This is a genomic window from Collimonas sp. OK607, from assembly GCF_900111995.1.
In the GTDB taxonomy this organism is placed as follows: Bacteria; Pseudomonadota; Gammaproteobacteria; order Burkholderiales; family Burkholderiaceae_D; genus Collimonas.
The window spans coordinates 57,672-155,510 of sequence record NZ_FOKF01000008.1 but is presented as its reverse complement, the minus strand read 5'-3'; the positions used below and the strand labels follow the sequence as shown (position 1 = coordinate 155,510).

89 protein-coding genes, 2 tRNA genes and 1 pseudogene (1 of these 92 cut by a window edge) are annotated in these 97,839 nt (G+C 55.6%); 47 read left to right on the top strand and 45 right to left on the bottom strand.

Features of this window, described 5'->3' with window-relative positions; translation table 11 throughout:
- Window positions 1-36: 36 nt before the first annotated feature.
- Window positions 37-219 carry a hypothetical protein gene (locus BM029_RS25575; protein WP_139217209.1) on the bottom strand — a complete coding sequence of 61 codons (183 nt, stop codon included), beginning with the start codon at window positions 217-219 and terminating at the stop codon, window positions 37-39.
- Window positions 220-343: 124 nt separating this feature from the next.
- Window positions 344-1,087: pseudogene (locus tag BM029_RS08300) on the bottom strand (reverse transcriptase N-terminal domain-containing protein); the annotation flags it as partial.
- Window positions 1,088-2,279: 1,192 nt separating this feature from the next.
- On the opposite strand from BM029_RS08300, the gene BM029_RS08290 reads away from it, so the two are divergent.
- The 17 genes from BM029_RS08290 (at window position 2,280) to bfr (ending at window position 18,036) form a co-directional block, all read left to right on the top strand.
- Entirely contained in the window at window positions 2,280-2,864 is a 585-nt protein-coding gene (locus tag BM029_RS08290; RefSeq protein WP_092434604.1) for an outer membrane protein assembly factor BamE, read from the top strand.
- A gap of 49 nt (window positions 2,865-2,913) precedes the next feature.
- On the top strand, window positions 2,914-3,720 hold the full coding sequence (gene dapB / locus BM029_RS08285) for a 4-hydroxy-tetrahydrodipicolinate reductase (RefSeq protein ID WP_092434602.1): 807 nt from the start codon (window positions 2,914-2,916) through the stop codon (window positions 3,718-3,720).
- Between the two features lie 377 nt (window positions 3,721-4,097).
- Entirely contained in the window at window positions 4,098-5,633 is a 1,536-nt protein-coding gene (locus BM029_RS08280) for a DUF535 family protein (RefSeq protein ID WP_092434599.1), read from the top strand.
- 263 nt (window positions 5,634-5,896) lie between these two features.
- A complete protein-coding gene (gene leuS / locus BM029_RS08275) occupies window positions 5,897-8,542 on the top strand; it encodes a leucine--tRNA ligase (RefSeq protein WP_092434596.1) in 2,646 nt (881 codons plus the stop codon).
- 102 nt (window positions 8,543-8,644) lie between these two features.
- Window positions 8,645-9,217 carry an LPS-assembly lipoprotein LptE gene (gene lptE / locus BM029_RS08270; protein WP_244544960.1) on the top strand — a complete coding sequence of 191 codons (573 nt, stop codon included), beginning with the start codon at window positions 8,645-8,647 and terminating at the stop codon, window positions 9,215-9,217.
- An 18-nt stretch (window positions 9,218-9,235) separates the two neighbouring features.
- Window positions 9,236-10,252, top strand: a complete 1,017-nt coding sequence (gene holA, locus BM029_RS08265) for a DNA polymerase III subunit delta (RefSeq protein ID WP_092434590.1) — start codon at window positions 9,236-9,238, stop codon at window positions 10,250-10,252.
- A gap of 15 nt (window positions 10,253-10,267) precedes the next feature.
- The gene (locus BM029_RS08260) at window positions 10,268-11,533 is read left to right on the top strand and encodes a glutamate-5-semialdehyde dehydrogenase (protein ID WP_092434587.1); all 1,266 of its coding nucleotides are present in this window, start codon (window positions 10,268-10,270) and stop codon (window positions 11,531-11,533) included.
- A gap of 233 nt (window positions 11,534-11,766) precedes the next feature.
- Window positions 11,767-12,189, top strand: a complete 423-nt coding sequence (locus tag BM029_RS08255; protein WP_092434584.1) for a CopD family protein — start codon at window positions 11,767-11,769, stop codon at window positions 12,187-12,189.
- Between the two features lie 19 nt (window positions 12,190-12,208).
- Entirely contained in the window at window positions 12,209-12,811 is a 603-nt protein-coding gene (locus BM029_RS08250; protein ID WP_092434581.1) for a 2-hydroxychromene-2-carboxylate isomerase, read from the top strand.
- An 84-nt stretch (window positions 12,812-12,895) separates the two neighbouring features.
- Window positions 12,896-14,131 carry a THUMP domain-containing class I SAM-dependent RNA methyltransferase gene (locus BM029_RS08245; protein ID WP_092434578.1) on the top strand — a complete coding sequence of 412 codons (1,236 nt, stop codon included), beginning with the start codon at window positions 12,896-12,898 and terminating at the stop codon, window positions 14,129-14,131.
- A gap of 309 nt (window positions 14,132-14,440) precedes the next feature.
- Window positions 14,441-14,638, top strand: a complete 198-nt coding sequence (gene hemP / locus BM029_RS08240; RefSeq protein WP_092415282.1) for a hemin uptake protein HemP — start codon at window positions 14,441-14,443, stop codon at window positions 14,636-14,638.
- A 90-nt stretch (window positions 14,639-14,728) separates the two neighbouring features.
- The gene (locus BM029_RS08235; protein ID WP_092434575.1) at window positions 14,729-15,049 is read left to right on the top strand and encodes a hypothetical protein; all 321 of its coding nucleotides are present in this window, start codon (window positions 14,729-14,731) and stop codon (window positions 15,047-15,049) included.
- Between the two features lie 120 nt (window positions 15,050-15,169).
- On the top strand, window positions 15,170-15,400 hold the full coding sequence (locus tag BM029_RS08230; RefSeq protein WP_092415278.1) for a (2Fe-2S)-binding protein: 231 nt from the start codon (window positions 15,170-15,172) through the stop codon (window positions 15,398-15,400).
- A gap of 21 nt (window positions 15,401-15,421) precedes the next feature.
- Window positions 15,422-16,120, top strand: coding sequence for an energy transducer TonB (locus BM029_RS08225; RefSeq protein WP_092434573.1), 699 nt, complete (start codon window positions 15,422-15,424; stop codon window positions 16,118-16,120).
- Between the two features lie 82 nt (window positions 16,121-16,202).
- Complete coding sequence (locus BM029_RS08220; RefSeq protein WP_092434570.1) at window positions 16,203-16,943, top strand: MotA/TolQ/ExbB proton channel family protein; 741 nt, start codon at window positions 16,203-16,205, stop codon at window positions 16,941-16,943.
- The gene (locus tag BM029_RS08215; protein WP_092415464.1) at window positions 16,943-17,359 is read left to right on the top strand and encodes an ExbD/TolR family protein; all 417 of its coding nucleotides are present in this window, start codon (window positions 16,943-16,945) and stop codon (window positions 17,357-17,359) included. The genes BM029_RS08220 and BM029_RS08215 overlap by 1 nt, the downstream gene beginning before the upstream one ends.
- 206 nt (window positions 17,360-17,565) lie before the next feature.
- The gene (gene bfr / locus BM029_RS08210; RefSeq protein ID WP_092415272.1) at window positions 17,566-18,036 is read left to right on the top strand and encodes a bacterioferritin; all 471 of its coding nucleotides are present in this window, start codon (window positions 17,566-17,568) and stop codon (window positions 18,034-18,036) included.
- Window positions 18,037-18,108: 72 nt separating this feature from the next.
- On the opposite strand, the gene BM029_RS08205 is transcribed toward bfr, so the two are convergent.
- The 10 genes from BM029_RS08205 to BM029_RS08160 form a co-directional block, all read right to left on the bottom strand.
- A complete protein-coding gene (locus BM029_RS08205; RefSeq protein WP_244544959.1) occupies window positions 18,109-18,429 on the bottom strand; it encodes a DUF167 domain-containing protein in 321 nt (106 codons plus the stop codon).
- A gap of 46 nt (window positions 18,430-18,475) precedes the next feature.
- Entirely contained in the window at window positions 18,476-19,018 is a 543-nt protein-coding gene (locus BM029_RS08200) for a YggT family protein (RefSeq protein ID WP_092415462.1), read from the bottom strand.
- Between the two features lie 332 nt (window positions 19,019-19,350).
- On the bottom strand, window positions 19,351-20,133 hold the full coding sequence (locus BM029_RS08195; RefSeq protein WP_092434565.1) for a histone H1-like repetitive region-containing protein: 783 nt from the start codon (window positions 20,131-20,133) through the stop codon (window positions 19,351-19,353).
- A gap of 515 nt (window positions 20,134-20,648) precedes the next feature.
- Window positions 20,649-21,806 carry a ribonucleotide-diphosphate reductase subunit beta gene (locus tag BM029_RS08190; RefSeq protein WP_092415266.1) on the bottom strand — a complete coding sequence of 386 codons (1,158 nt, stop codon included), beginning with the start codon at window positions 21,804-21,806 and terminating at the stop codon, window positions 20,649-20,651.
- A 191-nt stretch (window positions 21,807-21,997) separates the two neighbouring features.
- The gene (locus BM029_RS08185; RefSeq protein WP_092434562.1) at window positions 21,998-24,922 is read right to left on the bottom strand and encodes a ribonucleoside-diphosphate reductase subunit alpha; all 2,925 of its coding nucleotides are present in this window, start codon (window positions 24,920-24,922) and stop codon (window positions 21,998-22,000) included.
- 449 nt (window positions 24,923-25,371) lie between these two features.
- Window positions 25,372-26,010 (bottom strand): 1,6-anhydro-N-acetylmuramyl-L-alanine amidase AmpD, encoded by a 639-nt coding sequence (ampD, locus tag BM029_RS08180; RefSeq protein ID WP_092434560.1) that lies wholly within the window; start codon window positions 26,008-26,010, stop codon window positions 25,372-25,374.
- 43 nt (window positions 26,011-26,053) lie between these two features.
- Entirely contained in the window at window positions 26,054-27,553 is a 1,500-nt protein-coding gene (locus BM029_RS08175) for a sigma-54-dependent transcriptional regulator (RefSeq protein WP_092434557.1), read from the bottom strand.
- A gap of 24 nt (window positions 27,554-27,577) precedes the next feature.
- Window positions 27,578-29,332 carry a sensor histidine kinase gene (locus BM029_RS08170; RefSeq protein ID WP_092434554.1) on the bottom strand — a complete coding sequence of 585 codons (1,755 nt, stop codon included), beginning with the start codon at window positions 29,330-29,332 and terminating at the stop codon, window positions 27,578-27,580.
- Window positions 29,333-29,443: 111 nt separating this feature from the next.
- Window positions 29,444-29,719: a PP0621 family protein gene (locus BM029_RS08165; RefSeq protein ID WP_092434551.1), complete on the bottom strand. Its 276-nt coding sequence runs from the start codon at window positions 29,717-29,719 to the stop codon at window positions 29,444-29,446.
- Entirely contained in the window at window positions 29,716-30,525 is an 810-nt protein-coding gene (locus BM029_RS08160) for a cytochrome C assembly family protein (protein WP_092434548.1), read from the bottom strand. Before BM029_RS08160 ends, BM029_RS08165 begins: the two co-directional genes overlap by 4 nt.
- 338 nt (window positions 30,526-30,863) lie before the next feature.
- On the opposite strand from BM029_RS08160, the gene ffh reads away from it, so the two are divergent.
- Together ffh and BM029_RS08150 are read left to right on the top strand one after the other, a co-directional pair.
- Entirely contained in the window at window positions 30,864-32,231 is a 1,368-nt protein-coding gene (ffh, locus tag BM029_RS08155) for a signal recognition particle protein (RefSeq protein WP_092434545.1), read from the top strand.
- A 358-nt stretch (window positions 32,232-32,589) separates the two neighbouring features.
- The gene (locus BM029_RS08150; RefSeq protein ID WP_092415250.1) at window positions 32,590-32,958 is read left to right on the top strand and encodes an SWIB/MDM2 domain-containing protein; all 369 of its coding nucleotides are present in this window, start codon (window positions 32,590-32,592) and stop codon (window positions 32,956-32,958) included.
- A gap of 237 nt (window positions 32,959-33,195) precedes the next feature.
- Here the strand turns inward: BM029_RS08150 and BM029_RS08145 are convergent, their stop codons facing one another.
- The 5 genes from BM029_RS08145 to BM029_RS08125 form a co-directional block, all read right to left on the bottom strand.
- Entirely contained in the window at window positions 33,196-33,879 is a 684-nt protein-coding gene (locus BM029_RS08145) for a hypothetical protein (RefSeq protein WP_139217208.1), read from the bottom strand.
- A gap of 94 nt (window positions 33,880-33,973) precedes the next feature.
- The gene (locus tag BM029_RS08140) at window positions 33,974-35,410 is read right to left on the bottom strand and encodes an alkaline phosphatase (RefSeq protein WP_371329100.1); all 1,437 of its coding nucleotides are present in this window, start codon (window positions 35,408-35,410) and stop codon (window positions 33,974-33,976) included.
- A 50-nt stretch (window positions 35,411-35,460) separates the two neighbouring features.
- Window positions 35,461-36,909, bottom strand: coding sequence for an alkaline phosphatase (locus BM029_RS08135; RefSeq protein ID WP_092434539.1), 1,449 nt, complete (start codon window positions 36,907-36,909; stop codon window positions 35,461-35,463).
- Window positions 36,910-37,149: 240 nt separating this feature from the next.
- Entirely contained in the window at window positions 37,150-37,734 is a 585-nt protein-coding gene (locus BM029_RS08130; RefSeq protein ID WP_244544964.1) for a lytic transglycosylase domain-containing protein, read from the bottom strand.
- A 180-nt stretch (window positions 37,735-37,914) separates the two neighbouring features.
- Entirely contained in the window at window positions 37,915-39,654 is a 1,740-nt protein-coding gene (locus tag BM029_RS08125) for a proline--tRNA ligase (RefSeq protein ID WP_092434533.1), read from the bottom strand.
- Between the two features lie 273 nt (window positions 39,655-39,927).
- Here BM029_RS08125 and BM029_RS08120 point away from each other — a divergent pair, with 273 nt between their 5' ends.
- Together BM029_RS08120 and BM029_RS08115 are read left to right on the top strand one after the other, a co-directional pair.
- Window positions 39,928-40,509, top strand: a complete 582-nt coding sequence (locus BM029_RS08120; protein ID WP_092434530.1) for an RNA pyrophosphohydrolase — start codon at window positions 39,928-39,930, stop codon at window positions 40,507-40,509.
- Window positions 40,506-41,126, top strand: a complete 621-nt coding sequence (locus tag BM029_RS08115; protein WP_244544958.1) for a CNP1-like family protein — start codon at window positions 40,506-40,508, stop codon at window positions 41,124-41,126. The genes BM029_RS08120 and BM029_RS08115 overlap by 4 nt, the downstream gene beginning before the upstream one ends.
- A 109-nt stretch (window positions 41,127-41,235) precedes the next feature.
- On the opposite strand, the gene proB is transcribed toward BM029_RS08115, so the two are convergent.
- From proB to rplU, 4 genes are all read right to left on the bottom strand, one after another.
- Window positions 41,236-42,354: a glutamate 5-kinase gene (gene proB, locus BM029_RS08110; protein ID WP_092434525.1), complete on the bottom strand. Its 1,119-nt coding sequence runs from the start codon at window positions 42,352-42,354 to the stop codon at window positions 41,236-41,238.
- Between the two features lie 303 nt (window positions 42,355-42,657).
- Entirely contained in the window at window positions 42,658-43,767 is a 1,110-nt protein-coding gene (gene obgE, locus BM029_RS08105) for a GTPase ObgE (RefSeq protein WP_092355437.1), read from the bottom strand.
- A 305-nt stretch (window positions 43,768-44,072) separates the two neighbouring features.
- Window positions 44,073-44,330: a 50S ribosomal protein L27 gene (rpmA, locus tag BM029_RS08100; protein WP_092415232.1), complete on the bottom strand. Its 258-nt coding sequence runs from the start codon at window positions 44,328-44,330 to the stop codon at window positions 44,073-44,075.
- Between the two features lie 38 nt (window positions 44,331-44,368).
- On the bottom strand, window positions 44,369-44,680 hold the full coding sequence (rplU, locus tag BM029_RS08095) for a 50S ribosomal protein L21 (protein WP_038493216.1): 312 nt from the start codon (window positions 44,678-44,680) through the stop codon (window positions 44,369-44,371).
- A 310-nt stretch (window positions 44,681-44,990) separates the two neighbouring features.
- On the opposite strand from rplU, the gene grxD reads away from it, so the two are divergent.
- Complete coding sequence (gene grxD, locus BM029_RS08090; RefSeq protein WP_061944363.1) at window positions 44,991-45,302, top strand: Grx4 family monothiol glutaredoxin; 312 nt, start codon at window positions 44,991-44,993, stop codon at window positions 45,300-45,302.
- An 8-nt stretch (window positions 45,303-45,310) separates the two neighbouring features.
- Entirely contained in the window at window positions 45,311-45,925 is a 615-nt protein-coding gene (locus BM029_RS08085; RefSeq protein WP_092434522.1) for a UbiX family flavin prenyltransferase, read from the top strand.
- A 54-nt stretch (window positions 45,926-45,979) separates the two neighbouring features.
- On the opposite strand, the gene BM029_RS08080 is transcribed toward BM029_RS08085, so the two are convergent.
- The 5 genes from BM029_RS08080 to BM029_RS08060 form a co-directional block, all read right to left on the bottom strand.
- Window positions 45,980-47,839 carry a M61 family metallopeptidase gene (locus BM029_RS08080; RefSeq protein ID WP_092434519.1) on the bottom strand — a complete coding sequence of 620 codons (1,860 nt, stop codon included), beginning with the start codon at window positions 47,837-47,839 and terminating at the stop codon, window positions 45,980-45,982.
- A gap of 3 nt (window positions 47,840-47,842) precedes the next feature.
- A complete protein-coding gene (locus tag BM029_RS08075) occupies window positions 47,843-48,301 on the bottom strand; it encodes a DUF3429 domain-containing protein (protein WP_092415226.1) in 459 nt (152 codons plus the stop codon).
- Window positions 48,302-48,407: 106 nt separating this feature from the next.
- Entirely contained in the window at window positions 48,408-48,998 is a 591-nt protein-coding gene (locus BM029_RS08070; RefSeq protein ID WP_092434517.1) for a nucleotidyltransferase family protein, read from the bottom strand.
- Window positions 48,999-49,022: 24 nt separating this feature from the next.
- Window positions 49,023-49,754 (bottom strand): DsbC family protein, encoded by a 732-nt coding sequence (locus BM029_RS08065; RefSeq protein ID WP_092434631.1) that lies wholly within the window; start codon window positions 49,752-49,754, stop codon window positions 49,023-49,025.
- A 29-nt stretch (window positions 49,755-49,783) separates the two neighbouring features.
- Window positions 49,784-51,034, bottom strand: a complete 1,251-nt coding sequence (locus BM029_RS08060) for an FAD-dependent monooxygenase (RefSeq protein ID WP_092434514.1) — start codon at window positions 51,032-51,034, stop codon at window positions 49,784-49,786.
- A 184-nt stretch (window positions 51,035-51,218) separates the two neighbouring features.
- On the opposite strand from BM029_RS08060, the gene BM029_RS08055 reads away from it, so the two are divergent.
- The 11 genes from BM029_RS08055 to prmC all read left to right on the top strand — a co-directional run bounded on the left by BM029_RS08055 (window position 51,219) and on the right by prmC (window position 63,083).
- Window positions 51,219-51,294 (top strand) — tRNA-Phe (locus BM029_RS08055).
- Between the two features lie 370 nt (window positions 51,295-51,664).
- Window positions 51,665-52,405, top strand: a complete 741-nt coding sequence (minC, locus tag BM029_RS08050; RefSeq protein WP_092434511.1) for a septum site-determining protein MinC — start codon at window positions 51,665-51,667, stop codon at window positions 52,403-52,405.
- Window positions 52,406-52,524: 119 nt separating this feature from the next.
- Entirely contained in the window at window positions 52,525-53,340 is an 816-nt protein-coding gene (minD, locus tag BM029_RS08045; RefSeq protein ID WP_092355455.1) for a septum site-determining protein MinD, read from the top strand.
- A gap of 1 nt (window position 53,341) precedes the next feature.
- Window positions 53,342-53,593 (top strand): cell division topological specificity factor MinE, encoded by a 252-nt coding sequence (gene minE, locus BM029_RS08040; protein WP_092415214.1) that lies wholly within the window; start codon window positions 53,342-53,344, stop codon window positions 53,591-53,593.
- 466 nt (window positions 53,594-54,059) lie between these two features.
- The gene (locus BM029_RS08030; protein ID WP_092355461.1) at window positions 54,060-54,749 is read left to right on the top strand and encodes a response regulator transcription factor; all 690 of its coding nucleotides are present in this window, start codon (window positions 54,060-54,062) and stop codon (window positions 54,747-54,749) included.
- 40 nt (window positions 54,750-54,789) lie between these two features.
- Window positions 54,790-56,496, top strand: a complete 1,707-nt coding sequence (locus BM029_RS08025) for a FecR domain-containing protein (protein ID WP_092434505.1) — start codon at window positions 54,790-54,792, stop codon at window positions 56,494-56,496.
- Window positions 56,497-56,552: 56 nt separating this feature from the next.
- Entirely contained in the window at window positions 56,553-58,955 is a 2,403-nt protein-coding gene (locus BM029_RS08020; protein WP_092434501.1) for a CHASE2 domain-containing protein, read from the top strand.
- A gap of 151 nt (window positions 58,956-59,106) precedes the next feature.
- Window positions 59,107-60,408, top strand: coding sequence for a glutamyl-tRNA reductase (hemA, locus tag BM029_RS08015; RefSeq protein ID WP_092434498.1), 1,302 nt, complete (start codon window positions 59,107-59,109; stop codon window positions 60,406-60,408).
- A gap of 104 nt (window positions 60,409-60,512) precedes the next feature.
- Entirely contained in the window at window positions 60,513-61,595 is a 1,083-nt protein-coding gene (gene prfA / locus BM029_RS08010; protein ID WP_092434495.1) for a peptide chain release factor 1, read from the top strand.
- 81 nt (window positions 61,596-61,676) lie between these two features.
- Entirely contained in the window at window positions 61,677-62,177 is a 501-nt protein-coding gene (locus BM029_RS08005) for a disulfide bond formation protein B (RefSeq protein ID WP_092434492.1), read from the top strand.
- Window positions 62,178-62,198: 21 nt separating this feature from the next.
- Window positions 62,199-63,083 carry a peptide chain release factor N(5)-glutamine methyltransferase gene (gene prmC, locus BM029_RS08000; RefSeq protein ID WP_092434490.1) on the top strand — a complete coding sequence of 295 codons (885 nt, stop codon included), beginning with the start codon at window positions 62,199-62,201 and terminating at the stop codon, window positions 63,081-63,083.
- Between the two features lie 98 nt (window positions 63,084-63,181).
- Here the strand turns inward: prmC and aqpZ are convergent, their stop codons facing one another.
- Window positions 63,182-63,880: an aquaporin Z gene (aqpZ, locus tag BM029_RS07995; RefSeq protein ID WP_092434487.1), complete on the bottom strand. Its 699-nt coding sequence runs from the start codon at window positions 63,878-63,880 to the stop codon at window positions 63,182-63,184.
- A 371-nt stretch (window positions 63,881-64,251) separates the two neighbouring features.
- Between aqpZ and BM029_RS07990 the strand changes: the two genes are divergently transcribed.
- From BM029_RS07990 to BM029_RS25870, 4 genes are all read left to right on the top strand, one after another.
- Window positions 64,252-66,594: a Tex family protein gene (locus BM029_RS07990; RefSeq protein WP_092434484.1), complete on the top strand. Its 2,343-nt coding sequence runs from the start codon at window positions 64,252-64,254 to the stop codon at window positions 66,592-66,594.
- Between the two features lie 203 nt (window positions 66,595-66,797).
- Complete coding sequence (gene ispB / locus BM029_RS07985; protein ID WP_092434629.1) at window positions 66,798-67,748, top strand: octaprenyl diphosphate synthase; 951 nt, start codon at window positions 66,798-66,800, stop codon at window positions 67,746-67,748.
- Window positions 67,749-67,813: 65 nt separating this feature from the next.
- Window positions 67,814-67,890, top strand: a tRNA-Pro gene (locus tag BM029_RS07980).
- Window positions 67,891-67,989: 99 nt separating this feature from the next.
- The gene (locus tag BM029_RS25870) at window positions 67,990-68,769 is read left to right on the top strand and encodes a DUF6538 domain-containing protein (protein ID WP_092434482.1); all 780 of its coding nucleotides are present in this window, start codon (window positions 67,990-67,992) and stop codon (window positions 68,767-68,769) included.
- A 44-nt stretch (window positions 68,770-68,813) separates the two neighbouring features.
- On the opposite strand, the gene BM029_RS07970 is transcribed toward BM029_RS25870, so the two are convergent.
- Window positions 68,814-69,077 carry a MobA/MobL family protein gene (locus tag BM029_RS07970; protein WP_092434479.1) on the bottom strand — a complete coding sequence of 88 codons (264 nt, stop codon included), beginning with the start codon at window positions 69,075-69,077 and terminating at the stop codon, window positions 68,814-68,816.
- Window positions 69,078-69,147: 70 nt separating this feature from the next.
- On the opposite strand from BM029_RS07970, the gene BM029_RS07965 reads away from it, so the two are divergent.
- The 8 genes from BM029_RS07965 (at window position 69,148) to BM029_RS07930 (ending at window position 77,013) form a co-directional block, all read left to right on the top strand.
- Window positions 69,148-69,660 (top strand): MobA/MobL family protein, encoded by a 513-nt coding sequence (locus BM029_RS07965; RefSeq protein ID WP_092434476.1) that lies wholly within the window; start codon window positions 69,148-69,150, stop codon window positions 69,658-69,660.
- Window positions 69,661-69,949: 289 nt separating this feature from the next.
- On the top strand, window positions 69,950-71,239 hold the full coding sequence (locus tag BM029_RS07960; RefSeq protein WP_092434473.1) for an HlyC/CorC family transporter: 1,290 nt from the start codon (window positions 69,950-69,952) through the stop codon (window positions 71,237-71,239).
- A gap of 123 nt (window positions 71,240-71,362) precedes the next feature.
- A complete protein-coding gene (pilB, locus tag BM029_RS07955) occupies window positions 71,363-73,087 on the top strand; it encodes a type IV-A pilus assembly ATPase PilB (protein ID WP_092434469.1) in 1,725 nt (574 codons plus the stop codon).
- A gap of 15 nt (window positions 73,088-73,102) precedes the next feature.
- Entirely contained in the window at window positions 73,103-74,335 is a 1,233-nt protein-coding gene (locus BM029_RS07950) for a type II secretion system F family protein (RefSeq protein ID WP_092434466.1), read from the top strand.
- Complete coding sequence (locus BM029_RS07945; RefSeq protein WP_092434463.1) at window positions 74,335-75,201, top strand: prepilin peptidase; 867 nt, start codon at window positions 74,335-74,337, stop codon at window positions 75,199-75,201. Before BM029_RS07950 ends, BM029_RS07945 begins: the two co-directional genes overlap by 1 nt.
- A gap of 6 nt (window positions 75,202-75,207) precedes the next feature.
- Window positions 75,208-75,858 (top strand): dephospho-CoA kinase, encoded by a 651-nt coding sequence (coaE, locus tag BM029_RS07940; protein WP_092434461.1) that lies wholly within the window; start codon window positions 75,208-75,210, stop codon window positions 75,856-75,858.
- Between the two features lie 169 nt (window positions 75,859-76,027).
- Entirely contained in the window at window positions 76,028-76,783 is a 756-nt protein-coding gene (gene zapD, locus BM029_RS07935) for a cell division protein ZapD (RefSeq protein WP_092434458.1), read from the top strand.
- 41 nt (window positions 76,784-76,824) lie between these two features.
- A complete protein-coding gene (locus BM029_RS07930) occupies window positions 76,825-77,013 on the top strand; it encodes a DNA gyrase inhibitor YacG (RefSeq protein WP_092415183.1) in 189 nt (62 codons plus the stop codon).
- 19 nt (window positions 77,014-77,032) lie between these two features.
- Here BM029_RS07930 and mutT read toward each other — a convergent pair whose 3' ends face one another.
- The 5 genes from mutT to BM029_RS07905 all read right to left on the bottom strand — a co-directional run bounded on the left by mutT (window position 77,033) and on the right by BM029_RS07905 (window position 83,890).
- A complete protein-coding gene (mutT, locus tag BM029_RS07925) occupies window positions 77,033-77,461 on the bottom strand; it encodes an 8-oxo-dGTP diphosphatase MutT (RefSeq protein WP_256381602.1) in 429 nt (142 codons plus the stop codon).
- Entirely contained in the window at window positions 77,458-78,333 is an 876-nt protein-coding gene (locus BM029_RS07920; RefSeq protein WP_092434455.1) for an ATP-binding protein, read from the bottom strand. The genes mutT and BM029_RS07920 overlap by 4 nt, the downstream gene beginning before the upstream one ends.
- 192 nt (window positions 78,334-78,525) lie before the next feature.
- Window positions 78,526-79,764: a bifunctional glutamate N-acetyltransferase/amino-acid acetyltransferase ArgJ gene (gene argJ / locus BM029_RS07915; protein ID WP_092434452.1), complete on the bottom strand. Its 1,239-nt coding sequence runs from the start codon at window positions 79,762-79,764 to the stop codon at window positions 78,526-78,528.
- Between the two features lie 178 nt (window positions 79,765-79,942).
- Window positions 79,943-82,702, bottom strand: a complete 2,760-nt coding sequence (gene secA, locus BM029_RS07910) for a preprotein translocase subunit SecA (RefSeq protein ID WP_092434450.1) — start codon at window positions 82,700-82,702, stop codon at window positions 79,943-79,945.
- A 234-nt stretch (window positions 82,703-82,936) separates the two neighbouring features.
- Entirely contained in the window at window positions 82,937-83,890 is a 954-nt protein-coding gene (locus BM029_RS07905; protein WP_092434447.1) for a M23 family metallopeptidase, read from the bottom strand.
- Between the two features lie 432 nt (window positions 83,891-84,322).
- Here BM029_RS07905 and BM029_RS07900 point away from each other — a divergent pair, with 432 nt between their 5' ends.
- Window positions 84,323-84,724 (top strand): hypothetical protein, encoded by a 402-nt coding sequence (locus tag BM029_RS07900; protein WP_371329099.1) that lies wholly within the window; start codon window positions 84,323-84,325, stop codon window positions 84,722-84,724.
- Between the two features lie 75 nt (window positions 84,725-84,799).
- Here BM029_RS07900 and lpxC read toward each other — a convergent pair whose 3' ends face one another.
- The 12 genes from lpxC to murF form a co-directional block, all read right to left on the bottom strand.
- Entirely contained in the window at window positions 84,800-85,735 is a 936-nt protein-coding gene (lpxC, locus tag BM029_RS07895) for a UDP-3-O-acyl-N-acetylglucosamine deacetylase (RefSeq protein ID WP_092434442.1), read from the bottom strand.
- A gap of 160 nt (window positions 85,736-85,895) precedes the next feature.
- Window positions 85,896-86,402, bottom strand: a complete 507-nt coding sequence (locus BM029_RS07890; RefSeq protein WP_092434623.1) for a peroxiredoxin — start codon at window positions 86,400-86,402, stop codon at window positions 85,896-85,898.
- Between the two features lie 241 nt (window positions 86,403-86,643).
- Window positions 86,644-87,819, bottom strand: coding sequence for a cell division protein FtsZ (ftsZ, locus tag BM029_RS07885; RefSeq protein WP_092355524.1), 1,176 nt, complete (start codon window positions 87,817-87,819; stop codon window positions 86,644-86,646).
- Between the two features lie 157 nt (window positions 87,820-87,976).
- A complete protein-coding gene (gene ftsA, locus BM029_RS07880) occupies window positions 87,977-89,209 on the bottom strand; it encodes a cell division protein FtsA (RefSeq protein WP_092415167.1) in 1,233 nt (410 codons plus the stop codon).
- A 10-nt stretch (window positions 89,210-89,219) separates the two neighbouring features.
- Window positions 89,220-89,987 carry a cell division protein FtsQ/DivIB gene (locus BM029_RS07875; RefSeq protein ID WP_092434438.1) on the bottom strand — a complete coding sequence of 256 codons (768 nt, stop codon included), beginning with the start codon at window positions 89,985-89,987 and terminating at the stop codon, window positions 89,220-89,222.
- Window positions 89,988-90,062: 75 nt separating this feature from the next.
- On the bottom strand, window positions 90,063-91,049 hold the full coding sequence (locus BM029_RS07870; protein ID WP_092434435.1) for a D-alanine--D-alanine ligase: 987 nt from the start codon (window positions 91,047-91,049) through the stop codon (window positions 90,063-90,065).
- Between the two features lie 14 nt (window positions 91,050-91,063).
- Complete coding sequence (gene murC, locus BM029_RS07865; RefSeq protein ID WP_092434430.1) at window positions 91,064-92,470, bottom strand: UDP-N-acetylmuramate--L-alanine ligase; 1,407 nt, start codon at window positions 92,468-92,470, stop codon at window positions 91,064-91,066.
- A complete protein-coding gene (murG, locus tag BM029_RS07860) occupies window positions 92,467-93,564 on the bottom strand; it encodes an undecaprenyldiphospho-muramoylpentapeptide beta-N-acetylglucosaminyltransferase (protein ID WP_092434425.1) in 1,098 nt (365 codons plus the stop codon). Before murG ends, murC begins: the two co-directional genes overlap by 4 nt.
- Window positions 93,561-94,796 carry a putative lipid II flippase FtsW gene (gene ftsW, locus BM029_RS07855; protein ID WP_092434422.1) on the bottom strand — a complete coding sequence of 412 codons (1,236 nt, stop codon included), beginning with the start codon at window positions 94,794-94,796 and terminating at the stop codon, window positions 93,561-93,563. The genes murG and ftsW overlap by 4 nt, the downstream gene beginning before the upstream one ends.
- Window positions 94,793-96,319 (bottom strand): UDP-N-acetylmuramoyl-L-alanine--D-glutamate ligase, encoded by a 1,527-nt coding sequence (gene murD / locus BM029_RS07850; protein WP_092434419.1) that lies wholly within the window; start codon window positions 96,317-96,319, stop codon window positions 94,793-94,795. The genes ftsW and murD overlap by 4 nt, the downstream gene beginning before the upstream one ends.
- A 35-nt stretch (window positions 96,320-96,354) precedes the next feature.
- Entirely contained in the window at window positions 96,355-97,524 is a 1,170-nt protein-coding gene (mraY, locus tag BM029_RS07845; protein WP_092434416.1) for a phospho-N-acetylmuramoyl-pentapeptide-transferase, read from the bottom strand.
- 1 nt (window position 97,525) lies between these two features.
- Window positions 97,526-97,839, bottom strand: partial view of a UDP-N-acetylmuramoyl-tripeptide--D-alanyl-D-alanine ligase gene (gene murF / locus BM029_RS07840; protein ID WP_092434414.1) — the final stretch only. Its footprint extends 1,090 nt past the window's final position; only the last 314 of its 1,404 coding nucleotides appear in the window; the start codon falls outside the window, past its right edge — the gene reads right to left on this strand; the stop codon is at window positions 97,526-97,528.

Here is a 97,839-nt window from a genome sequence, read left to right as displayed (position 1 = left end):
ATACCCGCGCATAGAGCGCAATCATTGCAACTTTGCTCATCGCGCACCTCGCTTGAGGGTCGCTTGCTTGGCCGCAGCAGGCCGCGTATCGGACGGCTGCGCCGTTGCGCGTGCTTCGATCGGACTGATCTGCTCGTACGTTTTTTGCAACTGCTCTTGGGCATAGCGGTTCGGTTCGAAAGCCAAACGTACACGCCAATTTTTACGTCTTCGGGTCATCTCTGCACCTCCCTGTCAGCGGGAGTGACCATCTCAAGAACGAGATCCACATCAACGTCAGAACAGCTTCTGGACCACGGCGCCAGGCACTCCCTTGAAATGCGCAGCCCCAATTTTATACGGCAGTTTGCTCTGTTGTTGGTGGCGTTATGATGCCGCCCTGCGGCGTACCTGCTGTAGTGGCGAGCAACTGCTTCCGGTCAACCACCCCGGATTTCAACCACTTCCGAAGGATCGATTTGTCCATACCAATATTGTCGAGCATCCAGTCATGATTGATGTTGTCGAAGAAGCCCTCGATGTCTGCATCTAGTACCCATCGGGCCGAACCCTTCCGGCTTGTCAGGATAAATATTTGAGACATCGCGTCGGCCGTTGAACGATTTTTCCGGAACCCATACGAGTTCGGATCGCTCAACGTTTCCAAAACCGGATCCAGTGCAAGCAAATGCAGGGCTTGCATGGCCCGATCCTTCATGGTGGGGATGCCCAAAGGCCGCATCTTCCCATTCGGTTTTGGAATATAAACCCTCCGAAGTGGCAGGGGCTTATACCGTTGCTTTTTCAACGTAGCAATTGCATCGTATTTCTGCTGTGGAGAGTTCCACAATTTGCGATCTACACCGGCGGTGTTTTTGCCTTGATTCTCAGTCACCCGTTTCACTGCCAATGCTCTAGCCGAGAACGAGTGGGTCAGCCCTCTTTGTAGAGCTTTCACCCTACGCCAATCGCCGACCTGCGTTGCCTTCATTAAGCGAATCTGCATGACTCTCACGTTCTTCTGAACTCGCTTCCAGTCAATGGAAGTCCATTCGTTAGGAACATGTGAGGACGCAGAATTCACTCTCTTGCCGTGAATTATTTTCATGCTGTACCTCGGAATGGTGTTGCCCGCCGAGGACGCAACTTCTCCCCGAAGGGATAAACTGCATCCCTTCGGGGCGTTGAAAAATTACACGCTATTGAATCATTTCAAATTGCTTCATGACTGTTACCACCATGCGGAAGTCTGCACCTTTTCAGGTCAAGACAAATTTTGAATCTCTATCCAATCCATTACAGATTGGCGTTCGCTTTTTCCGCAATCCCATACCTCCTCCGCCATGGGCATCCCTTGCGGTTTGCTTGCCTTCGATGACCTGAAGACGGCGAGTGAGGCTTACCACGTTCTCTAAGATACCGTGCGCGACAGAAACATCGCGACTCGCTGTTTAGGACCTGTCTATCCCCCTGTGATTACATGACGACGTACTCCCACAGACCAAGGGAGTAACCAATCACACACCTTTTGGTTAAGGCCAACAGCAGGTTGGGCCTTTCGATAATTGAGAGGGTTCAAACGACAGTTCACATTACGTTGTCCATGCAGCAATAACCTAGCCCCTTAACCACCTTCCTGCTGGTAGTATCCATCGACTCACTCGCATGAATTCGATGCTGAAAACGTCTCAAGGGTACATTGTCATCAAGGCTTCACACCCCACCGTTGCCAGTGACGCATGCTTGATTAGGTTACGAATGGTCGTACATCCGGTCGTAGCATCTTCCATTTCAATTTCAAAATGGATGAGTACGACAAGGTATCTCAGAGCTTTGCGCTCTTTGTATTCATTGCTGATTTCCGCTTGTTTTAGACCCACGAACGGGTTGCCTTGACGTCTTCCGGTAAGAGGACGCCTGCCTACAAAATATTTATTTAATAGAGGAAAATTTTGTTGTGGCGAGACAACGCTTTGCCAGCTTTTTGAGCAAAATAACCCGTGAGGAACGTGTGAAGACGGTAATCAAACCCGTTTCACATGATCAAGGACCGGTCTTTTTTGGCATTGCGCCTGGTAATTAAACGTCTTTTCGTTAGACGAAAAGATATAGCCCTTGATAACCTAAGTTAGAGAGCCTACGATAATAGTCTTTAAAATCAAGACTTTATCGCACGTTTTGCGGAGAGGTACAGCTTCTAATACTTGCCGTGAACTTCCGGCGTTAAGCGACACACGTGTCGCACGATCTGCTTTATCATATAGCGTTTTAGCACTGTTGCTCAATCAATTGAGATCCTTATGCGCATGTTGCTCTCCCCAGTACGTACCTCCACTTTGACCGCTGCAGTTGTCTTCATGGCCGCTTTGGCCGGTTGCGCATCGAAGAATCCGCTGATTGACCAGCCCGCTGCTACTGTGCCCACCGGTACCGCCGCAGACACTGCAGCCGCTGCCGCTGCTGACACCAGCGGGGTTCAAACCGTAAAGCATCGCCGCTTCCTGGGCATTTTTTCGCCCTATCGGATAGATATCCAGCAAGGAAACTTTGTCTCGAAAGAAATGTTGGCACAAGTTAAAGAAGGCATGACGCGTGAACAAGTGCGTTTTGCACTCGGTACGCCGTTGGTGACCGATCTGTTCCATGAAGATCGCTGGGATTACGTGTTTCGCCTGCAAAAGGGTAATGGCGAAGTCACCACCAGCCGCGTCAGCGTTTTCTTCAACGGCAACCTGCTGGCACGCGTCGATGGCGGTAACCTGCCTACCGAAAACGACTATCTGGATAGAATTTCAGGCGGCGCCGCAGAAGCCAAGAAGAGCCTGAAGAACCTGGAAATGGCGCCAACCGCGCCTGCCGCACCGGTGCCAGGCAAAACCAATTAAGTAATTAAGTCATCAAAATTAACCAACTGTTCAGATCGTCGAATTAACAATGACTCAGATGAAAATAGCCGTTGCAGGTGCATCGGGGCGCATGGGGCGCATGCTGGTTGAAGCAATTCAGAACGCCGACGATGCGCAGCTGGGCGGTGCGCTGGGCATGCCGGATGCACCGGAATTAGGAACTGACGCCGCCGCATTCCTGGGCAAGCCGGCCAATGTCCTGATTGAAGCCGATCTGGCCAAGGGCTTGGCGCAGGCAGCTTATCTGATCGATTTCACGCGTCCCGAGGGCACGCTGAAGCATCTCGACTATTGCGCCGCCCATGGCATCAAGATGATTATCGGCACCACCGGCTTCGATGAAGCCGGCAAGGCGGCGATCGCGGCAGCGGCAAAAAAGACTGCCATCGTGTTCGCGTCCAATATGAGCGTCGGCGTCAATGTCACGCTGAAATTGCTGGAAATGGCAGCCAAGAGCTTTTCCCACGGCTACGACATCGAAATCATCGAAGCCCATCATCGTCATAAGGTCGATGCACCATCCGGTACCGCGCTGATGATGGGGGAAGTCGTGGCCGATGCACTCGGGCGCAAGCTGGACGACGTTGCGGTCTATGCCCGCGAAGGCATCACCGGGGAACGCGATCCATCCTCTATCGGTTTTGCCGCCATCCGCGGCGGCGATATTGTCGGCGACCATACCGTGCTGTTTGCCGGTATCGGCGAACGCGTAGAGATCACGCACAAATCCTCTAGCCGCGTTACTTACGCACAGGGCGCCTTACGCGCCGCACGTTTCTTGCGCGACAAGAGTAGCGGCCTGTACGACATGCAGGACGTGCTGGGCCTGCGCTGAATCTCTGAATATCCGCGACCACCGACAAACTGTTTGTGGCATTCTGAAGCTGGCCTTCAACAAACCACTCTCTCCAAAGTAATTCTCCGCACCCGGTGGCCACCTGGCCTTACCGGGTTCGTCCCTGCCCGCATCACATCTACCTCTCCACAATCTCCCTCCGCTAGTCCCGCATTTCGCGTCTGCATCATTAATTTCTTCTTGGCAATTTAATAATTTCATCAAACGATGCTCCTCCGCAGATTTGCATGTAACATCCTATTTTTATTTGTATCTTTATGTGTCACAAAAGTCACGAAGCGAACACCGCTCTATCCGATCGCATTTTGATCATGTTTTTTGCACCATTCCACACCCCCTTTTAATCGCCCAGGCACATGACTCTGTCCTCGTACAATCACCTGTTGTGGTCGACATTCAATGCTCCTGCCGGATACATCGGCATTCCGTTCATGCTGGCGCTGGCAATCGCTGAATGGGGGGTATATCTGGTGCCGACCAGCCTGGTCGCCTTATGGATTAGCGGCAGTCGGACTACCCGCCGCCTTTCTCTCAAAGCGATCGTCACGACAGCTGCCGCGGTATTGGCCAGCAAAGTCATTGCGCTACTCTGGAGCGCCCTGGTGCCAGACGCGTGGAACAATTACCTGTACCAGGCCAAAAGCGCGCATTGTGTTTCGCCTAACGTCACGATTGCCGTCATCCTCGCCACCGGATTGACGCTGTGGACGGCAAAAGCCATCAAGATCAAATGGGTCGGTGTATTGCTGGTGATACTGTCGCTTGCCGTCAGCTGGGCCAAGATCTTTCTTGGATTGCACTATCCGCTGGATATTTTTGGCGCCGGTCTGGTCTCCCTGGCGATAATGCTGGCCATGAACAGCAGGTACGGCAAGCTGGTCAGCCATGAGACCATCAGATTTCTCAACGGCCGCCTGCAAAACCTGACATTGCTGTCGGAAATATCCCATCTTTTGTATTTGCGGCCGCCCTTTCCGAGAATCGGCAACAGCGGGCCGCGCATTACGCTATACACTTGCCTGACGCACTCGCCGCGCGGCCTGTCCTACTTCGCCAAACTACTCAAACTGAGCGTCCGCACTGTGCTGCATTATCAACAAACGCAACGCTGGCTGGCCTATTGGAATACAACGCCGATGCATGCCAGGCTGGCGCAAGCTACGCCCAGGCTGTTGCAAAAAATCTACCGTCCCTACCAGTCGTTGCGCCTGCGCAGCCAGGACCGGTTGAATATTCTGGTGAGCCACTATGACTTCATTTTCCGGCAAGGTCTCGGCCCGCTGATCCTGCACGCAACCCAGGCACCGCTGTTGCTAGGCAGCTTCAGCGGCAAATCCGGGACTACCTATGAACTGCGGCTGTCGGCGATTGAAAGACTGGACCGCGAAGGCGAACTGACACTTGACCTGTGCAACGATCAAAAACTCTTGTTCTCGGTCGCCTTCACTTTCTATGGCAGTGAACTGGTCCCATGCGTCGGTATAGGTTGCCTGCAAGGTCCGCGCGGCAGCGATTCCCAGGAACGAGTGCGCAGCGCCACCCGCGACATGTTCGGGCTGCGGCCAAAGAGCCTGATGCTGCGCCTGGTGCGAGAAATCGGCCGTGTCTACGGCTGCAAGAAGCTGATCCTGGTGGGAAATCAGAATCGGGTCATGTTCCATCAAATCCGCACAGGCAAGGTACTCGCTGATTATGATGATTTTTGGCAAGAAATAGGGGCTATCCGCCGCCCGGACGGTGAATATCAGCTTGCGTGCGACGCCATTGCTGCTCCCGACCTGCAAGAAATTCCCTCACATAAGCGCTCGGAAGCGCGTAAACGCATCGAACTGACAGAACGCGCAATCCAGGCCGCCCTGACAGGCTTTTCGAGCACATTCAACGCTGCCTGAACCGGCTCGGTTTTCCAGCCAACCATCAAGTATCACGTGACTCCACGTGTACCGTACGCTAAAGCGGCATCCGAACCAGTATAATCACCGGTTCGGATGCCAAGAATATTGGCTCAGCAAGTTCCCATTCCGATTCGCAACGACCAAAGCTATCAGATTCGTCCCGGCTGCCGTACGATTTACTACGGTGACCTTTACTGCAGACGACCTGGCGCCTTGTTCTCTTTGCAACGCGGAATAACATTCACCTTTTAGCTCCCGTCATGCAAGAAAAATACAGCCCAACCGACGTCGAAAAATCAGCGCAAGACTATTGGCAATCCATAGACGCCTACAAGGCCGTCGAATATGCCAAGGACAAGAACGGCCAGGACAAAAAGAAGTTCTACGCCTGCTCGATGCTGCCCTACCCTTCCGGCAAGCTGCACATGGGTCATGTGCGTAACTACACCATCAATGACGTGATGTACCGCTACCTGCGGATGAATGGCTACAACGTCTTGATGCCGATGGGCTGGGATGCGTTCGGCATGCCGGCGGAAAACGCTGCCATGGCCAATGGCGTACCACCAGCGCAATGGACCTATGCCAACATCGCCCACATGAAGACACAGTTGCAGGCGATGGGACTGGCGATCGACTGGTCGCGTGAAATGACCGCCTGCACGCCGGAATACTATAAGTGGAACCAGTGGATGTTCCTGAAGATGCTGGAACAAGGGATCATTTACAAAAAGACCGGTACCGTGAACTGGGATCCGGTCGACCAGACCGTGCTGGCCAACGAACAAGTAGTCGACGGCCGCGGCTGGCGCTCCGGCGCGCTGATCGAAAAGCGTGAAATCCCGATGTACTACGCCAAGATCACCGATTACGCCGAAGAGTTGCTGGAACACGTAGAAACCAAATTGCCGGGCTGGCCTGAACGCGTACGCCTGATGCAGGCCAACTGGATCGGTAAATCGACCGGTGTGCGTTTCGCCTTCCCGCACAAGATCGAAGAAAACGGCCAGCTGATCCAGGATGGCAAACTGTGGGTCTTCACCACCCGCGCCGACACCATCAAAGGTGTGACTTTCTGCGCCGTGGCGCCGGAACACGCCCTGGCTACTTTTGCCGCCAAGAGCAATCGGGAACTGGCTGAATTCATCGCCGAATGCAAAAAGGGCAGCGTCATCGAAGCCGACATGGCAACGATGGAAAAGAAAGGCATGCCGACCGGCTTGTACGTCTCGCATCCGCTGACCGGCCAGCAAATCGAAGTATGGGTTGGCAATTACGTCTTGATTACCTACGGCGACGGCGCCGTCATGGGTGTACCGGCGCACGACGAGCGCGACTTCGCGTTCGCCCAGAAATACGTGCTGCCGATTCGCCCGGTCATCGCGGTACCAGGTAAAACCTACTCCGACGAAAGCTGGCATGAGTGGTATGGCGACAAGGAAAACGGCGTCTGCATCGATTCTGGCAAATATGATGGCCTCAACTACCAGCAAGCAGTCGATGCGGTTGCTGCCGACCTGGCAGCGCACGGTCTCGGCGAAAAGAAGATCACCTATCGCCTGCGCGACTGGGGCATCTCACGCCAGCGTTATTGGGGCACCCCGATCCCGATCATCCACTGCGGCGAGTGCGGCGATGTGCCGGTGCCTGAAAAAGATCTGCCGGTGATCCTGCCGGAAGACTGCGTGCCGGATGGCAGTGGTAATCCGCTCAACAAAAACGAAAAATTCCTGCATGTCGATTGCCCCAAATGCGGCAAGCCGGCGCGGCGCGAAACCGACACGATGGATACGTTCGTCGACTCGTCCTGGTATTACATGCGCTATTGCTCGCCGAAGAGCAACGACGCCATGGTCGATTCCCGCAACGATTACTGGATGCCGATGGACCAGTACATCGGCGGCATCGAACACGCCGTGCTGCATTTGCTGTACGCCCGTTTCTGGACCAAGGTCATGCGCGACTTCGGCCTGGTCAAGTTCGACGAGCCGTTCACCAACCTGCTGACGCAAGGCATGGTACTCAACGAAACCTATTTCCGCGAAGATGCCAGCGGCAAGAAGATCTGGCATAACCCGGAAGATGTCGAACTGACATTTGACGATAAGGGCCGGCCGTTGACGGCCATCCTGAAAACGGACGGCGCGCCAGTTGAAATCGGCGGTACCGAAAAGATGTCAAAGTCGAAAAACAACGGTATCGACCCGCAAGCCCAGATCGACCAGTACGGCGCCGACACGGCGCGCCTGTTCACCATGTTCGCCTCGCCACCTGAGCAAACCCTGGAGTGGTCGGGTACCGGCGTGGAAGGTGCGAATCGTTTCCTGCGACGGGTCTGGGCATTCAGCTTCGCCCGTGCCAGTGGCATTGCGCCAGGCGTCGCTACGGATTTTTCCGGATTGAGCGATGTCCAGAAAACCCTGCGCCGTGAAGTGCACAAGATTTTGCAGCAAGCCGACCATGACTTGAAGCGGATCCAGTACAACACGGTGGTCTCGGCCTGCATGAAAATGCTGAACACCCTGGAAGCTGCCAAACTCGATCAGTCGCCGGCCAGCAACGCGGTATTGACGGAAGGCTTGTCGATATTCCTGCGCGTACTCAATCCGGTGGCGCCGCACATCACCCACACGCTGTGGCAGGAACTCGGCTTTGCCGCGGCACATGGCGACATCCTTGACGCCAGCTGGCCGCAGGTGGACGACAAAGCGCTGGAACAGAGCGAAATTGAAATGATGATCCAGGTGAACGGCAAGCTGCGCGGCAGCATCACCGTTGCCAAGGATGCCGACAAGGCCAGCATCGAGGCTGCAGCGCTGGCAAACGAAAATGTTCAGAAATATCTCGAAGGGCCGCCGAAGAAAGTCATCGTGGTGCCTGGGAAGCTGATCAATATCGTTGCGTAATGTACTGGTTCGCAAGTACTTCCAAAGCAGGCCGGATGCATGCGTCCGGCCTTCAATCTTGAAACAAGGAATGTCCGAATGTTGAATAGAATGCCTCTCAGAATGCCTGCAGATTCCGGCACATGGCTGCGCTGGCCATTGATACTGATCATGACGGCGATGCTGTGCGCCTGCGGCTTTCATCTACGCAGTTCGGCTAACTTGCCATTCAAGTCTCTGTACATGACGTTTGGCGCCAACTCGCCCCTGGGAATCGAGTTGAAACGCAATATCCTGGCCAGCGGCAATACACAAGTGCTGCCGACTGCGACAGGTGCCGAAGTGATACTGGAGGTACTTGGCGAAACCCAAGAGAAAATCATCCTGACCACCAACAGTTCCGGCCGCGCGAGCGAATATATGCTGTATTACAGACTGACTTTCCGTGTGACTGACGCGGAAAAAAAGGAATTGCTGCCGGCGACTCTGATTACATTGAAGCGCGACATCAGCTATAACTCGTCGCAAGAATTGTCCAAGGCTGCGGAAGAGGTATTGCTATACCGCGACATGCGAAGCGACATGGTGCAACAGGTTCTGCGCCGCCTGGCAGTGCTCAAGACAGCGCAGCCAACCCAGCCAGATCAGCCAGCAGCCGCTCCGGATACCGCGCCGGCTACCGTTCCTGTCAAATAACCAGCTAAAGGTCAGTTAATGCAATTGCGGTTCGACGCGCTCGACGGTCATCTGGCGAAAACCCTGGCGCCCTTGTACGTGATCACCAGCGACGAGCATCTGCTGGCGCTGGAGGCATCCGACAAGATACGCAAAAGCGCGCGCAGTAACGGTTGCAGCGAGCGCGATGTGCTGGTGGTCGACCGTAGCTTCAAATGGGGAGAGCTGCTGGCTGCCAATCAGTCGCAATCGCTGTTCGGCGATAAAAAGCTGATCGAGTTGCGCATCCCGACCGGCAAACCGGGCAAGGATGGCGGCCAGGCTTTGCAAAACTATACCGCGACGCTCAATCCCGACAACGTCACCATTATCAGCTTGCCCAAGCTGGACTGGGCGACGCAAAAGGCGGCCTGGGTGGCCACGCTGCAGCAAAGCGCTGTGTATATCGATATTCCGCTGGTGGAGCGGGCCCATTTACCTAACTGGATCGGTGTCCGGTTGGCAGCCCAGCAACAAAGCGCAGACCGGCAATCGCTGGATTTCATTGCCGATCGGGTCGAAGGCAATCTGCTGGCGGCGCATCAGGAAATCCAGAAACTGGCTTTGTTGCATCCACCCGGCAAACTAAGTTTCGAGCAGTGCCACGATGCAGTCCTCAACGTCGCGCGTTATGATGTCTTCAAGCTCAATGAGGCGATGCTGGTCGGCGATACGGCGCGCCTGGTGCGCATGATGGACGGCTTGAAAGGTGAAGGCGAAGCGCTGCCACTGGTGCTATGGGCGGTCTCCGAAGAAATCCGCACCTTGTTGAAATTAAAATCGGCAGCCAGCCAGGGACGCCCGATATCCGCGTTGTTGAAGGAATATCGCATCTGGGGGCCGCGCGAAAAACTGATGGAGCCGGCGCTGCGACGCCTGAGCCTGGCGACGCTGGAAGCGGCATTGAAAGACGCGGCGCAAATCGACAAGATGGTTAAAGGTTTGCGTGCCAAAGCGTTTTCCGGCGATGCCTGGGATGCTTTATTGCAGTTAGGTTTAAAAGTCGCACATATTTGATAGTTGATAGAACATATGAACATCCAACACTACATGACCGAAGTCGGACAACGTGCACGCGCTGCATCGCGCGCCATGGCGCGTGCCGACAGCGCCGTCAAGAACCGCGCACTGAGCCTGATTGCCGCCGCCATCCGGCGCGATGCCGACCTGCTGCGCGCAGCTAACCAGATCGATCTGGAAACGGCACGCGCCAACGGCCTGGCGCCGGCGATGCTGGACCGCCTGACACTCTCGGAGCAAGCCATCGCCACCATGATCGCGGGGCTTGAGCAAATTGTCGCCCTGCCCGATCCGATCGGCGAAATCTCGAACATGAAATACCGTCCCACCGGCATCCAGGTAGGTCAGATGCGGGTACCGCTGGGTGTGATCGGCATCATTTATGAAGCACGGCCCAACGTTACCGTGGATGCCGCCGGCCTGTGCATCAAGAGCGGTAATGCCACCATTTTGCGCGGCGGCTCCGAAGCCCACCATTGCAACCAGGCATTGGCCAAGCTGGTACAAGAAGGCCTGGCCGGCGCCGGCCTTCCGCAAGATGCGGTGCAAGTGGTCGACACCACCGACCGTGCTGCCGTTGGCGCCCTGATCACGATGCCGCAATACGTCGACGTCATTGTGCCGCGCGGCGGCAAGGGCCTGATCGAACGCCTGATCAAGGAAGCCACGGTGCCGATGATCAAGCATCTCGATGGCATCTGCCACGTCTATATAGACGATCAGGCCGATCTCGACAAAGCCCTGAAGATCGCCTTCAATGCCAAATGCCATCGTTACGGCACTTGCAACACAATGGAAACCTTGTTGGTGGCGCGTGCAATTGCGCCGCAGGTATTGCCGCAGCTGGCCAAGCTGTACCAGTCTAAAGAAGTCGAACTGCGCGCCGACGATGAAGCGCGCGCCATCCTGGCTGGCTATCCTCACCTGGCCGCCGCTACCGAAGAAGACTGGAGTACCGAGTATCTGGCGGCGATCCTGTCCGTCAAGATCGTGGCCGATGTGGATGAGGCAATCGCCCATATCAACACCTACTCCTCACAGCATACGGACAGCATCGTCACCGAAAATCATTCGCGGGCGATGCGTTTCTTGCGCGAAGTCGATTCTGCCTCGGTGATGATCAATGCCTCGACTCGTTTTGCGGATGGTTTCGAATTCGGCCTGGGCGCTGAAATCGGCATCTCCAACGACAAATTGCATGCGCGCGGACCAGTCGGCCTGGAAGGCTTGACTTCGCTAAAATATGTGGTGTTCGGGCACGGCGAAGTACGCGAGTAACAAGTATGCCCAACGCGCAACGCGCGCCAGGTAGCTTGAAGTACTTGCCGCTACCGCGGTTACGGCCCTGAATCATTCTTTGCGTCAGGGCCAGGGGGCATTCCGCAATGTCACAGCGGAAAACCCTGGCGGATTACGCTATTGCCCAATATCTGTAGAACCGATTCGCCAGTATTCTTGTCTTATATACAATCGAATTCACCCTTCCCGTAATAATCAAAAAAGGAATCTCCATGCTTTGGATCAAGTCGCTGCATATTGTCTTCATCGCCTCATGGTTCGCCGGCCTGTTTTATCTGCCAAGAATCCTGGTCAACCTGGCGCAAGAAACAGATACCGCGGCAACCCAAAGATTGTTGCTAATGGCGCGCAAACTGTATCGCTTCATGTCGATCCTGTCGTTGCCGGCGATTGTGTTCGGCGCCTGGCTGTGGCTGGGTTACGGCATCGGCAAAGGTCCTGGCAATGGCTGGATGCATGCTAAATTATTCCTGGTGATTCTCGTGATCGGCTATCACCATGCCTGCGGCAGCTTGCTGAAGAAATTTGAAACCGGTGTGAATACCCGCAGCCACACCTGGTTCCGCTGGTTCAATGAAGTACCGGTCCTGTTGCTGCTGGCCATCGTTATCCTGGTAGTTGTCAAACCGTTCTAATACCGTCCGAGGATTAGCCATGAGCAAGCTCTGTGAATATTATTTTGCGCCGCACTCGCCGTTCGCCTACCTGGGGCATGCCCGCCTGCAGGCTTTGTCGAAGCAGTACGACGTAAAAATCGCAATAAAACCCTGCGACTTGTCCAAGGTCTTCAACACCTCGGGCGGCTTGCCTTTGGCCAAACGTGCGCCTCAGCGCCAGGCCTACCGGCTGGAAGAACTGCGGCGCTGGAGCGAATACCTGCAAGTACCTCTGAACCTGCAACCGACTTTCTTCCCGGTACAGAGCGACGACGCCGCAAAACTGATCATTGCAACCCAACTGGCGCACGGCACGGAAGCCGCCATGATATTGACCGGCGCTATAATGCGTGCAGTCTGGGCCGAACAGCGCAATATCGCCGATGACACCACCTTGATCGCGATTGCCTCGGAGCTTGGCCATGACGGCAAGACCTTGCTGAAATCGGCCGAAACCGCCAGCGTCCAGAGCGAATTCGATCGTTTCACCGAGGATGCGATTTCCGCCAATATCTTTGGCTCACCTTGGTACGTAGTCGACGGCGAGCCGTTCTGGGGCCAGGACCGGCTGGATTTTGTAGAACGCGCGTTCGCCAGGTAGTTATTTTGTAAGGTGGGCGCCTGGTGCCCACCTTACGCAAATTTGTAGTATCGCAAATGCAGTACAACGGATAAAAGGTCTCCCATGTCACATAAATCTACTGATAAACACTCCTATTTTTGCCCTTGCCCACGCGGGCTGGAAGGGGCATTAGCCGAAGAGCTGAATGAAATAGCACAGTTCGGTGCGCCCGCCGTTACCCTCAAGGTCCACACCCAGGTGCCCGGCGGCGTCCATTGCTCCGGCTTGCTGAGCGATGCCTGGCGCATCAACCTGCACTCGCGTATTGCCAGCCGGGTGTTGCTGCGCCTGACGCATGGCGCCTATAAGAATGAAAACGATATTTACGACATGACGCTGGAGCAGGAGTGGGAGAGCTGGTTCCCGGTCAGCCACACGATCCGGGTTGACGTCACCGCCGTGAAATCGCCTTTACGCAGCCTGCAATTCACCACGCTCAAGATCAAGGATGGCATCTGCGACCGTTTCCGCGACCTGTGCAATGAACGGCCTTCCGTCGACACCGGCACGCCGGACATGCGTATCGTCGGCTTTCTCGATGCCCATAACTTCACGCTGTACCTCGATACCTCCGGCGAAGCCTTGTTCAAGCGCGGCTGGCGCGCCGAAACCGGCGATGCACCGTTGCGCGAAAATCTCGCCGCCGGCCTGTTGCGTACCTCCGGCTGGAAACCAGGCACGGTCTTGTTCGACCCCATGTGTGGCTCAGGCACGATTTTGATCGAAGCGGCCCAAATCCTGGCCGGTATTCCGGCCGGTGCGCGCCGTCACTTCGCGTTTGAGAAATTCAACGAATTCGAAAGTGAAAAATGGCTGGCGATCAAAGGCAGCTTCAAGCCGCATCCGCTGCCGACCACGCCGACCATCTTCGGCAGCGACATCTCGGGCGATATGGTGCACATTGCGGCGAACAATCTGCGCAACGCCGGCATCCTGTTTGAAGTGCCGATCAAGCAGATCGAAGCACAGGAAGTCAAACCGCCAAGCGATGCCGAGCACGGTATCATGCTGACCAATCCTCCGTACGGAGAACGGATCGGCGTGCGTGGCGACAGTACCTTGACCAGCGATGACTTGTTGACTGCCTTCTTCAGCGCATTCGGCACCACGCTGAAACAGCGCTTTGCCGGCTGGAGCGTATTTCTGTTTTCTGCCGACCTGAGCTTGCCGAAGTTATTACGCCTGAAAGAAGCGCGCAAAACGCCTTTCTTCAATGGCGCACTGGAATGCCGCCTGTTCCGCTTTGATATGGTGGCGGGCTTTAACCGCCGTGAAGCGGCCAAGCCAAAGACCGAATAATAGCCAAAGAACAACGAACGAATAACATAGTCTCACTCAGCAATCCACAATAAAACCAGCGCATTCCTTGCGCTGGTTTTGCATCAGTCAGTTTGGCCGGACGCCCTGTCCCTCTTCCTCGGGAAGCCAAACCTGACATCCCCTACAAGCAATATTTCTTTTGTGCATCGCACTATGCGTAACGCCAGGCATTGCCTATTCGGCATCACCTCACAATTACTCAACGCTGCCACCAAAAGCGCTTGCATTCCCCGTCTAGCTGGCTAATAATACAAATACGAATTGTTCGCATTTACAGAAAGGACTATAATGAGCCAGACGATACGACGCGAAGCGCAAGTTGAAAAAACACCTGTGTCCAGCATCACGAAGTCAGTTGCATCAGCAGTCACGCGAATCAAGAGCCAGGATCTGTTCAAGCAAATGCGTGAGCTGGAAATCGATCACGGCGGCCGGATTTATAAGCTGCGGCTGACGCAGTTGAACAAATTGATCCTGACCGCTTAAGCACTGTAGTTTTTATTTGGCCGTATTTAGTTAACCGTAGCCCGCCCGCCGTAGCCGCCAGCCAGCAAGATACTGATATAGGAGTGCTTGATGGTCTCGGAAAAAATCAACCAGGCTCTGGTGGAGCCGAACGGCGCACCGGCACAGCCAGAGCTGCTGGTTTCGGCAGTGTTGCACCTGATGTCGCATTACACCGCGCATAGCCAGGAAACCAGCGGTTGCGTCAAGCTGGCCTCGGTGATTGAGCGCCACTTGAAGGCGCTGGCAGATTTACCGAGCCTGGCGCCGGTATTACGCGCAACCTGCCTGCAGTTGTCGGAGCAGTGGGGAACAGTAGTAGAGAACACCATGCCGCAGCCGGAAAAATACAATCTGTTCAGCAGATTCGTGGCAGCAAACAGGGTGTGCTGAAGCAGTATCGAGCAGTACCGCGCAATACCGGATAAGTGTTAATAACCGCCGCAAGAACATCTTTGTCGGCCGATTTCTATCTTTTTAATCTGCCTTTTAACTATGGCAGTAAGGTGCAAAATGATTGTTTGTGTCTGCAATAACGTATCGGATCGAAAAATTCGACAGGCTGTCGATGAGGGCATGTCTTCCATGTCTGAATTGCGCGAAAACCTGGGTATCGGCACCTGCTGCGGGAAGTGCCGTTCCTGCGCAAAAAGCGTATTGCGCGAATGCCTCGGCAACCAGGCGCCCGCTGCCCTGCGACATGTTCAAGCCATGGTGTTTCAACAAAACATACAGGCCGCGTAATCTCGCCGGGTAAGCTTAACTATGTCGTCAGCAGCAATCAGATATCCTGCGCTTGCATGGAAACAAGTCAGACGTATCGGGCCATTGGGAGCCATCCTCCTGCTGCATGTGGCTTTTTTCTGGGCCTTGAAAAGCGGTCTGATCCATCAGGCCGCACAAGCCATGCCGAAGGAAATCTTCGCCAGCTTCATCACGCCGGAAAGGGCGCCAGAGCCAACACAGCCAAAACCACAGCCGGCCGCACCTACGCCGGTTGCACCAAAGACCGTCGCTGTCGTAAAGAAGAACATCACCCCGCCGCGCCCTACGCCGGTCATCAATAACACACCGTCGGAAGCCGCCATTTCAGTGCCGACGCCGGCTCCGCAACCGCCGCAGCGCGAAGAGCCGGTTGCGGCCGCAGCGCCGGCCGCACCTGCTGCAGCTGCGCCCCAGCCACGCACCATCACGTCCGGAGTCGAATATATCCAACCGCCCGATGTGAAATATCCCGCCGTCTCCAAGCGCATGGGCGAAGAAGGCAAGTCGATCATCCGCGTTCTGATCAACGAAAAGGGCCGCGCCGAACGCGCCGAGGTGCAAAAGTCTTCTGGCTCAAGCCGTCTGGATGACGCTGCCAGACAGGCGGTAATGCGGGCTTTGTTCAAGCCCTACATGGAAGACGGCAAGCCGATGCCGGTATTTGCCATCGTCCCTATCAATTTCCAGTTATCCAATTAGTCAATGGCGCATCTGGCGTTTCGCCAGAGCGACCGCAGTCCATCTACACGCAGTCCATCTACAGTTTACAAGGGGAATCATCATGGAAGTAAGTCCATACGGATTGGAAGCGCTCTGGGGCCAGGGTGATTTCGTCATTAAAAGCGTTGCAGTGCTGCTGGTGGCGATGTCGATCGCATCCTGGTATGTGATCCTGACCAAGGCGCTGCAAATCCTGCGCTTCCAACGTGCCGCGCATGCCGCAGGCCATCAGTTCTGGGATACCACCAGCTTGCCGGAAGGCATTGCCACGCTGGGCACAGAAAACCCGTTTGCCGAAGTGGCTCAGGCCGGTGTCTCCTCGATGCGCCATCACGCCGCCCACAAAGGACATTTGCACGACCAGCTGTCGGTCAGCGACTGGGTCACATTGTCATTGCGCCAGGCGATTGACGAAGTCTCAGGCAAATTGCAGGCCGGCATGGCGGTACTGGCGTCGGTTGGCTCGACCGCGCCGTTTGTCGGCTTGTTTGGCACGGTCTGGGGCATTTATCATGCGCTGGTATCGATCGGCACCTCCGGCCAGGCCAGTATCGACAAGGTCGCCGGACCGGTCGGTGAGGCGCTGATCATGACTGCGCTCGGCCTGGCCGTGGCGATCCCGGCTACCTTCGGCTATAACGCGCTGGTGCGCGGCAATAAAACCATCATCGCCAAGCTGAATAAATTCGGCTTCGACCTGCATGCGCTGTTTGTTACCGGTTCCCGCTCAAGCAATACCGAATCCGACAATCCGAACGGTTCGAACAATGGCGCCAGACTGGTCGCTGTGAAAGGTGCATGATGGGCATGGGTTCCCTGTCCGATTCGGACGACGATTTCAATCCGGAGATCAACACCACGCCGCTGGTCGACGTCATGCTAGTGCTGTTGATTATTTTCATCATGACCATTCCGGTGATGAATCACGCGGTAAAAATTGATTTACCGCGTGCCACCAACCAGCCGGATCAGACCAAGCCGGAAAACATCAATCTGTCTATCGATGCCGACGGCAAACTGTTCTGGAATGAAGAAGCAATCGATCGTAACGAGCTGAATTCGCGGATTGCCGTTGCGGCCCAAAAACAGCCGCAGCCTGAGCTGCATTTGCGCGCAGCGCGTACCGTGCAATATGAAAAAGTGGCCCAGGTCATGGCAGCGGCCCAATCCGGAGGACTTGGAAAAATCGGCTTTGTTACCGATCCAGACGCCAAGTAGGCATGTACAAATCACAATGAAAATGATTCGCGCTATCTGATGATGAAAATGCCCGTGGCATGCGCTATCATGGCTGCGATTTCGGTGATTGCCGGTTAGTTTTGTCAGTTGAGCGGCATACCGATCACGTGAGAAGCCAGCATAAAGTCCAGAAATCCCAGATTTTATCGCTGCGCACTCCGCATCCCTAACATAGCGAGGTTCCCATGCAAGGCGAAAAACAAATCATCACGCTGCTCAATGCGCAGTTGACCAATGAACTGACTGCAATTAATCAGTATTTCCTGCATGCCCGCATGTACAAGCACTGGGGCCTGGAAAAGCTCGGCAAGAAGGAATACGAAGAATCGATCGGCGAAATGAAGCACGCCGACAAACTGATCGACCGCATCCTGATGCTGAATGGCCTGCCGAACCTGCAGGCATTGCACAAGCTGATGATCGGTGAATCGACGCCGGAGATGCTGCAGTGCGACCTGAAGCTGGAGCAAGGCGCGCAAAAGACTGTCAAGGAAGGCATCGCCGCTTGCGAAAAAGCCGGTGATTACGTATCGCGCGAACTCTTCGTGGAAATCCTCGAAGATACGGAAGAACATATCGACTGGCTGGAAACCCAGCTCGACCTGATCGATAAAGTCGGGCTGCAGAACTATCTGCAAAGCCAGATGGACGCTTAACTGGCGTCGACACCAGACTCAGACTCGCGGCTTCCGACTTATCCTCGGAAGCCGTTTTTCTTTGCGCCCCGCCTATGCGACCAAAGCCAGCAAGCTGCGAATGACGGCATCTGCTGTCAATGACGCATCTTGCACCTCGACGATTTTCCGCTTATTGGTATGGCCGTGGGTGATCACAATCCTGCTGCGCGGCACATCCAGCAGCTCTGCCAGATAGCGAATCAACGCTTCGTTTGCCTTACCCTCAATGGGTTGCGCCTGCAAGCGCACTTTGAGTACGTCTTCCTGGGGGCCTATGACCTGGCTTTTCCTGGCATTGGGCGTTACCTGCAGCGCCAGCCTGACGCCGCCGGTAATATCGGAGCACCATGCATGCAGTCTTTGGCCCTGCACGGACGCTACAGCTGTACCTGCCCCCGCCTTGTGGCCCATGTATGACTTACGTCAGCGACATGATCAGATAGATCACCAGCTGGTGCACTACCCTCAGCAGTATCAGCGCTGCCAGCGGCGACAGATCGATATTGCCGATCAGCGGGATAATCCTGCGCAAAGGCCGCAGCAACGGCTCATTCAGCGCACGTACGAAGGGCGCCAGCGGTGCGTTCGGATTCACCCAGCTGAAGATCGCTTCAATAATCAATAACGCGATCAGTCCATAAAATACCCATTGGAAAAACAGCAGCGCCGACAGGCTGAAAATCAACGTGGCATTCAATGCCGACCTGACGCCCAGCTCCAGCAAGATGCAGATGACGGCCACCAGGACCGCGCCGATCAGGCTGGCCCAGTCGTAGCCGCCAACCCCGGGCAACAAGCGCCGCATTGGACGCACAGCCCAGTCAGACAGGGTAAAGATGAACTGCGCCAACTGTTGCGGCGGCCGCACCCGCACCGCCTGGATCCAGAATCGCAGTAACAAGACTCCGCCCAGGACGCTGGCGATAGTTTCGATAATCAAGGTGAAAATATTCTGCAACACGACGTGTTTCCCTTTCCAGATGAAGCAATGATTCAGGCTTGCGAACCTCGACACGTGACGGTCCAGCGCGCCAATATACTGATAACTTACCCGAATTCGGGCGCAAGATGTAATTCGGAGATTCGGAGACGTAGGCGAATGCTAGGGCGTGCTGACATATGATTCAAGAAAAGTACGAGTGTACCAGCTGGCTGTCGCAGCCATTATTTCGACTTGGCTGCGCTAGCTGACGATCCTGCCCACGCGTACCCGCAAATAAAAACCCGCTGGACAGCACCAGGCTGTACAGCGGGTGATACCTGAACTTAATCAGGTAAGCCGACAAACGCTAATTACGGGCGTGTGCCAGTTGGGAACGGCCAGGCTGCTGCCGGGTTGAGCACTGTCTTTACTGCTGGCTCAGCTGCAGGTTTTGCCACTGGCTTCTTGGCTGCAGGTTTCGCTGCGGCCTTTTTAACAGCTGGCTTAGCTGCTGCAGGTTTGGCGGCAGGTTTAGCTGCTGCCTTAGCTACCGGCTTTTTTGCTGCTGGCTTAGCCGCGACTTTCTTAACTGCCGGCTTTTTTGCCGCTGGTTTAGCTGCTGCTTTGGCTACCGGCTTTTTCGCTGCAGGTTTAGCTGCTGCTTTAGCTACCGGCTTTTTCGCTGCTGGCTTAGCTGCAGGTTTAGCTGCTGCTTTCTTAGCTGCTGGCTTTTTGGCCGCGACAGCTTTCTTAGCAACTGGCTTCTTTGCTGCTGGCTTAGCTGCAGGTTTAGCTGCTGCTTTCTTAGCTACCGGCTTTTTAGCTGCTACAGCTTTCTTAGCAACTGGCTTCTTAGCTACTGGCTTTTTGGCCGCGACAGCTTTCTTGGCAACTGGCTTCTTGGCCGCTGCTGGTTTTGCTGCTGCTTTCTTAGCTACTGGCTTTTTAGCCGCGACAGCTTTCTTGGCAACTGGTTTCTTAGCTGCTGGTTTTGCTGCTGCTTTAGCTACTGGCTTTTTAGCCGCGACAGCTTTCTTGGCAGCTGGTTTCTTAGCTGCTGGTTTTGCTGCTGCTTTAGCTACTGGCTTCTTGGCCGGTGCTGCTTTCTTCACAGCGGGTTTCTTCGCTGCGGGTTTCTTTGCTGCTGTTGCCATTTTGTTTCTCCTTCACGTGATGGAAAAAATCAAGCTCCAAGTTGGAAACCCGACGAACCCATCGCGATGGGAACGGCGGATTATTCATCGGCGCAATCAACTCTGCTTGCGCTAATGAATTCGGCACCAGCTGAACTGCTCCATCCCCTCATTGATGCAGCACTTCAGCCATAATCGGCTAAGGTCTTTTCCCGGTTTCCAGGACCGGGGAAGAGTCTCGAATTTCGAGTTTCGCGCCACCTGTAGGCTGCGAACCTTGGCCAAAAAACGCCAGCGGCTAGGCCGGCGTCGGAATTCTGTTACAAAAACGTTTAGTTTTTTCCAAAGAAAACGCCGCCAAACCCGATTGAATCGGGGTAAGCGGCGACAACAGATAAGTACGCTTCTGTCTTTGGCTGTTCATTAAGTTTGGAAATCACCTTTCAGTTTGCAGACTTTTTTATAGTACTAAGCGCTGCAGGTCTCCAGCAACCTCTTCCATCCACCTCGTTATTCTTGTCCGAGATCTGAAGCCTTTATTCCCAGTTCAGTGCACCGCCGGTTTGATATTCGATTACACGAGTCTCAAAAAAGTTGCGTTCTTTTTTCAGATCGATCATCTCGCTCATCCAGGGGAAGGGATTTTCTTCCTGAGGGAACATTGGGTCCAGTCCGATTTGCTGCGCGCGGCGATTTGCGATGAACCGCAAATAACCTTTGAACATTGGCGCATTCAAACCGAGCACTCCACGCGGCATTGTATCCTCTGCGTAGCGATATTCCAACTCTACTGCGCTTAAAAACAACGCTTTAATCTCATCGCGGAATTCCGGCGTCCACAAATGCGGATTTTCCATCTTGATTGTGTTGATCAAATCGATGCCGAAGTTACAGTGCATCGACTCATCGCGCAGGATGTATTGGTACTGTTCCGCCGCACCCATCATCTTGTTTTGACGGCCCAGCGCAAGGATCTGCGTGAAGCCGACGTAGAAGAAAAGGCCTTCCATGATGCAGGCAAACACGATCAGCGAGCGCAACAATTTCTGATCGTTTTCCGTAGTGCCGGTCTTGAATTCAGGATCGGTCAGCGTATTGATGAAGGGGATCAGGAACTCGTCTTTATCGCGGATCGATTTGACTTCGTGATAGGCGTTGAAGATTTCCGCCTCGTCCAGACCGAGCGATTCCACGATGTATTGATAGGCGTGGGTGTGGATAGCTTCTTCAAAAGCCTGGCGCAGCAAATACTGGCGACATTCCGGCGCAGTGATATGGCGATACGTGCCAAGCACGATATTGTTGGCGGCGAGCGAGTCGGCGGTAACGAAAAACCCCAGGTTGCGCTTGACCAGGCGGCGTTCATCGTCAGTCAGGCCGTTCGGATTCTTCCACAGCTCGATGTCGCGCTGCATGTTGATTTCCTGCGGCATCCAGTGGTTGGCGCAGCCGGCCAGGTACTTGTCCCAGGCCCATTTGTACTTGAATGGGACCAGTTGATTGACGTCGGTATGGCCGTTGATGATGCGCTTGTCGGCGGCATTGACGCGGTGCGTCACGTCGACTGCCGGTGCTGCTTGGAATGCGCTATCGGACATTTGCGGAAGTGCTGAAGGTGCAAATGCCGCTTGCGCCGGCATAGGCGGGGTACGAGGAGCGGGGGCCGAACTTTTTTCTTCATCCCAGGAGAGCATGCTTTATTCCTTTATCTTTCGTCTGGTTGGGCTGGATAATTTGCCGTGTTGCTCTGGCTGCTCAACCTGCCCCACTATTTATCTTTGCAATTTAACCGTTTTACCTAGTCAGTTGAGGACAGAGTAATTCGCCACGCTGCGGTGGCTCTTAAACTCTGTCCCCAAAGAGCTATATGAACTGTTTTACTGGCTTACTGGCAGGCTTCGCACTCTTCGAAACCAGGGTCGCCAGGACGCATGGTGCATGCCGGTCCATCCAGTTCTTGTGGCGCAGCCGCAACAGGCGCAGTGCCGTAAGTCGCTGCCGCACCGCCGCTGGCGCCGCCATCTACCGAAACCGCATTCAGCGCGCCGGTTTTAGATGTCGACTTTTCAGTATGCGTTGCGCCAATGGTACGCAGGTAGTAAGTGGTCTTGAGACCGCGCAACCATGCCAGCTTGTAAGTTTCGTCGAGCTTTTTACCCGATGCACCTGCCATATAGATATTCAGCGATTGCGCCTGATCGATCCATTTCTGACGACGCGACGCCGCTTCCACCAACCAGGATGGCTCAACCTCAAATGCTGTGGCGTAAATCTCGCGCAGATCTTGCGGAATGCGATCGATCTTGGCCAGGCTGCCGTCGAAATACTTGAGGTCGGAGATCATCACTTCATCCCACAAACCACGTGCTTTCAAATCGCGCACCAGGTATTCATTGATTTCGGTGAACTCGCCGGACAGGTTCGATTTCACATACAGGTTCTGGTAAGTCGGTTCGATACAAGCCGATACGCCAATGATGTTAGAGATGGTGGCGGTCGGTGCAATCGCTACGCAATTCGAGTTGCGCATGCCGAATTCCTTGATGCGGGCACGCAACTCGGTCCAGTCCAGTGCTTCCGACATGTCGACTTCGAGGTAGCCGCCACGCTCTTCAGCCAGCAGTTTCACGGAATCTTGCGGCAGGATGCCACGATCCCACAGGGAACCGCGATAGCTGCTGTAACGGCCACGCTCTTCCGCCAGTTCAGTCGATGCCCAATAAGCGTGGTAGCAAACCGCTTCCATCGAATTATCGGCAAATTCAACCGCTGCTTTCGAGGCATAAGGTACGCGCATCATGTGCAGGCAATCCTGGAAACCCATGATACCGAGACCAACCGGGCGATGCCGCAGATTGGAATCACGCGCCTTCTTCACTGCATAATAGTTAATATCGATCACATTATCCAGCATGCGCATTGCAGTATTGATAGTTTTCTGCAATTTGGCGTGATCCAGCTTGCCGTCTTTCATGTGCGCCGGCAGGTTGACCGAACCCAGGTTACATACGGCGATCTCGGATTCGTTGGTGTTCAGCGTGATCTCGGTGCACAGGTTCGAGCTGTGGACCATGCCAACGTGCTGCTGCGGCGAACGGATGTTGCATGGATCCTTGAAGGTAATCCATGGATGGCCGGTTTCGAACAGCATCGACAGCATCTTGCGCCACAAGTCGAGTGCCTGGATCTTCTTGAACAAGCGCAGTTCGCCGCGGGCAGCCTTGGCTTCATAGCCGGTATAAGCTTCCTCGAAGGCCTTGCCGACCTTGTCATGCAGGTCCGGCGCATCGCTTGGCGAGAACAGGGTCCACTCGCCCTTTTCCATGACGCGCTTCATGAACAGGTCTGGAATCCAGTTGGCGGTGTTCATGTCATGGGTACGGCGGCGATCGTCGCCGGTGTTCTTGCGCAGGTCGAGGAATTCCTCGATATCCATGTGCCAGGTTTCCAGGTAGGCGCATACCGCGCCCTTGCGTTTGCCGCCCTGGTTCACTGCCACAGCAGTGTCGTTGACTACTTTCAGGAACGGCACCACGCCTTGCGACTTGCCGTTGGTGCCCTTGATATGGGCGCCCAGCGAACGTACCGGTGTCCAGTCGTTACCCAGGCCGCCGGCATATTTGGCCAGCAAGGCGTTTTCCTTGATGGCTTCGTAGATGCCGTCGAGATCGTCGGCAACCGTGGTCAGATAGCAAGACGACAGTTGCGAGCGCAGTGTGCCCGAATTGAACAGGGTCGGTGTCGAGCTCATGAAATCGAAGCTGGACAACAGGTTGTAAAACTCGATCGCGCGTGCTTCGCGGTTGACTTCATTCAGCGCCAGGCCCATCGCTACCCGCATGTAAAACGCTTGCGGCATTTCGATGCGGATATCGCGGATATGCAGGAAATAACGGTCATACAAAGTTTGCAGGCCGAGGTAACCGAATTGCAGGTCGCGCTCTGGCTTCAATGCTTCGCCCAGTGCTTTCAGGTCGAACTGTGCCAGCTTGCTATCCAGCAGGTCGGATTCGATACCCTTTTTAATGAATTTCGGGAAATATTCGAGATATTCGGCGGGTGCATCAGCTTGCGCCACTTCTTTGCCGAATACTTCCTTACGGATTGTGTGCATCAGCAGACGCGCAGTAACCGTGCTGTAGGCAGGGTCTTTTTCCATCAGCGCGCGGGCTGCCAGAATCGCCGATTTGTGCAGTTCTTCAACCGGTACGCCGTCGTACAGGTTCTTGACGGTTTCGGCCAGGATGGCTTCCGCGTCAACGTGCTTTTCCAGACCGATACAGGCAGCGGTAATCAGGTCGCGCACCTGGTCCATGTCCAACACGCGGCGCTGGCCGTCTTCGGTCACAAACAACTCAGTGCCGGCTACGGTTGCCGTGGCGCCGGTTTGCTGTTGCGAACGCTCTTCCATGCGCTTGGCGCGATACAGCACGTAGGCACGCGCCACGTCATGCTCGCCGGAGCGCATCAGGGACAGTTCAACCTGGTCCTGGATGTCTTCAATATGGAACGTGCCGCCATTCGGCTGCCGGCGCACCAATGCGGCGACGACGTTGGAAGTCAATTGCTCGACCAGTTCGCGCACCCGTGCCGATGCAGCACCCTGGCCGCCATTGACTGCGAGGAATGCCTTGGTGACAGCGATCGAGATCTTCGACGGTTCAAAGCCGACCACGGCGCCGTTGCGGCGGATGATGCGGTAGTCGCCGAAACTGCTGGAAACCTTGACGGGAGAGCCGCTACCGGTTGATGGCGGAACACCAGCGACTTCGGCTGATGATTTAACGGAAATTTCTTGAGTAGATTGCACTGAGCCTCCCGAGACTGTGAAAACAGGCGAAACAATTACGCCTGCTGTTATTAATTAGAACCTTGGAACCGTTGATGGTTCAGATACTGCTATTGCTGCATCAGTCATTACTGCACCGACTACCTGTCGGCGGGCGTTCATGACAGATGCCCGAATTCAGATAAAAAGAAAAAACTGCATTGCTAAATAAAGGAACTGCGAATAGAACTGCTTAGACCTGCAACAAACCCAGAGGCCGCTTAGCAGCCTGTCCGACACCTGCATTTATACTGATATGAGTACAAAAACAAAACACCACACGGTGGACAGACCATGCAAAACAAGCCACGGACGAGATACGAAAAACACTACATATAGGTTTCTGGATTTGATTTTTACTAATTGTAGTACCTAGGGCGCGCCGATGCAATCCAAAAGTAGGATCTTTTTTATATGCGAAAAGAGACTATTCAATTGACTTTTTTGTCTATGGCAGGAAAGCGCAAAGGCAGTTTGCCGGAGGTCTGCTGCATATGCCCGGCTAAGGCTTGCTGGTATTGGAGCCAGTCAAAAAACGGACCTGGATCGGTCTTTCTCCCGGGCGCGATATGTTCATGCCCGGTCACCGCGGCGAGAGGGTAACGCAACTGCAAGGCATGGGTCAATGAAGCCAGCGCTCGATATTGCAATACTGGAAACTGTTCGAAATCGGTCCCCTCCAGCTCGATCCCGATTGAAAAATCGTTGCAGCGCTCGCGGCCTTCGAAACACGACACACCCGCATGCCAGGCGCGATCATTGGCAGAGACGAACTGGACCACTCCGCCGTCGCGCAGTATCAGGAAATGAGATGAAACCCTGAGCGGGCGCAACTGTTCGAAATAAGGATGGGCGTCATAATCCAGGCGATTGCCGAACAGGTCGGCAATATAGTGGCCGCCAAACTGGCCCGGCGGCAGGCTGATGTTATGAATCACCAGCAAATCCGCCACGCAACCATCTGGCCGCGTATCGCAGTTGGGCGACGACTGGCGCACCACTTCCTCGGGACGGCACCAGCCGTCTGCACCGATTGAAAAACTTGGGGGAAGCGATGTCTGCTCCGTCATTGTTAGCTGGTCCTGGTCTTGAATTGAATCTTAATCCTGCTCATTAATCCTGCTCATGGATCGACAAACGTTGCATCCGGTAGCGCAACTGGCGAAAACTGATGCCCAGCAAATCGGCTGCCTTGGTGCGATTGAAATGCGTACGCGTCAGTGCTTGCCGAATCACGTCGCGTTCGATGTCGTCAAGATAATCCGGCAGCGATGGCGGCAGTTCGGCGCCGTTGAATTGCGTTGCAATGGCTGCCACGCTAGCCGCGCCAGTCACAAGCGGCTCCAGACTCGTCGCCATGGCGGTACCAGCCATCCCGGTTTCGTAGTAATGATCGCCAGGTTCCAGTACCTCTGCTACTTCTGCGAACCGCCCTTGGCTGCCGGGCTTCAAACCCAGATCCGCCACCTCGATCACGCCGTCGTTGGCAAACGCCAACGCGCGCTCCAGGATATTTTCCAGCTCGCGCACATTTCCCGGAAACGCATAAGCACGCAGCGCCGACAAAGCCGCCGGCGCCAGCGTCACCTGCTCCGCCTGCGGGGTAAACGTCGACAAGCGTCCTAAGATCGCCGCGACCAGCAGGCCGATGTCATCCAGCCGCTCTCGTAACGGTGGCAGTTTTAATTCAATGACATTCAAACGATAGTACAAATCCTGGCGAAATCTACCTGATTCGACACACTCGCCCAAATTCTGATGCGTAGCGCTGACTAGGCGGACGTCCACCGCCTCTTCCACCGTGGCGCCAACCTTGCGCACCCGGCGTTCCTGGATCGCCCGCAACAGCTTGACTTGCATCGCCAACGGCAAGTCGGCGACCTCATCCAATAGCAAGGTACCGCCATTCGCGGCTTGAAAAAATCCGTCGCGGTCGTCGGCAGCGCCGGTAAAGGCGCCTTTACGGTAGCCGAAGAACTCGGCTTCCATCAAAGCTTCCGGGATTGCGCCGCAATTGACGGCGACAAAGGGTTTGTCGGCGCGCGGACTGAGTGCATGGATATCCCGTGCCGCCAGTTCCTTGCCGCTGCCGGATTCGCCGGTAATCGCCACCGGCGCCATGCTGCGCGCCAGACGCACGATCTGCGTACGCAACTCTTGCATGGCGGCAGATTGGCCGATCAGGCGTAACGCAGCGCCTGGGCGGAGTTTGGCATCCGCTGCCGGGCGCTGGTTTTCGACCGGTTTACCGACACGCAATGCCGATTGCACCATCAAGCGCAACTGATCGAGCGCCACCGGTTTCGACAAATAATCGAAAGCGCCTGCCTTCAACGCCATGACGGCATTGTCGGCACTGCCATAGGCGGTAATCACGGCAATCGGTATGACCTTTTCGCCAGTGGTGACTTCGCGCACCAATTCGATCCCCAGTCCGTCCGGCAGACGCATATCGGTCAAGATCAAGGCATAGTCGTTTTGCGCCAAATGACTGCGCGCCGCAGACAAGCTTTCAGCACTATCAACATCCAGCCCCATTTTTACCAATGCTATTTCCAGCAGTTCGCGCAGGTGCGCTTCGTCATCAACAACCAGAATACGGGGTGAAGTCATGGCATTCGTCTTTTTCAGTCAAATCTAATCGGCAAGAGACACCGGGTCATGGGCAGCAAACGCAATAACAAAACGACCACTCACGTGGCTGGAATTCTGTCCTTGAACATCATGCCGGTATTCATAATCGAGCAGTGCGCCGTTATTCAAACACAACTCGCGCGCTAAAAACAAGCCTAATCCGGTGCCTTTGCTGGAAGTGGTATAGAACGGCTCGAACAGGTGCGCCCGGACCGCCGGAGAAATCGGTTCGCCATCGTCCTGCACATGCAACTCCAGGCGCTCCGCTACGCTGGACATGACGTGCAAGCGCATTGCGCCCGGCCGGGCACTGGCGTAACGCACCGCATTCGACAACAGATTTGTCACTACTTCACGCAAATGCAACGGATCGAACCAGACACTGTGCATATCTGCAGCGTCGATCTGCAAGTCAATCGCAGCCGGCGCCACTGCATGGGTTTGCCTGAAATCCCTGACGATATCGTGCAGCATGGGCGCCAGCAGAATCGGTTCAAGCTGCCGCTGCGCCTTGCGCGACAGTTTCAGGATATCTTCAATCATGCGATTCAGGCGCGCGACATTGTCGTCGATAATCGTCAGCAGGCGCATCTCGGCCGACTCGGTGGCATCTTCCGCCAGCAAGGTCGCGGCATACGAAATCGATGCCAGCGGATTACGCACCTCATGCGCGATGCTGGCAGTCAGGCGACCCATGGCAGCCAGTTTCAGTTGCTGGGCCTGGTTTTCAATTTCGCTGACATCCTGCAAAAAGATGACTGCGCGGTACTCACTCAGTTCGCGCATCCTGACCGCGGCAAAGCGCACTTTCAAATGCGCCGCCAGCTCGCGCCGCCCGCTCCAGCCGATAGCCGCCTCCTGGCCCTGGCCAAGATCGTCGGTATGCTTGATAGTGACGAAAACCGCCTCCCCCACGGTCGGGGAAACCGTGCGCGGCAAGTCGCTTACGTGTGATTCCCATGCAAACAAGGCATCGGTGATTGGCGCCAGCACCGCATAATCGCTCAACTTGTGCTGCTGGTCTTCATCAGACAGAGACAAACCCAGCATGCGCTCGGCCGCCGGATTGGCCATGATCAAAGTGCCAACCGGGTCGACCACCAGCAAACCGTCGCCCATGTCTTTGATCGCAATACGGTTAATGTCCATTTGCACCCGTAAATCCCTGCCGCGCTGGGTCGCCAGCTCTTCTTGCTTGATCAGTTTGTTGGCAAGGCGGTTAATCACCAGCACTGCAAAAAAGAAGGCGCCGCCATACAAGCCGGCTTGCAGGGTGGAGGCATCCGGCGTCGACTGCAGAATCTGGTAACCGCTTTCTCCGAGCAATACGATGGTCGCAATTGAAACAAACAACAACGCCAACAGCAGCGGCGCCAGGATCGCGGCGCCGGCCAGAGGAAACAGATACAGGATTGCCAGGCCGCCCTTGGCGCCTCCCGCGCCTATATACAAGATCGATACCGCGATCATGTCCACCGTGATCGGCAACACAATCTGCGCCATGTAATGACGATGGTGATAGGCTGTGACCGCAGTGAAGATGCCGGCGCACAGCAGGTAGACGCTGCAAGTTTGCGGATTCGTAAACAGCTGCGAAAACCAGGTTTCGCTTTTGCTCTGGGTGCTGATATAGGCCAGCATGACCATCGCAACCACGATTCGCGTCACGTTGAAGGTTTGCAGCGTGCGCCAGAACGTGTCCGGCTTATCGTCCGGCGGAGTGGCGGTGGCGGTGTGACTAGGGCTGGGGCTCCTCATGCGTATATGTCCTGTCTCACGATGCATCTTGAATTCGCCGGCACAATGCCCTCAAGCGCCGGCCTCGGCTCAGGGCCACAATAGTCGTAACAGTTCAAAGTGGGACAGAATCTAGGACGAATGCAGGCGGCGGTGCTCCGCACTGCAGAAAACCGTGCCGGAAGCATCGACAAGCGCTTCCGATGCCGGGAAATGCATGCCGCAGTGGGCGCAGGCCACCATGGCTTCGACCTGCGCGGAGGTGGCCGCAGTGGAATCGGCACCGTTGGGAAAAGCCGATCCGCCAGAAGCGGCATGATCGGAACGATGTCGCCCAAGATTTTTCTTAAGACGCTGTAGCCACACAATTACGGCCAGCACGATGACAAATAAAATAATCAGTTTCATACCAATACCCGATGCAACACAACTTCAAGCACGAAACGGCTCCCTACATACGCCAGTAACAAAATGGCAAATCCGGTCAGGGTAAAACTGAGTGCGGTACGGCCGCGCCAACCCTGCCATTTGCGGCCCGCCAGCAGCAAGCCGAACAAGGCCCATGACAGCATGGTGAAAATGGTCTTGTGATCCCATTTGAAGGCCTGGTTAAACAACTCTTCGGAAAACACCACGCCCGACAGCACCGTCAACGTCAACAGGAAGAAGCCGAAAGCGATCAGGCGAAACAACAATTTTTCCATGGTCAGCAGGGCCGGCAGACGATCCAGCGCGGTGCCGAACCAGCCGGTTTTTGCTCCGCCCGGGCGGGTGTGCAAACGCGATTCCTGCAGCACCATCAATACCGCATGGAAGGCGGCGATGGTCAGGGTGCTATAGGCCAGGATGGAAATGACGATATGCCACAAGAACACCGGCGACCTACCGCCCAGCGGCACCATATTTCCTGGGAAGACCGCCGGCAGGATCGCTGCCAGTGCCGCCATCGGCAACACCAGGACCCGCAGGCCGTCCAACGTATAGTTGCGATTTTCCAGCCAATAGGCGGCTACCGAAACCCATAAGGTCGCCGACAGCATCATCGAAAATCCGACCCGCAACTCTTGCGGTCCGACGACGTCGGCCCACAGCACGGCGCCATGCAGCAGCCATGCTGCCGCAACGACAATGGAAATAGTCTGGCGTCGGCTCGACGGCAAAAAGGTGCAGCCTATATATAGCAGCGCCACCAGAACGAAAAGATATGTTTGCATCGTGTAAGTTTACAACATGTGGCGTCTGCGCGGCGCGCTCAAACAAAGCAACTATCCAGCTGGCCATGACCGACCGCAATTTCTTGCAATTTCAATATCACATTCATCAATCCTGAGACGCCGGCCCTTATTCCAGGGGCCGCCTTAGCCGGCATCGGGTAAAATGGCTATTTACATGCTTTACCGTGTCCGCGTTAATGTGCATTAATGTGCATTTACCTATTAATATTAATTAGCCCACTAAATTGGCCCATTAAAGTAGCCCGTTAATTACGCGAGATTACGCAAAAACTGGTTCACTTTGACCAATTGCACCTCTTCTGGAAACGCTGTTACCCATGCTCGACAATCTTACCCAACGCCTCGCCAAAGTAGTAAAAACCATGCGCGGCGAAGCGCGCCTTACCGAAACCAACACTGCTGAGATGCTGCGCGAGGTACGTCTGGCTTTGCTGGAAGCCGACGTCGCCCTGCCCGCCGTGCGCGAGTTCATCGCCAACGTCAAGCAAAAAGCATTAGGCGAGGAAGTGATTGCATCGCTGACGCCAGGCCAGGCCCTGGTCGGCGTGGTGCAGCGCGAGCTGGCCTCGCTGATGGGCGCCGATCTCGGTCCCGAAGCGTCGCAACTGAGTTTCGCCACCCAGCCGCCGGCGATCATCCTGATGGCGGGTCTGCAAGGTGCGGGTAAAACCACCACCGTCGGTAAACTCGCCAAATATCTGCGCGAACAAAAGAAGAAAAAAGTACTGACTGTCTCCGCAGACGTTTATCGCCCGGCCGCGATCGGCCAGCTGCAGACCGTGACAGCACAGGTCGGCGCCGATTTCTTCCCGACTGCCACGACCGACAAGCCAGTCGATATCGCACTGGCTGCGCTGGACTACGCCAAGCGCCATTATCACGACGTGCTGATCATCGACACTGCCGGCCGGTTGGGTATCGATGAAGCGATGATGAAGGAAATCACCGCTATCCATGCTGCCGTCAACCCGATCGAAACGCTGTTCGTGGTCGACGCCATGCTCGGCCAGGATGCGATCAACACCGCCAAGGCGTTCAGCGATGCGCTGCCGCTGACCGGTATCGTGCTGACCAAACTGGACGGCGACGCCCGCGGCGGCGCCGCGCTGTCGGTAAGACACATCACCGGCAAACCGATCAAGTTTGCCGGCACTGCCGAAAAACTGGATGGACTGGAAGCTTTCGATCCAACCCGCATGGCCAACCGCATCCTCGGCATGGGCGATATCCTGGCGCTGGTCGAAGAAGCCCAGAAAGGCGTCGATGTTGCGGCAGCCAAGGACCTGGCGCATAAAATCAAGGGCGGCGGCAAATTCGACCTGAACGATTTCAAGGCGCAGCTCGGCCAAATGAAGAAAATGGGCGGCTTGTCCAATCTGATGGACAAATTGCCGGCGCAATTCCAGCAGGCGGCGGGCGGCGCCAATATGGACCAGGCAGAAAAACAGGTACGCCGGATGGAAGGCATCATCAACTCGATGACCGCCCAGGAACGGGCCAAGCCCGAACTGATCAAGGCTTCCCGCAAACGCCGCATCGCCACCGGCGCCGGTGTGCAGGTCCAGGAAGTCAATCGCATGCTGTCGCAATTCGACCAGATGCAGTCGATGATGAAAAAACTCAAAGGCGGCGGCATGATGAAAATGATGCGCGGCATGAAAGGCATGATGCCTGGCATGCGCTAGACCCTCTATCGGTACCGTCTCAGCACCGTAGCAGTACCGTTACTTTGCCTTCAAAAGCCTTGCAAGTCATTGACTTGCAAGGCTTTTCGCAAAATTGGGCCGACTCCGCGCAGTTGCTAACCGGTGGCTGCGGGCATTTGTTACCGCCCCTGAATGCTGCAAAGAATACTGAAAATTAGCAAAAACCGGCCGCATAAGCCCGCCAACGGGTGTTTCTCCCAGCGTGGCCGGTGGTTCTGCTTCCGTATCAAATCCCGCACAAACCCGTAAAAAACGCTTGCATCGCCAGGAAAAGCGCAACACTATTAGCGATGCGTGCTTGACGCATTTTTTCACTATCCCTGAAGGAGGCTCAAAGATGGCCACAGCAGCAAAAAAACCAGCGGCAAAGAAAGCTGCAGCACCAGCAAAAGCACCGACTAAATCGGCGCCAAAGGCAGCTCCTAAAAAAGTAACTGCAACCGGTACTGTAGCGCGCAAGCCGAATGCAGCATTTATGAAACCACTGACACCATCGGCCATCCTGGCTGCGGTTGTCGGCGCGACTCCGCTGCCACGCACAGAAGTTACCAAGAAGGTTTGGGAATACATCAAGAAACACAATCTGCAAAATCCAGCCAACAAGCGCAACATCCTTGCAGATGAAAAATTGAAAGCTGTCTTTGGCGGCAAAAAAGAAGTGTCGATGTTTGAAATGACTAAACTCATTTCCGATCACTTGAAATAAAGCTTAGGGCCTGGCTGCTGGACATTGTTCAACGCGTCGCCCTGAGTGCCAAACAAAAACGCCCGCATCACGCGGGCGTTTTTGTATCTGCGGATTCCGGCATCAATCGAGATTCGTAGGGTGGGCACGCATTTGTGCCCACGCGTGACCGCGATAACCGGAGTACAGGCCGGAGTGGCAATGAAATAGGCTGGTAGTCCGCTCGTGGGCACAAAGGCGTGCCCACCCTACATGAGATCAATCGAGCAAGTCCGAATAGTCGATTTCTGCATAGCCTGCCAGCGTCTTCCACGGCAGGACCGGCGGCGCCGCAATCAGGCTGACCGAAGTCTGGCGGCGTGCCGACCCATGCGCATCGAACGACTCCACCCTGCGCGGATACTGGCCTTTGACATCCCAGCCGACCCGTACCGTCAACTCACCACGCTTGCTCTCATAAAGCTGGACACCGTCTTTGACCGGACCAACCGCACGCATGTTTTTCAAACTTTGCGGATCGCTCAGATAGAACGTGCTGCCCCAGTCACCGTTGAAACCGATATTGCCGTAATACTGAGAATCCACCTTGACGGTGCGACGCTGGTGACGCTCGATCAAACGCGCATCCAGTGAACCATCAGCCTGCCGCCGCACCCACATCGGCGAACTACCGGCATCGGGATGATTGTGTCCGCTGTGGTCATGCTCATCGGCGGCCCCGCTGCGGTTGGCGCCAGCACCGCCGTTGCCAATCTCGCGCTCGGTCCAGACCTGGTCGTTGCGCCGGTACACGCGCTCGGTGAATGTCGTTTCGCGCTTGACGCCATCGCGTCCCGACACCATCGAATAATGTTGGATCAGCAGGTTCTGGTCAGGAGGATTGACCGCAGCCTGCGTAAGCGACATCGGCGACAACAGCACCACTGTCATCAACATCTTCATGCCATTCATCCGACTTTTTAAAAAAAACATTTTTCCACCGAAAAAATTGCCGCCATCGCTGCGATGGCGGCGGCAATACTATTGAAGAAAATTATTACAGGCCAAGCGCATTTTTAACTTTGCCAAACACCTTGATGTTTTCAAATGTGCCTTTGAAGCTGTCGCTGCCAGCACCTGCCGAAAACAACATCACGTCACCACCACCGTGCGTCTCCGAACCGGGAGAGCCGGCAAAGCGTACGCCAACCTGCTGCAGATAATCGTCAGCCTCGGTATCGACATTGGTCAGATCGCCGTCGTCCGGACGGCGCGGCGCACTGCCGTTGCCGAACACCAGCGTGGTGTAGGGCTTGCCATCGGCGGCCAACGCCAGCTTGCCGTCGTAATAGTTGGCGACCTTGCCCAGAATCGGATTGCCGCGTTTCGGATAGCCATTGAAGCCGATCGCATGGTCATGGTCGGCGGTAACCACGATCAAGGTATCTTTCAAGTCGACCAGTTCCAGCGCCTTCTTGATGGCGGCGTCGAAAGCCAGCGTATCTTCCAGCGCGCGCTTGGCGTTGGTGCCGTGCAAAGCATGGTCGATGCGACCGCCTTCGACCATCAGGAAATAACCTTTCGGACTCTTCTTGAGCACGCCGATAGCTTTTTCCGTCATCTCCGCCAAGCTCGGCTGGTTCAGGTTTTTCTTGACCCGATCCAGTTCGTAATCCATGTCGCTGGTGGTAAACAAACCCAGCAATTTGCTGACATTGGCCGGATTGACGCTCTTCAGTTCAGTGCCCGAAGCGACATAGGTATAACCAGCCGCCTTGAACATGCTCAGCGCATCGAGCTCGTCATTACGCTGGCTGGCCGGGTTACTCTTCGGCAGGAAATGCCGCAATCCGCCACCTAGCAAGACGTCGATGCCATCCTTCAGCGCCGTGTTATAACGCGGCGCGCCCGGAGTCGCCTGTTCCGTGATGGTGTTGTACGCATCACGGTTGCAGACGTGGGCGTAGGTTGCCGCCGGCGTAGCGTGGCTGATACGTGTGGTGCTGACCGCACCGACCGCCTTGCCTGCCCCCTTCGACAATTCCAGCAAAGTCTGCACCGCCTGGCCGTTACCGGCGACGCAGGTAGAGTCCGCCTTGGTTTGATACGGCTTGCCGGTAGCATCGTACGGATTGGTATCGGAAGACATTGAAATTACATCGTTCTTCATTTTTACGCCGGTCATGTACGCCGCCATCGACGGCGCGCTGTCGGTGGTCTGAGCATCCAGCGAAAAAGTCTTGACGCGCGCTGTACGCGTTAATGTTTCCATCGTCAGGCGGCCGGCTTCGCCATGACCGTAGATGCGTGCCGCGGTGACCGTTACCGGGCCCATGCCATCGCCCAGGAAGAAGATGACGTTTTTCGCGGTTGCAGTGTCGGCTGCCATGACGTTCGCGGTGACGAGTAAAGACAGCGGCGATAACGCGCACAGCGTGGCGCATTGAAGGACTCGACGCTGGAACTGCTTGTTTGCTGGTTTAATTATTTTCATTTCTGACCTTTGCTTTGTATATGTTCGACAAATTCGGTTGGCCTGCAGGCTCAAAGGCCGACGGCTTTTTTAACCAGGCCGAACACTTCGGTGTTGTCCAGGACGCCGCGAATATTTTGCGCACCCATACCCTGCGCACCGATAAAGACATTGGTGCCGCCATGCGTCTCACCACCGGCTTCAGTCGGAACCACCGACTCTTGCATATAGTCTTTGTCAGCCACTTGCATGTCGGACAGCGCACCGCGCGTCGCCAGATGGTTAGGACCATTGCCGAAGCCGATCACGGTGTACGGATTGTTGTTGATGTCGCGCTCCGGCTGGCCGGTGAGGACGTTCTTTACCAGGCCGAGAACGCCAGGCTCGCTGCTGGTGGTTTTGCCGGTACGCTTGGCGTAGCCGTTCAGCAGGATCGAATGATCATGGTCGGCGGTAACCACTACCAGCGTATTCTTCAAACCCGGATCGACTTGCTCCATCTTGTCGAGTGCAAGCTTGATCGCGTCGTCAAAAGCAACGGTCTCCTGCAATGCGCGGCGCGCATTGGTGGCGTGCAATGCATGATCGATACGACCGCCTTCGACCATCAGGAAGAAACCGGTCTTCTTGCTACTCAACAGGTCGATCGACTTGCCGGTCATCTGCGCCAGGCTCGGTTCCTTGGCTGCATCGCGATCCAGGTCGTAAGTCATGTGATCTTTGTTGAACAGGCCAACCACTTTCGGTGTCGCGGCTCCGATTTTGTCGAACTCTGCAAAATTGCTGGCGTAGGTATAACCGGCAGCCTTGAATTCCGCCAGCAGGTCACGGCTATCGCTGCGCTTGCTGTCGGCATCGGTCTTCGGCAGGAAATGACGACGGCCGCCGCCGAAAATGACATCGACGCCATCGCTCAGCTTGCTGTTGAAACCGGCGCCCTTGGGTGTCAGCTGCGCGGCGATATTGTTTTCGCCGTCACGGTGGCAGATATGCGAATAAGTCGCGGCCGGAGTGGCATGCGTAATCCGCGTGGTAGTCACAACGCCGGTGCTGTAACCCTTGGCCTTCATGATTTCCAGCAAAGTGTCGGCCGGCGTGCCATTGCCGCTCGGGCAGGTGCTGTCGGCGCCGTTGACATAACCTTTACCGCTGGCGTCGCGGGCGCTGGTGTTGGCCGACATGGCGATCACTTCGTTATTCGCCTTGACACCGGTCATGTAGGCCGCCATCGATGGCGCGCTGTCAGTTACCTGGGCATCGTTGGAATAGGTGGTGACGAAACCGCTTTCCGGCAAAGTATCGATGGTCAGATCGCCCTCTTCGCCCACCTTGTAAATGCGGGCAGCGGTCATCGTAGTGATGCCCATGCCGTCGCCGAGGAAGAAGATGACGTTCTTGCCGGGAGCCTTGACTTCAGGTTTCTCGACCGGTGTCTCAACCAGCGAGCTGCTGCCAGAACCGCTACAACCCGCCAACGCCACCGACCCGATGGCGGCGGCAATCAAAATACGTAATTTCATTCATCGCTCCGTGTTAACAATCAGAAATAAGCATCTATTTGTAATAATGTGTAACAACTGTAACCAAAAGTTATTACGTGTTGATGACGAACATGCTGATGACGAAAGAACGCAGATCTGCGGCCGAAACCGGAACGGAAACGATGAATGCTTGGCCCGAGCACCGCCGGGCCAATTAACGGATTGCTTCTTATAGAGGGAGCCGACGACGCCCGGGACAGGCGTCGGCCCTGGGGAGAATTACCGGTGAGCGGAAACTGTATGGATTGGCAGATCGTCCTTATATTCCCAGCGCTTCCATGCAGCCAATACCGCATTGGGATATTCAGGACGTCCGCGGCTGCCGTTGTAGCGGCCGAGCGCGAGATACAGGTTGCCCTTTTCCATATCGATGTACATCCGCAGAATCGAACAGCCGTAACGCAGATTGGTCTGCATGTTGAATAATTTGCTGCGGTCGGCATCGCCGATGACGCGGGTCCAGAACGGCATGACCTGCATGTAGCCATGGGCGCTGACGCTTGATAGCGCGTACTTCCGGAAGGCTGATTCGACCTGGATCAGGCCCAGCACCATGCCCGGATCGAGGCCGGCGCGCTTGGCTTCATACCAGGCGGTTTCCAGGAATTCGATGCGCATTTGCGCATCCGGCAGTTTCCTCTTCAGGCGCTCCGACATTTCGCCCAGCCAGTACAGATACTGGATACGCTGGTCGATGTCGGAAAATTTTGGTTTAGGTGGACGGGCGTCATTGATGGCGCGCGACAAAGCCAGGCGTACTGAATCCGCCAGCTCTTCTTCTTTTTGATTGCCGGCATGCGCCATGCTGCCAAATAATAAAGGCAGCAATACCGGCAACAACCCAAACCAACGAGACCAACGCAATCGACACTCCCCAAAATGCACTTTTATTTTGGGATGAGTATACAAAGATGCGCAAGGAAAGCGTAAAGAAAACGCGAAGAAAACGGCGCAAAAACCCGATGCGCCGTTATTTTGTTGTTTTTAGGAAACTAGACGCGCCTTGATGAAGTCAGCCACCTCTGCCAGTGGCACAGTAGTGGCCTCGGTATCGCGTCGTCCCTGGTATTCCAGCTGACCGTCCTTGAGACCACGATCGCCGATCACCACGCGATGCGGCACGCCAATCAGCTCCCAGTCGGCAAACATCGCGCCCGGGCGTTCGCCGCGGTCGTCCAGGATCACGTCGACGCCAGCCGCCGACAGTGTTTCATACAACTTGTCGGTTTCTTCTTTTACGGCTTCGCTGCGGTCATAGCCCATTGGGCACAAAACCACCTCGAACGGCGCGATAGCTGTCGGCCAGATGATGCCCTTGTCGTCGAAATTCTGTTCAATGGCAGCACCCAGGATACGTGTAATGCCGATCCCATAACAACCCATCTGCAACAGCTGCGGCTTGCCGTTCTCATCCAGGAAAGTCGCCTTCATCGATTCCGAATAGGCGGTTCCCAGCTGGAATACATGGCCGACTTCGATCCCGCGCAGGATGGCCAACGCGCCTTTACCGTCCGGCGATGGATCGCCCTCGACCACATTGCGGATATCGAACACCATCGGCTCGGGCAAGTCGCGGCCCCAGTTGACGCCGGTGAAATGGAAATCCACTTCGTTGGCGCCACTGACAAAGTCATGCATGTTGGCAACGGTAACGTCTGCCACCACGGTAACCGGCTTTTTGGTATTGACCGGTCCCAGATAACCTGGCGGCGTGCCGAAATATTCGACGATTTCCTGTTCCGTGGCAAAACGATAACCAGCCAGGCCAGGGATCTTGTTGACCTTGATTTCGTTCAGCTCATGGTCGCCACGCAGCATCAGCAGCCAGACTGTCTTGCTTGCGGCTTCCTTATCGGTTGCTTCTTTTTCAACAGTCAACACGATCGACTTGATAGTGTCTGTCAAAGGGATTGCCAGCAATTCCGCTACCGCTTCACATTTGGCCTTGCCAGGTGTCGCCGTCTTGGTCAGCGCTTGCGTCGGCGCAGCCCGGGACGGGTTCAAAGGCAAGGATTCGGCCGCTTCCATATTGGCGGCGTAATCCGAGTCAGGACAGTACACGATGGCGTCTTCGCCGGTGGCGGCGATAACGTGGAATTCGTGCGAACCGGTGCCGCCGATGGCGCCGTTGTCGGCAGCTACCGCACGGAACTGCAAGCCGAAACGGTTGAAAATGCGCGTGTAAGCGTCATACATGATCTTGTAAGACTGTTTCAGGCCGTCCAGGTCGCGATCGAAGGAATAGGCGTCTTTCATCGTGAATTCACGCCCGCGCATCAAGCCGAAACGCGGCCGGCGCTCATCGCGGAATTTGGTCTGGATATGGTAAAAATTCACCGGCAGCTTGCGATACGAGCGCAATTCAGTGCGGGCGATGTCAGTAATCACTTCTTCCGAAGTCGGCTGAATGATGAAGTCGCGACCGTGGCGATCCTTGACGCGCATCAGTTCAGCGCCATATTTTTGCCAGCGCCCGGTTTCTTGCCACAACTCGGCCGGCTGTACCACCGGCATCAGCAATTCCACCGCTCCGGAACGGTTCATCTCCTCGCGCACGATGTTTTCGACCTTGCGGATTACGCGCAAGCCCATCGGCATGTAGGTATAAATGCCGGAACTGATGCGTTTGATCATGCCGGCGCGCATCATCAGTTTGTGGCTAACGATTTCAGCGTCGGATGGAGCTTCTTTGAGCGTGGAGATAAAAAAACGGGAGGCGCGCATAACGATGAATTCTTTTTAAAAAGAGAGGGTTATAATCAACTCAATTTTAAAGGATTAGCTGGCTGATGCGCCTACTCTTTGCACAATTGATTAATGTTCTGGCCATTGTTGTTACAGGTCAGGACAAATTGCGCGCCTAGTCGGGTGAGGACAGAGCTCTTTGCATAGCCATGGAGGCTTTATGGCTCTGTTCCGCAATGATGACGGCAAGCAAGGAATCTAGCAGAATAAGCAGTAGATCCGCCCGGCCGCAGAAAGTTTTGAGGTAACAACATGCTTGACCGTGAAGGCTTTCGCCCGAACGTCGGCATTATCTTGCTCAATACCCAGAATGAAGTCTGGTGGGGCAAGCGCGTGCGCGAACATTCGTGGCAATTTCCACAAGGCGGTATCAAATACGGTGAAACCCCGGAGCAGGCAATGTTTCGCGAACTCGAGGAAGAAATCGGGCTGAAGGCGGAACACGTCAAGATCATCGGCCGCACGCGCGACTGGTTGCGTTACGAGGTGCCTGATCATTTTATCAAGCGTGATGTGCGTGGGCATTATCGCGGCCAGAAACAGATCTGGTTTCTGCTGCGCATGGTCGGACGCGACTGCGATGTCAACCTGCGCCTGACCGAGCACCCCGAATTCGACGCCTGGCGCTGGCACGACTACTGGGTTCCACTGGACGTCGTGATCGAATTCAAACGGGATGTATACCAGCGGGCCTTGCAAGAATTATCACGTTTCCTGACACGTCCTTTGCAGAATGTGCAGCATCACGCCCGTCATTTACGCACCGGCCATGGACCGCGCGCATCGACATCGACTGAATCCCCCCCGGCCTGCGCCGAACCCGAAAAGAAGTGAGCACCTCTATGGCTTTTGATTTTGCTTTCCGCATTCCCGCTGCAAAGAAGATACCGCAACTACTGGTACTGACCGCTAGCCTGCTGTTGTCAGGCATCGCTGCACAAGTGCATGCTGCTACCGATCCGTTCTACCCAAGCGCTGTCCCGCAATCGAATTCCGGCTTGCCCGACGATGATTCGGACGATGGAAAATCATGGCAGGAACTCAAGACGCAAATTCCGCCAACCCCGCAGGCGGCCAATCTTGTGCCGCTTGACGTCGGTCCGACTAGCTCGATGAAATTCTTCGTCGATATCAATTCGATATCAGCCGGTAGCGACGGCGTGGTCCGTTACACCTTGGTCAGCAAGAGCCAGGGCGGTGCAGAAAATATCAGCTATGAGGGAATTCGCTGCCAGACTGCTGAAAACAAGCTGTATGCATTTGGCCAGAAGGACGGCAGCTGGTCGCGTTCACGCATAAGCGACTGGAAGCGGATCAGCGAAGTGTCCGGAAACCGGCAACATGCTGAATTGGCAAAAAACTATCTTTGCCAGGATGGTACGGTGGCCGGCAAAGTTGAAGATATCCGTAGCAGGCTGCGCAGCAATCGCCCGATCAAACCGGGTAGCTGATCGAGAACTTTTCGCCCAAACAAAAACGGCTCCTGCAATCTGCGGAGCCGTTTTTTTATTGCCTGAGACTGCTGTCAGTCTCGTTTGCTGCTGATGTTGCTGATGTTGCTTAAAGCAAAACCATATTATCCCGATGAATCAGTTCCGACTCTTCGACGAAACCCAGGATCGCCTGGATTTCCGCTGATGGATGGCGCATGATGCGGCGCGCTTCCGAGCTGGTGTAATTGCTGATGCCGCGCGCGATTGCATGGCCATCGACATCGGTACAGGTAATGACATCGCCGCGGCCAAATTCTCCGGACACTGCCGTTACCCCGATCGGCAACAGGGATTTGCCTTCGTTGCGCAATTTTTGCACGGCGCCGGCATCCAGCATGACCTTGCCTGCAGTTTTCAAGTGATCCGCCATCCATTGCTTGCGTGCGGTGAGTTGCGCGGTTTGCGCGGTCAATTGTGTGCCGATCGCCTCGCCACCGGCAAGCCGCGTCAGCACCGCATCTTCACGGCCCCAGGCAATCACGGTGTGGGCGCCCGAAGTCGCGGCGCGCTTGGCCGCCAGGATCTTGGTAATCATGCCGCCGCGGCCAATACTGGTGCCGGCGTCGCCCGCCATCACTTCCAGCGCCGGATCGCCGGCTTTCGCTTCATACACAAACTCGGCATTCGGGTCTTTCCGCGGATCGGCGGTATACAAGCCCCGTTGATCGGTCAGGATGATCAAGGCGTCGCCTTCAATCAGGTTGGCAACCAGCGCGCCGAGGGTATCATTGTCGCCGAACTTGATTTCATCGGTGACCACGGTATCGTTCTCGTTGATGATCGCCACTACGCCAAAGCGCAACAGGGTGAATAACGTCGAGCGGGCATTCAGATAGCGTTCGCGATCGGCCAGGTCGGCGTGCGTCAGCAATACCTGCGCGGTACGTATATTGTGGGCACGGAAGCTGGTTTCATAGATCTGCGCCAGGCCCATCTGGCCCACTGCGGCGCAGGCCTGCAATTCGTCGATGCTGGTCGGCCGCTTGTCGAAGCCGAGCCGTTGCATGCCTTCCGCCACCGCACCGGAACTGACCAACACGACTTCCTTGCCCATCGCCCGCAACTCGGTAATCTGGGTCGCCCATTTGGCGATGGCGCCGGCATCCAGGCCCTTACCGTCATTGGTTACCAGGGAGGATCCGACTTTGATAATGATGCGCTTGGCTTTTTGAATGACGGAATTCATATTTTTATCTATAGCGGCCACTCACCTTCGCTGGCGCAATTCGATTCGATTGGCAAACGACGGGGAAACAGCGGGCAAAAAAATAGGCCGCGATCGAAGCAGGTCTTTATTCCCTCATCGACAACGGCCGCCAACTAGTGGACTGTAACAGCCGAATTGGGAGCGAAGGGCGCGTACCCGGTGCGCGGGGGCAAGGCGCAAAGCGGAGCAATAGCCATGACTATTGCGAGCATTTGCAACGCCGCCATGCGCGCCGGGTACGTGACAGGCGCTGCTGATTTGGCTGTTATAGTTCACTAAAGTTTAGTCCAGTATCTTGAAACGCGGATCGTCCGGATCGATCGACAGGATAGCTTGTGCTTCTACCACCATGTGTTTCTCTTCCGAGCGCGTTTCCTGCTGGCGCTTCTCGGCCAGGTAGCCGTAGATTTCCGTTACCAGCTCCGGGCAGCCATCGCGGTTCAGCGCGGAAATTTCAAATACCGGGCCTTTCCAGCCGAAGCGCTTGATGAAATCCTTGACGCGCTTGACGCGCTCGCCTTCCGGGATCACGTCGATCTTGTTGAGCACCAGCCAGCGCGGCTTGTCGAACAGCGATTGATCGTATTTCTTCAGTTCCTTGACGATCGCCTTGGCTTCCTTGACCGGATCAACCGTATCTTCGAATGGCGCCAGATCGACGATGTGCAGCAACAAACCGGTACGCTGCAAATGCTTCAGGAACTGGATACCCAGTCCGGCACCTTCCGCCGCGCCCTCAATCAGGCCCGGGATATCGGCGATCACGAAGCTTTTTTCGTGACTGACACGCACTACACCGAGATTCGGATGCAGCGTGGTGAACGGGTAATCGGCGATTTTCGGACGGGCATTGGATACCGCGGTGATGAAAGTCGATTTACCGGCGTTAGGCTGTCCCAGCAAGCCGACATCGGCCAATACCTTCAGCTCCAGCCGCAATTCGCGGCGTTCGCCTTCCTTGCCGTCGCTTTTCTGGCGCGGCGCGCGATTGGTCGAAGACTTGAAGTGGATATTACCCCAGCCGCCCTCGCCGCCCTTGGCCAGCAATACTTCTTGCCCGTGATCGGTCAGATCGGCGATAGCTTCGCCGGTATTGACGTCAACGATCAGCGTGCCAACCGGCATGCGCAGCTTGATATCGTCGGCGCCCTTGCCGTAGCAATCCGAGCCACGGCCATTTTCGCCGCGACCGGCGCGATGCATCTTGGAAAAACGATAATCGACCAGCGTGTTGATATTGCGGTCGGCAACGGCCCAGATACTGCCACCTACGCCGCCATCGCCACCGTCAGGGCCGCCAAACGGGCGGAATTTTTCACGGCAAAAACTCGCAACCCCATTGCCGCCATCGCCGGCAATGACTTCGATTTTTGCTTCATCTATAAACTTCATTCGAAGGTCCTAATGAGGTTGGAGGTTAAATTCTTATTGAAAGACACTGGTAACTTTACCGATTTTTGGTGATTGTTGCAGCACAGGCCGCAACCGGCATTGCAATAATGCCATTATTTTCAAGTGCAACTTGCCGCTAGCGGGTGCCGCAAGCGAGTGGACACGCTGCGTGTTCCAAGTTGTCTGAGCAGTGTTTTCAGTGTCAGTTTCAGTGTTTTACGACCAGAAACCAAAAAGGCTCTACCAGCGGCAGAGCCTTTCGCAACAAGGCTCGAAAGCCTTGCTTATGTCGAACTTAAAGAAACTTAAGCTGCTACGACAGTAACGTAGTTACGCTGGGCAGCGCCCTTGGTTACGAATTGTACTTTGCCGTTGATCAGTGCGAACAGGGTGTGATCCTTGCCCATGCCAACATTTTCGCCTGGATGCGTCTTAGTGCCGCGTTGACGAATAATGATGCCGCCAGCGTTGATCGCCTGGCCACCGTAGACCTTGACGCCGAGTCGCTTTGACTCTGAGTCACGGCCGTTGCGCGTAGTGCCGCCGCCTTTTTTATGTGCCATTTAAAACTCCTGGTATCTAGTTAAGCCGATCGACGCAATTAAGCGTTGATCGAAACGATTTGAATTTCGGTGTAATTTTGACGATGGCCTTGATGCTTCTGATAATGCTTACGACGACGCATTTTGAAGATCTTGACTTTATCGTGGCGACCTTGCGCCAATACCTTAACCGACACCGTAGCACCTTCGACCAGCGGTGCACCAAACTTAATGGTGTCACCAGCGCCAACTGCGAGCACTTGATCAATAGTGAGTTCGGTGCCAATGTCTGCAGGTATCTGTTCTATTTTGAGTTTTTCGCCGGCAACAATCTTATATTGTTTGCCACCGGTTTTTATGACCGCGTACATATGAAACCTCATCGAAATGATTGAAGACTATTAAAAAAATTTCTTTCCTAAAACACCATAATCAGCGACAAACAAACACTAAATCGCTGGGCGGAATCGGGAGAACCTGAGATTGTACATGGACTCGGCACTTTCGTCAAAATCTCTTGACAAGTGTGGAATTCACCACACATTCATGCTTCTACCAAGCAACCTTGACCGAATCCTGACCAAACATTGCTACCCGGCTACGCGCCAACACAGACTCACCAGCAGCACAACGGTCTTTTTCATATAATGGCGGTATTCTGAAACTTTTTAAGGTATTGCCATGAGCGATGTACAAGCGTGGATCAAGGAAACCGTGACCAGCAACCCAGTGGTGCTGTTCATGAAAGGAACCGCGCAATTCCCACAATGCGGATTTTCCGGCCGTGCGATCCAGTTATTGAAAACCAGCGGCGCTGAGAACATCGTCACCATCAACGTCCTGGAAGACCCGGTCGTGCGCCAGGGCATCAAGGACTATTCCAACTGGCCTACCATTCCGCAACTCTACGTCAACGGCGAATTCGTCGGCGGTTCCGACATCATGAACGAGATGTTTGAGTCGGGCGAACTGCAAACCTTGCTGAAGGCCTGAGACCGCAAGTGGTCTCGTCCAGCCGCCTTGCCGCCGATGCCGTCCAGCCGCCACGCCGCCTGATTGTAGGTATTACCGGCGCTACCGGCGTCATCTACGGCGTGCGGCTGCTGCAGCTGTTGCGCGACATACCTGGTGTTGAAAGCCATTTGATGATTTCCGACGCCGGCGTCCTCAACCTGCACCAGGAGCTCGATATGCGCCGCAAGCAGGTCGAAGCGCTGGCGCACGTGGTGCACAATGTGCGCGACATCGGCGCGGCCATCGCCAGCGGCTCGTTTCAATCGGACGGCATGATCATTGCGCCCTGCTCGATGAAAACCCTGGCCGCAGTCGCCAACGGCCTGTCCGACAATCTGATCACGCGTGCCGCCGATGTGGTACTCAAGGAGCGCCGGCGCCTGGTATTGATGGTGCGCGAAACGCCCTTCAACCTGGCGCATCTGCGTAACATGACCAGCGTCACCGAGATGGGCGGCATCATCTTCCCGCCACTGCCCGGGTTTTATCACCGGCCGCAAAGCATTGCGGAAATGGTCGACCATACGTTGGGACGGGTGCTGGATTTATTTGCCCTCCAGCATACGCTGACGCCACGCTGGAATGGTTTGAAAGCGGATTAAAAAGGCCGGACAAACTGCTCCGGCCTTTTTCATTTCTTAACCACTTTCCAGTACTTAACGTCCGCTGCGCCCTGCCAGCCATGCGGTACGCAGCGCTGGCACCGGTGCAGCTGCCGATTTCGTGTCAGCCTTGATACTTATCTGTGGCGCGCTGTCAGCCAGCAACCTGACTCTGAAGGTCATCAACTCATCGCGTCGAAAAGCATGGATGGTGACAGTGTCACCAACCCGGTAACGCGCCAGCAACGCGTCCAGACTGTTAGGCACCCGAATGCCGTCAACCGCCACCAGTACGTCGCCAGCCGACAAACCGGCGCGATGCGCAGCGCCGCCTTCATACACATTCACCAGTTTGCAATCGCCGCCATTGCGCGCGCTGCGCACACCGAGCGAAGGTTTACCCGGTTTACGGCTATCGCTCAGCACAATGCCGGTCGGCGTCAATAATTTCGCGAGTGGCAAATCATCGGTTGCACGCACATAACGATCGAAGAAACGTTTCAGCTTGAGGCCGGTTACTTCATCGAACAACGCTTCGACCGCAGTCTCGCTGACACCGCGGCCGCTCAATGCGTTGTCTGCATAAAAATCGCGACCGTACCGTTGCCACAAGGCGCGCATTACATCATCCAGCGATTTCCGGCCCTTGGTTTCGCTACGGATTGTCAGGTCCAACGCCAGCGCCACCAGCGAACCCTTGGTGTAATAGCTGACAATCGCATTCGGCGCGTTTTCATCCTGGCGATAATATTTGACCCAGGCATCGAAGCTGGAATCGGCCACGCTTTGTTTGTGCCGGCCACTGCCAAGCAGTACGCCGTTGATGGTTTTCTCAATCAACTTGAAATAAGCCGGCTGATCAATCAAGCCGCTGCGCAACAGCATCAGGTCATCGTAATAGCTGGTGAAACCTTCGAACAGCCACAACAAGGGCGTGTAATTTTCGACCTGCAGATCATAAGGCGCAAATGCCGCAGGCTTGATGCGTTTGACGTTCCAGGTATGGAAATATTCGTGGCTGCACAGACCGAGGAAGGTACGGTAGCCATCGCTCATTTCCGCCTGCCCCTTGACCGGCAAATCGGCGCGCGCGCAGATCAATGCGGTGGAAGCGCGATGCTCAAGGCCGCCATAACCGTCGCCCACTGCCAGTGTCAGGAACACATAGCGTTGCATCGGTGCGCGCTTGGCAAACTTGCTGCCGGCTGGCTCGAAGAAGGCGATCTGGGTTTCGCAAATCTTTTTCAGATCGGCGCTCAGGCGCGCCATGTCCAGGTTCGGCACATTGCCGGTAATGGCAATCTCATGCGGTACGCCGTGCGCCTTGAAACTGGCTAGCTGGAAGGTGCCCATTTCGACCGGGTGGTCGATCAGTTCGTCGTAGCTGGTGGCGACATAACTGCCGAATGAACCGCGCTTGGCTTTCAGCGGCGGCAACGCGGTAGCGATACGCCAGGCGTCAAAGGCATCGCCTTGCGGGCGCTGGATATCGACGATGTGCGAGGTATTCTCCTGGCCGACCACGCGCAAGAATACGCTGGTGCCGTTGAAGAAACCGTGGGTCTGGTCCAGATGCGCGGTACGCACCGACAGATCCCATGCATACACCAGGTAATGCAAGGTCAACGGGCCGTCGCACGGCGCCGCTTGCCACGAGTGCTTGTCGAGTTTCTTGAGGACGATCTTGCGGCCATTGGATTCGGCCCGGATTTGTACGATATTGCGGGCAAATTCGCGGATCATGTAGCTGCCGGGAATCCACGCCGGCAAAGCGACGATCTGTCCGACTGCTGCCGGTTCAGCAATCGTCAGCGTAACGGCAAACAGATGCGCGGCCGGATCGGCCGCGACGATGCTGTAGTTCAGGACGCTGCTGGCGGATTTGGCATTTAATCTGGCAATATTTTTTTTCATTGTTTATCCCCGAACGTTACCGGCAATCACGGTCAGCATCAGCGCCGCCACCGCCACACAAGTCAATCTGAAACGCAGCTCGATAAACCAGGTCGGCAAGCCGTACCATGGGAACAGGCGTTTGTCAGCCTGATATGCCGCGATAAAGCCGGCAATCAGCAAAGCAAAACCGAAACCGCCAGCCATGGTCGAGAACCAGGCAATGCTGGTCGGCGCCACGCCCCAGACCAGGGCTTTTTTAGTGTGATCTGCCGACAGGTCGGCCCGCAGCACCACCGCGCCCCAGTGGATCCCGCCGAGAAAAGACAAGGCGGCGATGCCATAGGCGAGCTGGCCGCGAATAAAATCGCGGAGCCAGTCGGCATTGACCAGCCAGCATGCCAGCGTCAGCAGCACGAACGGAATCAAGCCGGCATAACCAAGTAAATGAATAAGGCGTTTGTTCAGGAAATGTGGATTCATCTGGTGGCTTCGTCAGGGAACGTCGGTTTGCACAGACTACTCACCGACTGCGCAAAAAAGACGCTAGTGTAGCGGGAATGTGCAAATTAGACCCGACCTCTGCTGATCACTGTCGTATATCGGCGACGGCGTCGATGTCTTGATGGATGCCAGGATCGTCCACCGCCACCTCGACCACGGGATATGCCTTCAGCAGGCTTCGCGCACCTTGATCGCCGCGCAGTGCCAGCAGCTGCGGTAGATACTTGCGACTGAAGCCAACCGGATTGCCGCGCCTGCCTTGATAAATCGGCACTGCAATGTCAGCGCCTTGACGCATGGCAGAGATCAGGGCCTGGATAGTGGTTGCTTGAAGATAAGGCATATCGGCCAGGGCAATCACCCAACCGTCGGCATCCACGGTTTGTTGCAGGCCGCAGACCAGCGACGCCGCCATGCCGTCGTCCGCAGTGTCGCACCGGACCCAGGGGTGGCCGGCAATTTGCGTTACCAGATCAGCTACGCCAGGGCGCAAGACAACACATATCGGCAACGATGCCGCCAGATTGCCGGCAGAAGCTGCCAGTACAGTCTGGCCGGACGCGGTCGGCAACGGCTGCAACAATTTGCTGCGGACACCGCTCGGATCAAAACGCCGGCCACGGCCTGCTGCCAGTAACAGGCCGACGATTTTCCCACTATATTGTTGACGGCCCATGACGGGTTTCAGATGGGGATCTGTCTATTTCAAAGTGCTGAACTTAGCTTCCATCGTTTTGGCGTCGATCCAGCCCGGCGAGCGCGTGCCGTCGGCAAAGATAATCGTCGGGGTACCGGTCACGTTCAATTTCTGACCGAGCGCCAACACTTTGTCGTTTGGCGCCTGGCAGTTTGCCGGCGCCGCTGCGGCCGCTTTGCCATCGGCCATCAGGTCAGTCCAGGCCTTGTTGCGGTCTGCGCTGCACCAGACATTCCGGGCTTTGACCGCGGAGTCTTCCGCCAGAATGTTATACAGGAAGGTGTACACGGTAACGTTATCGACTTCCTGCAACGTGGTCTTGTGGAAGCGCTTGCAATAGCCGCAATTGGGATCTTCGAATACAGCGATCACGCGCTTGCCATTACCCTTGACTTTTTTCATGGCCAAATCCAGCGGCAATTCCGAAAATTTCACCTTGCTCAACTCATCCACCCGCTCCCGGGTGAAGTCGCGCGAAGACTGTGCATCCATGATGCGGCCGACAAAGACATACTTAGCAGCGGCATCAGTATAAAAAATATCCTTGCCGACACGCACTTCAAACAAGCCGGAATAAGGAGTCTTGGTCACTTCATCGACCTTGACGCCATCTCCCAGGCGCGGCTCTATCAGCTTTTTAACCGCAGCCTCCTGCAAAGTCTCGGCACCGGCAACGTTTACCGACAATCCCAGCAGGGCCACCAAGGTCACCAACATCACTCTTATTTTTTTCATCATCATTCCAGTTGTTCCAGTTATTCCGGTTATTCGCTATCGGCTGTCCGACCCAAAGCGTGGGTCATTAGTTGTCTTTTTAAGACTGGTACATTATTCAGCAAGTTCAACCCGAGATTGCGTAGCAAGCGCAGCGGACCTACATCCACGCCAAACAGTCGTTCCAATCCGTCGGTAGTCATTTGCATCAACAATATTTCTTCTTTGCGTGCACGCGCATAACGCGCCAGCACGCGCTCATCGCCGCAATCACGATGAACACCACGTTCAGCCAGCACCTGAATCAACGCCGTAACATCGCCGAAACCCAGGTTCATGCCATGCCCGGCCAGCGGATGCACTACATGGCCCGCATCGCCGATCAGCGCAACGCGCGGCGCCACCAAAGCATGGGTTTTGAGCAAGGATAAAGGAAACGCTTGCGCCAGTTCCGGCTGCAAGGGTTGCAATTGGCCCAGCTTGTCGCCAGCCAGTATTGACAGACGCGCGGCCAGTTGCGACAACGGTTCCTCTAACAACGAGAGAGCGAGTGCCTCCGGCGCCGACCAGACCAGAGACACGCGCTGTCCGGGCAACGGCAATAAGGCGACGATGCCTTCGTTTTCGGTAAACCATTGATAGGCAATGCCGTGGTGCGGCCGCTCACAAGCGAAATTGGCAACCACCCCGCGTTGCTTGTAAGAGCGGTAATCGATGCCGATCTGGCATTGGCCGCGCACCCAGGATTGCGCACCGTCAGCGCCCACAACCAACGCAGCGTCGACGGCTTCACCCGATTCCAATAGCAAAGTCGCGGCCGTCGCATCCACTTGTATCGATTTCACACGGCCACTGAGCACCCGCACATTAGAGGAAAATTTCAGAGCCGCATCCAGCGCTTGGTTCAAATTGCCGTCTTCAACTATCCATGCCAATGCATCGACATGCGCGCTGTAAGCATCGAAAGTGAGAGTTCCGGCGGCACTGTCGGTCCCGCCTTTAATCGCCATGCCTTCCACCGCGCTGATACGCGCCGGATCCAGGGCATCCCACACCTTGACCGTCGACAGCAAGCTGCGCGCCACATGATTTAGTGCGTACACCCGCGTGTCCCAGACATCTGGCGAGGTGGCCGCTGCAACGGCAGGCGGCGCCATCCCTAACAAGGCGACGCGCAAACCCGCCTGCGCCAAACCCAGCGCCGCCGCCTTGCCAACGGCGCCATTGCCCACAATACAAATATCGTATTTGAGCGTCGGCGCGGCGCCAGTATTTTTCGAGATTGATCCGATATCTTTCATCCCGCCATTATAGCGACTACGCTTGCAATGGCTTGGGGGCCGCTATAAATAGAGATCTCCAGCATCCAGACTTGAAGTCGCTGCCTACAATTCAGGCAAAGAAATGCGCAATCGAAAGTTTTTTCAAGAAGTTTCAACAAGGGGCTTTGCGGATCGAAAATGTTTTGCTATACTCCTGTCCCTTGGCCTGGTAGCTCAGTCGGTAGAGCAGAGGATTGAAAATCCTTGTGTCGGTGGTTCGATTCCGCCCCGGGCCACCAAAATCAGAAAAGGGCTTAGCTTCGGCTAAGCCCTTTTTGCATTTGTGGTGCGATATTAAAGTGCCTGAAATTAAAGCGCCCGAAACGCGGAAATTAAAATGCGAAAATCAGCCGCCAGCGCCACCTGGCTCGGGTAAAGTTGCAGATGAGACCAATGCGATCGGCGAGTGTTGGCAAGTAGTGACAAGTAAAGACGGGTAACAACAGATAACGACAATGCTTTTGTCGTGATCGCCCGGAGATTTGGTAAGATCACAAATTACGACAATATTTTATATACCTTTAAAGCGAACCAATTGCCGTCTAAACGTTCTATAAACCAATTCGCCAGCACTTTCCGCCTTGGTTTACCCATACATCTCACTGCTTTATGCTCAAAAACAAATCCCGCAAGCCGATTGAAATAAAAATTGCAACTGTGGTCGCCGTATCCGCCATCCTGCACGATTCCGATCCGATGGCATTAGAAGCTGCTCTGCAGGAGATGACCGGCGGCACCGCCGACTTCTTTGACAATGAGTTTGCGGTCATTGACGTGGCTGCGCTGGGAGCGGACCGGCCGCCAATAGATTGGCCGCAATTGATTGCCCTCCTGAAGAAATATCGCTTGAATGCGGTTGCGGTGCGTAACGCCCCTGCAGAAATGGAAGAAGGCATCATCGCCAGCGGACTGAGCATCGATCACGTCGTGGCCGCGCGCCAGGAACCTGCCGCCCCGCCACCGCCGCCACCCGCCGCAGTCGCAACGCCTCCCCGCCCCGCCGCCAGCACCATGATTATCGATACGCCGATCCGGGCAGGACAACGGATTTATGCGCGCGACGCCGACCTGGTCATTACCGCCACAGTTAACAATGGCGCCGAAATCATTGCCGACGGCAGCATCCACGTCTACGCGCCATTGCGCGGGCGAGCGCTGGCCGGCGCCAGCGGCGATACTTCGGCACGTATTTTTGCGGCCAGCATGGAAGCCGAACTGGTCTCCATCGCCGGTGTGTACCGCACTTTTGAAAACGGCTTGCCGCCGGAACAAAAGGGCCAGCCGGCACAAATTCGCCTGAGCGGAGACCGGATTGACGTACTATCGCTCAATTCTGCGTCACGTAATTAGCGGAATAATCGATTTCGAGATTTTGTAACGCTTTATCTAATCAGTTGAGGACAGAGTAATTCGCCACGCTTCGGTGGCTTTTAAACTCTGTCCCGCAATGCATAACAAAGGAGCTCTTCGTGGCAAAAATCATCGTTGTTACGTCCGGCAAAGGCGGAGTTGGCAAGACCACTTCCAGCGCCAGTTTTGCATCGGGTCTGGCCATGCGCGGCCACAAAACCGCTGTGCTCGACTTTGACGTCGGCCTGCGCAATCTGGACTTGATCATGGGCTGTGAACGGCGTGTGGTGTACGATCTGATCAATGTGGTCAACAAGGAAGCAACGCTGACCCAGGCCCTGATCAAGGACAAGCATTGCGAAAACCTGTTCATTTTGCCGGCTTCGCAAACCCGCGACAAAGATGCCTTGACCGAAGAAGGTGTTGAGAACGTTCTCAACGATCTGGTTAAAATGGATTTCGAATACATCATTTGCGATTCGCCGGCAGGCATCGAGCGCGGCGCCGTGATGGCGTTGACATTTGCCGACGAAGCGATTGTCGTGACCAACCCTGAAGTGTCGTCGGTGCGTGACTCCGATCGTATCCTCGGCATCATCCAGGCAAAATCGCGGCGCGCGCAAAACGGCGGCGAACCGGTCAAGGAACATTTGCTGATCACCCGTTATTCGGCAAAACGCGTCGACGCCGGCGAAATGCTGTCGTACACCGACGTTCAAGACATTCTGCGCATCCCTCTGGTTGGCATCATTCCCGAGTCGGAATCGGTATTGCACGCTTCCAACCAAGGCAACCCGGCGATTCACATCAAAGGCAGCGATGTTGCCCTGGCCTACGAAGACGTAGTGTCACGCTTCTTGGGCGAAGAAATCCCCCTGCGCTTTACCTCCTATGAAAAGCCGGGTTTCTTGCACCGCATTTTTGGAGGGAAATAACATGGCATTGCTCTCGTTCTTGTTTAACAGCAAGCCTAAAACGGCATCGGCCGCCAAGGAGCGTCTGCAAATCATCATTGCGCGCGAGCGCAATGGCCGCAACGGGCACGATTTTCTGCCTGCCTTGCATAAAGAACTGATTGAAGTCATTTCGAAATACACCAAGGTAAACGCCGACGACATCAAGATTTCCCTGGATCGGCAAGGAAATCTTGAGGTATTGGACGTCAATGTGGTGTTGCCGGACGCATAATCGATCGCATGATTTGATCATATAATTCGATCGGACCGGTTAACTCGCATTTGTCTATCGTATCTGTCAATATTACAGGCTGAATTCGGCGCAACCCCCGCGCCGGCAAATGTCGCACAACGACTTCTTGGCCCGAATTCCTGACACGGGCGGCAGCGCATTATTGCGTGCCGCTGGTGGAATTTTGCAAATCTCGTCATACACTATATGCAACCTCGTGTATGGCAAACCCGATTGTCGACATAGCGCCGAAACAAGCGTTGCCACGACAAAAGTTTTGGCAATGATCTTGTCAAACGCACCTGACACCACAGAACTTTTATTTTTTGTGGCAATTGCAATACATTGGAAAAAAATATAGAACATTTATCTACAGCAATGTAGCAATAAGATTAATATACTCCTTGTATTCGCCACAACACCGACACCGGCCACCAGCGCCGAAGTCACTTAACATACTTAAAATATGAGAATTGCTGTCCTTGATGACGATCCCAGTCAAACCGATCTAGTTTGTCAGGTGCTCACATCCAGTGGGCATGTCTGCCATCCGTTCCAGAGCGGGAAAGAGATATTGAATCAGTTGCGTCGTGAAAGCTACGACATGCTGGTCCTGGATTGGCAGGTTCCGGATCTCAGCGGCCCGGAGGTATTGCGCTGGGTAAGAGACAAACTGCCCAAGACTATCCCGGTCTTGTTCATCACCAGTCGCTCCGGCGAAGACGACATTGTCGAAGGCCTCGCGGCCGGCGCTGACGACTACATGATCAAGCCGATCCGGCGCAGCGAGTTGGTGGCGCGCGTGCAGGCTCTGTTGCGACGCGCCTACCCGATTCAGAATTCGAGCGAACAAATCGTATTTAACGACTATTTGTTTGAAACGCGCTCAGGCCGCCTGACCCTGGCCGGCAAACCGATTGAGATTACCCAAAAGGAATTCGATCTGGCTTTGTTGTTTTTTCGCAACCTTGGCCGCCCTCTTTCGCGTGCATATATCCTCGAGGCGGTCTGGTCGCGCGATGTCGACATTCCGTCCCGTACCATGGATACGCACGTCTCGCGGGTACGGAGTAAGTTACAATTACGACCAGAAAACGGCTATCGGCTCGCCCCGGTTTATAGCTATGGGTATCGACTAGAACAACTAACGGGATAAGGCGCGTTTCGGTTGCGCTGATTCAGACAGAAATGTGAATATGCGCAGCACACTGAAAAAAATAGCTTTCCTGACACTTTTCTTTACTGCGCCCTTACTCTCTCTTGCTGCTTCACCTTCTGCTCCACCCGCTCCCTCATCGTTGAATCCATCCTTGCTGGAAGTGGGTGCGGCAACCGTTACTTACCGCGCGCAACCTGGCGATACCTTAAGCGTCATTGCCGGGCAACTGACCACCAGCAAGAACAACTGGGCGCAGCTGGCAAAACTCAACCGCATCGGGAACGACCGCACAATTCCGGTCGGCACCGCGATCCTCATCCCGGTGGCGCTGTTGCCTGACGATCCGAGCACTGCCCAGGTAGCCGCCATGTCCGGCAATATCGACGCTGTCGCCGCCGATGGCCGCCCGATCGCCATCAGCATCGGCACCATACTGAGCGAAGGCGCCATCATCAATACCGGCAGCAACAGCTTTCTGTCGCTCAGCCTGCCCGATCAATCGCATATCGCACTGCCGTCCAACAGCCAGGTAAAACTGAGCAAGTTGCGTACCGCCCGTTATACCAACAGCCCGCGTACTGAAATCACGCTGCTGAAAGGCCGGATTGAATCCAAAGTCTCGCCGCTGGACAAAAACAAGGGCCGTTTCGAAGTCCGTTCGCCATTGGCGGTAGCTGGCGTACGCGGCACCGATTTCCGCGTCGGCCTGGTCGGCGACAGTGTCACGACCGAAGTGCTGAGCGGCGGCGTTGCGGTGGCAAAGAAAAACCAGCCGCCGGCGCTTACCTTGCACCCGGGCCAAGGTAACGTGACCAACGCCAAAGGAGTGGGCAACGCTGTCGCGCTGTTGCCCCCGCCACGACTCACGGGCCAACCGCAATTGCAAGAACGGCCGACTGTGCGCTTTAGCGTCGCCGCGGTAGCGGGCGCACATGGCTACCGCGCGCAAATCGCCACCGATGCCGATGCGCGCAATATCGTTAGCGAGGCAGAATCGGACTCGAAATCCGGCGCACCCGAAATCAAGATCAACGGACTTGAGGACGGCGCGTATTTCGTTCGCCTTACCGCGCTCGACCAGATGGGTTTGCAAGGCATCCCGCAGATAACCGCGTTTAAATTGAAAGCGCGGCCAGAGCCGCCATTTTCGATCGAACCGAAAAACAAATCACGCAGCGAAGATGTAGTGTTCAGCTGGGCCGAAGTCAGTAATGCGCAAGCCTACCATTTGCAAGTCGCCAGCGATGCCGCATTCAAGCAGCTGATCGTTGACCAGGCCGCACTCGCTGCGCCGCAATTCAGCGCCGGCAAACTGGCGCTGGGGACCTATTACTGGCGCGTGGCAACCATCGTCGAACAAACCGGCGGCCGCGATCAAGGACCTTACAGCGACCCGCACAGCTTTGACTTGTTGCCGGCACTACAAGTGCCAAAAATTGCCGATGCGATTGATGGCGACCTGTCATTTCGCTGGAACGCGGAGCCGGGACAAACGTTCCTGGTCGAGATCGGCCGCGACGCCGGTTTCTCGACACTGTTGTTGACGCAAACCACGACGACACCGGAAATCAACGTGCCGCGTCCAGCCAGCGGCACCTATTTCATTCGCATCAAAGTCACTGATTCCGACAGCTATGTAAGCCCGTTTTCGCCGTCGCAAAAGGTCTATATCGGCAGCCGCTGGATCACCGGAGACGGTACGCCTTTGCTCAATGCGAGCGGCAGTACCAACGCCGGGTCTTAACTTAACCCAAGTCAACCCAGGCCCGCCGCAACCATGCAAACCATCGCCAGCCGGACATGATCAAGCAGGTTATACCGCTCATCAAACGGGTGGCGTTTCGCCAATGGATGGCGATTACCATCCTGATGCTGATCGTGGCCGGCAGCATGGGTTATGTGAACGGCCTCGGCCGTCTCGACAGAACCTTGTACGACCAGTTCATGCGGGCCGATTCGCGGCCGGCGCGCGACGACATCATCATCGTCGCCATTGACGATTACAGCATCAGCAAACTCGGCCGCTGGCCATGGGACCGCAGCCTGCACGCCAAGCTGCTGAACCGGATCATGCACGCCAACCCGTTGGCTATCGGGCTCGATGTCATCATGTCGGAAGCAGAACAAGGACAGTCTTCCGGCCAGCGTGCAGACGACCGCGCACTGACCAAGGCGCTTGCCGCCAGCAAGGTGACAGTGTTGCCAATAGTCGTCGCCAGTGCCGGTCCCGGCCTCAAGGCTCTGTTGCCGACGCCGGATTTTCTTGCTGCCGCCCGCAGCCTCGGCCATATCCATCTGGAACTCGATCCGGACGGCGTCGTGCGCAGTGTCTTTCTGCAGGAAGGCCAGGACGGCAAATGGTGGCCGCATTTTTCGGTAGCACTGGCTGGTGTCGCCGGGCAAAGGATTACCAAGGCAGACGGCGACCTGCCAGGCGCTCGGCTAAGCAGCACGCCAGCCGACCCCGACCAGCACAAGGCAGACAGCTGGCAACGCGACTATCAAATCCAGATTCCGTTCGCCGGCAGCAGCGGCCATTTCCGCTCTGTGCCTTATGCGTCGGTATTGCGCGGCGATGTTCCTGATCAATTTTTTACTGGCAAATACGTGTTGATCGGCGCCACCGCGCTCGGCATGGCAGATACTTTTCCGACCCCGGTGTCGGGTACCTCCGGCGTCATGCCAGGCATCGAAATCAATGCCAACATCCTGGCTGGCCTGCTCGATCACAAAACAATCAGCATCGCGCGGCCTTTGCAAACGGCGCTCTTTAGCATCGTTCCGGTCCTGATCGCGCTATCCAGCTACCTGCTGTGGACGCCGCGCATCTCCTTGCTGATCACGGTAACCCTGATGCTGCTGACGATGGCGGTCAGCTATTTCCTGCTGACACTGGGGCTCTGGATTGCGCCGACCGCCGCCTTGATTGCGCTGGCCATCGCCCATCCGATATGGAACTGGATCCGCCTCGAATCGGCGATTTCCTATCTTGGACAGGAATTCATGCTGCTGGACCAGGAACCGCATCTGCTGCCCGAGGTGAATTCCGAACCGGCGCCGCAGCAGGTGGAAGACTTGCTCGAGCAACGCATCAATGCCATGCGCGTTGCCGCGCGCCGGGTGCGCGATTTGCGCCAGTTTATTTCCGATAGCGTGAATAGCCTGCCGGACGCTACCCTGATCACCACCATCGATGGCCATGTGCTGGTGTCCAATCAATTTGCCCGGGACTACTTCGCCGCGGCCGGCATACGGAATATCGACGGCGCGCTGTTGCCCTACCTGTTTTCCAGCATGAGCACGCCGCAGGCAAGCAATACCTCGGCCGACCATACCTTCAGCTGGTGGGACCTGATCGATCTCGAACACGTATCGACCCTGACCAACGGCACCACTGTACAAGACCAGCAAGGGCGAGACCTGCTGATCAAAAGCGGCCCCTGCCACTCCGCCCACCAGGTTCTGACCGGCTGGATCGTCAGTATCGTCGACATCACCGTTATCCGTGCCGCCGAGCGCAGCCGGGATGAAACCCTGCGCTTCCTGTCGCATGACATGCGCGCGCCGCAGGCGTCGATCCTGGCGTTGCTCGAATTACAGGGCAATCCTTCCTCGGCGCTGCCGCAAAAGGAATTCTTTGCCCGGATCGAGCAAGCCGCTCGCAAGACGCTGGGGCTGGCTGATAATTTTGTCCAGCTGGCGCGTGCCGAATCGTCCGAATACCGGCTCGAAGTGGTGGATTTCCAGGATGTGCTGTACGACGCCGTCGATGAAATGTGGAGTCTTGCCAACAATAAGAAAATCGAGCTGATCACCGATATCGAAGGCCAGGAATTCCTCACCAATATCGATCGATCGCTGATGGCGCGAGCGCTGTGCAACCTGATTTCCAACGCCATCAGCTATAGCCTGCCGGATACCAGGATTACTTGCACCCTGCGCCTGAAATACGTCAAATTGCTACCGCAGGTCGTCTGCCGGATCAGCGACCGGGGGTTCGGCATTGCGCCACACGACCAGGTCAAGTTGTTTCAGCGTTACCAGCGTGTCAGCGCCCCCGGCCAGCCGCATTCGGACGGCACCGGCCTCGGCCTGGTATTCGTCAAAACCGTAGTGGAGCGCCATTTCGGTGAAATCGCGCTGGAGAGTACTTTGGGCGAAGGCAGCACTTTCATTGTGACTTTGCCAGCCCTCACCGGCTAAGTTGCGGCTAAACCACAATTAAGCCACCACATAGCCACAACCGGGCGACCAACGGCCATAGCCAGACTGGAATTTCTTCCCTGGCTACTAAGAGTATAATCTTGGGTTAACAATATTACGATTTTGCTATCCTCTGCTGCCAATTGCATCCATGCACCTGCTAACCGTCGGACTCAACCACACCACCGCGCCTGTTTCCTTGCGCGAAAAGGTGGCTTTCCCGGCTGACCAGATCGGTCAGGCGGTGATGGCGGCGCGCGCCTGGTTTGGCGGCGGCAACGGGCCCAGCATGTCAGATGAAGCTGCCATACTGTCAACCTGCAACCGCACCGAACTGTATGCGGCCGGCAATTTTCAGCACGGCGGCGCCGATGCTATCGATACGTCGATTGACTCCACCGCACATTTCCTCGCGCATTACCACCAACTGCCCTACGCTGACTTGCGGCCGCATTTGTACACATTGCCACAAGACAATGCTGTACGCCATGCGTTCCGGGTGGCTTCAGGACTCGATTCGATGGTGCTGGGCGAAGCGCAAATCCTTGGCCAGATGAAGGATGCGGTGCGCCATGCGGAAGCGGCAGGCGGACTCGGCACGTATTTGCACCAATTGTTCCAGCGTACCTTTGCAGTCGCCAAGGAAGTGCGCAGCACCACTGAAATCGGCGCCCATAGCGTCTCCATGGCCGCCGCTGCGGTGCGTATGTCGGAACGCATTTTCGATACTGTCGCCGGGCAGCATGTCTTGTTTATCGGCGCCGGTGAAATGATCGAGTTATGCGCCACCCACTTTGCCGCGCAAAATCCGAAATCCCTGACGGTAGCAAACCGCACCCTGGAACGCGCCGAATTGCTGGCGCACCGTTTCGACGGCAAGGCGATCCGGCTGGCTGATCTGCCGACGCAACTGGGTAATTTCGACATCATCGTTTCATGTACCGCGTCGAGCTTGCCGATTATCGGCCTTGGCATGGTCGAACGCGCCGTCAAGGCACGGCGCCACAAACCGATGTTCATGCTGGATCTGGCAGTGCCACGCGATATCGAGACCGAAATCGGCCGCCTCGACGATATTTTCCTGTACACCGTCGACGATCTCGGTTCGATCGTGCAAACCGGCATGGAAAACCGCCAGGCCGCAGTGGCGCAAGCAGAAGCCATCATCGAGACCCGCGTGCAGTCGTTCATGCATTGGGTCGATAACCGGGCGGTGGTGCCGGTGATCCAGGACCTGCAGGAATCGAGCGAAGCCATGCGCCGGCTGGAGCTGGAACGGGCTCGCAAGATGCTGGCCAAGGGTGAAGATATCGAAGTCGTCCTGGAAGCCCTCTCCAAGGGTCTGACCGCCAAGTTCATGCACGGCCCGCAACAGGCTTTGCACAATGCCCAGGGCGACGAACGTGCGCGCCTGGCTGCACTCCTGCCGCAACTGTTCCGCACTAAACGTTAGCGCGCCTGCGCTATAGCCGCACGGCCGTGTTGCATCGCGGACCCTGTGCGTGACGTTGTTTTTGTTCCCCCCTTCGATTCACCCTGTTCAGACTGAAACCCGCCATGAAACCATCAATGCTCGCCAAGCTCGATCAACTTGCCAATCGCCTGGTCGAGGTCAACGACTTGCTGATGCAGGAGGACGCCACCGCCAGCATGGACAGCTATCGCAAGCTGACGCGTGAGCATGCCGAACTGGGGCCGTTGGTCGCGCTATATCAATCCTATCTGCAAGCTGCCGCCGACATCGAAGCGGCGCAGGAAATGCAATCCGATCCTGACATGAAGGAATTCGCCCAGGACGAGATCCAGGCGGCGAAAGCACGCATGGAACAGTTAGAGGGCGATCTGCAAAAAATGCTGCTGCCCAAAGATCCTAACGACGAGCGCAATATTTTCTTGGAAATCCGTGCCGGCACCGGTGGCGACGAGTCTGCGCTGTTCGCCGGCGATCTGCTGCGGATGTACACACGCTTCGCCGAACGCAACCGCTGGCAGGTGGAAATGGTGTCGGAATCGGCATCTGAGATCGGCGGCTATAAAGAAGTCATCGTGCGCGTCATCGGTTTTGGCGCGTACTCCAAACTCAAGTTCGAATCCGGCGGCCATCGCGTGCAACGGGTACCCGCCACAGAAACCCAGGGCCGTATCCATACTTCGGCGTGCACCGTGGCCATCATGCCGGAAGCGGATGAAGTCGGCGATGTCGACATCAACCCGGCCGATATCCGCATCGATACCTACCGTGCCTCGGGCGCCGGCGGCCAGCACATCAACAAGACCGATTCTGCCGTGCGCATCACCCACATGCCGACCGGCATCGTGGTTGAATGCCAGGACGACCGCAGCCAGCACAAGAACAAGGCATCCGCCCTGAAAGTGCTGGCGGCCCGCATCAAGGACGGCCAGCTACGTGCACAGCAATCGAAAGAAGCCGCCACCCGCAAATCGCTGATCGGGTCCGGCGACCGTAGTGAACGGATTCGCACCTACAATTTCCCGCAGGGCCGGATGACCGACCACCGCATTAACCTTACCTTGTACAAACTCGACTTCATCATGGATGGCGACCTGGAAGAACTGACCAATGCGCTGGCCGCAGAACACCAGGCCGATTTACTGGCGGCGCTGGGCGACGCAGTCTGATAATAAGAGATAGAATTTGAACCGGTAAATTCACGCGTGGGCGCAGGCGCCCACCTCACGACTCCATTTCATAAGCCAAAAATGAAAACATCCAAATCCATATTGCTTGCAGTCGCTTTCATCGCCCTGGCCGTCCTGGCTGGTGCACTGTATCTGCAGCACTTCCAGGACATGCAGCCGTGTCCGCTGTGCGTGATCCAGCGCTATGCATTCGCAGCGATCGCGCTGATTTGCCTGATCTGCGCCAGCCTGCCGAGCGGCGCTCAAAAAGCCGGAGCCGGACTGGGGATTCTCGCGGGACTGGGCGGTGCCGGCACCGCCATCTGGCATTTGTGGATCATCGCCCATCCAGCGACTTCGTGCGGCAGAGATGCGCTGGAAGCACCGATGAACGCGCTGCCACCGGCGACATTGCTGCCGTCCGTGTTCAAGGTTGACGCATATGCACTCTGCACGACTCCTTATGACCCGATCCTCGGCCTGTCGATACCGCAATGGTCGCTGCTGTGGTCTGTGGTGCTGGTCGTGATCCTGGTTGCCACGCTGTTCAAGCGCAACGGTCGCGGTAATGGCAGTTATTAACACCGGCCGCGCGATTAATTGATGCCTGCGATTCCCGACACTTTTGCGATACCGGCCGGCAGCAGCATTGCCGCGGTATTGAAGCAGGCGCCGCTGAATCCGCTGGAGAACCGCATTCTGCTGATTCATGTGCTGGGATTGACGCGGATACAGTTGATTACCCAGGACGAGCGGATAATCGACGCACAGCAAGCACAACAGCTGTCAGCCTTGTTTCAACGACGCCTGCAGGGCGAGCCGATTGCCTACATAGTCGGCCAGCGCGAATTTTACGGCTTGCAGCTCGAAGTCACGCCAGACGTCTTGATCCCGCGCCCCGAGACTGAGCTGCTGGTCGATCTGGCGTTACAGCATTTGCCTGCCGCCGATGCCCGGGACACCCTGAACGTGCTTGACCTGGGTACCGGTTCGGGCGCCATCGCAATTGCCATTGCACACAGCTGCCCGGACCTGAAGGTAACGGCACTGGATGTCAGCGCCGCTGCATTGGCCGTGGCCAGCCGCAATGCTGCACGCCACCTGACGCCAGGCCACTCCCGGCTGCAGCTATTGCAAAGCAACTGGTATAGCGCATTGACGAACCAGCCGGACCAGCAGTTCGATGTGATCGTTGCCAATCCACCGTATATCGTTGCCGGCGACAGCCATCTCACCCAGGGCGACTTGCGCTTCGAACCGCAGGATGCGCTGACCGACCACGCGGATGGTTTGAGCGCGCTGCGCAGCATTATCGACGGCGCCGGCCGCTACCTGAAAGATGGCGGCTGGTTGTTGATGGAGCATGGCTACGATCAGGCTCCGGCAGTACGGGCGTTGTTGCAGGCGCAGCGGTTCGATACGGTGCAAAGTTGGGTAGATATTGCCGCTATCGAGCGCGTCAGCGGCGGTAGATATAAAGCGCCGTAAAACACGGTAGCGCAGTAGATCAGAAAACAAAAAAGCGCGGCATGCCGCGCTTTTTCACATTCTTGCAGAATCGCAAAATCAATCCATCAGTCCTTCTTCTAGTCTTCCTTCTCACCCCAGATCGCCGGATACACAACGCCTGCAATGACGGCCCCAACCAGCGGCGCCAGCCAGAACAGCCACAGCTGCTGCAAAGCCCAACCGCCGACAAACAATGCCTGGCTAGTGCTGCGCGCCGGATTCACCGAAGTATTCGTGACCGGGATGCTGATCAGGTGGATCAAGGTCAGGCACAGGCCGATTGCGATCGGTGCAAAACCCGCCGGCGCGCGCTTGTCGGTAGCACCCAGAATCACAATCAGGAACATGAAGGTCATGACCACTTCAGTGATCAAGGCCGCACTCATTGAAAACAGGCCCGGAGAATGTTCACCATAACCATTCGCCGCGAAACCGCCGATCTCCGCGCCCGGCTTGCCGGTAGCGATCAGATATAAAATTCCCGCCGCAACGATGCCGCCTACGACCTGCGCAACCCAGTAAGGCAGAATTTCGCTTTTCGGGAAGCGGCCGGCGGTAGCCAGCCCAAGCGTCACTGCGGGATTCAGATGGCAGCCGGAAATATGGCCAATCGCAAATGCCATTGTCAGCACGGTCAAACCGAAAGCCAGTGCCACACCATGGAAACCGATGCCGAGGCCCGGAAATCCCGCTGCCAGCACGGCGCTGCCGCAACCACCGAGAACCAGCCAGAATGTGCCAAGAGCTTCTGCCCCCAGACGTTTAGATAGATGCATATTCGACTCCTGAAAAAATACTACGTGTAAGTTCCCTTATAAGCGGCAGAACCTGGGACATCCCTTGGATCCGCGCCCCTGCCGCATTCGGCCACAAGCATATTTGCTGATTCATCGACAAACAAGAAAAGATACTTATTTAACAATATTTTTCATTTGCAACCCACCTTCATCCATTCTTGACAGACTAGCCCTACAGTTGACTATCCGGCATGGCGTAAATAATACCATTGAGAAATATATTGTGACGATGTGATTGACGTTTAGTTAACTGGAATTTTCCGGCGGATTTCTTTTCGGACTGTCAAGACTGGCGGAATTATCTGGATTGCGTATCATCCAACGCTTGATTTTCATTCTTAAGACTCCTCATGCTGCCTTCGATCGAACAACGTCTCGCCCTTGAACTTGCCGCCAAACCGGCGCAAGTCGCCGCTGCCGTCGCCCTTCTGGACGAAGGCGCCACCGTGCCATTTATCGCTCGCTACCGCAAGGAAGCCACTGGCGGCCTGGACGATATCCAACTGCGCTTGCTGGAAGAGCGTCTGCGTTACCTGCGCGAGCTGGAAGCGCGCCGTGGTGCGATCCTGACCTCGATTGAGGAACAAGGCAAAATGACCCCGGCACTGCTGCAGGCAATCACCCTGGCGGAAGACAAGACTCGTCTCGAAGACTTGTACCTGCCGTACAAACTCAAACGCCGCACCAAGGCGCAAATCGCTGCCGAAGCCGGTTTGACCGAGTTGGCGGATGCGCTGCTGGCGAATCCCGATCTGAATCCGGAACAAGAAGCGGACAAATACCTGAAGCCGGCATTCAGTACCGACAACGGCGACAATCCTGGCGTCGCCGACGCCAAGGCCGCACTCGACGGCGCCCGCCAAATTCTGATGGAGCGTTTTTCGGAAGATGCGACGCTGTTGCAAGCTCTGCGCGAATATCTGACCGAACATGGCGTAGTCGAATCGAAAGTGGTGGAAGGCAAGCAGGATGCCGGTGAAAAATTCGCCGACTACTTCGACTATTCCGAAACCATCGGCACCATTCCATCGCATCGGGCGCTGGCGCTGTTCCGCGGCCGCCGCGAAGAGATCCTGAATGTCGTGCTGCGTCTCGATACCGAAGAAGAAAAACCGAAATGGGATGCGCCGCACAATCCGTGCGAAGGACGCATCGCCGCCCGTTTCGGTATCAGCAACAAGAATCGCAGCGCCGATAAATGGCTGAGCGACACAGTCCGCTGGAGTTGGCGCGTCAAGGTTTTCATGCATCTGGAAACCGAACTGATGACGAAGCTGCGCGAAAAAGCCGAGGTCGAGGCGATCAACGTCTTTGCCCTCAACCTGAAAGCATTGTTACTGGCAGCGCCAGCCGGACCACGCGCCACCATGGGGCTAGACCCTGGCCTGCGCACCGGCGTCAAGGTGGCGGTAATCGATGCCACCGGTAAGGTAGTCGACACCACTGCAATCTATCCGCATCAGCCACGCAATGACTGGGATGGCTCGTTGCACACGCTGGCGCAGCTGGCGGAAAAACACAAGGTATCGCTGATTTCAATCGGCAACGGCACCGCTTCGCGCGAGACCGACAAGCTGGCGCAAGATCTGATCAAGCTGCGGCCGGAATTGAAACTGACCAAGATCGTGGTGTCGGAAGCCGGCGCTTCGGTCTACTCGGCCTCCGAGTTCGCTTCGCGTGAATTGCCGGACATGGATGTCTCGCTGCGCGGCGCCGTATCGATCGCGCGCCGCCTGCAAGATCCGCTGGCGGAACTGGTCAAGATCGATCCGAAATCGATCGGCGTCGGCCAGTATCAGCATGACGTCGGCCAGACCCAGCTGGCGCGCTCGCTGGATGCGGTAGTGGAAGATTGCGTGAATGCAGTCGGTGTGGACGTCAATACTGCATCGGCGCCGCTGCTGGCGCGTGTTTCCGGCCTGAACGCCAGCGTCGCCCAAAGTATCGTCACTTATCGCGACATGAAGGGCATGTTCGGCTCGCGTGCCGCGCTGCGCGACGTGCCGCGGCTGGGCGATAAAACTTTCGAACAAGCCGCCGGATTCTTGCGCATCATGAATGGCGATAATCCTTTGGACGGCTCCGCGGTGCACCCGGAATCCTACCCGCTGGTGGAAAAAATCCTGGCCGACATCAAGAAGGACGTCAAGGGTGTAATCGGCGATGACAAATTGCTGAAGTCGCTCAACCCGGCTAAATATGCCGATGACAAATTCGGTGTACCGACCATCGCCGACATCCTCAAGGAACTGGAAAAACCGGGCCGCGATCCACGTCCGGAATTCACCACCGCTACCTTCAAGGATGGCGTCGAGGAAATTCGCGATCTGCGGCCCGACATGATCCTGGAAGGTGTGGTCACCAATGTGGCCGCGTTTGGCGCATTTGTCGATATCGGCGTGCATCAGGATGGCCTGGTGCATATTTCCGCACTCTCCAACACCTTCGTCAAGGATCCGCACAGCGTCGTCAAAGCCGGCCAGGTGGTGAAAGTCAAAGTGCTGGAAGTCGACGAAAAGCGCAAACGTATCGCGCTGACCATGCGTTTGACCGATAACGCACCGGTTGCCGGCGCCAAGCCCGAGCAGCGTGCGGACCGTAATGACGCCAAGCGCATGTCGCAGCAACGGCAGGCAGCACCGGTGCCGGCAAATGGCGCCATGGCAGCGGCCTTTGCAAAGTTGAAGGGATAGCAATATTGCTGCGACTGAGCGGCGTCGTTCCACGCAAGGCGGGAACCGGAGCCGTTCAGCATCGCTGCTATAAAATCGGGCAAGATCCAATTTGATGTCGACAGGCCGTAATCACGCCTGTCATCGTATAATCACGGCACAATCGATTTCCAACAGGTTTTATTTTGTCAGCCGCTCCCAACACTTCATCCTCACAATTCATGATGTCCCCGATCGCGGCCGATATGGAAGCGGTCAATGCGGTGATTCGCCGGCAATTGCATTCCGAAGTGCCGCTGGTGAACCAGATCGCCGAATACATCATCAGCGCCGGCGGCAAGCGCCTGCGCCCGGTACTGGTCTTGCTGATGGCCCAGGCATACGGCTATGGCGGCGACAAACACCACGAATTGGCAGCGGTGATCGAATTCATCCATACCGCCACCCTGTTGCATGACGACGTGGTCGACGAATCGTCTCTGCGGCGTGGGCGCCAGACCGCCAACGCACTGTTCGGCAACGCCGCCTCGGTACTGGTTGGCGATTTCCTGTATTCACGCGCCTTCCAGATGATGGTAGCGGTCGATAATGCGCGCGTGATGCAGATTGTCGCGGACGCCACCAACGTTATCGCCGAAGGCGAAGTGCTGCAATTGCTGAACATGCACAATCCGGACGTCTCGGAAGAAAACTACCTGCAGGTAATACGCTCCAAGACCGCCAAGTTGTTTGAAGCGGCAGCTCAGCTCGGCGTCTTGATCGCCGGCGCCGGCGACGACGTGATTGAAGCCGCAGGCGAATATGGCCGCTCGCTTGGCACCGCGTTCCAGCTGATCGACGATGTCCTGGATTATTCCGGCAACGCCAGCGATATCGGCAAGAATGTCGGCGACGACCTGCGCGAAGGCAAGCCAACCCTGCCCCTGATCTACCTGATGGAAAATGGCACTCCCGAGCAACGGGCGCTGGTACGCAGTTGCATCGAGAATGGCGATGAGCAGCATTTCGATGAAATCCTGGCTGCCATTACCAGTTCAGGCGCATTGGACTACACGCGGCACGAAGCGGAGAAAGCGGCGCAGCGCGCGGCAGCAGCGATCTCGGGGTTGCCAAATAGTCAGTTCAAGGATTCTTTGCTACAATTATCAGCATTCGCAGTAGACCGGAATCACTAAGAATTCAGCAAGGGGACTGCCGATCGGCAGCCCCAAAACCTGTTCAAGTTATTGAGCAGCTAGATCGGGGTGTAGCTTAGCCTGGTAGAGCGCTACGTTCGGGACGTAGAGGCCGGAGGTTCGAATCCTCTCACCCCGACCATTACTGTAACCACTTGATTTAATTCGACTTTTAGACCAAGAAAATCGCAGTCTGGTCCAAACACTGGTCCATTTCTCATAAAGGAAATGACCTGTGCGAATGCCACCCTATCTGTTGCTCCGCCCTAGTGGATACTATTTCCGCTTCGCAATTCCCCACGATCTGCGCCAACGTATCGGTAAGTCTGAAATCCGCAAGTCCCTGCGCACCCATGATCGCCGAGCAGCGTTATTGATGGCGGCCAACATGTCTGCTAATGTCTTACAAAAACTTAAGGTATTCAGAAAAGACATGGCAAAGATTCCAGACATTGATTTTGACAACATCCGAACGTTTGAAATTGAAAGTCTGGAAATTGGGGGAACCAAACTCAAAGGCATTAGTGTGGACAGCAACAATCCACTTGATGTTGAAGCTTTCAACAAAGTTCTGGCAACACTCCGTGCCTCCTACGCCGCTGAGGCTCAGGCAGAAGCACAAGCCAACCTGCAGCCCTCCAGACCAGAACAGCCAGCGTCCCAGCCCACGGCAAGTGCTGACAAGAACATGTTGTCACAGATTTTCCCGATCTATCTGCGTCAGCGGGAGAAGTCAGGTCTCAGCAAGGCCAGTCTTGACGATTACACGTCAGCCTACAATCTGCTGATTGACGTGATTGGCGATAAACCGGTCACTCACTTCTCGCAAGATGATGCCAATCATTTCGTGGACATCATCCAGCAACTTCCTCCGAACCGAAACAAGGTTGCGGCCTATCGTTGCAAATCGATCAATGAGGTGATCCAAGCTCGCCAAAGCTTGGAAGAAATCGAGAGTCGCAAAAGAAAGCTAATCAGGCAGGAACTTGCCCACGGACTTGGATGCGAGATAGCTGTTTGACGGTCTGAGTGACATGGGTATTTTGATCAATCATTACCCAATCCTCAAGACGACGATACCTGTGCATCCTTTCTGGTTTCTGCCTGCTCTACGGCATTCCAAAGCTGTTCCCGGTCTTTCATCCATTGTGGTGCATTGGACGGCGTGAAGATACGGCGATATGACACTTCCTTTTTTCTAGTGTAGTCAAAAATTTGACCGGTGCGACTGTCGTGAATTTTCTCGCCAGCCCTGTATGCGGCGGCGGCTGTGGCACTTCGTCCAGAAGATCGTGCAATCACTTTTACACTCAGGTGGTATATCGCCATAGTTCTTTTCTCCTTGAACGTCTTTTTTTGTTTTGGCTTTCAGCTTTGAGCACACGTCGAGTAACGACGTATAGCCCGTGAAATAGAAGTCGCCTTACCGATTGAATTATCACCTTGGCAGCACATTATTTTGCTTGAGCGATTTGTACATACTCAGCTCACCAGCAAGGGCATGATTGCTGACGTGGTCATCCATAATAAAAAGGGAAATCCTCATGCTCATATTTTGCTGATCACCCGCGAAATCAATATCACCAATGATGAAAAATGCCACACGCTGCTGCAATATATGGTTGAGTTCCAATTTAAAGGTGCATGGTGCCGTTCGCATGCAGACCTGGACAAGCTGGTCGCCAGTCCGACCAGAAATGCGATCGCACAAAGTTGCAGGACTAAAAATCTGGATAAGCGCACTATGCTGGCAATCGTCGCATTGTGGATAGTTGCTCAATCTGGTGATGGTTCCAAGGCGATCAATTACACGGATTATTTTTTGCTGGGGATTTTAAAGCAGCCGCTGACGGAGAATTTCGGGAAGGCCGTTACAGATTTCATGCTTGAAATGTATCAGGGTGCCGGGTAAATAAAAGCAGCCTGTCCATGTGTCCAGGCTGTCCATGCAAATTTCAAGTTGTAGGAATAAATTATCTGTTACTGTTTTCAACTTGCTTTGCGACATTGCATTTGCCCCTAATGGCTAGAGTAAGTTAAAATCCGTTGGTACAAAACTTGGTCCAGAAATTTGGTCTAGGCTGCGGGTGAAAGCTGTTTTAAATCATGACGTTACAGTCAAAGGGTTCGAATCCTCTCACCTCGACCAGTCGACACGTTGGCTGGTTAACCTTTTTAACCTTTCATCTTACGGTGACCCTTTGGATGCCGTGCCCATATGGGTGCAGATTCTTGCACTAGTAGTACTCATTTTCCTGTCGGCTTTTTTTGCAATGGCGGAAACCGCTCTGGTGGCCGCCAACAAGCATCGCCTGCGCCATCTGGCCAAGCGCGGCAGCAAGGCAGCCACTACCACGCTGTGGCTGCTCGAACGCACAGATAAACTGCTGTCGCTGATCCTGATCGTCAATACACTGGTCAACGCCCTGGCCACGGCATTGGTGACGGCGATTGCCATTACGACATTCGGCAATCACCAGAAAGTGATCACCGTCGCCACTGCGTCAGTTGCCTTCCTCCTGATCGTATTCGCCGAAATTACGCCGAAAGTCATCGGCGCGACTTATCCCGAACGTATTGCCTTGCCCACCAGCTTCGTACTCAAACCGTTGATGGCGCTGGCTAAACCGCTGATCTGGTTCGTCAATCTGTTCGTGTCGGCGATCCTGAAGATCCTGCATATCAAAACCGGGAAAAACGCGCAGGAACAACGCGTATCGCCGGAAGAGTTACGCTCTATCGTGCTGGAAGGCGGCAATTTCATGCCGCAAAAGCACAAGAGCATCTTGCTGAATTTGTTCGACCTGGAAAAAATCTCGGTGGAAGATGTCATGACGCCGAGAGCGCAAGTCGAAGCGCTGAATTTGTCCGCCTCGGTGGAGGATATCAAACATCAGCTGACTACCTGCTACCACAACAAATTGCCGGTATATGAAGGTGAAATCAACCAGATCGTCGGTATTTTGCATGTGCGCAAGGCAATGGCATTATTGAATCAGGAAGAAGAACTGACGGTCGAACACTTTCGCCAGTTGCTCACCACCCCCTACTTCGTGCCGGAAGACACCGACGTATTCACGCAATTGCAATATTTCCAGGAAAACCACGAACGCCTGGGTATCATCGTCGACGAGTATGGCGAAGTGCAGGGACTGGTGACCCTGGAAGATATCATTGAAGAAATGATCGGCGAATTCACCACTTCCAAGCCGGGTGCGGCGCGTGCCGACAGTTTTTCCTGGAGTCCGCAAGGGCAATGCCTGCTCGAGGGCGCTACTACCCTGCGGGATATCAACAAACGCCTCGGTTTGAATTTCCCGCTTGACGGTCCCAAGACCTTGAACGGCTTGTTACTGGAATGGCTACAAGATATTCCCGATAATAACGTCAGCCTGAAAATTGCCGGATGCATCATAGAAATCGTACAAGTGCAAAACCAGGCGATCAAGGTTGCAAAATTGATGCGGCCGAATAAACTACAAGAACACTAAAAATACTGCCCAACAGCAACTTTTACGACACATTTCTTCACAAATCCTTTACAAGTGAGTTTCCCGTAGGGCATCATTGGTCGGTTCGAATGGTTCGGCACATCTTTTGGTATTGACCCCTCTATGGCAGCAGTATTTCCCAACTCCAGTTCCACCAGTCCGATCTCCGGACTGGCGCGTGCATTGCTGCAAGCCGGGCGTCTTTCAGCGCCACAGATAGAGTCCCTGCACAAGAAATCGAGCGACAGTCAAACGCCGTTTATCGCCGCCTTGCTGGAAAGCGGCCACCTGGATGCGCGTGCGCTCGCCCTGTTTTGCGCCGAGACCTTTGGTTATCCACAGCTAGACCTGAGCGTGCTCAATTTAAGCACGCTGCCGGAAAAAGCCATCGACGCCAAGCTGATGGAAAGCCATACCGTGCTGGCGCTGGCGAAACGCGGCAACAAAATCTACGTTGCACTGTCAGACCCGACCAATGCCCAGGCGCTGGACCAGATCAAGTTTCAAACCGAGCTGACGGTTGAACCTATCATCGTCGAACATCCGATCCTGCTCAAACATATTCAGAAGCTGGCCAAATCGGCCGAGCAAAGCCTGAATGAGATGGTCGGCGACGAACAGGAAATCAATTTCGTCGAAGAAGACGCGGTAGCTGTTGCAGATGCAGCAGCCACTGATATCGACGATGCGCCGGTAGTTCGCTTTTTGCAAAAAATCCTGACCGACGCCATCAACCAAGGTGCGTCCGACTTGCATTTCGAGCCGTTTGAAAAATTCTACCGAATCCGTTTCCGGGTCGACGGCGTATTGCGCGACATGGCGCAGCCGCCGCTGTCGATCAAGGAAAAACTGGTATCCCGCATCAAGGTGATCTCCAAGCTGGATATTTCCGAAAAGCGGGTGCCGCAAGACGGCCGCATGCGCCTGGTCGTTTCCAAAACCCGTGCGATCGATTTCCGGGTCAGCACATTGCCGACCTTGTTCGGCGAAAAAGTCGTAATGCGTATCCTGGACCCGAGCCAGGCCCAGATGGGGATTGATGCGCTGGGTTACGATCCGGATCAAAAAGCCATTTTAATGGACGCCATTCAGCGCCCATACGGGATGGTGCTGGTGACCGGCCCGACCGGTTCCGGTAAAACCGTATCGCTATATACCTGCCTGAACATCCTGAATCAGCCTGGCATCAATATCTCCACCGCTGAAGATCCTGCCGAAATCAATTTGCCCGGGGTCAATCAGGTCAACATCAACGACCGTGCCGGACTGACTTTTCCGGTGGCGCTGAAAGCTTTCCTGCGGCAGGATCCCGACATCATCATGGTGGGTGAAATCCGCGACCTGGAAACCGCCGACATCTCGATCAAGGCAGCGCAAACCGGTCATATGGTGTTTTCCACACTACATACCAACGATGCGCCATCGACCCTGACCCGCTTGATGAATATGGGTGTGCCCGCTTTCAATATCGCCTCATCGGTGATCCTGATCACGGCACAACGGCTGGCACGTCGCCTGTGCAGTTGCAAACAGCCTATTACGATCCAGGAAGAAGCCTTGCTCGAAGCCGGGTTCACCGAAGATGACATCGACGGCACCTGGATGCCTTACAAGGCAGTCGGGTGCGACCGCTGCAACGGCACTGGCTACAAGGGACGCGTCGGCATCTATCAAATCATGCCGATTACAGAAGAAATAGAACGCATTATCCTGGCGCACGGCACGGCGCTGGAAATCGAAGCACAGGCGATGCGCGAAGGCGTCAAAACCTTGCGCTTGTCGGGATTAGTAAAAGTTAAACAAGGGCTGACCAGCCTCGAAGAAGTGCTTGGCTGCACCAATATCTAATTAGGGGAATAGTTCATGGCAACTGCCGCACGTAGCGCTGCAAGCTCACGTCAGGTCAAGGAGTGGGTTTATCTTTGGGAGGGCAAAGATAAAAAGGGCAAGGTAATTCGAGGTGAATTGCGCGCAGGCAGCGAGACCGTGGTCAACGTCACCATGCGGCGTCAGGGTATCCTTGTCACCAAAGTCAAAAAGAAGACTTTCCGCAGCGGAAAGAAAATTTCCGACAAGGATATTTCCTTGTTTACCCGTCAACTGGCGACCATGATGAAGGCTGGCGTGCCGCTGCTGCAGTCCTTCGATATCGTCGCCAAGGGCCATGCCAATCCGTCGGTATCGAAACTGGTGAATGATATCCGTGGCGATGTTGAAACCGGTACCAGCCTGAGCCAGGCATTCCGCAAGTTTCCGCTGTATTTCGACCCGCTCTTCTGCAATCTGGTCGGCGCCGGCGAACAAGCCGGTATCCTGGAAGATTTGCTGGAACGGCTGGCGATCTACAAAGAAAAAACCCTCGCTATCAAAAGCAAGATTAAATCGGCCATGTTCTATCCAGTCTCTATTCTTGCGGTGGCCTTTATCGTTACTGCTGTCATCATGATCTGGGTGGTGCCGGCGTTCAAACAGGTATTTTCCAGCTTCGGCGCCGACTTGCCGGCACCGACCCTTTTCGTGATGGCCATCTCGGATTTCACGGTGTCTAACTGGTACATCATCTTCCCTACCATATTTGCCGGCTTGTACCTGTTCTTCCAATCTTGGAGACGTTCGCTGAAAGTGCAGCGTTTCATGGACCAGGCGCTGCTAAAAGCGCCAATTTTCGGCCCGGTGATACGTAAAGCCACGATTGCGCGCTGGACCCGCACTTTGGCAACCATGTTTGCCGCCGGCGTGCCATTGGTGGAGTCGCTCGATTCCGTAGGCGGCGCATCGGGCAATGCGGTTTATCTGGACGCAACCAAAAAAATTCAGAGCGAAGTCAGCACCGGCACCAGTTTGACAACTGCAATGGAAAACTCCAATGTGTTCCCGAACATGGTGACGCAGATGGTATCAATCGGGGAAGAGTCCGGCTCGCTGGATAACATGCTGGGTAAAGTTGCCGATTTCTATGAAGCAGAAGTGGATGATGCCGTGGCATCCTTGTCCAGTCTCATGGAACCATTAATCATGGTCATCCTGGGCGTACTGATCGGTGGCCTGGTTATCGCCATGTATCTGCCAATTTTCAAACTGGGTTCGGTGGTCTGATGCAAGATGGTATTTTTTTCCTGGCGGCGGGAAGCCTGCTTCCCACCGCACTGGCAGCTGTTTTTGGATTGTTGATCGGCAGTTTCCTGAATGTAGTGATTCATAGATTACCGATCATGATGCAGCGTGAATCGGACAATTATGTCGCCCACGAAAGCGGCAAGCCACTGCCCCATACCGAGCGTTACAACCTGGTGGTGCCGCGTTCGGCCTGCCCGCAATGCAAACGCCAGATCGGCGCGCTGGAGAATGTGCCGGTACTGAGTTACCTGGCTTTACGCGGTAAATGCGCTGGCTGCAAGACCCCGATCTCGATCCGCTATCCGCTGGTCGAAGCATTGACCGGCGCCCTGTCAGCACTGCTGATCTGGCACTTCGGCAGCGGCTGGCTCGGCTTGGCGACCTTGGTGTTTGTCTATCTGCTGATCGCGATGACATTTATCGATGCCGATACACAATTGCTGCCCGATGACCTGACTCTGCCTTTGTTATGGATCGGCCTACTGCTAAACCTGTCCGGCCTGTTCGTGCCGTTGCAGGACGCCGTGATTGGCGCTGCTGCCGGCTATCTGAGCCTGTGGACGATTTACTGGGCATTCAAACTGCTGACCGGCAAAGAGGGCATGGGATACGGCGACTTCAAGTTGCTGGCCGCGCTTGGCGCCTGGCTGGGCTGGAAAATGCTCCCCATCGTTATCCTGTTTTCGTCACTAGTGGGCGCGGCAGTCGGCATTGCACTCATCGTTTTTACCCGCCACGGACGCGACAAACCGATCCCTTTCGGCCCCTATCTGGCTGCCGCCGGCTTGCTCGCCTTGCTTTATGGCCGGACAATTCTGGAAACTTATTTCGGTTTTGCTACCTAACATCGTATGAACCAGCACGATGCGGCAAATGACGACAAGCTAGCGCCAACCACTGACAGATTCACCGTCGGCCTGACCGGCGGTATCGGCAGCGGCAAAACCACCGTTGCCAACATGTTTGCCGAACGCGGCGCCGCCGTTATCGACACCGATGCCATCGCCCATCAGCTGACCGCGGCGAATGGCATCGCCATCGCGCCGATTATTGCCGAATTCGGCAGCGCCTTCATCGACGCCAACGGCGCCATGGACAGAGCAAAAATGCGTGCCCATGTATTTTCAGATGCGTCGGCAAAACAGCGCCTGGAATCGATTTTGCATCCCTTGATCCGGGCCGAAACCGCCAGCGCGGCGGAACGTGCTGAAGGCGCGTACGTGATCTTCGTGGTACCTCTGTTGATTGAGTCCGGCAACTGGACGCAACGGGTAAAGCGCATACTTGTCGTGGATTGCGACGAACAGGTTCAATTACATCGCGTGATGCAGCGCAATGCGCTGAACCAGTCACAAGTACAAGCCATCATGGCGACACAAGCCACCAGACAGCAACGCCTGCAGGCCGCCGACGATGTGATTATCAATAATAGCGACCCAGCTGCGCTATTGCCGCAAGTAGTCCGATTACATGCGCTGTATGATGCAATGAGGAAGCAATGAGTAGATCGTTATAATGGTATAAAGCTTTATACTAAAGCCGCGTATTAAAACTCTATTTTTCAAGCGAAAACCTCTCGCTCAATGTTAAAAATAGAAGGGCATTTGTAATTTCTGTTCGCATCGTTCAGAATCATGTCTTATCCGGCTCAAATTCTTAAGGGATGTCACTTTGATCGTCTACGAATATCCTTTCAACGAGCGCATTCGCACCCTGTTGCGGCTGGAAGACCTGCACGAAAGATTTGGGTTTTTCGTACAACAGGAAAGTCCGTTACAGCACCATGTCGCGCTCTCCACCATTTTCGAGATGCTGGAGGTCGCTGGACGCGCCGATTTGAAATCGGATTTGCTGCAAGAACTGGAACGGCAAAAACAAACCCTGCTCGGCTTTAAATCCAATCCGAACGTCGCTCCCGATATGCTGGACGCCATCTTGCAGGAGATCGACAGGGTCAGCACCGCGCTCATGGCGACCCAGGGGAAAACCGGCCAGCATATACGCGAGAACGAATGGTTGATGAGCATCCGCGGCCGCACCATCATTCCCGGCGGCGCCTGTGAATTCGACTTGCCTTCGTATTACGCCTGGCAGCAACATCCGGCGGAACGACGATTTGCCGACATTATTGGCTGGTTTGGGCCATTGGCGCCCTTGTTCGACGCGATCAGCATCGTATTACGATTGCTGCGGGAAACCGGAAGTTCGGTAAAAATAGACGCACAAAACGGCAGTTACCAGCAAATGCTGCAAGGGAAGTCTTATCAGATGCTACGCCTGATCATCGATGAGCAACTCGCCGCCATCCCTGAAATTTCGGCCAACAAATACATGTTGTGGGTGCGCTTTACCAGGCAAGGTGGTGATCTGAAGCCCAAAGCGTACGAGGGCGATGTACCATTCGAGCTGACTCTTTGTAATTTTTAACTGCTTTTCGATTGTTTTCGAATGTTTTTTGATAGATTTGTATGACTACTACCGTTGATTGCCCGACTTGCGGCATAAAAGTTGAATGGATTGCAGCTAACAAGTTCCGACCTTTTTGCTCGGAACGCTGCAAGCAGATCGACCTGGGTGCCTGGGCTGAAGAGAAATACGCGATCCCTGCAGTCAATCCCCCGGATGAGATTGATGATGATGGCAAGCTGCCGCAGTAGTTCCAGCATTACCGATAGATTAAACGTTAGCGCCCTCGCGGCGCCATTCGTCCAGCCATTCAATCAAGGGGATCGCCGCCGGCAGCAGGGGCTCCACGCCTACACTGCCTTGCCAGGAAAACGCCTGCCCTTCCAGGCTTTGCGGCTCGCCACGCCATTCACGACTAATGTAGAAATGCAGGCGCACCCGCGCATGCGGATAGTGATGCTCAATCCCGCACCACGGTTCCGCAGAGGCGATTTCAATCCCTAGCTCTTCCATCAGCTCGCGCTTGAGCGCATCGAAAATCGACTCGCCGGACTCTACCTTCCCTCCCGGGAACTCCCAATATCCCGCCATCGGCTTGCCTTCCGGCCGCTGTCCCAGCAACACATCGCCGTTAGGCTTCATCAGAATGCCCACAGCCACGTTCACCGGCACCCGCTCAGGAGAGACCAGCGTGCTCACGATTGCTGCAGCCGGCCAGCGTAATCACGCGCGAATTGCCATGCAACCCGGCCCGAACGCGAGGCCCGCTGCAAGGCCCAGCGCAAGGCGTCGCCACGGGCTTCGGCGATCTGCTCTGCTGTGCAGCCGAAATGGCCTAGCCAATGGCTGACGATATCCAGGTAATCGTCCTGCTTGAATGGGTAAAACGACACCCACAGCCCAAAACGTTCGGAAAGTGAAATCTTTTCCTCGACGGTTTCACCCGGATGCAAGTCACCATCCTCGGTAGTTTTATAAGTGGCGTTGTCGGACATCCGTTCCGGCAGCAAATGGCGACGGTTGGAAGTTGCATAAATCAACACATTATCCGATTGCGCGGCGATGCTGCCGTCGAGCGCGACTTTGAGTGCCTTGTAACCGCTCTCGCCCTCTTCAAACGAAAGGTCGTCGCAAAAAATGATGAAGCGCTCAGGACGCTCTGCCACCAGATCGACAATATCGGGTAATGCCGCCAAATCGTCCTTATCTACCTCTATCAGACGCAAACCCTGGGATGCATACTGGTTCAGGCAAGCTTTGATCAAGGACGACTTGCCGGTGCCGCGGGCACCGGTCAACAGCACATTATTCGCCGGCCTGCCATCGACGAACTGGCGGGTATTCTGGTCGATCTGCTGCTTTTGTATTTCGATATTGTGCAGGTCTGCCAGCGCAATATCCGAGATATGGCCAACCGCCTGCAAGTAGCCGCCAGCCGATCCGCCACGATGGCGCCAGCGAAAAGCTGTTGCCGCCTGCCAGTCGGGAGCCGCCTTGGCCGGCGGCAGAATGGATTCAAGGCGACCTAGCAGGGCTTCGGCGCGGAGTAGGAATTGATCTAATTGAGTCATGGCTGAGGGAGGTCGATAGCGTTGATAGCGTTGATAGCGTTGATAGCGTTGATAGTGGATGGAATGATTACCCCATTCTGACGCAAAGCAAAACGATGCTGGATGAATATTATTTGTCGGAACGGATTTGCAGCTCCACCATCCGGCCGAAGCCGGCCGGGATGGCACTTGATCTTCAAAAAAACTACAGTATCAAGAACGATAGTCAGCGTTAATCGACACATAGTCATGCGATAAATCGCAAGTCCAGATGGTCGCCGCCGCATCGCCGCGCGCCAACTGCACCCGTACCGTAATTTCGCTTTGTTTCATTACGCGCTGACCGTCAGCTTCCTGATATTCGGGATTGCGGCCACCATTTTTGGCCACCAACACGTCATCCAGATACATATCCAGTTTACTGACATCCAGATCGTCGACACCGGCATAGCCGATCGCCGCCAAAATCCGCCCGAGATTCGGATCTGAAGCAAAGAATGCCGTCTTTACCAGCGGCGAGTGCGCGATCGAATAGGCGATCTTGCGGCATTCGGCAACATCCTGGCCCTGCTCCACGGTAACCGTGATGAACTTGGTGGCGCCTTCGCCATCCCGAATGATCATTTGCGCCAGATGCTGGGAAATATCGGTGACGGCAGCTGCCAGCTCCGCATATTCCGGGCTGTCGACACTATTGACTTCCAGTTCGCCGGCACCGGTGGCGATCAGCATGAACGAATCGTTGGTCGAAGTATCGCCATCGATAGTGATGCAGTTGAACGAGCGGTCGGCGGCCTGCCGCACCATCTTCTCCAATACCGGCTGCGCCACTTTTGCATCGATAGCGAGGAAGCCGAGCATGGTCGCCATATTCGGCTTGATCATGCCTGCCCCCTTGCTGATGCCCGACAGCGTTACCGCTTTACCGGTGATCGTCAGGCGGCGCGAAGCAGCTTTCGGCTGGGTATCGGTAGTCATGATGGACTCGGCGGCATTGAACCAGTTGTCGCCCTTCAGGTTACCTATAGCCTGTGGCAAACCGGCGGTAACGCGCTCCACCGGCAGCGGCTCAAGGATCACCCCGGTCGAGAACGGCAATATCTGCGCCGCATGGCAGCCCAGCAATTCCGCCAGCGCATCGCAAGTGGCATTGGCTGCCGCCAGGCCGGCCTCACCGGTGCCGGCGTTGGCGTTGCCGGTATTGATCAGCAGCGCACGGATCGGCTCGCCGGAAATCTCGGCGGCGGCCAAATGCGCTTTACTCACTTGCACCGGCGCGGCGCAAAAACGGTTTTGCGTGAATACCCCGGCCACCGTCGCGGTCGGCGCCAGCTTCATCACCAGCAAGTCCTTGCGATTCGCTTTACGCACACCGGCCTCGGCGTGACCAAGTTCGATGCCGGCTACAGGCAGCAAGTCGGCGGCGACAGGAATAGGGGAATTGACGGCCATGAGAATCCTTAACTAGGTGTAAATGTTGGCGGCGTTGGTTTGCCGGGAAAATGTTTATTTTAAGGGGTATGAAGGGGTGTGGCGAGACCACGTGTAAATCTGCTGCAACAATAGCAAAGGGCGGGTTTCCCCGCCCTGCTTTAGCTATTGCTTATTACTTACTACCGATCACTCCTGATTACATCAGTTGACCGTGGCATTGCTTGTATTTCTTGCCACTGCCGCAAGGGCAAGGGTCGTTACGGCCGACTTTCGGTACCGCATTGCCCTGCTGGTGCGACTCATCGCTATGTGCAGTTGGCGCCAGCAATGCTTCCGGTGCTGCACTTGGATCGAAATCAGCGTGTTGATAATGCACATTTTCAACGTGGGATTGCGCCATCTCTTCTTCTGCAGCAGCAATTTCTTCACGGTTTTCGATGCGTACCGTCATCACCACCTTGACCACTTCATTCTTGATCAGATCCAGCATCTGGCCGAACAATTCAAACGCTTCGCGCTTGTATTCCTGCTTCGGATTCTTTTGCGCGTAACCGCGCAGATGAATCCCCTGGCGCAGATGGTCCAGTGCCGCCAGATGTTCACGCCAATGGCTGTCGACGCTTTGCAGCATGACGCTACGCTCGAAACCGGCAAACGATTCCTTGCCGACGATTTCAGTCTTGGCATCGTAGGTAGTGTTAGCCGCCGTCAGCACACGCTCCAGCAGCTCCTCGTCGGTCAGGTTCGGCTCCGCCTTCAACATCTCGCCCAACGGCACTTCCAGATGCAGGTCGTTCGCCAAAGCTGTTTCCAGCGCAGGAATATTCCACTGCTCTTCGAGCGACTCTTCCGGCACGTAGGTGCGGAAGGTGTCATCCAGCACGCCTTCACGCAATGATGCAACCGTCTCGGAAACGCCTTGCGATTCCAGCAGCTCATTACGCTGCTGATAGATCACTTTGCGCTGATCGTTGGCGACATCGTCATATTCCAGCAACTGCTTACGAATATCGAAGTTACGCGCTTCAACTTTGCGCTGCGCCGATTCAATCGAGCGCGATACGATGCCAGCCTCGATCGGCTCGCCTTCCGGCATTTTCAGACGATCCATGATGGCGCGCACGCGGTCGCCGGCGAAGATGCGCAGCAAAGCGTCATCCAGCGACAGGTAGAAACGCGAGGAACCCGGATCGCCCTGGCGAGCGGCACGGCCACGCAACTGGTTATCCACCCGGCGCGATTCATGACGCTCGGTACCGATGATATGCAAGCCGCCCGAATTGACCACGTGGTCATGCAGCGATTGCCATTCATCGCGCAACTTGTCGGAGCGCAGTTGTTTTTCAGTTTCGCTAAGCGCCGCATCGGCTTCGATGAACTGGATTTGTTTCTCGACATTTCCGCCCAACACGATGTCGGTACCACGACCGGCCATGTTGGTAGCGATAGTGATCGCTTGCGGACGGCCTGCCTGTGCAATGATTTCCGCCTCGCGCGCATGTTGCTTGGCGTTCAGCACATTGTGCGGCAGCTTGGCCTTAGCCAGAATCCCGGCCAGCAATTCCGAATTTTCGATCGAGGTGGTACCCACCAGCACCGGCTGTCCACGCTCGTAGCAATCCTGAATATCCTTCAGCATCGCCATGTATTTTTCCTGCGCAGTCTTGTAGACCTGATCCTGCCGGTCCTTACGCTGATTCGGACGATTTTGCGGGATTACCACGGTTTCCAGACCGTAGATTTCCTGGAATTCGTACGCTTCGGTATCGGCGGTACCGGTCATGCCGGCCAGCTTGCCGTACATGCGGAAATAATTCTGGAAGGTGATCGAGGCCAGGGTCTGATTCTCGTTCTGGATCTTGACGCCTTCTTTTGCTTCGACCGCCTGGTGCAAACCATCCGACCAGCGACGGCCAGTCATCATGCGGCCGGTGAATTCATCGACAATGACGATTTCGCCATTTTGCACCACGTAGTGTTGATCCTTGAAGTACAGGGAATGGGCTCGCAGTGCCGCGTACAGGTGATGGATCAGGCTGATGTTGGCAGCGTCGTACAACGACGCGCCTTCTGCCAGCAAGCCCATATTGGTGAGGATCTGCTCGGCTTTTTCGTGGCCGGCTTCCGTCAACAGGACCTGATGCGCTTTTTCATCCTTGGTATAGTCGCCAGGCACTTCAACCTTGCCCTTGCCATCCGGCGTTTCTTCACCGATTTGCTGAATCAGCATTGGCGGCACTTCATTGATCTTGTAATACAGATCGGTATGATTTTCAGCCTGGCCGGAAATGATCAGCGGGGTACGCGCTTCGTCGATCAGGATCGAGTCGACTTCATCGACGATAGCGAAATTCAGGGCACGTTGCACGCGGTCGGTGGCGTCGTACACCATGTTGTCGCGCAGATAGTCGAAACCGAATTCGTTGTTGGTGCCGTAGGTAATGGCAGCCGAGTAAGCAACTTGCTTGGCATCGTGCTCAACCGACGACAGGTTGACGCCGGTAGTCAGACCGAGCCAGCCATACAGGCGCCCCATCCACTCCGCATCGCGCTGCGCCAGGTAATCATTGACGGTCACCACGTGCACGCCCTTGCCGGTCAGCGCATTCAGGTAGGCTGGCAAGGTCGCCATCAGCGTCTTGCCTTCGCCGGTGCCCATTTCGGCAATTTTCCCGTAATGCAATACCATGCCACCGATCAACTGGACGTCGAAGTGGCGCATTTTCAATACCCGTTTGCCGGCTTCGCGGCAAACTGCAAATGCTTCCGGCAACAAAGCGTCGAGCTTCTCGCCGCCGGCAATGCGTTGCTTCAGCTCCGGGGTTTTAGCCTGCAGCTCCGCATCGGACAGTTTTTCGAATGCCGGTTCAAGTGCATTAATTTGTCGGACGACTTTTTTATATTGTTTGAGCAGGCGCTGGTTGCGGCTACCGAAAATCTGGGTCAGTAATGACATGCTTGGATTCTAAAAAAAAGCGCCGGCGGCATTCCGTGGCATCTTGTGAATGGACACGAAACCGGGCTGTGGCTAAATAAATAATCGGAGAATTTTATCATGCAGTCCCCGACACATTGGGGTTATGCGCCAGGAAACAATAGCAAGTTGCGCAAATTGTGCCGTATTGGCTGTCGCATTGACACTCGCATTGACCTTATTCCTGGCAATACTGCTTGCATTACAACAATATCCTTACTTTCCTGCCAATATTGCCGCCTTTGCCAGATCGGTGCCGGCATTCAGGAACTTGCGCGGATCCTGCGCCACGCCTTTGATCCTTACCTCGAAATGCAAATGCGGCCCGGTAGAGCGCCCGGTAGTACCGATATCGGCAATATGCTGGCCGCGCTGCACAATGTCGCCCACTTTAACCAGCAGCCTCGACGCATGCGCATAACGGGTGATGATGTCGTTGCCGTGGTCGATATCGAGCATGTTGCCGTATTGCGGGTGATATTCGGCAGCAATCACCACCCCCGCAGCAGCAGCGACAATCGGGGTGCCGACCGATGCCGGAAAATCCAGCCCTTCATGAAATGCGCTGCGACCGGTAAACGGATCGAGCCGCCAGCCAAAACTTGATGAATTGTAGTTAACGTTAACCGGCTGGTTGGTTGGCAACAGCTTGGATTTGATGCGGTCGCTCATCAGCACGGTTTCAACCACGTTCAGATAATCGGCCCGATAACCGACATCGCGCGACATGGCGTCCAGCGCTTGCTGGAACTCGCTCATGCTCATGTCATGCGAGCGCCTGTCATCCAGGCTGCTGAATTCGGCGCCGCCGCGTCCGGGCGCCTCCTTGAAATTGAATTCTTCCGGCTTGACGCCCGCTAAACCCTGGACCCGCTCGCCCAGCGCATCCAGGCGCATCAGCTGCGCCTGCATTTCACCCAGTTTGATGGCCATCGCCGCCAGGTTTTCTTTCAGGTATTTATCTTTGTCCTGCGGTCCGGCTGCAGAGCTGCTGGCAGCCTTGCCGGCAAACGGCAAACCGACCGCGTAGCGGGCCGTGAGGAAATACAGCAATCCGGTCGCCAGCAATACCGCCAATAGAAAGGCAGCGATCATCAAGGAGATGTGCCTGGCGCCTAAAGTGATGGATTTTGCGCGATTAAAACGCGGGTGCAACAGAATTACCTGCATTGCAGCTCCGGTGACGCCCTGACTGGAGCCTGTTGAGAGTCAATTTGGGAGTGCGAACGTGACGTAGGCGTTGCAGGCCTAGGCGCAACGACGCGACGTAGCGGTGCTACGGCAAGGAGTTGCAACAACGGCATGCGGCGCCTACGGCTCGTTCCCTCCGGGTTCAAACCAAAACGTGCGCTGGACTGCGTTGCATGGCTTGCAGGGGCCTCGGCCCCTGCTGCGCCACGCGCCTTGCCAGCCCACGTTTTGGTTTGAACGCATCTCCCAAATTGATTCTCAATAGGCTCCTGGTCACAGGTGTGATAAGGTTTCACTATCATGCGCAGACTCTCATCAACTCTCTCACCTTCTTCTTACCGGCCAGCGACAACAGGCTCCAGGCCTCAGACTCAAAAAGCCGCAACCGATTTTTTACGGGGAAATGACAAGATGGCGGCATTGCTGCCTGCTGTCACACGCATGGCGGCGCTGCAAAAGCAAATTGCCGCCGAATTGCCTGCCATGTTCAGTACCTGCGAAGTATTGCAATGCGAAGCCGGGCAACTGGTACTATCCGCGCCCAACGCCGCACTTGCAAGCAAATTGAAGCAGCAACTGCCACGCTTGCAAAGCCAATTGCTAGCAGGAAACTGGCAGATTAATGCAATCCGAATCAAAGTGCAAGTAAGCCAAAACCTAACGAAAGCACCTGCCGTCAAGCAAGCCCTGCTTTCATCCAAAGCGGTTTCGGCATTCTCTTCGTTGATGGAAGAACTGGAGCCATCGGCTGCAAACGAAGCACTGAAAAATGCTATCGCAGCGATGGTCAGACGCTATAGCGAGAAGAAATAAATCATCGAATCGCTACAGGCAAAGAATAATGCCATCTTGTAAAAATGACATTATACACAAACACTTGGTAAAAATTCAATTCAACGCCCACTCTTGCCCGACCTGGCGCTGGTAGGCGCCTGGCGCCTCGGCTAACTCCTCGAAGCTGACCACATCATACGCATCCGGCTGAGCCAATAAAGCGCGCAACAACTGGTTATTCAATCCGTGGCCGGACTTGTGGGCAGTGTAACTGGCCAGCAGCGGATGGCCGATCAGGTACAGGTCGCCGATGGCGTCCAGGATCTTGTGGCGCACGAACTCGTTTTCATAGCGCAAGCCGTCGCTGTTGAGGATCCGGTATTCATCCATCACGATCGCATTTTCCAGCGAACCGCCGCGCGCCAGTCCCAGGCCGCGCATGGTTTCCACATCTTGCATAAAGCCGAAGGTACGCGCGCGCGCGATTTCTTTCACATACGACTGGATACTGAAATCGACCTCGGCGGTCTGGCCGGTGCCATCCACTGCCGGGTGATTGAATTCGATAAAGAACTTGAGCTTGAAACCATTGCAAGGATCCAGCCGCGCCCATTTTTCACGGTCGCCCTGGCCTTCGCGGACTTCAACGGATTTTTTGATGCGGACGAATTTCTTGGCGGCGCCCTGCTCTTCCAGCCCGGCCTGCTGTAGCAAAAACACGAACGACGATGCCGAGCCGTCCATGATGGGAATTTCTTCGGCCGTCACGTCGACATACAGATTATCAATGCCAAGCCCGGAGCAGGCAGACATCAAATGCTCGATGGTCGATACCCGCACCCCGTCTTTGACCAGCACCGAGGCCATGCGCGTATCGCCGACTTCGGTAGCTTTTGCTGGGAGGTCGACAGCCGGGTCAATATCGACACGACGGAAAATGATTCCGGTGTCGACGGCGGCCGGACGCAGGGTCAGCTCGACCTTGGTGCCGGAATGGACGCCAATGCCTGTCGTTTTGACAATTTTCTTGATAGTGCGTTGTTTCAACATGATGACATTATAAATCTGACTGATAATTATTCTGTAACGATGTGTAGCCAGTGTGGGGTAAAAAACACGACTTCACGTATTTGATGTTTCTGTCCATACAATTGAAAAGCGGCGCTAGCCTTCAGGCCAGCGCCGCCTTGCCTACAGCCGATAATGCAGTTTAAGCCAGTTGCGCCAGCAGGGTTTCTGCATTGGACACTTCAAACTTGCCGCCTTGCTCAACGTTCAGCTGCGTGACCACGCCGTCGTCGATCAGCGCCGAGAAACGTTGCGAACGCACGCCCATGCCGAACTTGCCGAAATCGGCGTCGAGGCCCAGTGCTTTGACGAAATCAGCATTGCCGTCGGCCAGCAAACGCACGATGCCGGTGGCTTTCTGATCACGACCCCAGGCACCCATGACGAACGCGTCATTGACCGAAATCGCCCAGATCTCATCTACGCCCTTAGCCTTGAATTCCGCTGCGTGCTGGATATAGCCTGGCAGATGCTTGGCCGAACAAGTCGGCGTGAAAGCGCCAGGTACCGCGAACAAAGCGATTTTCTTACCTTTAACCAGATCGCTGACATTGAACGTATTTGGTCCAAGTGCGCAACCTTCGGTTTCGGTTTCGATGAATTCTGCTAATTTGCCTTCTGGCAGGTGATCGCCGATCTTGATAGTCATGATGTAGTCCTTGTCTAGGTAATTGATGGCGCCCCTGAAACTCTCGGCACAACGGTTAATTGAACCGCTTTGCCACATCTCAGAGACATCGAATGTCTGTGGATCCCACAAAAGAAAACGCCGCGCCTTTCGACGCGGCGTGGAACCCGCAGTATGCCTTGTTCCGCAAATTCATGCAGAACGCTGACGCTGATAGCGGGTATTTGATCCCGTCATCAGCGCCGGTCAGAACAACCTGGATTTAGTCGGCCTGCTTGCGCAAGAAAGCCGGGATGTCGTAGGTTTCCATACCGTTCTTTTCCAAAGCCCGCACCGTGTCGGAAGCCGATTCACGACGCCATACCGCCGGCGCCTTCATGCCTTCGAACGAAGAGCTGCCATGTCCCACCGAAGCCTGGCCATGCATCATCGGCTCGTTGTGGGTACCGGTACGCATCATCGGTGCTTGCACCAGTTGCACCGACTTGCGTGCACGGCCGAGGCCGGTTGCCACCACGGTGACGCGGATATCGTCGCCCATGGTTTCGTCGTAGGCAATCCCTTGGGCAATCGATGCATCCGGCGCAGCAAAAGCACGCACGGTTGCCATCACTTCCTTGATTTCCTTACCCTTCAGGCTGCGGCTGGCAGTAACGTTGACCAACACCCCTCGGGCGCCGGACAAATCGATGCCATCCAACAACGGCGAAGCAACTGCCTGCTCCGCTGCCAGACGCGCGCGATCTACGCCGTGCGCAGTAGCAGTACCCATCATTGCCTTGCCTTGTTCGCCCATGATGGTCTTGACGTCATTGAAGTCGACGTTGATGTGACCAGGCACGTTGATGATTTCGGCGATCCCGGCAACGGCATTGTTGAGGACGTCGTCGGCGTGTTGCAGCCACTCCATCATGCTGTCGTCTTCATAAATCTCTTCGAGTTTTTCGTTGAGAATGATGATTAGCGAATCGACATGCTGGGACAATGCTTCCAGACCTTCATCGGCGATGTCCATGCACTTCTGGCCTTCGTAGGAGAATGGCTTCGACACCACCGCCACCGTCAGCGCGCCTTGCTCCTTGGCGATCTGCGCCACCACCGGTGCAGCACCGGTGCCGGTGCCGCCGCCCATGCCTGCGGCGATGAACACCATGTGCGCACCGCGCAGTGCATCTTCGATGCGGCTACGCGATTCTTCGGCCAGCTGGCGGCCAACCGACGGCTTCATACCGGCACCCAGGCCGGTCTCGCCGATCTGGATAACGTTATGCGCCTTCGATTGCTTAAGCGCCTGTGCATCAGTGTTAGCGGCAATGAACTCCACGCCGGACACACCCTTGTTGATCATATGTTGGACCGCATTACCACCAGCGCCACCGACACCGACGACTTTAATCACGGTGCCCAAAGTTGCATTGTCAAGCATATCGATTTCCATGATATTTCCTCATAAAGATGCAGCATTCAGTCAATAGGCATCACGCTGTGTGAGGCCTAGCAACTGACAACTGCGTGTTGCACAAACAACGTTAAAAACAAATCTCGTATTGAAAAACGGTCTAAATAAACGTAACTCAGCAATATAAAAAAACGTATCAAAAATTACCCAGGAACCACTCCTTCATACGCTGCCAGATTGCCTTCGCCGAGCCTTCCTGACGTGTCACGATGTAGCCACGCAGGTACTGTTTTTTTGCTTCCAGCAGCAAACCCAGTACGGTCGAATAACGCGGGCTACGCACGACATCAGCCAGCTGACCGTGATACTCCGGAGTGCCCAGGCGCGCAGGCTTGAGGAAAATATCCTCCGCCAGTTCAATCATGCCGGGCATCATTGCCGAGCCGCCGGTCAGCACCACACCGCTCGACAATACCTCTTCATACCCTGACTCGCGCACTACCTGGTGCACCAGCGCGAACAATTCTTCCACGCGCGGTTCGATCACTGCCGCCAAAGCCTGGCGCGACAAGGTGCGTGGATTGCGATCGCCCAGGCCAGGCACTTCCAGCGTTTCACCCGGGTCGGCCAGGATCTGTTTGGCCACGCCGTAACGCAGCTTGATTTCTTCTGCCTCATTGGTCGGCGTACGCAGCGCCATCGCAATGTCGTTGGTAATCTGGTCGCCGGCAATCGGAATCACCGCGGTATGCCGGATCGCACCTTCCGTGAATACCGCAACGTCGGTAGTCCCGCCACCGATATCAACCAGCACCACGCCCAACTCTTTCTCGTCAGATGTAAGTACCGCATCTGCCGATGCCAGCGGCTGCAAGGTCAGGTCCGACACTTCCAGTCCACAGCGTCGGATACACTTGACGATGTTCTGTACCGCCGATACCGCACCGGTGACGATGTGTACTTTCACTTCCAGTCGGATGCCGCTCATGCCGATTGGTTCACGCACATCTTCCTGGCTATCGACAATAAATTCCTGCGGCACGGTATGCAGCAATTGCTGGTCGGTAGGAATATTGACTGCCTTGGCCGTTTCTATAACGCGCGAGACGTCGGCTGCGCTGACTTCCTTGTCCTTGATCGCCACCATACCGCTGGAATTGAAGCTGCGGATATGGCTGCCCGCGATCCCGGTGTAGACATTGCGGATCTTGCAGTCGGCCATCAGCTCAGCCTCTTCCAACGCGCGCTGGATAGACTCGACGGTGGCTTCGATATTCACCACCACGCCCTTTTTCAGCCCCTTGGATTCAGCCTGGCCCAGGCCGATGACTTCATGGCGCCCGTCGGACAATACCTCGGCAACCACGGCCACCACTTTGGAGGTACCGATGTCGAGACCGACGATCAAATTTTTTGCGTCTTTTGTCATAGTGTTTCGCTTATTTTTTCTTGCTTCCCAATCCGCTCGACATGCCGCTCGCCTTCAGCGCCAAGCCATTCGGATACCGCATATCTACACTTTCAATCCGGTTCTGCAAACGCGACAGCAGTTGCGGATAGATCTGCACCAGTCGTGCCACGCGGTCTTTCAGCGTGCTCTTGTTCTGCTCTCGCCCCAGCTCTACCGTCATGCCGTTGTTCAGTTTCACAGTCCATGCATAACGCGTGGACAACTCCACCTCAACCGGACTCAGTTTCAGCGGCGCAAACCATGAGCGGAAATCGGCCAGGCGCGCCGTTACATCTTTCTCGCTGCCTTTCGGACCCGACATGCGCAATAACTCGCCGTCTTCTTCCGCTTCGTCCAGGTTGGCGGTAAACAAATCGCCATACACCGACAGCAGACGGCCGTCATCGTCCCATGTCGCCAGCGGCTGATGCTCTTCAATCGTCACGATCAACGTGTTCGGCCATTCACGTTGCACCGCTGCCTTGCGCACCCACGGCACCGACTCGAAAGCGGTACGCACCGTATCCAGGTTGGCGGTAAAAAAATTACCCTTGATGCGAGGCAGTGCGCTGGCCCGGATGATTAATGGATTGACGCGCCGCAGTTCGCTCTTCCCGGCAGCTTCAATCCGAATCGTCTTCAGGGTAAACATCGGGCGCTGCGCCAGCCACCAGACGCCAGACGCCAGCAATGCGAGCGCAGCCAGTCCCAGCAAGGCGCCGGAGATCGCGTTCAACATTTTGATGTCTTGCCACATGGTTATCGACTTTATCGCTTGGATCGTTAGTTAATTCTTAAAATAAATATTTACGCTTTCTTTTTCAAACCGGAATCAATCCGGCTTCCAGTCTTTCGACGGCTTCAAATCCAGCGAGGCCGACTTCAATATTTCGACGCACAGATCTTCGTAACTGACGCCGTCCGCCTTGGCCGCGATCGGCACCAGCGAATGGCCGGTCATGCCTGGTGAAGTGTTGATCTCCAGCAGGAACGGTTCGTTATCCGATGAACGCAACATGAAATCGACCCGCGCCCAGCCTTCGCATCCGAGGGCGTTGAATGCCTGCACTGCCAGCGACTGTATGCGCTGTGTCAAGGCTTCATCCAGCGGCGCCGGGCACAGATACTTGGTATCGTCGGTAAAATATTTATGCTGATAATCGTAATTGCCGTCCGGCGCACGGATCTCGACGACGGGCAAGGCACGGGCATTACGTCCAGCGCCCAACACCGGCACCGTCAACTCGCGTCCGGCAATGAATTCCTCAGCCAGCACCACCTCATCGAATTTGGCGCACAGTGCAAAACCCTCGCTCATGTCTGAATAGCCGACGACCTTGCTGATGCCGATGGTCGAACCTTCATGCGGCGCTTTCAGCATCAGCGGCAAACCCAGCACGTCCGGTACCTGACGCAACTCTTCGCGCGTCGCGCTATGAGCATCCAGAACAATGAAACGCGGCGTCGGCAATGCCATGCTTTGCCAGACACGCTTGGTCATGACCTTGTCCATCGCAATCGCGGACGCCATCACACCCGGACCGGTGTAGGGAATGCCTAACTGTTCCAGCGCGCCTTGCAGCGTACCGTCTTCGCCATAACGGCCGTGCAGGGCGATAAACACGCGATCGAATTTTTCCGCCGCCAGTTCCGCCAGGTTACGCTCGCCCGGATCGAATAGATGGGCGTCGACACCGCGGCTTTTCAAAGCTTGCAACACGCCCGTTCCAGACATGATGGAAACTTCGCGCTCGGCCGAACGCCCGCCGAACAGCACGCCGACTTTTCCGAATTGATGACCTGTCATTTTTTTGCTCATGTCTTTACTCTTGCCTATTGCTCTATCAGTTGCGCCAACTTGCCAGGAACTCCGCTAATCGAGCCTGCTCCCATCGTCATCACCACATCGCCGTCGCGCGCGATGTTCAAAATCGACGCCGGCATATCGTTGATGTCTTCCACAAATACCAGCTCAGCCATGCCGGCTACCCGCAAGGCGTGCGCCAGGGCGCGGCCGTCGGCCGCCACGATCGGCGCTTCGCCGGCGGCATACACCTCCGCCAGCACCAGCACGTCAACCGTAGACAGTACTTTGACAAAATCTTCAAACAAATCGCGGGTACGGGTGTAACGATGCGGCTGGAACACCAGCACCAGACGGCGTCCAGGATAGGCGCCGCGCGCCGCCGAAATCGTCGCTGCGGTTTCCACCGGGTGGTGGCCGTAATCGTCGACCAGCGCAAATTCACCGTTCGGCTTACCGGCGGCGTCCTGCAGTTTGATTTCGCCGTAACGCGTGAAGCGCCGGCCAACGCCGTTAAATTCTGTCAACGCCTGCTGAATCGCAGTGTCCGCAACGCCCAGCTCACGTGCGATCGCAATCGCTGCACAGGCGTTCTGGACATTGTGCATGCCAGGTTGGTTCAGGCTGATCGGCATTGGCGCAAAACCTTTTTGAATCACCGTGAATTGCATGTGGCCGGCCACTGCCTTGGCATCGATGGCGCGCACATCGGCATCTTCATGGAAACCGTAGGTAGTAATCAGCTTGGAAATCTGCGGCATGATTTCGCGCACATTGGCGTCATCCATGCACAACACCGCCACGCCATAAAACGGCAGGCGCTGGGTGAATTCGACAAAGGCCTGCTTCAATTTGTTGAAATCGTGATCATAGGTATCCATATGATCGGCGTCGATATTGGTGATCACTTCGATCACCGGCGACAGATTCAGGAACGAAGCGTCCGATTCATCGGCTTCGGCCACGATAAAGTCGCCAGAACCCAATTTGGCATTGGCGCCGGCACTGGTGAGGCGGCCGCCGATCACGAAAGTCGGATCCAGGCCGCCTTGCGCCAGCACACTCGCCACCAGGCTGGTGGTGGTGGTCTTGCCGTGCGTGCCGGCAATCGCGATGCCGCGCTTGAGGCGCATCAACTCCGCCAGCATGACTGCGCGTGGCACGATAGGAATATGCTTTTCACGCGCAGCAACCACTTCCGGGTTATCCGCTTGCACCGCTGTCGAAGTGACGATCGCGTGCGCCTGATCAATATTTGCCGCCGCGTGCCCTTTGCTGATTTTGGCTCCCAAGCTTACCAAGCGCCGGGTAGCCGCATTGCTGCCGAGATCGGAGCCGGAAATCGTGTAACCGAGATTCAACAGCACCTCTGCGATGCCACTCATGCCGCTACCGCCGATACCTACAAAATGGATATTCTTAACTTTATGTTTCATACGTCACCTGCTAATTCTTCAAGAACCTGCGCGATCGCCTGATTGGCATCGCGCCGGCCGTTTTCATATGCTGCCTGCGCCATCGTTTGGCAGTCCTGACGCGAGATCCGCGTCAACAACGCGGCCAGGCGCTCTTTGCTTAAATCTGTTTGCGGTAAATGAATCGCCGCTTTCTGTGTCGCCATCCAGCGTGCATTGTCGCGCTGGTGCGAAGTAGTCGATGCCACCAGCGGCACCAGTACGCTGGCGACGCCGGCCGCGGTCAGTTCCGAGACCGTAATCGCCCCGGCCCGGCAAATTACGAGATCGGCATCAGCGTAACGGCGCGGCATATCGTCGATAAACGCCACAACCTCTGCTGTTACCCCGGCCGCTGCATAAGCGCTACGCAAGGCATCGATATGCTGCTTGCCGGATTGATGCGTGATGCTTGGCCGCAAATCGGCCGGTATCAAAGCCAGGGCTGCCGGCAAACAATCGTTGAGCGCCTTGGCACCCAGGCTGCCGCCCACCACCAGCAGACGCAATGGGCCGATGCGGCCGCTATAGCGTTCTGCCGGCAACGGTAACGCCAGGATTTCCTTGCGTACCGGATTGCCGGTGACCAGCGCTTTGCTTGCCGCACGTCCGAAATCTGCCGGAAAGCCGAACAACACCCGTTGCGCCAGCGGCGTCAGGGTCTTGTTCGATAACAGCAAGGCCGCATCGGCATTCACCAGCACCAACGGCACGCCGCGCAGACGCGCCATTGCGCCGCCCGGTACTGTCACATAACCACCCATGCCCAGCACTACATCGGCCTGGCGCCGGCCCAGGATACGGAAGCAGGCCGGGAAACTCAGCAGCATGCGCCAGGCTCCACGCAACGTATGCGCCAGGCCTTTGCCGCGCAAGCCGGAAAAAATAATCTTGTCCATCTCGATGCCATGCTGCGGCACCAGATCGCACTCCATGCCGTGAGTGGTTCCAAGCCAGCTCACTTGCCAGCCGCGCGCGCGCATGGTGTCTGCAATCGCCAGGCCCGGAAATATGTGGCCGCCGGTTCCCGCCGCCATGATCAGTAGACGTTTTGCGTTGGTTGTGCTGGAGCTCATGCCCGGCCTCCGCGCATCAGAACCCGATTCTCGTAATCGATACGCAGCAAGATCGCCAAACCGATGCAATTGATCAGCACCCCGGAACCACCGTAGCTCATCAGCGGCAAGGTCAAGCCCTTGGTCGGCAGCAAACCCAGGTTGACACCCATGTTGATGAAGGTCTGCACCCCGATCCAGATGCCGATGCCCTTGGCAGTCAGGCCGGCAAAAGTCTGATCCATGGCGATCGCCTGACGGCCGATTTCAAACGCGCGCTTGATGATCCAGTAAAACAGCATGACCACCACCAGCACGCCGGCAAAACCTAACTCTTCGCCAATCACCGCCAGCAAGAAATCGGTATGGGCTTCCGGCAGATAGTGCAGTTTTTCGACGCTGGCCCCAAGGCCGACGCCAAACAATTCGCCGCGCCCGAATGCGATCAGTGAATGCGACAACTGGTAAGCCTTGCCCAGGGCATTTTCTTCCGCCCACGGATTCAGATAGGCAAAGATCCGCTCACGCCGCCATGGCGACAGCCAGATCACCAAAGTGAACATGCCTGCCAGCATGGCGCCTATGCCGCCGAACCAGATGCCGTTGATCCCGCCTAAAAACAGAATTCCCATGGCGATGCAAACGATCACACCGAGCGCGCCCAGATCCGGCTCCAGCATCAGCAGCAAGCCGACCAGCCCGACTGCGGCAGTCATGGGCAAAAACCCTTTGGTCAGCTTGTGCATCACTTCCTGTTTGCGCACCGTGTAGTTGGCTGCGTACAGGACAATGAACAGCTTCATCAATTCCGACGGTTGCAAATTGAACACCCGGAACGACAGCCAGCGCTTGGCGCCGTTGACGCCGCGCCCCAATCCCGGCACCAGCACCATCGCCAGCAAGATCAGGGTAATCACGAACAGATACGGCGCCCAGCGCTGCCAGGTAGCTATCGGAATCCGGAACGTCACCAACCCCGCAGCCAGCGAGACGCAGATAAAGATCGCCTGCCGTATCAGGAAATGGGCATTCGTGTAATTCGAATACTTGGGCGAGTCCGGCAATGCAATCGAGGCCGAGTACACCATCACCAGTCCGAACAGCATCAGCATTACGACCACCCATACCAACGGCTGGTCGTACTCCATCATTTTCGAACGCTGGACACCAGGCTTCTGGCTGTCGAGCGTGCGCGGCCGCGACGGCGCACTGGCCGCAGGCTTGGCTGAAAATGATGGAAAGGCGAATTTCATAGACCGACCTCACCGCGCGACAGAGCCAGTTCACGTACCGCATCGACGAATACCTGCGCACGATGGGCGTAATTGCGGAACATGTCGAGACTGGCGCACGCCGGCGACAGCAACACGGCATCGCCGGGATGCGCCAGCTCGGCGGCGCGCGTTACGGCCTCTTCCAGCGTGGTGCAGGCAATGATGTCGAGACCTGCCGCATGGCTTTCCACCGCGGCGCGAATTGCAGGTGCGTCGCGGCCAATCAACAGCAGCGCGCGGCCATAGGCAGCCAGCGGCGCCGCCAGCGGGGTGAAATCCTGTCCTTTGCCGTCGCCGCCGGCGATCAGCAACAACCGGCTGGCATTACCGTCGCCATCGGAACCGCGTCCCAATCCGTTCAAGGCCGCTACCGTAGCGCCGACATTGGTGCCTTTGCTGTCGTCGTAATATTCGACGCCGCCAATCGTTGTCACCAGTTCGACCCGATGCGGCTCGCCGTGATACTCGCGCAAACCATGCAGCAACGGCGCAAATGGTAAGTCGATCGCACGGCACAATGCCAATGCCGCCAGGGCGTTGGCCGCATTGTGACGGCCGCGAATCCGCAAGGCGTCAGCCGGCATCAAGCGCTTGACCGAAACCGGCAGCAAGGCAAGTTGTTCTTTCTTGCTTCGCCGTTTCTCTACTCGTTCTTCTTCGTCGCCTGGCACAGCTACCGACAGCCATTGCATGCCGTTATCGCTGACCAAACCAAAACAATCGCCTTCAACCGGCTCGTCAAAACCAAAACTGATACTGTTGCCAGTCTTGAATTGCATCGTCAGAGGATCGTCGCGATTTAACACCCGTACGGTATTGGCACTGAAAATGCGCGCCTTGTCGGCCGCATAGGATTCCATGTCGCCGTGCCAGTCCAGGTGATCCTGGGTGATATTCAAGATGGTCGCGGCATCTGCATGCAGATTGCAGGTTGCATGCAATTGGAAACTGGACAGTTCCAGCACCCAGACCTGCGGCAAAGCATCTTTCTCCAATGCGCTACGCAACACGTCCAGTGCAGCCGGGCTGATGTTGCCCGCCACTTGCACCGTCAAGCCGGCGCGTTCGCACAGCAAACCGGTGAGGCTAGTGACGGTGGTTTTGCCATTGGTGCCGGTGATGGCAATCACTTTCGGTGTATAGGCGTGACTCTCGCGCAATGCCGCCAGGGCTTGCGCAAACACTTCGATTTCGCCCCACACCGGAATATCACGGTCGGTCGCCGCAGACTGAATATCTTTCAGCTCACGGTTCGGCGCCAGCCCCGGGCTGGTCACAACAAAGTCGATGCCGTCCAGCAGACTGATAGCGAAGCTGCCGTCCTCGCCAGAGGCGATGAATTCCACTGCCGGGATTGCCTGTTGCAACAGCGGCAGGCGTTCCGGTGCACTGCGCGTGTCGGCCACGCGCACTGTCGCACCGCAATGTGCCAGCCACAATGCGGATGCCAGGCCCGATTCTCCGAGCCCTAATACCAGAACATGTTTACCCGTATAGTTCATTGACGCTTACTTTCTACAGTATCACTACCTGAGCACTACCTAAGCTTCAGAGTTGAAAGCCCAAACAACACCAGCATCATCGAGATGATCCAGAAACGCACCACGACCTGGGTTTCTTTCCAGCCTTTTTGTTCATAGTGATGGTGCAAAGGCGCCATCAGCAAGACGCGGCGGCCAACGCCGAAACGCTTCTTCGTGTACTTGAAGTAGATTACCTGCAACATGACCGATAAAGTTTCGACCACGAAAATACCACCCATAATGAACAGCACGATTTCCTGGCGCACGATCACCGCCACGGTGCCCAGGGCACCGCCCAAAGCCAGCGCGCCAACGTCGCCCATGAATACCTGAGCCGGGTAAGCGTTGTACCAAAGGAAGGCGAGTCCGGCGCCAGCCATCGCGCCGCAGAAAATCAACAGTTCGCCGGCCCCGGGAATATGCGGTATCAGCAAGTACCTGGCGAAAGTCACGTTACCGGTCAAATAAGCGAATAGTCCGAGCGCAGCACCTACCATCACGGTAGGCATGATCGCCAAGCCATCCAGGCCATCGGTCAGGTTGACGGCGTTGCTGGTGCCAACGATGACGAAATAGGTCAACGCCATGAACCCCCAGACGCCCAGCGGATAACTGACGGTCTTGAAAAACGGTACGATCAGGTCGGCTTTCGGCGGCAGATCCAGGCTGAAACCGGATTCGACCCAGGCCACGAACAAGTCCCAAACCTGGGTATTGTTCGGCGCCGATACCGAGAACGCCAGGTAAATCGCCGCCACCACGCCAATCACGGATTGCCAGAAATACTTCTCGCGCGAACGCATGCCGTTCGGATCCTTGTAGACCACCTTGCGGTAATCGTCGACCCAGCCGATGGTGCCGAAACCCAGCGTGACCACCAGTACGATCCAGACGAAACGGTTACTCAGGTCGCTCCACAGCAAAGTCGAAATACCGATTGCAATCAGGATCAGCACGCCACCCATGGTCGGCGTGCCGGATTTAATCAAGTGCGTTTGCGGGCCGTCGGTACGCACCGCTTGCCCAACTTTCAGGCGCGCCAGCATGCGGATCACGCCAGGCCCCGCGATCAAGCCGATCATCAACGCCGTCAACGTCGCGAACACCGCGCGGAAGGTGATGAAGTTGAAGACGCGCAGGAAACTGAAATCCTGCTGAAAATTTTGTGCCAGCCATAGCAGCATGTTAGTGAACCCCTTCAGAACTTGTACCGACCAGATGCTGAACCGCGCGTTCCATTTTCATGAAACGCGACCCTTTGATCAGCACCGTGGTGTCCGGTGTCATGGTGGCATCGAGCGCGGCTAGCAACGCTGCGATGTCGTTGAAATGTTGTGCTTGCGGACCGAAGGCGGCGCTGGCATCGGCCGCCATCTCACCCAGCGTGAATAAGCGGGTGATGCCGCATTGCTTGGCGTAGGCGCCGATCTCCTGATGGAATTCGCGACCTTCGTTGCCGACTTCGCCCATATCGCCCAGCACCAGCAAGCGCGGCTCGG

What these genes read in the sequence shown, in the direction of transcription:
- BM029_RS08165 (WP_092434551.1), bottom strand. Translation starts at nt 29,719, where the DNA reads ATGAAACTGATTATTTTATTTGTCATCGTGCTGGCCGTAATTGTGTGG.
- BM029_RS25870 (WP_092434482.1), top strand. Translation starts at nt 67,990, where the DNA reads ATGCCACCCTATCTGTTGCTCCGCCCTAGTGGATACTATTTCCGCTTC.
- murD (WP_092434419.1), bottom strand. Translation starts at nt 96,319, where the DNA reads ATGAACTATACGGGTAAACATGTTCTGGTATTAGGGCTCGGAGAATCG.
- BM029_RS08170 (WP_092434554.1), bottom strand. Translation starts at nt 29,332, where the DNA reads ATGAGGAGCCCCAGCCCTAGTCACACCGCCACCGCCACTCCGCCGGAC.
- BM029_RS08245 (WP_092434578.1), top strand. Translation starts at nt 12,896, where the DNA reads ATGTCACATAAATCTACTGATAAACACTCCTATTTTTGCCCTTGCCCA.
- BM029_RS08080 (WP_092434519.1), bottom strand. Translation starts at nt 47,839, where the DNA reads ATGAAAAAAAATATTGCCAGATTAAATGCCAAATCCGCCAGCAGCGTC.
- minC (WP_092434511.1), top strand. Translation starts at nt 51,665, where the DNA reads ATGCTCAAAAACAAATCCCGCAAGCCGATTGAAATAAAAATTGCAACT.
- rplU (WP_038493216.1), bottom strand. Translation starts at nt 44,680, where the DNA reads ATGTACGCGGTCATAAAAACCGGTGGCAAACAATATAAGATTGTTGCC.
- BM029_RS08060 (WP_092434514.1), bottom strand. Translation starts at nt 51,034, where the DNA reads ATGAAAGATATCGGATCAATCTCGAAAAATACTGGCGCCGCGCCGACG.
- BM029_RS08195 (WP_092434565.1), bottom strand. Translation starts at nt 20,133, where the DNA reads ATGGCAACAGCAGCAAAGAAACCCGCAGCGAAGAAACCCGCTGTGAAG.
- dapB (WP_092434602.1), top strand. Translation starts at nt 2,914, where the DNA reads ATGACTCAGATGAAAATAGCCGTTGCAGGTGCATCGGGGCGCATGGGG.
- lpxC (WP_092434442.1), bottom strand. Translation starts at nt 85,735, where the DNA reads ATGTTGAAACAACGCACTATCAAGAAAATTGTCAAAACGACAGGCATT.
- murC (WP_092434430.1), bottom strand. Translation starts at nt 92,470, where the DNA reads ATGAAACATAAAGTTAAGAATATCCATTTTGTAGGTATCGGCGGTAGC.
- BM029_RS08020 (WP_092434501.1), top strand. Translation starts at nt 56,553, where the DNA reads ATGATCAAGCAGGTTATACCGCTCATCAAACGGGTGGCGTTTCGCCAA.
- BM029_RS07890 (WP_092434623.1), bottom strand. Translation starts at nt 86,402, where the DNA reads ATGACTATCAAGATCGGCGATCACCTGCCAGAAGGCAAATTAGCAGAA.
- BM029_RS08070 (WP_092434517.1), bottom strand. Translation starts at nt 48,998, where the DNA reads ATGGGCCGTCAACAATATAGTGGGAAAATCGTCGGCCTGTTACTGGCA.
- prfA (WP_092434495.1), top strand. Translation starts at nt 60,513, where the DNA reads ATGAAACCATCAATGCTCGCCAAGCTCGATCAACTTGCCAATCGCCTG.
- bfr (WP_092415272.1), top strand. Translation starts at nt 17,566, where the DNA reads ATGCAAGGCGAAAAACAAATCATCACGCTGCTCAATGCGCAGTTGACC.
- BM029_RS08190 (WP_092415266.1), bottom strand. Translation starts at nt 21,806, where the DNA reads ATGCTCTCCTGGGATGAAGAAAAAAGTTCGGCCCCCGCTCCTCGTACC.
- leuS (WP_092434596.1), top strand. Translation starts at nt 5,897, where the DNA reads ATGCAAGAAAAATACAGCCCAACCGACGTCGAAAAATCAGCGCAAGAC.
- aqpZ (WP_092434487.1), bottom strand. Translation starts at nt 63,880, where the DNA reads ATGCATCTATCTAAACGTCTGGGGGCAGAAGCTCTTGGCACATTCTGG.
- BM029_RS07950 (WP_092434466.1), top strand. Translation starts at nt 73,103, where the DNA reads ATGGCAACTGCCGCACGTAGCGCTGCAAGCTCACGTCAGGTCAAGGAG.
- grxD (WP_061944363.1), top strand. Translation starts at nt 44,991, where the DNA reads ATGAGCGATGTACAAGCGTGGATCAAGGAAACCGTGACCAGCAACCCA.
- holA (WP_092434590.1), top strand. Translation starts at nt 9,236, where the DNA reads ATGCAATTGCGGTTCGACGCGCTCGACGGTCATCTGGCGAAAACCCTG.
- minE (WP_092415214.1), top strand. Translation starts at nt 53,342, where the DNA reads ATGGCATTGCTCTCGTTCTTGTTTAACAGCAAGCCTAAAACGGCATCG.
- ftsZ (WP_092355524.1), bottom strand. Translation starts at nt 87,819, where the DNA reads ATGGAAATCGATATGCTTGACAATGCAACTTTGGGCACCGTGATTAAA.
- BM029_RS08150 (WP_092415250.1), top strand. Translation starts at nt 32,590, where the DNA reads ATGGCCACAGCAGCAAAAAAACCAGCGGCAAAGAAAGCTGCAGCACCA.
- proB (WP_092434525.1), bottom strand. Translation starts at nt 42,354, where the DNA reads ATGAATTCCGTCATTCAAAAAGCCAAGCGCATCATTATCAAAGTCGGA.
- BM029_RS08220 (WP_092434570.1), top strand. Translation starts at nt 16,203, where the DNA reads ATGGAAGTAAGTCCATACGGATTGGAAGCGCTCTGGGGCCAGGGTGAT.
- BM029_RS08280 (WP_092434599.1), top strand. Translation starts at nt 4,098, where the DNA reads ATGACTCTGTCCTCGTACAATCACCTGTTGTGGTCGACATTCAATGCT.
- BM029_RS07875 (WP_092434438.1), bottom strand. Translation starts at nt 89,987, where the DNA reads ATGTGGCAAGACATCAAAATGTTGAACGCGATCTCCGGCGCCTTGCTG.
- hemA (WP_092434498.1), top strand. Translation starts at nt 59,107, where the DNA reads ATGCACCTGCTAACCGTCGGACTCAACCACACCACCGCGCCTGTTTCC.
- BM029_RS08175 (WP_092434557.1), bottom strand. Translation starts at nt 27,553, where the DNA reads ATGACTTCACCCCGTATTCTGGTTGTTGATGACGAAGCGCACCTGCGC.
- BM029_RS08025 (WP_092434505.1), top strand. Translation starts at nt 54,790, where the DNA reads ATGCGCAGCACACTGAAAAAAATAGCTTTCCTGACACTTTTCTTTACT.
- BM029_RS08030 (WP_092355461.1), top strand. Translation starts at nt 54,060, where the DNA reads ATGAGAATTGCTGTCCTTGATGACGATCCCAGTCAAACCGATCTAGTT.
- BM029_RS07920 (WP_092434455.1), bottom strand. Translation starts at nt 78,333, where the DNA reads ATGACTCAATTAGATCAATTCCTACTCCGCGCCGAAGCCCTGCTAGGT.
- BM029_RS25575 (WP_139217209.1), bottom strand. Translation starts at nt 219, where the DNA reads ATGACCCGAAGACGTAAAAATTGGCGTGTACGTTTGGCTTTCGAACCG.
- BM029_RS08255 (WP_092434584.1), top strand. Translation starts at nt 11,767, where the DNA reads ATGCTTTGGATCAAGTCGCTGCATATTGTCTTCATCGCCTCATGGTTC.
- BM029_RS08125 (WP_092434533.1), bottom strand. Translation starts at nt 39,654, where the DNA reads ATGCGCGCCTCCCGTTTTTTTATCTCCACGCTCAAAGAAGCTCCATCC.
- BM029_RS08290 (WP_092434604.1), top strand. Translation starts at nt 2,280, where the DNA reads ATGCGCATGTTGCTCTCCCCAGTACGTACCTCCACTTTGACCGCTGCA.
- BM029_RS08250 (WP_092434581.1), top strand. Translation starts at nt 12,209, where the DNA reads ATGAGCAAGCTCTGTGAATATTATTTTGCGCCGCACTCGCCGTTCGCC.
- BM029_RS08215 (WP_092415464.1), top strand. Translation starts at nt 16,943, where the DNA reads ATGGGCATGGGTTCCCTGTCCGATTCGGACGACGATTTCAATCCGGAG.
- BM029_RS07990 (WP_092434484.1), top strand. Translation starts at nt 64,252, where the DNA reads ATGCTGCCTTCGATCGAACAACGTCTCGCCCTTGAACTTGCCGCCAAA.
- secA (WP_092434450.1), bottom strand. Translation starts at nt 82,702, where the DNA reads ATGTCATTACTGACCCAGATTTTCGGTAGCCGCAACCAGCGCCTGCTC.
- BM029_RS08130 (WP_244544964.1), bottom strand. Translation starts at nt 37,734, where the DNA reads ATGGCGCATGCCGGCAATCAAAAAGAAGAAGAGCTGGCGGATTCAGTA.
- coaE (WP_092434461.1), top strand. Translation starts at nt 75,208, where the DNA reads ATGAACCAGCACGATGCGGCAAATGACGACAAGCTAGCGCCAACCACT.
- BM029_RS08230 (WP_092415278.1), top strand. Translation starts at nt 15,170, where the DNA reads ATGATTGTTTGTGTCTGCAATAACGTATCGGATCGAAAAATTCGACAG.
- obgE (WP_092355437.1), bottom strand. Translation starts at nt 43,767, where the DNA reads ATGAAGTTTATAGATGAAGCAAAAATCGAAGTCATTGCCGGCGATGGC.
- BM029_RS08005 (WP_092434492.1), top strand. Translation starts at nt 61,677, where the DNA reads ATGAAAACATCCAAATCCATATTGCTTGCAGTCGCTTTCATCGCCCTG.
- BM029_RS08120 (WP_092434530.1), top strand. Translation starts at nt 39,928, where the DNA reads ATGCTTGACCGTGAAGGCTTTCGCCCGAACGTCGGCATTATCTTGCTC.
- pilB (WP_092434469.1), top strand. Translation starts at nt 71,363, where the DNA reads ATGGCAGCAGTATTTCCCAACTCCAGTTCCACCAGTCCGATCTCCGGA.
- hemP (WP_092415282.1), top strand. Translation starts at nt 14,441, where the DNA reads ATGAGCCAGACGATACGACGCGAAGCGCAAGTTGAAAAAACACCTGTG.
- BM029_RS07970 (WP_092434479.1), bottom strand. Translation starts at nt 69,077, where the DNA reads ATGGCGATATACCACCTGAGTGTAAAAGTGATTGCACGATCTTCTGGA.
- BM029_RS07930 (WP_092415183.1), top strand. Translation starts at nt 76,825, where the DNA reads ATGACTACTACCGTTGATTGCCCGACTTGCGGCATAAAAGTTGAATGG.
- murG (WP_092434425.1), bottom strand. Translation starts at nt 93,564, where the DNA reads ATGAGCTCCAGCACAACCAACGCAAAACGTCTACTGATCATGGCGGCG.
- argJ (WP_092434452.1), bottom strand. Translation starts at nt 79,764, where the DNA reads ATGGCCGTCAATTCCCCTATTCCTGTCGCCGCCGACTTGCTGCCTGTA.
- BM029_RS08235 (WP_092434575.1), top strand. Translation starts at nt 14,729, where the DNA reads ATGGTCTCGGAAAAAATCAACCAGGCTCTGGTGGAGCCGAACGGCGCA.
- BM029_RS08225 (WP_092434573.1), top strand. Translation starts at nt 15,422, where the DNA reads ATGTCGTCAGCAGCAATCAGATATCCTGCGCTTGCATGGAAACAAGTC.
- BM029_RS07945 (WP_092434463.1), top strand. Translation starts at nt 74,335, where the DNA reads ATGCAAGATGGTATTTTTTTCCTGGCGGCGGGAAGCCTGCTTCCCACC.
- BM029_RS08145 (WP_139217208.1), bottom strand. Translation starts at nt 33,879, where the DNA reads ATGAAGATGTTGATGACAGTGGTGCTGTTGTCGCCGATGTCGCTTACG.
- BM029_RS08075 (WP_092415226.1), bottom strand. Translation starts at nt 48,301, where the DNA reads ATGAATCCACATTTCCTGAACAAACGCCTTATTCATTTACTTGGTTAT.
- BM029_RS08260 (WP_092434587.1), top strand. Translation starts at nt 10,268, where the DNA reads ATGAACATCCAACACTACATGACCGAAGTCGGACAACGTGCACGCGCT.
- lptE (WP_244544960.1), top strand. Translation starts at nt 8,645, where the DNA reads ATGCCTGCAGATTCCGGCACATGGCTGCGCTGGCCATTGATACTGATC.
- mraY (WP_092434416.1), bottom strand. Translation starts at nt 97,524, where the DNA reads ATGCTGCTATGGCTGGCACAAAATTTTCAGCAGGATTTCAGTTTCCTG.
- prmC (WP_092434490.1), top strand. Translation starts at nt 62,199, where the DNA reads ATGCCTGCGATTCCCGACACTTTTGCGATACCGGCCGGCAGCAGCATT.
- ampD (WP_092434560.1), bottom strand. Translation starts at nt 26,010, where the DNA reads ATGACGGAGCAGACATCGCTTCCCCCAAGTTTTTCAATCGGTGCAGAC.
- ffh (WP_092434545.1), top strand. Translation starts at nt 30,864, where the DNA reads ATGCTCGACAATCTTACCCAACGCCTCGCCAAAGTAGTAAAAACCATG.
- BM029_RS07870 (WP_092434435.1), bottom strand. Translation starts at nt 91,049, where the DNA reads ATGAGCAAAAAAATGACAGGTCATCAATTCGGAAAAGTCGGCGTGCTG.
- BM029_RS08065 (WP_092434631.1), bottom strand. Translation starts at nt 49,754, where the DNA reads ATGAAAAAAATAAGAGTGATGTTGGTGACCTTGGTGGCCCTGCTGGGA.
- BM029_RS08140 (WP_371329100.1), bottom strand. Translation starts at nt 35,410, where the DNA reads ATGAAAATAATTAAACCAGCAAACAAGCAGTTCCAGCGTCGAGTCCTT.
- ispB (WP_092434629.1), top strand. Translation starts at nt 66,798, where the DNA reads ATGTCCCCGATCGCGGCCGATATGGAAGCGGTCAATGCGGTGATTCGC.
- rpmA (WP_092415232.1), bottom strand. Translation starts at nt 44,330, where the DNA reads ATGGCACATAAAAAAGGCGGCGGCACTACGCGCAACGGCCGTGACTCA.
- ftsW (WP_092434422.1), bottom strand. Translation starts at nt 94,796, where the DNA reads ATGAAATTCGCCTTTCCATCATTTTCAGCCAAGCCTGCGGCCAGTGCG.
- BM029_RS07900 (WP_371329099.1), top strand. Translation starts at nt 84,323, where the DNA reads ATGGCGGCATTGCTGCCTGCTGTCACACGCATGGCGGCGCTGCAAAAG.
- BM029_RS08160 (WP_092434548.1), bottom strand. Translation starts at nt 30,525, where the DNA reads ATGCAAACATATCTTTTCGTTCTGGTGGCGCTGCTATATATAGGCTGC.
- ftsA (WP_092415167.1), bottom strand. Translation starts at nt 89,209, where the DNA reads ATGACAAAAGACGCAAAAAATTTGATCGTCGGTCTCGACATCGGTACC.
- BM029_RS07905 (WP_092434447.1), bottom strand. Translation starts at nt 83,890, where the DNA reads ATGCAGGTAATTCTGTTGCACCCGCGTTTTAATCGCGCAAAATCCATC.
- BM029_RS08135 (WP_092434539.1), bottom strand. Translation starts at nt 36,909, where the DNA reads ATGAAATTACGTATTTTGATTGCCGCCGCCATCGGGTCGGTGGCGTTG.